The following is a 110,245-nucleotide window of genomic DNA, read 5'->3' as shown; positions in this document are numbered from 1 at the left end:
CTCATGTTGCGGGCAGGATCGGAACAATGGCGCCGGTCTTGGCGCCGGAATGCGTGGCAGCGAAGGGAACACCGCTGCCGGTGTCCAGACCCCATCCAGCCACGGTCGCCCACGTGACGAACGTGATGAAGCCGTAGTTGCCTGCGGAGTTGGGTCCCATGACGCCGAAGTTGCTGCTGCCGCCGACGTATCCGGCGACCGCAGCGCCACCGGCCCCGGGGGTGGGGTTCTGATTGACCGCGCCACTAGATGTGTCGCCGATGACGGTGCCGATTGCGCCCGCACGGCGGAACGATGTCGCCATCGCGGCCGACGCCGTGCCCGCCTGCGTGCATGAAATCGTCTGCGCCCCTTGCGGCAGGCTGTCGCTCACCAGGGCGAAAATTGAAATGTATGACGTGTACGGGAACACCCCGCCGTCAGAGGCCGGGCCATACACGCGCGGAATGTTCACCCCACCGAACGTGCAGGTAGGCGCGGTGCTGGTGGTGTTGGTGAAGATGACCACCAGGCAGTTGCCGTTCAGTGTGTGCGACCAGGACCGCGTGGTAGCGCCACCCGATCCGCCGAGGGTGGAGTTGTCGAACTCCACCGGGGCCAGCGCGGCGTCGAAACCCAGGCTCGGCGTGAGGGACAGGCCGAAGCTGCCCGGGATGCGGGGCGCCGCATCCACACCGATCTGCGGCGTGAGCGTGAGCCCGAACTCAGCCGTCGAACGGCCGGCTGCCTCCATACCGATCACCGGCGCCAGGGTGAGACCGAATTCGCCTCTGAAGATAGGGCTTGGTGCGGCATCCACGCCGATCTGCGGGGTCAGTGTCAGGCCGAATTCACGGGTGCACTTCACCTTCCACGGCTTGGCGATCGGCACGGCGGCCGGAGGCGTCAACTTCCAGCTCCGCGGTTTGGGTACCGTCGGCGGGGCGGGCTGCCACATCAGGGATGCAGCTCGATGAACTTGCCGGCCCACTTCCCACCGGACGCCATGAACTCCAGACCACCCTGGGCGTGGCCGATTACGTGAGCCCAGGTGTTGCCCGCGATGAAGTTCCAGATGTTGTCCTGCGTCCGGTTGAACGAGGAGAAATTGGCATCCATGCCGCCGAATCCGCCTGCAACTTGAGAGAACGCATTCGACGGGACCAGCATTTTCGCCGGGTCACCGGCACCTCCGTTGCCGCTGGAGGATCTCACCGCGCCCAGGTAGGCAACGTTGTTGAACGACAGAGAGTTACCGCTGAAAGCAGCGTTGCCGCTCGGGAAGTCGACAGAGATCGCCTGTGTCGTTCCCTTCACGGCGTCCGGCAAGATCGCGGCGGCCAGCGAGTATCGCGCGTTGAAGCCGAAGTAGTTCCCGATGTATGTCGGACCACTCAACACCGGGACGTTGTACGGGCCGCACGTTACCACGGGCATGTCCGGTGATTCGTGGCTGAACGGAATCACGACCGTCTTCGAGATCGGCCCGAAAGTATGGTTCCACGGTCCGCCATCGCCAGATCCGTTGTCAGCGGCGCCCTTGGCGTCGAACAGCACCGTGGGGGTGGGGATCGGAGTGCCAGTCAGGTGGGTGTCGCCGATGTAGGTGATGCGGGCATAGGTATTGACGTTGTGGATGTCTCGGGTACTACCCGTCCCGAACCAGTTGATTCGAAATTCGATGGTGTCGCCAGCATCGAACGGAATTGGCTCATGAAGCATGCTGTATTTGAGATTGGACATGCCGTCGGTAATGACTTCGTCAGATCGATAGACGCTGCCATTTTTGAAAATGTAAATGGTGGCCGCCGTGTCGGGAGAAACCGCCCATGACGCCTTGATTTTGACGTCGAACAGACCCGCGAACGGGAAGGTAAATACGTCGCTGGAAGCGGTCATGGGGAACCCACCGACCTGCGACCAACCGGTCAGTTTCGTAATCGCCCCGGCGGTGATCGTCTGCGGCGCCGACTTGCTCAGCTCCACCCAAGGATGCCCCAACAGCACCGGCACGAACTTCGGCCCGAGGTACTCGAAGGGAATGGTGGTGTTCGCGTCGGTGGGCACAATGCCTGACTCCACCGCCACCTGGTCCTGCGTCACGACCTGCTTGGCGCCACCGTTGAAAAAGATGTCCCACCAGTTTTTCTTGACCACGCCCGCAACGGGATTCACCGGATCCACTGGCTTGCCGTCGAAAATGTCGCGCAGCTCGTCGAGGATGGTCTTGAGCCCGCCCTGCAGCGAGTTGGGCAGCACCAGCTCACCGGCCGGTGTCTTGAACTTCACCGTGCCCGAGGTGCCACCGACCACCATCAGCGCCGGCGCAACGGCCTTCACGCCGGTAGCCGGCACCGTGTACGTCGCCGACAGCGTGGCCCAGGTCGCTGTGCCGGATGGGTTGGCGATCGACTTCAACACGACAGTGCCTGTTGGGTCCTCGGACACCCCGTCATACGTGAGCAGTGCCAACTGCGCAGCAGACCCAGCCGAGGATGTCACCGAGTTGAGCAGCACCTTGATCGAGGCGTCCAACTCCTGGCCCGGCGCTACATCCACGGGGTCGTCGTAGATCGCTTTCGTTGTGCCGTCCAGGACCACCTGCGCCGCGTTGTTGGTCGCATCGAATGACCAGCCGTCCACGTTCGGCACCGATGCCGCGCTGATGAACTCCGCGAACAGATTCGCTGTCTGCGGAATGACGTTCGCCAGCGATACCCCGCCGATTTGGTGGAGACGCAGGCGGCCAGAGATGTTCGCCGGATTCAGCGCGGAGTTGGGGCCGAGCAGCAGGTTGAGCGGCAACAGCACTAGGTTGACGAATTGCGCCGCGGCCACGGTCGGGTCGAAAGCTGGGTCAAGGAAATTGATGGACTCGAATAGCCTGCGCCAGTTCAGGAAGTACGTGCCGAGGTCGTTCTCATCGCCGTCCTCGATGCCGGTAATCGCCTCGACGATGTCGGTCAGGAATGGCACTTTCTTGAGCGCCATGATGGCTTCTTGCTTGGTGGGGAACGTCACCAGTCCGCCGGTGAGGCGGTTAACAATTACTTCGAGAATGGCGTGATCCCAGGGGATCCCGCGGCGCAGTTGTGCCCACACGTCTTCGGTGGACTTGTTCCAGCCGGGGGAGCTCTTGACTTGCTCTTTGAGTCTGCCGATGACGACGTCTTTGGTGCGGTTGACCAGGTCGGCTACTGACCCGTCGTCGCCGGCGATCGCCCACCGCCCGGTGAGGTTGAACCCGGGCGGCCCGCTCGGTGTGGTCATCTAGTTGTCCTTGATGGCCCAGCCGGACAGCTGAATGCCGGTGGTCAAGAAGTCCGATTCGAACAGCAGCGCCGGATACCGGTAGCCGTTGCCGTGCGGAATGTCGTGCGCCGCGTCGGGCCACTGCACGAACGGGGTGGAGAGGTCAGTTCCCTTGTACACCAGGTAGTTATCGGCGAGGTCGTCGTAGATGAAGGTGTATCGGTCGTTGTTGGCGACCGCATTGGCGGCCGACTGCTGGATCGAGTATGCGACCGGGCTGGTGCCGGTCACGATGTTGATCTTCTGGTCGCCGGACAGTACTCCGTATTGGAACTGCAGGCCCACCCACGAGGTGAGGTTCTGATTGCCGGCGACGATGACGGTGGTTTTCCCGCCGGTGGCCAGAGCCCGGATCGTCGATACCTCGACCTTGACGGCGTTCTGGTTGGTCTGGGCCCGGTACCGAGCGACACCCTTGTCGAATACCGCGAAGTCCGCAGACATGGCGTTGGGCAGGCTCAGGGCACTGTTGTCCCAGATTTTCGTCTTGCCCCAGTTGCCGACCCGTACCCATCCGGGATCCACTTCGGGCCCGCTCATGGAGTCGGCGAATGACAGGGACACGTTGGTGGTGCGTGGCGCGGCCAGCGGGGTGGGGTTGTCGTCGCGCACCACCAGGCCGCGGGCGAGGTTGGTGTCGATCGCCGGTCGCGGACCGATCGCGGGTAGGTGTGCGGTCACACGGAAGTACGAGCCGGGCGGAATCAACGCCTGATCGGCAGGGGCCACGATGAATTCGATGCGGTTGTCCGCGACCGTCGCGGGTGCCCAGGTGGCCAGCACGCCGCCGGCCGGGTCGGTGATGATGCACTCGGCGGTGGTGCCCGGTGAGAACACACCGCCAGCGGTTGGGAAGAACGTTGCCACCCAGGTCTGCCCTTCGGACAGAACGAGCGTGTCCTGCCTGGTTTTTGCGCCCAGCATCTACTCTCCCCGTTCTCTCGCGTCGCGCCGTTCCCGTTCCTCAGCTGCTGAACGTTTGCCTTGTGCTCGCACCGCCGAGGCGGCCTCGTCCAGGTCCAGTGACCGCTGCAGCGTTGATTCGACGGCCGGGCGTAGCGAGTCGCGCAGTGCGGCCCGCTCCTCGTCGGTGGTGGCCGCTCGGTACTTCGCTGCCAACTCCGGGTTGAACGCGTCGAGGGCGGCCTGCATTGTTTCGTCGTCGATCTCGGCGACGCCGGCCGCGGCATGCGCGCCCAGCGGCGTGTTTTTCGGCATCACAACGCGGTGGGTCGCCACGGCCTGGATGTAGCGGAATCCGAGGTCGGCGAAACCCTCAGCAGCGGCGCGGCGCATCGGCGCCGGCAACCCCATGGTCTCGTCGCCGCGGCCTGTCTTGATCGCGCTCAGGGCGTCGATCAGATTGGCGACGGTGGTTGCCCTGTCGGCTATTTCAACGAATTCTTCTGTCACAGTTCCTCATTCATCATGAGATCAGGTGGACGCCGATGTTCTGGATGGTCGCGAGGACCTTCTTGAGGGTTCGGGCGTTGCGTTCCCCTTGGCTCATCGCAGCTTTGTTGAGCCCGATCGTCACCGACCAGGTGAGTGGTTGGCCGGCCGAGTTGTCCTGCTCGGGCACCATTTCCTCGACCTGGTCGGCGAACATGGCGTCGATGCCGTTTTTCAGCAGCTCGCAGTGCGTTGAGCCGATGCGGTCACCAATGTTGAAGTGCAGCCCGGGGATCACCCAGTGTGATCCGTCGAGCTTGATGCGGTGCCCGGTCTGGGCTTTCGTCGAAGTGAATGCGCCGCGGATCGCGGCCTCGGCCGATGCGGACCAGGCATTGTTCTCTGCGCCGGACCGGTACATCTCCATGAGGTGCATCCAGCCGAGCTCCTTGACGCGGCCGATGTTCTTCCATTCCAGCCAGGCCGCGATGGTGCCGACGATGAACGGCATGATCACGTCGGCAGCGATGTCGCCGAGCGAGTCGAAGCCGCCGAGCAGGAAGTAGCCGAGCAGGTTGCCGACCGATTCGATGATCAGGTTGACGATCGCGTCGGCGGTGGGATTGTCGCCGCCAACGACGACTGACACCGGACCCGCTGGCGACCAGGACAGTTCGGAATCGAAGTCGTGCCATTGGTCATCGTTGATACAGATCCACGGCATCTCGGCGAATGTGCCGAGCCAGCCTTTCTGGTAGTAGGAGTCCGGCGCCAAGGTCTCATCGTCGGCGACGACGTTGAGGATGTCTTCGAAGTAGCCGTCGGCGTAGGTGACCGCCGTACGCACGAACCCGGCGGCGATGGTGCCGTCGAGGAATGTCCCGGTGCCCAGGTGGAATCCGCTGCGGTCGACGACCTCGAACACCAGGGCGCCGTTGGCGACCTCCGGTGTGAGGAGTCCTTCGGCGCGTTCGCCTTTCACGGTGAGGATGCGCCGATAGGTGATGACCATCTGGGCGTCGTCGAGCGCATCGGCGAACGTCACGTCGGCGGCATTCATGCGTGAGGCGATCGGCCCCCACAGCGTCGAATCGTCGAGCAGCCACGGGGAGGCCTTCACGTGGGCCTGCCACAGTGACCAGTCGATCGCGCTCGTCCACTGTTCCGGGTCGAATGGGTCGTCGGGCAGCGTGAATGGGTGACCCTGGACCCGGAAGAAATTGAGCAGGATGGTCATGCTGATCGCCCATTTCAGGGGCGCATACAGGAAAAATTCTCGAAGCGCCTGAATGACCGGGATCGGGGTGGCCGGGTTCGGCGGCACGAGCAGGTACTGCAGGTACTGCAGGTCATCGTTGAAGAACAGCGTGAAGTAGATGATTCCCTTGCGGCGCTCCAGCTTCCAGTACCGCAGCAGGCCCGACCAGCGCCATGCCCCGTTGTAACGGGACACGGTGATCATGACGTTCTTCAGTGCCTCTTTGTTGTTCGGCAGCGCCAGCACGTACCGGGCGATCGCGTGATCAACGGGGATCGAGATGTAGCCCTGCGACGACACGTTTTTGCGGGACGGCCAGGACTGTTTGATCGCGGCCATGTCGGAGATGCGGCCGAGGAACTCCGCGCCGGCCGATCCGTCAGGCGGGTTGATCCACAGCTCGATGTCGTTCTGCTGCATCCGGTACATCGCCTGCCGGGCCCGGACTTCATCGACGTTGCGCTCGATGCGGTCGAGCAGGGCGGTACCGTCGATCATCGTGCCATCACCAGGGGCTGCGACATCGGCCTCGAGTACCACTGCGGGATGGTCAGTCGGCAGTGAGCACCATCAGGGTTGGCGACTCCGGAGACCCGCACAGTGGCCTTCTCCCGCAGCCCAGCCGGAAGCGGATACCGCAGGTCATGCCCCTTCCAACGCCCCTGCACCAAGGTTTCGTTCTCCGAGAGGATGGTCTGCTGACGCGGGTCGGAGTCGACGACGATGCCGCCGTCGCGCTCATCGATGGTCGGGATCGGCACGGTGCGGCCGTAGTCCTCGATCGGCCGGCCCAACATCGGGGACCCCCAGGAGCTATCTGACACCTCCCAGACAGCGTCTTCGGACAGCGTCCAGCGGCCCCAATCGGGAACATCACCGGCATTGATGAAGTCGAACTCAGCCCACCCCTTGGCTACACCCGGGTCAAGGTGAAATTCCTGCACCTCAGGTTTGCCGACGTAGAACGGCAGCTCAGCCGACAACACGAACTGCTCCGAGGATGCGCCGGTGAGGAACGGGTCGCGCGTCTCCCAGGCCAACGATGAGAATGCGGTCGACTGGTTTTCCTTGCGTACGAACAGGTCTCGAATGCCATCGGGGCCGGTGAAGCGCAGCCTGGTTTCGACGTCGTAGTCGAATGCCCAGCCAAGCTGGGTTGCGACCTGAGACCAGGTGTATTTGTCGCAGTGGTATGCAGTGAAGGTGAGCGGGAAAGTACGCTTCTTGAATCGGTAGTCCTGGTAGCGCTGGCCGAATGCGTTGGTGACCCAGCGGGTCTCGACCGGGAGGTCGAAGATCCCGGCAGCTTTCGGCGAGAGGATCACGTGTTGCTGGCCGCGGCCCGGACCCATCACGCGTGCGAAGTAGTCCGGGTTGGACGGGTCGCCCTTGATGATGTCGAGCGTCAGATATTGAGACACTGCACGTCCCTCACAGAATGTAGTCGGCCATTGTCTGTGTGCGTTGCTGCTCGAAAAGCACTTGCTTGTCGTAGAAGTCGCGCGGGTCGTTGGTCGACACGTCGCCGAACACCGTGCGGGCGTCGATCGTGCGGGCGGGCTGTGGCGGTGCGGACAGGACCGGGGCGCCGTAGGCGCTCGCGGTGGTGTTGTCGCCGAGGTTGCCGACCAGCGCCGACGAGAACACGTTGACGACGTTCTTGGCGATCTTGCCGCCCTGTTGGAACAGGCCCGACACCATCGACGACGCCAGGCCCCCACCGAGTGCGCCGGCGCCGCCACTGCCGCCGGCGGCACCCATCGACATCGCGGTGGATGCCAGGTTGCCCAGTGTTGATGCGGTGGAGTCGATTGCAGTGTTGATAGCGGGCAGATTGTGGTCGATACCGGAGCTGCTCGACGCGGCGGCGGATCCCGCGGGCGTGAAACCGGGCCCTTGACCGTGCGCGGGAGCGGCGCCCGCCGGCGGCGGTGGTGCCTGCGGGCCCGGCGCCGGCGCCGCGGGGGCAGCAGGGGCCACCGGCGCCGGTGCTGGTTTCGGTGCCGGTGCGGCGCCGGCCGCCGGACGTGGTGTCATCTGCTTGATGTCGGGAACCTGCGGACGCGGCGGCGGCGTTGGTTTGCGCAGCATCGCCAGGGACACCTCGCCGCCGGGGGCCCGGTGCAGCGCACCGCGGAACGCGTACACCGCGTCCTGGCCGCCCATCGCATCGACGTCCTCGGAGGCCAGCACGTGCTCGTTGTCCGACAGCATCGCGGGGATCTGGTCGCCCTTGGGTCCGCCCGGGCCGCGGACACCGCCGCCGAAGGCGAAGCCCTGGCCGCGCCCGATCTGCAGCGGAGCGCCGTTCTCGTCGACACCCCACCGCTTGGCCACGTACGGCAGCGCGGCGGCGATCTGCGAGCCGGGATCCATGTAGTCGCCGCCGGTGATGTTGTGCGCGTTGAACGTCGACTGCAGGAAGTTGAGGATCCCTGCCACCCGCTGGGTACCACCACGGCCGTTGGAATCGTTGGCGTTCACCGAGTTCGGGTTGCCGCCGGACTCGGTGCCGATCTGGCGGACCAGAGCGTCCTCCCACGACTGGAAGTTGCTCGCCGTGATGCCGTACGCCGGCCCGTAGGTCGCGAGGATCTGCCGCACGGTGGGCCGCCACTGTTCGGAACCTGTGCCGCCGAGCGGGTATGTCATGCCGCTCGACGAGCCACTGGCCAGCGCAGCCAGGTCCGATTCGGCGTCGCTGGCTTCGCGGATGGCTTTGTCGAGGGCGTTCTGGCGGGCCATCCGCGTCGACTGGGTCGCGTTGGCCGGCAGCTCATTCATGCGAGCGCGCTGTTCCTCGACTGCTTTGCGCTTGTCGGAAACTTTCTCCTGGGCCTCGCGGATCTTTTTCGGATCCATCTGCTTGCCGCCGGTCGAATCCGCCGAGCCAGCTCCGGGGTTGGCGCCGAGCAGCCTGCCGAGCGCGCCCTCGCTGCTGAACGCGAACTGGCCGACCGACTGGCCGGCCTGATTCCACGGGTTGTCTGGCGACAGGATCGAGTTCTCCAGGCCGACGATGCCCAGCGCGCCCTTCCATAGCGAGGTGGCGAAGCTGCCGACGGTGCGGGCGGTGAAATTGCCGAGCCACTGCCCGGTCTGCTCACCCCAAGCCATGACGTTCTTGGCCGGGTCGGAGCTGAAGGCGGAGCCGACCAGGCCCCACAGTCCGGGGATGCCGGCGGCCCGGTCTGCCAGCGACAGCGGCTTATTGCCGCCGGCGGGCACGATCGTGCCGGCACCGTGCTGTGTTTGCAGGCCGGGGATCAGACCGGTGTCGGCGCCGGCCGGAGCGCCCAGGTTGGCCAGGTTGGCCAGGTTGGAACCCAACGACATCACGTTGCCGATCGGGCCCTGGATGCCGGAGGCGAACGCACTGAAGATCCCGGACAGTCCACCGCCCTGGTAAGGGTTCGGCGCGATCGGCCCGGCCGGTCCGGGAGCGGCGCCGGGGTTGACCGGGTTGCCGAACTCGTCGACGACTGCGCCGCCGCCTGCGTAGCCGCGGACACGGCCGCTGTGCAGGGCACGCCGGAATGCGTACACGTTGCCCTGGCCGCCCATCGCTGCGACGTCGTCGGTGGTGAGCATGTGCTCGCCCGGCATGCCCATCAGCGGCACCGAGTCTCGGCCGGCGACGCCGCCCCAGATTTCGCCGCCCGCGGCTTTGTGTTGCGGCGGCGGCGCGGCGGGGAATGTGGCGTTGAACGCCAGCGTGAACTGTTGCTGCTGGTACTTGCGCACGAAGGCGTCGATGGTGGCCTGGGCAGTGCTGGTGTTGGCCTTGACGGTGATTTCGTCCTTGCCAGTGTTCTCGATCTGCACGTCGAGCTTCTTGAGGTTTTCCAGCACCTCGGGGCTGGGGTCCTTGATCTTGACCTCACCCTGGGAAAGCTGCTGCACCTCCTTGGCGATGTCGGCCACATTCGACTTCACAGCGGACAAGTCACTGCCGCCGAGCAATCCGCTCAGGCTGCCGGGCGCCTCCACATTCGCCTTCGGCATCGGTGCGGCACCGGGCAACGGGTTGACGACTTGCACCGGAACCTGCGGCTTGGGCGGTGGCGGGGGCAGGGGCTTCGGCGCGGGCGGCTTCGGCGCAGATGTCGACGGCCCGGGCAGCGCAATGCCGTCTGGGGTGATGATCTGGCCGTTGGGTCCGATCGAATAGCCGGGTAGTTGGCCTTGCGCAATCAGGTCCGCCATGCCCTGGCTGACCGACGGCTTCATCGACCCGTCCTGGTTGTACACCGACGGCAGCATGGTGCCCTTGATGGCGGGCACCGCTTCCATCTGGCCTTCTTTGGAACCCGGACGATTCGCCCCTGCGTCGTGCTGTTGCTGCCACCCGCGTTCCCACGCATCGGCATTCGGCACGAACTGCTCGGGATCCATTTTGATCAATACCGCAGTGAGTCCCGTGATTGCTCCGATGAGAGCTCCCCAGGGCCCGGCGGCACTACCGGCCAGTGCGGCGCCGCCGATGGTGGTCAGCGCGTTCCCGCCGTTCACACCGTTGTCGCCGATATCGCTCAGACCGGACAACGCGAGCGATCCGCCACCGATCGCCTTCAGCATCCCCAGCTTCCCGAGGATCCCGCCGCCGCCTTGGGCGCCCAACTTGCCGTTGATGCCGCCGAGCGCGTTGTCGACACCGCCCAGAGCACCGAGTAGACCAGTGAACGCGCCCATGGTCTTCCAGGCCAGGAACGCGGTCGCCAATCCGGTGACGCCGGCGGGCATCGCGGAGATGACATCGGTGACGGTGCTGAGTACGGGCAGCAGCATGTCGGCCCATTGCTTGGCGCCGTTGTAGACGTCGCCCAAGGTCGATCCGACGTTCTTGAGGATCTCGAACCACTCTTTGAGCTGTTTGCGGCCGTCCTCGAAAAACTTCTTCAGCTTGTCCTGGCCCTCAGCGGAATTCACGAACAGCGCGAGTTTCTCGGCGCCCGCGTCGAGCATCGAGAGAAGGCCTTCACCGCCGCCGGCAGCCTGTGTGATTCCGGCGAACGTCTTGCCCAGGTCGAGCACGATCGAGCCGAGGTGCTCGACGCCCTTGATCCCGTCGTCGATCCACTTGGCCAGCCGGCCGTCCTTGTCGGCTGCGCTGATGAATTTGTCGAACCGGTCGGCGAGACGGCCGACACCGTCGGCGAGGCGGGGCAAGGTGTCGGTGCCGGCGGCTGCCAGCGTGCCGAGCCCATGGATGAGCGGGTCGATCGCCTTCGACAGGCGGGCCTGCGCGTCGCCGGTGTTGCCCAGGATCCGGTCCAGCAATCCCTGCGAGGACTCCGAGCCGGCCGAGGCCATCAGCTGCCGCAGGTTCTGGTTGAGCCCGGAGGCGATCCCGGACAGGCCCTTTTGCAGGACCGGCAGATCCGCGTCGACCAGCTTGCGTAGATCGCCCGACACACCCTCAAACAGCTTCTGCTGGATGGGTTTCTGCAGCGCCTCGGTCAGTTCCTTCTTGACATCTACTGCTGTCTTCACCGCATCGGCGGCTGACGGGGCCAGACTGGCCAGCGCCTTTTGCGCGGCCTCGATCGACTTCGCCGACCCGTCCGCCGACTTTTCGACAGCCTCGAACGCGTCAGAGACGCCGGCAACGCCGAGTTTGAACGTGCCGATCGACGCGGCGCCGGCGGCCATGACTCCGGGTAGCAGCAGGCCGGCCTGGCTCACCTGCTGCATCGCGCCGGCCACGTTGGCCAGTGCGGTTGCTGCCGCGGGCAAGCTGCCCAGGCCGAGCGCCCCTGCGTTCCACTTCAGCGCTGACAGCGCCTTGCCTGCGTCGGCGAGCTTGCCCAGTTCCTGGGTGGCCCGCTGTACCGATTTGGTTTCGACGTTGACCGGAATGTCGAGGGCGTTGCGTTCCTCCTGCGCGCGCCATCGAGCCAGATCCGCCTGTGCTTGAGCAAGATTCGGATGCACCGCCACACCGAGCTGGGCGTCGATCTTCTTGAGATCGGCTTCGAGTTCGGCCTTGAAACCCTTCAGTGAGGGCCGGATGTTGATCGCGGCATCACCGGCGTCGTATGTCGCCAACGATGACACCTCCCTTCAAGGTTTCAGCCGATTCCCAGACGTTCGGCATTGGCATGCGCTTCGTCGATGAGATCGTCGAGTTCGGATCTGGCCAGGTCGGTCTCGCGCTCGTTGATCAGGTCTCCGACCATCGAGGGCCGCGGCATGTAGGTGACGTCCTGCGGTTGCAGCCGGCCGATCTGGCCGCGCAGAGAGATGAGCTGGTCGCTGACGTTGCGCAGTTCCCGCACGACCGGGCTGTAGCCGTAGTGCGGTTCAGCTTCTGATCGCTCGCGCAGCTTGGCGATCTCTTCGGCCGTCATCGACTGTGCGCGGTCCAGGAGTGCCGGGTCGGTGGACGCGGCCGCCCAGCACTTTGTGCCCTGCTCGGCGCACATCTGGTCAAAGAAGTCGAGGAACTGCTCCCAGGTTCGGCCAGGAACGTCGAGGAAGTAGTCCATCGCGTTGAGGTGCAGGACCTTTTGAAAGTCCCACTGGATTGCGTCCCACTGAGTGTCGACGACCGCGACTACGCGGGCGTCGCGCTGGCGTTTCCCTCCGCGTCCGCATCTGGCGACGCCTCCGACGGGGTGCCGTCAATCTTGTTGAATTCCTTGACGTCGTTGAGCACGGCATCCCACAGTCGGGCATCGCCGCCACACAGGGCCTTGACCGCGTCATACTGGTCGCCGAGCAGCGCCCTGGCGATGTCGTCGCCGTGGTTGACCGGATCGCGGTCCTCCCCCTCGGCGAGGGCATGGGCCTGCAGGTACGGCTCGGTCTGCGACTTGTATGACGCCTTGCGCCAGGCCTCGCGGCGATCCAGGTCCATCGGTGTGATCTGGATGTCCTCGGTCAGCTCGTAGGGCTTGTCGCCGAGCTGCTTGCGGATCTCGTAGAAGCGGCCAGCTTTGGCAGCCATGTTGTGCTCCCTCTTGGGTGTTGGGTTGGTGGTTCCCCTGGCGCCCAAGGGTTTCCTGGGCGCCAGGGGTCGAGCTGTTCGTGTCGCCGATCTAGACGACGGTGACGGTGATGGTGTCGGACTTCGTGCCGAAGGTGGCGGTGATGTCCGAGGTGCCGGCCGCGACCGCGGTGACCTTGCCGGTCGAGTTGACGGTCGCCTTGGCCGGCGTGGCCGAGACGTAGGTGGCGGCGGCGGTGCGGTCGGCACCGACGTTGTCTTCCACCTTGAGCTGCAGGGTCTCGCCCACGGCCAGCGTCGGGTCCTGCGGCAGGATGCCGACCCAGTCGGTGACCGGCGGGGTGAAGCCCGTGTCGTTCTCCGCGGCGCACAGTTCGAATCCGGGGCCGAAGATGAAGAACTCGCCCAGGTTGTCCAGGTCGTCGTCGTCGGCGACGGTGGTCAGCGTGGGGTGCCACGTCAGGGTGTTGTTCTGCGCCCACTTCTGGTTATCCACGCCGGAGACCTGCACCCGGTTGAGGGTGTAGCCGAAGAAGATCGGCAGGGACTTGTAGCTGTCCTTGCCGAGCAGTACGGCGCGGTAGTCGAAGTTGTCCGGCACGGTGGCGATCGGTGCGTGGATGCCGCCGTGGGCCGAGGGGACGACGTTGGTGTAGTCGCCGGAGAACTGGAGTTCCAGGGCGGTACGTCCGGTCTGGCGCTGCTCGAAATCGACGGCCAGGGACTGCTTGTCGATGATGATGCGGGTCGGCAGGCCTTCGCCGGCGGACTCGATGTTGTTCGACGAGATGTCGAACTTGACGCCGATGGCGCTGTCCTTGGTGATGTAGCCGACGCCGACGATGCCGGTGGGAATGACGATTTCGCCGGTGGGGCCTTCGATGTTGCGGGTGAACGCGGCGACGCGGTCGACGCGGCCCACGCACACAGCCATGTCGGTCGGTGCGATCTGCAGGGCCTTCTTGGATCCCTTGAATGCCTTGATCGAATTCGGGATGGGCATGGTCTCGTGTCCTTTCGGTGAGAGGTTCAGTGACCGAGGTGGTCGCTGTAGTCGGGAGTTTCGAGCGGGTTGTCGAAGGTGAAGACGAACGTCGACGGGATGATCCGCTCGTCGTACTCCAGGCCCGGGACTTCCTCGGGTCCGGTGATCTCTTTGACGGCGATGATGGTCGCCGTGGTGCCGTCCTCGAGTTCGACTTCGATCTCGTCGTCGATGCACAGCAGGACGTCGCGCACGAACTTGTTGAGGTGCAGAGAGTCGGTGCGTGCGTTGGTGATTGCGGCGATCTGGATAACCGCCTGGTCTCGGCGAACATCGGAGACACCGCCGAGCCGGCCGAGGAACAGGAGCCGACCGATCCAGCCGGTGTCGAGCATCTCGTCGGGCAGTTGGTTGACCACCTCGACGGCGCCGGTGACCCCGGTCGGGAACAGCGGCGCCATCAGTGCCCTGGCGGCGTCCTCGGCGATCGGCAGGCCGGTTTCGTACCAGGCGGGCAGCCAGGGAACCGTCATGATTGCTTCATCCTTCGCAGCGTTTCGTTGAGTTCCCTGGCACCGGCGGCCTTGTTGGCTCGCACGCCGCGCTGACGCTTGCCTCGCGCAACGAATTCACCCGATGCCGTGTTGCGGCGGAACCGGTGGCCGAACTGGTGGGCGGCGCCGTAGTCCAGGCCGGTGCCGACGACGAGACGGCCGACCGGGCGGTCTTCCTTGTATCCGCCGATGGTGACGGTGGTCCGCGCGCTGCCCATGAGCTTGCGTGATCGCTTGGCGACGAGGATCTGCCACGTCACCTTCGCGAACTCGGTTTTGGCGCGAACGACTGCCCACATCTTGGGGCCCTTCAGCAGCTCGGTGAGCGCCGGATTCGGCTCCGGGTAGATGTGGACGTCATCCACGAGGTGCACTCACACCGCGGACCCGGAAACGCTTGATTCCGAAGTCATGACCGGTCAGCGGATGATCGTTGTCGCCGAACGGGCCGGCGATCACCGAGTATTGCTCGCCGCTGGCGCGGGTGATCCGATCGCCTGTCGCGACGTCGGCAGCGCGGGGGCAGAACCAGTTGCGCTCGATCACCGTGCGCCGGCCGCGCTGTGCGTCGTCGAGGGTGATGCTGCTCGGCTTGCCGAACGCAGTCTTTTTCACGTCTGGCTTCGCCTCAGGCGAGTCGGCAGACCCGTCGCGGGCGACTCTTGTCACCGCGACGGTTTCGCCGCGCCTGATGCGAATCAGACCCACGGCAGCACCCCTCCGAGCGCGGGCGGGACCCGACTCGAGGAGTACTGCTCGGCCGGGACCCGGGCAGTGCTGGACATCTTGATCCCGAATGCACGCGGGCCCGCCGAGGCCTCCGGCGCGAGCAGGTTGATCGCCCACGGGTCGAGCTCCAGGCCGCCGAACGGCTTGGGCCCGTAGTTCGTGGTGACATTCACCTCGTCCATCGCCTCGGTGACCGAGCTGGCGCCCCCGTTTCTGGTCGCGAACATCTTGCGCGAGACCAGTTCCAGGGACACCAGCTTGGGCAACTGTGGGTCGATCGGTGGTGTCCGCGAGTCGATGTCGCTGTACTCGCTCCGGATCAGGGTGGCGATGAACCCCAGCAGCATGTCGGCCGACGCCGTTTCGGCAGCGTCAAACTCGGTCTGCATGTACGTCGCCAGCTCGACTGACGTCGCGTAGGGGCCCGGAGGTTGCGTCATGCCGACGCGCCGCCTCCGGTGCCATCGTCACCCGCGGCGCCGCCGGCGTCAGCGTCAGCGTCGGCAGAGGCCGAGGCCGAGGCGTCTCCGCCGCTCGACTTGTCGACGAGCTCGATACCGTCGATCTTCTTGAGGCGGCTGATCGCCTTTGCGTCGGTGGTCTCGAACTCGTAGACCACCGGGTCGCTGCCGGGCACCAGCTCGAAGTGCGCCCACGGGTCGGTGCCGTTCTGGGAGAAGTGGTATCCCTTGTCGGCCCTGAATTTAGCCATGTGTCAATCCTTTTCAGATGGAAGGGGTATGGGCTACGACAGGTCGCCGATGAGGCCGTGGTAGACCTCGGGGCCGTATTCCAGACCGATCTCGAAGTAGATGTCCCACTTCTTGGATGCGCCGGTACGGCCGAGTTCCTCGATCTTCATCATCGAGCCGTCGTCGAGCCGCAGGAACCGAGGCCGCAGCACGCTCAGATCGGAGATCAGGATCTTGCCCTGCGGCATGTACCGCGAGGCCTTGATACCGAAGACGCCTGAATCGGTCACCAGGGTGTCCACCGCGACGCCGCCGATGTTGCGGGTCATGGTGGGCTGGTTGAGGGTGGCGGTCGTGTAGAGGTCCGTGAGCTTGATCTTGGTCTTGGGGTGCACCCACAGCACGGTGGTGCCCTCGTGCAGCGGCGAGCCGTTGAGGTACATGTCCGACAGCGCCTGGTCGATGATCGCCTTGGACAGTGCCCGGGCGGTGCCGCCGTTGGCGAACACGTTGGTGGTGGGCACGTTGAGCATGCCGCGGGTGGTGCGTGCGGTCGCGTTGGTGGCAGGCTTGGCGTACGTGCCGGCCTGGAAGGACATCTCGACGTCGATGGCCATCTTCTTGAGCTTGAGCGACAGCTGGTGGGACAACTCGTCCTGCACGGGGTTGAATCCGTCGGCGGTGTTGATGCCGTCGAGCTGGCCGACCGCGGCGAGCTTGGTGTAGGAGATCTCGACGCTCTCGTAGTGGATCTCGCACACGTTGCTCACGTTCGAACGCGAGACTTCCGAGGCGGTCGGCGCGGGTGCGCCTTCGACCTTGGCGTTGTTGGCGCTGGAGGACTCCAGGCCTTCGGTCTGCCACTCGAATTCGCGCGCGGTGCAGGGGACGCCGCCGGCCAGGCCGCCGATCGCGGTGAGCAGCGGGGTGTCCTGGGGTGCGACGTTGAACAGCAGGCCGGTGTAGTTGGGCAGGTTGAAGGTGGTGCCCTGTCCGGAAACGGTAGCCATGGGCTACTCCTTTCAGTACTGCGGCCCTCGGGCCGCTTGGGTGAGGTGTTGCGCGACGGCGTTGACTGCGCCCTTGATATCGCCCGCTTTCTCTGCGAGCTGCTGGGCGGCTGCCGCCGGAATTGACCCGTTCCCTTGCCCTTGCGCCGGATTGGGTTTGCGTCCCGCTGTGGTCGCCGTGGCGATCAGGTACGGGTCGGACTGTGCGAGTGCGTCGAGCTTCGACGCGATGGCCTTGTCGTCGACCGTGCCGTCCTCTGTGAGGCAGTCGGCTACGTCGATGAGCTTGGCCGCGGTGCCGGGGTTGATGAACGCCGAACCCGGCCGCTGGGGATCCCGATTGGATGCCAGCGCTTCGGCTTTCGCCTGCAGCGCCATAGCGAGATTGGCCTGCGCGGTCTGCTGCGCGGTGGTGAGCTGACCCTTGAGTCCGTCCATGTCCTGACGCAGGGTCGCGACCTCGCCCTGTTCGCGGCGTTGCTGCTCAGTGTGCGCGTCGACCAGTGGCTGGGCCTGCGAGAGTTGAGCTTCCAGCTCGGCGATCTTGGCGTTCTGCGTCTGGATCGTCTTGGACTGGTTGTCCTCGCTGGTGCGCAGGTTAGCGATCAGCCGGGCCGCCTTGTCGGGGTCGTACTGGGTGTTGTCCGTTCCCCAGGGCGGTGTGGGCGCGACGGCGCCTTCGGCCGGCGGCGTGCTGCTGGACTGGCCGGGCTGCTGCGTCTGCTGCTGCTGGGCGCCCGGCATGCTGTTGGGGGTCGGTGCGGTCATTGCTGTGAGCCTCCTTGGGCTACTTCGGTTTTCCGGCTCTAGCCGGGGTCGCGCTGCGTGTCAGCGCAGGCCGTATATCTGGCGCATCGAGGCCAGGATCTTCTTGGCGTCGCGGTAGGTGCCCGCGTCGGCCGCTGCCTTCTCATACATCGCGGCGAACCCGTCGATGCGGTCGGTGTCCAGCGGCATCACGGCGTTCGACCACACCGGGACCGCGATGCACTTGCAGTGGTCGTGGTACGTCTCGCCGAGCGCTCGCTTGCCGCGGGCAGTGGTGCCGCCGGAGATGTAGCGCCAGCCTTTGCCTTTGGTCGACATCCCCATCTGACCCGATTGACCGGCGCGATACCGGGCAGCCGATGCCGACAGTTTCTTGCCGCGGCCGACAACCACCGATGCCGACTCTTTGGTGTTGTACGGCTTGGCCGCCAGCATCGCGCAGAACGCGCAGGGTTTCTCCGAGGCGGGAACCCTGATGTAGGACGCCGTTGCTGCTGGCCCCACCGGAGCCGGCGGCTTGTCGGGCCAGCGCAGCAGCTCGGCATCGTCACCGGCTGCTGTCAGTTCGACGGTTTCACGGCTCCCGGACAGCACCATGCGCTGTGTCGAGTTGGCCAGCCGGCCGGTGACCACGTTCTCGACGTCGAAGACTCCGGTGATGTCGAGCGTTTCCTCGGCCGGGGCCGGCACCTTGAAGGCATCGGCGACTTTGGTCTCCAGCCAGCCGGCGTCCGGGTCTGGAGCGAGGACTTTCTGCCAGCCACCGCGGACCTCGGCCTGGCCGCGAATATCGCCGTACATCTGGATGCCGAGCGTCGACGAGGCGGACCGGAATCCGCGCACGGTGGCACTGTAGATGCGGGTGACTGCCGACTGGATGTTGTCGGCCGCCCAGTCCAAGCCGCCGAGCTGGTCGGCGAGCTGGGTGGTCGCGGCCGTGACCAGCAGTGCGTTGCCGGCCTGAAAGTCGGCCAGCTCAGGCGGCGCTGTTGTCGCCACGGGCCACGTCTGCAGGGATCGTCGGACGCGCGGGCCGGCCGGTCACCGCGTCGACCAACGCGCGGCCATCGGCCTCGCGGAATTCGGATTCCATGTTCTTGCGTTCGATCGCGCTGTAGCCGAGGCGAGACTGCACGGTGGCCGAGCGGTCCGGGATCTGGCCGGCGGCGTGCTGCTGGGCTACCGCGGCGGAATCAGCGGCCGGGGTCGGGATGCCCATCGGGCCCCAATCCACTTCAGCGCGTTTGAGTTCGGGGCGATCCTCACCGCGCACCAGGTAAGTCCAGCGTCCGACTCGCACCCAGCCGTTGCCGTAGCCGGCGGCCTTGCGCTCAGTCCTGGCCTTCAGCCGTTGGTCAGCCATCCGGATCGAGTCACCCGAGACCGGGTTGCCGGTGTTGATGATGCCCATGTTCTGCGGGTTCAGCCCGGTGTAACCCGACATCAGCCGGGCCTCGCCGTCGATGATCTTCAGCAGTCCCTCGGGCGACTGCCCCTGGATCTCTTTGACCTCGGGGACGTTACCCTCGTCGTCGGCCTCGATCGCCGGCATGAAGTCCGCGTAGGACTCCCACACCGTTTTAATGTTGCCCTCAGCGTCTTGGAACGCCCGCTCACTGGCACCGAGGAACATGATCTTGCGCAGGATGTGGAACTCGCGCATCACTTCCAGCTCGACCCATGTGCGCGCGGCCCGGTTCATGCAGTTGCGCCAGGCCGGAGCGATCTCCGATGTGCCGAGCCGGTTTCCCGTCGATGGGCGGTTCGTGAACGCCACCACCGCGCAACCGTGCTCGGCTGTCTCGGGGTGCTCGTCGCGGTCGACGACTTCCCAGCCGTTCTCACCGGCAACCATGTGGGTGTCGACTTCAGGGGTGTAGAGCGCCGAGCGCATCCGGCCGTACGTTTCGCTGACCGGGTCGGCGTCGAGGTAGGTCTGGTACCCACCGGTCACGATGCCGGTGGCACGGTGGACGTGCACAGCCATGTTCAGCGGTGATTCACCGGTGATGACTGGCTCCTGGTTGCTGTTGACGCCGATGAGCACCAGGCCGTTGCCGCAGATCATCGAATCGTCGTGCACCATTGGCGCTTCGGCGTCCATGTTGTTGGACTGGAAGGTCTCCAGGAGTTCGTCATCCACATCGGACTTGCCGTTGAGGATGAATCCCTGCATGACCAGCCGCTCAGAGACCGCATCGACGGCGCTGCCACCCCACCCGACGATGGCGCGCAACGATTCGAGCTCCGGCGGGACCGAGATCCCCAGCGACGGCACCAGTTGAGTGCCGTCGTAGTACTGCTGTGAGAGCACATACTCAGCGCGCCGGCTGAACAGTTGCGCCGCGAGTCGCCACGCGATGAGCTGCTCCCGCTCGGTGAGGTCTTTCGACGCGACCGTCATCGGTGTCGGTAACAGGTTTCCACCTATCGGAATCGTCAAGGCTCACCGTCCTTTCAGCGTCGAACGAGCATTCGACCCTTGCCCGGTGCGAATTTGCCGCCGGGCTTGTGGTTGCCGGTCAGTTGCAGCCACATCGTGCGGGCGCCGATCATGCAGACGCCGGCGTCGATCTTCTTGCGTGACTCTCGGTGTTCCTTGCCCACCGAGACGCCGAACTTGTTCGGCCGCCGGCGCATGTTGAGGACGTGCTGGCGGGCCAGCACCCCCAGGCCAGGCTTCGAGGGCGGCGGGCAGTTGTGGAACATCCGCTCGTCCTTCAGGTCGGTCACAGTGCGACCGCACACCTCGGTGAAGCTCTTGAGGTGCACCGGGTTTCGCATGTCCCAGATGACGTGATGCTGGGCGTAGCCGGTTTTCACGGCTGGCAGCCGGCGCAGTTTGCGGGTGTAGTCCTTGGCCCAGCCGTCGCAGATCGGTTCCCAGTACCGTTCGCCGGTCTCGTCGTCGCGAGCGTCCGACGGGTCGAACCACAGGCCGTGCACGTCGTAGTCGTCGAGCCACTGGCGGATCTTGTGGTCGACGCTGGCCCGGTCGATCGGCAGGTTGATCTCCCGGCCGTTCTCTTTGATCTTCTGCGGCGTCCAGATTCCGATCGGGAACGCCATGCCGTCGGAGATCCGCACCCCGAAGGCGGCGGTGTTGTCGTCGGACTTCGAGCCGTCTCCGAAGATCAGGATCGAATCGCCGGGTTCGGGGTTCTCGTCGCGGTAGCACGCGTCGAATTCCTGGGAGGTGGTCCAGGCGTCGGCCGACGCGGTGATCTGGTTGTACCACTTGCGGCGAGATTCGCTCGGCGGGTTCGATCCGTTGAGGATCGATTCGACCATCGATGGGATATCGAGCCAGTGCGAGTCGCCGCGCACAGATTCGAGGACCTCGGGCGCGGCCTCTTCGGTCAGAGGCGCCTTGGGGTGGGCTTCCAGCGAGTCGTACAGCAGCCCGAACGTGCGGGACTTGGCCGCACGGTCGCTAGTGGCTTGAGTGGACTCCCAGGCGTGACGGACCCGTTCGGCGACACTGTCACCGCCGGGCCGGAATGCGTTCTCGATATCGAGGATCCGGCCCTGACCGCCAGGGATCTTCGTGCTGTTGCCGTCGATGGTGCCGGCCAGCTCGTGACCCTGGTTCGAGTTGTCCCAGTTCTGCGGCTCGTTGCGGATGGCTTCGGTGACCCGGTTACCTTCCAGTGAAAGGTAATTCGAGCTCGACGCTTGAATCTGGCGAGTGTCTCCCAGGCCCCAGACATTGTCGCGGCCGATCTGGATGCCGTAGTGCTGACGGGCTTCAGCGGACAGCATCACCGGGAAGAGCTTCATGGTGTTGGCCGTCTGTGATTTCGACACGGCGGTGATCTGCACCCACGCCGAATCGACCTCGCGCCCCACCGGCCGGTTATCGGGGCCCCAGTGGTCGAACTGGATCGGCCCAAAAGCGTGCCCGCATGACTCGCCACAGGCCAGCGGGTCTTTGCCGTGCCCCTTCATCCGCTGCAGTACCGCCATGCGGTGCAGAAGCCGACCCATCTCATCGAGCGAGTGGTAGTGCAGCAGGAATCGAGCTTGCTCGGGCGTCCACTGCCAGTCCTGGCCGCGACCGTCGCGCAGCCAGTACCCGGTCCAGCCGAGCAGCTCCCATCCCATCGACAGTTCGGGGATGTTCCAACCGCGTTCCGGATTCCAGTCCCAAGTCGGACCGATCCGAACCGGTTCCCACTGCATCTTTTTGGGTGGCGGGACCTTCGGCAGCGTCTCGCGGTACCAGTCGATGATGTGGCTGTAATCGTGCTGCTTGACGAACGCCGTCGAGGTAGCAGCACGAGCCATCAGTGACCTGTTTTCCGGCTGCGGCGCTTACGGATTCGGTATCGGGCAATCCAATAGAGCTTGCGATAGTTGGCAAAGGTCGGCGGCCACGGCGACCAGTAGTCCCACAGCCGATCGCGGCTGGGAGTCGGGCCGAGTTTCATCGAGCGGCCTGCACCGTCACGCGGAAGATCTTCCCGCCACCATCCGGCATCTTCAGGACAGTCCCTTCGATGACAGACATGAAGGCATCGGGGACCACGGCATCCCGCTCGATGAGTACTCGGCTCGCGCGCAGACCCTCGAACGTCGCCGGGTTGGCTGTCGCCCCGAATGCCCAGCGACGGTCAACGCCAAGCGCGTCGGCGAGCAGTCGCGCGAGATCCTTGGTCTGCGCGACGACGGCAGTGACCCCGGGTGCGCTCATTTGGCCACACCCGTGTCGACGACGCGGTATTCGCGCAGCCGCCCCGGGCCCGCGTGGCAGCCCGCCGCGATCGAACGCGAGCCGAGCACGCCCAAGCCGTGCTTGTGCCGGCCGCCGCAGTGCGGGCAGCGGATGATGACGCCACGCGGAACGCGGCGCACGACCTCGGCGACGCCGCTGGCCCAGCTCGGCCGCGCAACGACAGCGGTGACGCTCATCCGGTTTTGCCCCAGCGGGATTCAGCGGCGCCGCGCTGCTGGTTGATCGACACAGTGCCTCCGTCGTCGTCGGGCAGCTTGAGCTGCTTGAGTAGCTGATTGAGCGCGAGGCGGCATTGGCGCGCCTCGGCCAGAAGCGGGTTGATGACCGGCTGGCCCGTCGAGCCGCGCACCGTCCGAGGACGGCCCTCGGCCTCTTTTTCGAGTTCGGCGATGAGATCGGCGGTCTTACAGGCGTCTTCCAGCGTGCGCAGCTCGTCGGGCCGCAGCACGTAGCGACCGGAGGTGACGATCTGCTTCCACAGGGTGCGGCCGGGGCCGTCCTTGCGGCCGTCCTTGGCCAGGCCTGGCGGCGGCGGGGGCGGTTTCTTAGCTGGGGTCGTCGTATCAGCCATGTTTGCGGTCCTCCTTGGAACCTCTCAGCTCCCCGGGGACTCCCCAGGGGCGAAATCGTTGCAGCCCTTGGCTGTGCGGTATTGGCGCTGAGAGCCCCTGTGCGGGGCAGTTTTTCGCCGGGGGTCGATTTCACCTTCGACGAATCACTGTTGCGCCGGTTCAAAAATCGGCCAAACTGCGCACGCAGGATCGAAGGTGCTAAGGCGTTTCGGGCGAAGTTCGCACGTACCCGGGTCAACGGGGAGGGGGTGTGCAGAGCATCGCCGCTGGCATCAGAGTCCTGAGGCAACGACGATGCCGCGCAACGCCTGCGACATCAGCGCGGTGATCTGCTCAGGCGTCTCGCTCACGCGAATGGCGATCCCGTCGCGCAGGGTCAGGAATGAGACTGGCGTCTCGCCATCGACCAGAACCTCTTCGATCGACTGGATTCGCCCGGCGTCCACGAACACTCGCCCGGAGTACTTGCGGCCCTCGGCCGGGCCGTCGCCCTCCGGGTGGGTCAGGACGATCATCGCGATGCCGCCGAGCTTGGCTTCGAAGTCGGACAGGTCGGGTTCGACCTTGACCCTTACCGTTGCGGCCTCGGGCATGGATGCCATCAGTCGACCGTCCGGGCGATCGCCGCGTTGGCCCAGAACATGGCCTCTTCGAGTTTGGTGGCGGCTAACGCCTTCTCCCGTCCAGGTGGCAGGTCCCGGTCAAACTTGTGCGCCAGCTCCTTGCACGCCGCACGAACGCTGCCGTGTTCGGCGCGCTTCTCCTCGGTGGTTGCCGGGTGGAAGGCGAACCGATGCTCGAGGTCGGCGGTTGTGTTCGGGGTGTGGAAGGTCATCAGAGTGCTCCTGGGTGTGGTTCTCGATCGCGGTATCGCTTGGACAGCGATCCTCGTTGAGCTTTGGCCCGCTCGCGGCCGGCCTGCTGTTGGCCTTTGGTCTTCTCGCCATGGCATGGGGTGCATACGCCTTGGACTTCGCGAGCTGATCGCACTGGTGTGCGTTGTAGGCCTTGATCGGCGAGGCCTTTGATGTGGTCGAACTCGTCGATACGTCCGGTGCAGATGCCGGGGTACTGGAGTTGGCAGACCTTGTCGCGCATCCGAACCTGATTCTTGATGCGGTTCGGGATGGTGGAGCCTTGGCCCCAGGTCATTGGTTGCTACCTAGTTTCGGGCATGACTCACCGACGCGGGTCAGTGTGCCCGAGGATAGGTCGGGACTTGCGGAGGTTCGCGTGCGTCGGCGTGTCACGACAGCCTCGTCTTGCCGCCGTATGTCATCGCCAAGCACACCGTGAACCAATCGGCGTCGCTGAGTTTGTCGCCGCGGTCGAGCAGCTTGTCGCAGGCGACGAGCACGGCAGTGCGCGCGTTGGGGTAGCTCGCCCATTGTTCGCGAGGGAACTGCGGAACTTCCTGCATCAGCTCCGGCAGTTCGTCTTCACCCGTCGTCAGGCCCAGCCAGCCGGAGGTGTCGAACGGCGCATCGTTCAGCGCCCACTGGCCTTCGACTCTGGCAGCTGCGCAGCGCGCCCACTTGAGGCCGACTTGCTCTTCGAGTTCAGCTAGATCCATGCTCTCTCCCCCTTACGTCAGTTGCCCGGGCGTTCGCCGTGGCTGCAGCGTCGCTGCCCAACCGTCGGGGGTTGGGTCGTAGTCGCCGATGCGGTAGGTCACCGCGATGTTGGTCCCCGTGATGGTCACCAGTGAGTCGTAGAAGCAGATCCGGCCGAGGGGTGAACGGCAGCCGTATCGCCCAACCGAGTGCCCGGTGGAACCGTGCCCCTCGGACGGTTTGCGGATCGTGATCTCCGGGTGGTCCACCTCGCAGAACGCGGCCCGCAGGATGCTGTCCGCGATGAGCACGTGCGGATCCGCTCGGGTGATGCGTAGTTCGTCTTGTCCGGTGATGCTGTTGCGGTACTTCTTGATCCAGCATTCGCCGACCGTGTTGTCCATCTTTCAGCCGTCCCCTACTCGGATGTCTCTGCGGCGTGCTCGGACAGGCACACTCGACGGTGCTCGGCAACATGGTTGCACCCGACGATCTGCCGGGGGTGGATCCTGCTGAGCACCGACCAGTTCCACTCTGCGTCTGCAAGTGCGTCGTGTGCGTCGTCGGCCGGTCGCGGAAACTCATCGCTGGCGATGCCGAGTCGGTCCATCTCCTGCTTGAGGTCGTGCGTGAACATCGGGATACCCTTGGGCAGGTTGATCATCCGACCCCAGAGCTGGGCCAGCGCGACGTGGTCGTACGCCGCGTAGTAGGCCCACAGCTCGGGCAGGTAGAGCGAGATGCCGACCGGGCTGGTATCGACTCCAGCCAGCATGAAGTCGCGGACCTCGTTGGCAATCACCCACTTCGGCTTGACATCTGAGTCTTTTCGGTCGACGTCGACAAGACTCACGCTGGGCTGCGGGTAGGAGTTCCTGGGGTGCTTGAGCCAGGCGTTGAGACTCTCACGTCCAGTGATGGGCAGGTGCGGCACGACATTCGTCATGAGCCAGGTGTCCTTGCGGATCAGGTCGATCGGCAGATCGCTGTTGACGGCGTAGTATTCGCGGCCGTCCTCACAGACGATCCCAATCGAGATCAACTCGATGGTGCTGCCGTCCTCCAGGAACTCAGTGTCGTAGCAGTAGATGGTCATGGTTCTCCTATCGCCGATAATTGGTCACTACGTCAGGTATCTGGCTTATTCGAGTACTCCCTTGGGGAGTGAGCCGAGTTGCTTGGCCAGTTTCACGAATTGCTCTGGGCCCCAACTGTGGCCGCATTCTTGGCAGACGGCGCCGTACTCGGTGGCGATGATGGCGGTGTCGCGGACGAGTTCGCCGGATTTGTTGTAGCGGTGCACGGTTGCGGTGTCGCAGGCCGGGCATGCCGCGTTGATGTGCAGGACGTGGCGGTGGTTGAGCAGGGCGTCGAAGTCATCAGCCCAGGCGTTGAGGATGCCGGTGATTCGGCGCACTTGGCGAGACTGTTCGACGGTCCAGTTGTGTTCCGCCAGTGCCCTTAGCCGGGCTGTGATGGTGTGGACTCCGTTGCAGTTGGGCAGGTTGAATTCGACGAGTAGGTCGAATTCGAATTTCTTCTCGGCGGCGTCACACCAGAACGGGGGCCGGGACTTGGCGATCCCGCTTGTCCCAGCGCCCTGTTCGCCGGCCAGAGCGGCGACCATCTGCCCGTAGAGGCTGGGAACCTCGATGTACTGGTTGTTGATGTAGCTCGTCGTGGGCTTGATCATCCGGTCCACAGCTGCACGGAGGTCGTTGATTGCGAAGAACAGTTCCGCTTTGCGGGCTGGTCGCGGTCCGGGCTGGGTCACGTCCGTCACGGTCATCGAGGCCTCTCCGAGAGTCGTTGCAGGCAAGGGATTGTGGATACGGAACCGTCAGGGTGGTGGCAATACTTGCCGGGCTCGGCTTGGCAGTTGGGGCAGTGCCGGCTGCTGGGGCCGTTGGCGTAGGCGTCGAAGACGGGGCCGGTGGAGCGGCGGCGTCGTCGAGGGCCTCGGACGTAGCGGTCGGCGTCGTCGTCCTGGTCGGCGTCGTAGTGGGCGCTCATTGGGCCGCCCTCACGTTTTCGAGGGCGTCGGGCAGGGGCGGCACCAGCGCGAGCCCCCGACGGCCTCGTGGCGGCGTCTTGTGATCGCATTTCTCGACGGGTTCGCCCTGGTCGTCGGTGATCCAGCTGGTGCCCCCGCAGCGAGGGCAGCCGAGGCGCAGCTGCTCATGCTCGTGGCGGGCAGCGTCGGCAATCGCAACGTCGATCACGGCCTGCTCGGCCTGCCAGACCTTGAACGCGTCGTTTGCCCGCTTGCAGCCCCAGCAGCCGCCTGGGGTTCCCTGGGGGTGCCGTTCGCAATACCGCGATGGAGCCTGGGGGGTTTGGGGCAGTTCGACCGGCGCTGGTGACGTACCCGAGTTACGTAACCCCCCTTGGTTATTGGTGTAGGGCTTAGGTGGGAGGACACCAGTGTCCGGTTGAAATGACATTCCTGTCCGGTGGTGGACAGTTTCAACAGGACTCCCGTGTCCTGCGGTGGAGTTGTTCACAGGACTGGGGTGTCCTGTGGTGGAGTTATCCATAGGACTGGGGTGTCCTGTAGAAATGCCGTCGGGACCGGGCAAAGTGATGCTGTATTCGGCTGCCTTGCCCGCCTTCGGATTTGCCGCCGCGGTCTGCAAGATCAGCCCCAGGTTCCGCCCGGCCGCAAGTGCCCGCCGAACGGTCCGCACGTCGACTCCTGCGGCCTCGGAGAGGTTCTGTTCGCCGGGGTGAGCCCCGGTGCCGTCGCGGTAGTCCGCGTAGCTTTCCAGGGCCAGCAGGACCGTCTTATTGGCCGCCGACAGCTCAGTGCTCGGCATGCGAAGCACGAGCTTGGTCCAGCGGCGCCGATCCTCGAATGTCAGCATCTACGAACCGCCGCCTGTGCGGGGTACGAGTTGCCAGACTTCGGGGTTCAGGTCGCCGTCAAAGACGTCGACGGAGCCGTTGGGGTGCACCAGACGCCAGCAGTAGACGCCCCCGGCCTCGCGCACGCGGATGGCGTACGCGCCGGCCGATGACCGGCGCACGGTGCCGAGCGGGTCGCCGCCGCGCTGTTCGTTGATGGCGGCCACGATTTCGGTCACGACCCTGGGCGCGTGGTCGAGGATCTGGGCGGCACCGTACTTTGGGAACGCGGCCCGAAAAGCTGCCACACCGGCGGCCATGTCGTCGTCAGCGAGCCTGAGTTGCGGGCGATGGGTCACGCGGGAACCTCCTGCATTTTTTCGGCGATGCGTCGGCACCGGTACGTGAGTTCGCCGAGGATCAGCCAGTACTCCAGCGCCGCGACGATGGCGCGGATATCGACTTCGGCTAGGTCGTCGGTCGATGCGATGGGACGCCAGGTGACGTATGACGAGACGGCGAGGCGGTCGGGGCGCTGCTCTACGCCGCCCTCGCGGAAGAGGGCGAACATGCGGCGCACGAGGGGGCGCGGTGCGTTAGGCGCCATGTGCACCCCGGCGGGCCGCGACCGCCGTTCCCTCGATCAAGGAGGCTTGCTGCGGCTGGTCGTCGTGCTCTGCGCACCATGCGACACAGGTTCCGTCGGGCCAGGAGCGATACCCGACGGCGCTGCGGCCGCACGTGGAGCACGGCGGGGTGGGCGACAGCCCAGCTCGGGTGCGTGCGCCCAGTACTCGGTCCACTGTCATGACGCGGCCCCGGTCAGCCAGAAGACGACGAGAGCGAGCTGCCACAGGTGCAGCAGCGCCAGGCGGTAGCGAAGCTCGGGGCCGAAGGCCCGCACCAGCGCGGTCATGCCGCGTCCAGGATGCGTTCGACGGTCTCGTGGTGGACCCCGGTTTTGCGGGCGATGATGCTCGGCGTTGCGGCGGTCTGCGCGTAGACCGCGAGCACGTTGGCGACCCGCTCGGGCGCGATGCGCGTCACGCCCTGCGCGACGATGCGTTGCGCGATTTCCAGGTGCGCGGCGTCTTGTGCGGGTTGCGCGTCAACGTGCGCGGCGTGCGCTTCGGCGCGCAGAGTGTTGTGCACTTCGACGTGCACCGAGGGCGCGGGTTGCGCGTCAGGGTGCGCAGCGACAGGACGGGTGGCGTGCAGCTGCTCGGCGCGTTGCGCGTTGGTCAGCGCGAGCAGCGCCATGGTGCTGGCCGTCATGCCGAGGTCGACGATCAGGGGGACGATCCACGCGATGACGGGCGCCGTGTCCGCCCAGATGATCACCAGGTCGCGCAGCGCCACGAAGTTGAGCACGAACGCGCCGACCGCGATGGCGATTGCGATGGCCAGCGCGCAGCGGTATGCCATGCCGACGATGCGCGCCTGGACCAAGGCGTGCACGCCGTAGGTGGCGCACAGCTGGACCACGACGATCACGAAGGCGAGCACGGAGGCGATCAGTGGTGAGCGCGCACTGCCGAGCTGGGCGTGCGTGACGACGCCCAGCATCGAGAACGCGGCCGAGCCGATGAGCCAGGCCCAGAAGAATCGAGTAGCGCCGATGCGATCGGCGGGCTGCGCGGCGGTGGTCATCATGGTCATCAGTTCCTCCCTGAGATCCCGATCAAGAGCGAGAAGTTGTCGCACGCCATGAGGTCGATCGGGTCGGCGGTGCGTTCCAGCGGGCCGGGGTGGATACCGACGAGGTGGCCGGTCTGGCGGAATCCGAGGGTCACTTCGGGGTTGTCGACCACGGACAGGGCACTGTGCAGGCGGCGGGCCGAGAGGGCGACGCGGCGGTAGTCGCCTTGGTGAATGGCAGCGATGCTGTCGTTGACTTTGCCGGTGGAGCTTTGGGTGGTGGTGACCGACAGTCCGCCGGCATCGGCCTCAATGTCGACCTGGGCGTTGCCGTCGTCGGCGATCGACGAGGCGCGGCGCAGCATGAAGGCGAGTTCAGCCGTCGATACGGTGGACGCCGAGGTGTAAACGGCTGGCTTGAGGATTCGGCCGATGTCGGGGAAGTCCTCGGCCAGGCAGCTGGTCATGACCGTGGTGGCCGAAGTCCGAAGGCCCAGCATCGACTCGTTGCGCAGCAGGATTTCGACGTTCTCAGCGGTGGGACCCGCGACGGCCTTGATGGTGGCCAGTAAGTCAGCGGCCGGGACAAGGATCTGCGCGGCGGTCGTGCCAGTCCAATCCAGGCGGCGTCGGCCGATGATGTAGCGGTCGGTCGCCGACAGCCACAGTCCATCTGGCCCGAAGCTCAGGTGAACTCCGGTGAGGCTCGCGGGTTGTTCCTCTTTGGAGGCCAGTTCGCCGATGACCTGGATAGCGTCGGTGAAGGTGTCGCCGTCGGTGCTGCCGATGCCGTCGGCTTCGGGGTCCATGATCGGCAGGGTCGGGTAGTCCTCGGCGTGCAGCAGCGGCAGCCGGAACGCGGTTCGCCCGGCCATGATGACCATTTCCGACCCGCTGACATCGATCGTGGCGTCTTTGCCGCGCGGCAGGTTCCCGCCGACAGCAGAGAGCAGTCGTCCTGACACAAGAGCCGTGTCAGCCTCGCCGATGTCGGCGGGCGTGGTACGCCTGGTGGCGCGGTCGTAGTTGAAGCTGGACATGGTGACCGCGCCGATCTGCGCTTCGATGAGGACGCCGCCGAGGACGGGTTGCGTCGGGCGGGCGGGCACGGAACTGATTGCTGCCGTGATGGTCTCAGCGAGAACGTCGGTGTCGATGGTGAACTTCATTGCCCGCTCGCCGCTTTCTTGGCCTCTGCAGCCTTTCTGGCCTCTGCACGGTGATCGGCCATCACGTCGTCGACAGCTGCGTCGGCATGGGCGGCAAGCACCCTCAGTGCGTCGTCGGCGGTGAGGATAAACACCTTGGCGCCAGGGCGTAGCACCAGCGATTGACCGGGGGTGAAGATTCCCCGGATTTCGATGGAATCGGTGGTGATGGAGTGGATTTCGCCGGTTGCGCTGGCGTCGTACTCCAGCTCCCGCAGGGTCGGGTTTTCTGCGCGTGACATGGGTGTGGGTTCCCCTCTATCTTTTCGGGTTCTGGCGGGCGGCGGCGGCGTTGAGTTGGGCGAGCTTGGCGGCGGTGCGGGTCATGATGTCGTCGAGCGCGTCGAGGCCGCGTTGGTGCGGCCGGGTGCGCAGGTCGGGGAATTCCTTTACGCGACCAATGAACCCGTCGCCGTCGGTGGTGGCGGTGGTGTAGAACTCGCAGTCATCCAGCAGCGGGATGCGGTTCCCGGCGACGGTCATAGAACACCTCGCAGGCGTGCGGTTCGGTACGCGAGCCGTGTGCCTTCGTCGCGATTGGCGATTTCTGATTCGGACATCGGCCGACCCGGCCGCAGCATCGGCCCGAACGCCGCCACACAGTCAGCGCACGGCGTCCCGGGTTCGTCGGTGAACTGTTGGCAACCGGGGGCCGCACACACCGGCAGCAGCGATAGCTGGGTGACGGTCATGACGCACCGGCGAACAGGTCGAGCTGTCGCGGCGCGTCCTCGGCCAGGCCCAGGACGGTGAGCAGCGCCTCGCGACAGTTGTTTCGATCAGCCTTGCGGGCGTTCATCAGTACGGCCCGCAGATGCACGGGCAGCTCGTGCGCGAAGCGGGAGAGTTGCGACCATGTGACCCTGGTGTGCGGTGGTTGGCCGAGTTGCCCGCCCTCGATGCCTGAGCGGGTTACCTGGTATGACCGCAGCCATTCGGGAATCAGCTTCCGCCCAGCTGGCCACGCCCCCGAACCGCACCCTCCCTTGAGTAGCGGGATTCCGTAATCGGGGTCGATCAGCACGATCTCGATCCGACCGGGCGAGGTCACGAACAGCAGCCAGCGCTGATCCTCGGTCAGGTCAACGCATTTCATCGCCGCACCGCCGAAATGTCAGCGGCGATACCCAGAGCCATCGAGGCAGCCAGAGAGGTGCCGAACATAGCGGGTGTGCCGACGACGAGTGACGCGAGCGCGAAACCCAGTGCGACAGCGGCGATATAGGTGAGCAGACGCGGCGTCATGCGGGCACCAACTCGACACCGATCGCGGCCAGGTCGCGCTCGGTGATCGGCCCGGCGATCTTGCGACCCTCGCCGTCGAACAGGGTGATGCGAGGTCCATGGCGTTCGGCACGGACCTCGGCGGCCAGCTGCGCGTGGAACCGGACCAGCGCGGCATCCTCGGCTCGGCGGTTGCGGCGCCGGCCACGGATCCCGAACAGGCCACACGCCGGGCAGGTGAGCAGGTGGGCGATCATGCTGGCGCCTCCGTGGGATAGGCGCAGAACACATCTGGCTCGGCGGCCACGGCGATTGGCGCGGTCGTGTAGATCTCCCAGCGCACCGACTCGACAACGAGCCACTCGTCCATCTGAGAAAGGCCCAGCAAATCGCCTACACGTGGCACTGCTGGCATCTCGACCGAGACGGCATACAGGCCGGGCACGGCGCCTTCGGGCAGGTGCACAAGAACTTTCATCGGATTGTCACCGATCCTGTTGGCAGCCAACCGGGTTCATCCGGCAGGACCGTCGCGTCGGTGACCACGTACGCCTCGTAGGCGACGGTGCCGCGCTCGCGGTAGTAGCCCTGCGAGCAGCTCACCCAGTAGCTACCGGAGCAGTAGCCCGACACCCATCCGGCCGGGACCCACATCTCGCGCTCGCGGGTCCACGACCCGTCGGGGCGGCGCGGGGTGTCACACACGGTGCGGCGTTGGCTGCCGAACAGACCCCACCGGATGGTCTCGCAACCGATGCCGGGGGCGGCCTTGGCTGGCGCCGTGGCGGCGTACAGCGCGCCGGTGGACAGGACGACACCAGCGGACATCGCGGCGAGGAATCGCCGAACCGTCCGTTTGTGCACTGTGCGCCGGTGGATGGGTACTCTCTGAACAGACATCGGGAACCTCGTTTTCCTGTTGTCGACGGCTCACCCGGCCCACACCGGGTGAGCCACTTACTTTTTGGTGATGCGGTAGTCGGCCAGCAGTGAACTGGCGAGTTCGCTGGAGATGTCGAACCTTGGAATGTCGTCGAGCGTCGCCGTGATGTGCGCGGCCAGATCGTCCTCGCGGACCGGCTCATCCGGCTCGGATTCGGCAGCCTCGAACTGGGCGGCACGGTCGCGGAGTTCACCGACCAGGCGCGCATTCCCCGGCCAGGGCAGACAGTTCGCCGCGTGCGTGAGAACCAGCGAGTCGGGCCACAAGTGGATCTCGGACTCGTCAGGGAATGCGAGGTTGGGTTCCCCCGGGGAGGGCGGCGCAAGGGGGTCGCCGCTCTCCTCCCCGGGGGCATCGCCCGCAACCGCCGCCAGCGCGGGCGAAAGCATGCCAGATGCGAAAGCGGCTTGCTGCCGCCTCAATTCCGCTTCGGTGACGGTGTCGAGGTAGTCGTCAAGATCGATGAATTCGGGCTCCTCGTCGCGCCCGAGGGCGTTGCGGCGCGATTGACGATCGCAACGACCGGTGAGCGCAGCCAGGATGAGCTTGATAATCACGACGCCTCCTGCTTGGTGAGTTCGTCGATGCGGTCGACCAAGAGCCGGGCCAGATCAGCCCACTCATTTCGACTGCGCCGCAGCGCTTCGTTTTCTCGCCGCAGCTGTGCGATGTCGTCGCTGGCCAGCACGCTCCGAAGTTCATCGGCTGCGGAGAGGCCCTTGAGTAGTTCGAAGTACTTCGTGGGCCGATCGGCCGTTTGGCCGGTCAGCTGACACACGGACCGGAACGCGGGCGCGGCCTTCACGCGACCGTCACCTCTTCAGCGATCACGTGGCCGCAGCTGGTGACCACCTCGGAGCCGTCGTCGGTGCGGATGCGCAGCTGGCGGTCCCAGTGATCCACCACCACACCGGTGACGGTGACCATCGCGGCCAGCTCGGTGTCCCAGCGGTGGAACTGAACACGCCGGCGCGCGTGATGAAACGGAAGAGGGCACGTCGGAAGGGACGTCGTGCGAGCGGTGGGATCAAGTCGGGGCGCCATCACGAGGCCGCCTTATCGCCGATGAGGGCGGCAACCGGGACCTCGAGAAACTCCGCGATCGCCACGAGTTCGTTGAGATCAAAGGGGGTCTGACCGCGTAGTCGAGCGCTGATCGCGGGCTGAGACAGGCTGAGCCTGTCTCCTACCAGGGTTTGTGAAATGCCACGTCGGGCCATCTCGGCCCTGACGTTCGCACCGGCGATCGCGCTCGGGGTAGCAGCCATGGGCAAGTTCTAGCAGAAAATCTGATATTGGTTCAACCACTGGCCATAATCCGGCGTGTTGTATCTAGTAGGTCACCTTGTAGGGCATTGGGCTAGCGCGTATTGTCCAGGCCATGACCACCGTGATTCAGTTCCCCGAGCGGCTCGGTCGCACCCTGGTGGAGACCGTGAGCTATGAGGTGCGCGCACTGCTTGGCCGCTACCGCGTGACACAGAAAGACCTGGCCGAATGGCTAGGTATTACCCAGCCCGCCGTCAGTTCGAGGTTGCGTGGCGAGACGGAATGGAAAGTCGCCGAAATCGAGCAGATGGCAGAGGGATTCAACATTCATCCGGCGGTGCTTATGGGTGGATATGCTCCGAACCCCCCGGAGGGGCCGCTGCCCATCTTGCAAGGGCGTGGAGGGGCAGCGACCGGCCAACCAGTAGGTTGACCTAGTAAACCTACTGGTCTATTTTCACCTCGAGCGCCCCGTTGAGCTCCACTGGGGTCGCGCCACCCACTCTTCAAAGGAGAAGTCATGGCTGAAGCCGTCATCGTCGAGGCTGTCCGGTCACCTGTCGGGAAGCGCAACGGCGCCCTCTCTGGTGTGCATCCGGCGGAGCTGTCGGCGCAGGTGCTCAACGGCCTCGTGCAGCGCGCCGGGATCGACCCCGCCCTCGTCGACGACGTCATCTGGGGCTGCGTCATGCAGGCCGGTGAGCAGGCGCTCGACATCGCCCGCACCGCACTGCTGACCGCCGGGTGGCCCGAGACCGTTCCCGGTGTCACGGTCGACCGTCAGTGCGGTTCCAGTCAGCAGTCCCTGCACTTCGCGGTCGCCGGTGTGATCGCCGGGCACTACGACGTCGTCGTCGCCGGTGGTGTCGAGTCGATGTCGCGCACCCCGATGGGATCCTCGCTGGCCAGCGGCGGACACCCCTACCCGGAGGCGTTCCGGGAGCGCTACGACAACAAGACCCCCAACCAGGGTGTCGGTGCCGAGATGATCGCCGAGCAGTGGGGCCTGTCGCGCACCCAGCTCGACGAGTTCTCCCTGCGGTCGCACGAGAAGGCCGCTGCCGCACAGGATGCCGGTGCGTTCAAGGACCAGATCGTCGGGATCAAGGACCAGGATGGCAACGTCGTTCTGGAAGACGGCGGCATCCGTCGCGGTGGCACGGTCGAGTCCATGGCCGCCATCAAGCCGGCCTTCAAGGAGGACGGTGTGATCCACGCCGGTAACTCCAGCCAGATCTCCGACGGCTCGGCAGCACTGCTGGTCATGTCGGCGGAGAAGGCAAAAGACCTGGGGCTCAAGCCGCTTGCCAAGGTGCACACCGCGGTGCTCGCCGGTGCCGACCCGGTCATCATGCTGACCGCACCGATCCCGGCCACCCAGAAGGCGCTGGCCAAGTCCGGCCTGACGGTCGACCAGATCGGCGCGTTCGAGGTCAACGAGGCGTTCGCCCCGGTTCCGATGGCCTGGCTCAAGGACATCGGCGCCGACGAGAGCCGGCTCAACCCCAACGGCGGTGCCATCGCTCTGGGTCACCCGCTCGGCGGCTCCGGTGCCCGTATCCTGACCACCCTGCTGTACCACATGCGGGACAACAACATTCAGTACGGCCTGCAGACCATGTGTGAAGGTGGCGGCCAGGCCAACGCAACCATCCTGGAGCTCCTGTGACCGACACCCAGCCTGGCGCCCTCGTAGAGAAGCGCGGCAACGTCCTGCTCATCACCATCAACCGGCCCGAGGCGCGCAACGCGATCAACGGCTCGGTCAGCGTCGCCGTCGGCGATGCGCTTGAGCAGGCCCAGAACGATCCGGAGATCCGCGCTGTCGTGATCACCGGATCGGGCGACAAGTCGTTCTGCGCAGGCGCCGACCTGAAGGCGATCTCGCGGGGCGAGAACCTCTTTCACCCCGAGCATCCGGAATACGGATTCGCCGGCTATGTCAGCCATTTCATCGATAAGCCGACGATCGCCGCGGTCAACGGCACCGCCCTGGGCGGCGGCACCGAACTCGCCCTGGCCAGTGATCTGATCGTCGCCGAGGAAAACGCCAAATTCGGTCTGCCCGAGGTGAAGCGGGGTCTGATCGCCGGTGCCGGCGGCGTCTTCCGCATCGCCGAGCAGCTGCCCCGCAAGGTGGCCAACGAGTTGCTGTTCACCGGTGAGCCGATGTCGTCCGCCGACGCACTGCGTTGGGGCCTGATCAACCAGGTCGTGCCCGACGGCACCGTCGTCGACGCCGCGCTCAAGCTGGCCGAACGGATCACGGGCAACGCGCCGTTGGCCGTGCAGGCCAGCAAGCGCGTCGCCTACGGGGTCGACGAGGGCGTCATCACCGGCGACAAGGACGGCTGGAAGCGCACCAACCGCGAGTTCAGCACCCTGCTGCGGACCGAGGACGCCAAGGAAGGGCCGCTGGCCTTCGCCCAGAAGCGCGAACCGGTTTGGAAGGCAAAGTAAGCCATGAAGCGACAGATCTTTACTGCAGAACACGAGGCCTTCCGCGAGACGGTCAAGGAGTACATCGAGCGCGAGCTCGTGCCGAATGCTGAGAAGTGGGAGACCGAGCGCATCGTCGACCGGTCGGCCTACACCGCTGCCGGCAAGTACGGCCTCATCGGCTTCAACATGCCGGAGGAGTTCGGCGGCGGCGGCTCGGATGACTTCCGGTTCAACGCCATCATCGATGAGGAGATCGCCAAGGCCGGCGTGCACGGCCCGGCGCTGAGCCTGCACAACGACGTCGTCGGCCCGTACTTCAAGGAGCTGGCCAACGACGAGCAGAAGCAGCGCTGGATGCCCGGCATCACCACCGGCGAGCTGATCATCGCGATCGCGATGACCGAGCCGGGCGCCGGCAGCGACCTGGCGGGCATCCGGACCTCGGCGGTGCGCGACGGGGATGACTGGATCATCAACGGCTCCAAGACGTTCATCTCGTCGGGCATCAACTGCGACCTGTGTGTCGTGGTCGCCCGCACCGACCCCGAGGCCGGTCACAAGGGCTTCACACTGTTCGTGGTGGAGCGGGGCATGGAGGGCTTCACCCGCGGCCGCAAGCTCGACAAGATGGGCCTGCACAGTCAGGACACCTCAGAGCTGCACTTCGAGAACGTGCGGGTACCGAACGCCAACCTGCTGGGCAAGGAAGGTCGCGGTTTCTACCACCTGATGACCAACCTGCCCTCGGAGCGGCTCGGTATCGCCATCTCGGCGATCTACGGTGCCCGTGCGGTCTTCCAGGAGACGCTGCAGTACGCCAAGGACCGCAAGGCCTTCGGCCAGCCGATCGGCAGCTTCCAGCACAACCGGTTCCTGCTCGCCGAGATGGAGACCGAGCTGGAGGTCACCGAGAACTACCTCGACCGCTGCCTGCAGGGTGTGGTCGACGGTGAGCTGACCGCGGTCGAGGCGGCCAAGGCCAAGTGGTGGGCCACCGAGGTCGCCAAGAAGGTCGTCGACCAGTGTGTGCAGCTGCACGGCGGTTACGGCTACATGATGGAGTACCGGGTTGCCCGCGCCTACGTGGACGGACGGATCCAGACGATCTTCGGTGGCACCACCGAGATCATGAAGGAGATCATCGGCCGCGAGCTGGGCGTCTAACTTCACGACCGCCTTCCCGCGAGCAGACACAAAACTGCCCCTTTTCACGCGAAAAGGGGCAGTTTTGCGTCTGCTCGCGGGGTTATCCACAGGGCTGGCTGCCAGTTGGTGGCGGCTGCGGAATTGTCCGCAAACAATCACCGGCATGACGCTCGACGAAGTGTTCGCTCTCAACCACGGCGTCGCGACCACGAACCAACTGTTGGCCGCCATGACGTACCGGACACTCGCACGGCGGGTTCGCGACGGTGAGATCGTCCGGTTGTGGCACGGCGTCTATTCATTGGGCCCGCCAGATACATTTCGTCGGCTCTGTGGACTTGACCTGATGTCGGAGACCCCGATTGTGGGCTGTCTGGGAACGGCCGCTCAGTTCTACGGCTTTGACACCGAGAACACGGTTCGGACCCACGTTCTCGACCCGGGGGTACGCATGAGGTCATCGCCAGACATCATGGTGCATCAACGAATTGGCGCTCCGCTCAAGAAAGTCGATGGTCGGTTGCTAACCGCGCCGGCTTGGACTGCCATCGAGTTGGCGCGAACGTTGCGGCGTCCACGCGCGTTGGCCACGCTTGACGCCGCGCTGCGCAGCGGCACCTGCGCTGCAGTCGAACTCGAGGAAGCGCTCAAGGGACAGCGGGGCCGCCGCGGCGTGGTGAAGGTGCGTGAACTGTTGCCTCACGCTGACGGCAGGGCCGAATCGCCGATGGAATCTGAGATGAGGTTGGTCTTCATCGATTGGGGCTTACCCACGCCAGAACTGCAGTACGAGATCGTGGACCGACACGGACAACTGTGGCGCGTGGATTTCGCCTGGCCTGAGTGCCGGGTGGCGGCCGAATACGACAGCATGGATTGGCACGCGAATCCTGTTGCGGTCAAGCATGACCGGATGAAATCTGCCCGCTTGCAGGAGATCGGCTGGATCAGCGTGCCGGCCGTGGTTGATGATGTCCGACGGTATCCCGCTGAACTGTGCGCCCGAATCGGGAGTCACCTTGAACGTGCCGCCTGATGTCCGGCGAGCAGACACAAAACTGCCCCTTTTCACGCGAAAAGGGGCAGTTTTGTGTCTGCTCGCGGAGAGTCCGCGCGCAGAGAAAAAGATCAGCCGATCGGCGCGTCGGCAGCCGGGGTCGCCGACTCCGGTGCCTTGGTGGTGGTCGTGGCGGCGGTGCCGGTGACCGTCGGCACCAGGGCCTCCGGCGGGGCGTTGGGATCGAGCACGGTATCGATCAGGTAGATCCGGGCGTTCTGCGCCTGGATCGGACCGCAGACCAGCTTGGCGGTGTCGTTGACCTTGATGTCGCCGCCCTTGCCGGTCACCTTGACCTCGGCGCCCTGCTGGGTGGGCCGCTGGCCCTTGACGTCATCGGGGCCGAGCAGACCGAGGAACGCGTGGTAGTAGTCCAGGCTCGTGAGCGCGGCCGGATCGGCCTTGAGCGCGTCGAGCTTGCCCGGCTCCAGGGCGGCGAAGGCGTCATTGGTCGGCGCGAAGATCACGTACGGGCCGTTGTCGAGCACCGGCACGATGTTGACGCTCGGGTTCAGCCCGCCCGACAGCGCGGCGTTGAAGGTGCTGATGTCCGGGATGCTGGCCAGAACCTTGCCTGCCGGCAGATCCGCGAGGCTCTTCCAGTCCGGCATGGCCTTCTTGAAGTTGTCGCAGCCGGAGCCCTGCGGGTCGGGGATCTCCACGACTGGGGCCGTGGTCGTCGTCGGCGCCGGGTCGGCGTAGGCGGTAACTGCCAACGGCAGCGACGCCGTGATCGCGGCGACTGCCGCAGCAACGCCCAGAGTCTTGGTGCGAGTCTTCATCGGTGGGTCTTTCCTCCCGCTCATGCCTAGCCTGTAGTCGTCGGCTGCCGGTGACGCGTTACACGGCTCTCGGCGCGACGATGGCGAGCAACCGCGTACACAACAACCTCAGCGTTCCCCGCGGCGCCGCATCGGATGGTATGCGTAACGAAGCGGTTACGGCAAAGCCGAAGTGTCCACTCGATCCGGCTCGGAGCTTGTGACCTGGGTTTTTCGGATACTGAGGCATAACAGTGCGGCGACGAAACACAGCCCGGCGGCCAGCTGGAAGGCCAGGTCGTAATTGCCGTTGAGATCCCGCAGCCACCCGGCGCCAGCGGCGGCGATGGCCGCACCGACCTGGTGGGAGGCGAACACCCAGCCGAACACCACTGGCGAACGATCCCCGAAGTAGTCGCGGCACAGCACGATGGTCGGCGGCACGGTCGCCACCCAGTCCAGGCCGTAGAAGATGACGAACACCCAGGTGCTCGGTTCGGCGTGCGGGGAGAGCAGTGACGGCAACAGCATCAGCGACAGGCCGCGGCCCGCGTAGTAGACGAGCAGCAGCAGCCGGGGGTCCACGCGGTCGGTGAGCCAGCCGGAGAACACCGTGCCCGCGACGTCGAGGATGCCGATGGTGGCGAGCAGCCCCGCGGCGACTGTCGTGGGCATGCCGTGGTCGTTGGCGGCCGGGATGAAATGCGTCCCGATCAGACCGTTGGTGGTCATCCCGCAGATCGCGAAGCTCCCCGCCAGCAGCCAGAACATGCGGGTCCGTGCGCCGATGCGCAGGCCGTCGAAGGCCGCCTTGAAGCTTCCGGCCGGGGCCGGGGCCGGGGCGGGCGGGGTGAGTTCTGTTGCCCCGTACGGCGCAAGGCCGAGATCGGCGGGGCGGTTGCGCATGAACAGCGCGACGAGGGGCACGACGGCCAGCGAGGCCGCCGCGACGATCAACGATGCCCAGCGCCAGCCGTGTTGCGTGGTGACGGCCGCGACGACCGGCAGGAACAGCAGTTGACCGGTGGCGCTGGCGGCGGTGAGCACACCGGTGACCAGTCCGCGGCGCTGTTCGAACCAACGGGTGGCGATGGTCGCCACGAATCCCATCGAGATCGACCCGGTGCCGATACCGACCAGCACGCCCCACAGCAGCACCAGCTGCCAACTGGCCGTCATCGCGATGCTGCATGCCGATCCGGTCGAGATCAGCAGCAGCGACACGGTCAGCACCGGCCGGACCCCGAAGCGGTCCATGAGCGCCGCGGCGAACGGCGCGGTGAGTCCGTACAACATCATGTTGACCGACATCGCCAGCCCGACCGTGCCGTGTGACCAGCCGAACTCGTGGTGCAGCGGATTCATCATCACGCCCGGAATGGACCGGAACCCGGCCGCGCCCAGGATCGCCACGAAACTCACCGCGGCGACCACCCAGGCCCAGTGGATGCGGATGCGCGTCGGGTTCGGTGGCGAGGTCACCTGACCACTGTGGTCGAGGGCGGCCGGATGGACCAGTGGCATAAACGACAGCAATCATCAAAAACGTGCCACACTGGCGTCGTGCACCGTGTTGCGGTTCTGCTGCTGGCTCCGGTGGTCGGCTTCGACGCCACCATCGCGCCGCTGTTGTTCTCCAACGCCTCCGACGGCGACGGGAATGCCCTCTACGACGTCGTGACGTGCGGGCTCACCACCGACCCGGTGCCGTCGACGAGCGGATTCGCGATGGTTCCCGCCGCGGGAGCCGAGGCGCTGGAGTCGGCCGACACGGTGGTGATCCCGGGTACCAGGTACGCCCCGGCGCGGGCCGACGGTGTGCTGGGCGCCGACGTCGCGGCCGCGCTGTCACGGATCCGCCCCGGCGCCCGGCTGGTGTCGATCTGCACCGGGGCTTTCGTACTGGCCGCGGCGGGCCTGCTGGACGGCCGGCCGGCCACCACGCATTGGCGCTTCGCCGCGGACATGCGCCGGTTGCACCCCGAGGTTCACCTCGACGAGGACATCCTGTTCGTCGACGACGGCGACGTGCTGACCTCGGCCGGCCTGGCTGCCGGAATCGACTTGTGCCTGCACATCATTCGCTCCGACCACGGTGCCCAGGTGGCGAACGCGGTGGCCCGCTACTGCGTGGTGCCACCGTGGCGCGAGGGCGGGCAGGCGCAGTTCATCGACCACGGATTCACGGTCACCGATCACGCCTCGACCGCGGCCACACGAGACTGGGCGCTGCGGCATCTCGACGAGGAACTCACCGTGACGCGGCTGGCCGCCCATGCCCACATGAGTGCCCGCACGTTCAACCGTCGATTCCGTGAGGAGACCGGGCAGGCTCCGGGTACCTGGATCCGCAGCCGCAGGCTGGATCTGGCCCGCGAGCTGCTGGAATCAGGGGGCCTGTCGGTCGACGAGGTGGCCAGGCGTTCGGGTCTGGGCACCGCGGGCAACCTGCGTCATCATCTGCGGCGCGGGCTCGGGATGTCCCCGTCGAGCTACCGCAAGGTGTACCAGGGCGCGTGACCCGGCCGGTCGGCTGTCTACCATGACCGGCATGCCAGAGCCGCTGATCGTCTCCGTCGCCGGTCATACCCCGCAGATCGACCCGGACGCCTGGGTTGCGCCCAATGCCAGTGTGATCGGCCAGGTTTCGCTGGCCGCCGGTGCCAGCGTCTGGTACGGCGCCACGCTGCGCGCCGAGGTCGAGCCCATCGAGGTCGGTGAGGGCAGCAACATCCAGGACGGGGTGACCGTCCACGTCGACCCGGGTTTCCCGTGCCGGATCGCCACGGGGGTGACGGTGGGTCACAACGTGGTGCTGCACGGCTGCACCGTCGAGCAGGACAGCCTGGTCGGGATGGGTGCGGTGGTGCTCAACGGCGCGGTGATCGGCGCCGGCTCACTGGTCGCCGCCGGTGCGGTGGTGCCCCAGGGCATGGTGGTGCCGCCGCGCTCGCTGGTCGCCGGTGTGCCCGCCAAGGTGCGCCGAGAACTCAACGACGACGAGGTCGGCCACAACCAGCTCAACGCCACGGCCTACACGCACCTCACCGGGTTGCACCGAGAGGCGGATTGAGCTGCGCGAACCCGTCCTGGCGGAAGTACGGGAAGTAGGGATACGGCGCGTCGCGGGTGCTTGCGGCGTCCAGTCGCGCAATCTGGCCGGCATCCAGTGCCCACCCGACCGCTCCGAGGTTGTCGCGTAACTGCCGCTCGTCACGGGCCCCGATGATGACCGACGACACCGTGGGTCTGCGCAGCAGCCAGTTGAGCGCTACCTGTGGCACGGTTCTGCCGGTCTCTTCGGCGATCGCGTCGAGTTCGTCGACGACACCGTAGAGAAGTTCGTCGTCGACCGGTGGCCCCGCGTCGGCGGTCGCGTGCAGTCGGCTGCGTTCCGGCAGGGGCCGGCCGCGCCGGACCTTCCCGGTCAGCCGGCCCCAGCCCAAGGGGCTCCACACCAATGCGCCGACCCCTTCGGCCATCGCCAACGGCATGAGCTCCCATTCGTAATCGCGCCCGATCAGTGAGTAGTACACCTGGTGTGCGATATACCTTGGGCGATGGTGCTTTTCGGCGAGGCTCAGGGACTTCATCAGCTGCCAGCCGGAGAAGTTCGACACTCCGGTGTAGCGCACCTTGCCCTGATCGACCAGTGTGTCGAGGGCCTGCTGTACCTCATCGATCGGGGTGAATGCGTCGTACGCGTGCAACTGGAACAGATCGATGCGGTCGGTCTGCAGACGTGTCAGCGCGGAATCGACGGCCCGCAGCAGCCGTGCCCGCGACGTTCCCCAGTCGTCGGGGGCGGTCGGCAGCGCGGCCTTCGTGGAGATCAGTACGCTGTCGCGGCGCCCGCGTAGCGCTGCGCCGAGTACCTCTTCCGAGGCGCCGTCCGAGTACACGTCCGCGGTGTCGAACAAATTGATGCCGGCCTCCAGGCTCAGGTCGACCATCGCCCGCGCCTGGTCGACTCCGGTGTCGCCCCAGGCGCCGAAGAACTCTCCTGTTCCGCCGAAAGTCGCTGCGCCGAAGCTCAGTTCGGAGACCACGAGCTCAGAGTCGCCAACCCTGCGATATTCCATTCCCACTCCTTAACGAGATTGTCTTCTCGATAAGGAAACGCAACTAACGGGATAATATTCCTAATAAGATGAGCCGAATGGCAGCCGAACGCCCGGGCGGGCGCACCGCGGCCGTCCGCGCTGCGGTGCTGCGCGCGACGGCCGACCTACTCATCGAGGCCGGGCTGGAGGGTCTGGAGCTGACGGCGGTCGCCGAACGGGCCGGCGTCGGCAAGTCGACGGTGTACCGGCGTTGGGGTTCGGTGCCGGCGTTGGTGGCAGACCTCTTGGCCGACATGGCCGAACAGTCGGTGCCACGGACCGACACCGGTTCACTGCGCGGCGATCTCCGGGCCAACGCGACACTGGTACGTCGCACCCTCAACGATGTCCGCCAAGGCAGGTTGTTCAAGGCCGCCATCGCCGCGGCGACGTGCGACCAACGCACTGCGGCGGCGCTGCAGGTGTTCTACGACCGGCGGATCGCCGAGTGGGCCGGGTGTGTGACCGACGCGGTGGAGCGGGGCGAGGTGCCTGCCGGGACCGATGCCGCCGCGGTCATCCGGCAGGTCTCCGCCCCGCTCTATTACCAATTCCTCACCAGTACGAGGACTCTCACGGTCGTCGACGCGCATCGTGCGGTCGACGCCGCGATCGCCGCTGCCGTGGCGGGGGTGTTCACCTAGCGCAGCGGGTGCGCCAGCTCGTCGCGCGGCATCCGTGCCGCTGTCACGGCCACCGCGGCCAGCACTGCGGGCAGCAGCCCGGCCACCAGGAAGATGGACTCCATCGAGACCACTTTCGACAACGGGCCGACGATCGCGAACGAGAGCGGCATGAACGCCAGCGACACGAAGAAGTCCAGGCTCGACACCCGGCCCAACATCTCCGTCGGCACTCGGCGCTGTAGCAGCGTTCCCCAGATGACCATCGCGGCCCCGTCGGTGACGCCGATGCAGAACGTGGCCGCTGCCATCAACGGGAACGACGAGGTGACGCCGACGATCACCAGGGGGACCGAACCCACCCCCCACATCAGCATCATCGTGGTCAGGTAGCGCCTCGGCATCCGGCGTGAGGACACCGTCAACGCTCCCAGCGCGCTGCCGAATCCGAAGAACGCCAGGATGAATCCGTAGGCCCGGGCTCCGTCGGCGAACCGGTCCTGGGCGATGAACGGCAGCAGCACCTCGATCGGCCCGAGGATGACGAGCACGAACATGCTCGCGAACAACAGTGTCGCCAGCAGCCACGGTGTGCGCACCATGAACGCGAAACCTTCACGCAGATCGCGTAATACGTGCGGGCGCTCGCCATCGTCCTGTGCCGCAACCGAATCCACGGTGGGGCGGGTGGCGACCAGCAGCGTCAGGCCCGCACCGAACAACGCCGCCACCACGACCGCGCCCAGCGACGGGAAGGTCGCGGCGATCACCATGCCTGCCACCGCCGGGCCGACCGAGCGCTGGAAGACAGGGCGCACCACGCCCTCGACGCCGTTGGCCGCCAACAGTTGTTCGGGCGGCAGGATGCGGGGCAACAGCGCGCTGTAGGCCGGGAAGAAGAATGCCGCGGCAATACCGAGAAGGCCTGCGGCGACGGCCAGATGCCAGATCTTGAGCAGATCGAGCAGGCCCAGCGCCGCGACGGTCGTGACCGTCACCAGATTGACCGTCTCCACCGCGATGATGATCGTGCGCTGGTTGATCCGGTCGGCGGTGATCCCGCCGATGAGAACGAAGGCCACCAGGCCGACACCCATGCAGGTGGCCACCAGCGACAGCGAGGTCGGATTGTTATCGATCGCGATGACCTGCAACGCCATTACCACCGACCACATGCCCTCGGCGAAGATCGACAACGTGACCGCGGCGATCAGCAACCGGTATTCGCGGATGCGGAAGGGTGCGAGCACACGCCAGCCGCCGGTCTGATCAACCGGCGTCTGGATGTCGTGCGGCATGCTCACAACATTCGATGGTGCCCACTCGGAGTGGGTTGAGTCCAACGATTTTCGCCGGCGTGCGCCCCGGTGGACGCTTATTGCTGGGTGAACTCCGGGCGTCGGTTCTGCTGGAAGGCCTTGGTGCCCTCGCGGAAATCGTCGGACACCAGCAGCTGCAGCTGGCCCTGGCGCTCGCGGGCGAAGGCACCCTCGAGCTCGGTGAGAGTGGCCGCGTTGACGGCCTGCTTGGTCTCGCGCAGGGCCACCGCCGGACCTGAACGCAGCTTGGCGATGACCTTGTCCACCGCGGCGTCGAACTCGTCGGCCGGGTACACGGCGCTGATCAGACCCCAGTCGTAGGCGTCGGCGGCGGTGAGGCGGTCGGCCAGCAGCGCCAGTCGCATGGCCCGGATCCGGCCGATGTTCGCGGCGACGAGCGCCGATGCACCGCCGTCGGGCATCAACCCGATCTTGGTGAAGGCCAGCAGGAAGAAGGCCGCCTCCGAGGCCAGCACGACGTCGGACGCCAGTGCCAGTGACACCCCGACGCCTGCGGCGGGTCCCTGCACCACGGCCACGACCGGCTTGGGCAGCGCCACGATGGATGCGACGGCGCGGTTGGCGGCGTCGAGCACGCCTTCGGCGTCGTGGCTCTTGGCGTTCTGGTCTTCCTCGCTGATGCCGGCGCCCGAGCTGAACCCGCGGCCCGCGCCGCCGAGGCGAACCACGCGCACTCCCGCGTCGGTGGCGGCGAGTTCCATGGCATCGGCGATCGCCACGAGCATGTCCTGGGTCAGCGAATTGAGGCTGTCGGGCCGGTTCAGCGTCACCGACAGCACGCCGCCCTCGAGGGACACGGTCACGTCTTTGACGTCGGGGTACTCGCGGGTCGCGGTCATCTATGCACCTTAGGTCTGAAGGGCCAGTGGCCCGGTCCGGGCGGGGCCGGCTATGGCCATGCCAGTCGAGAAGGTTATACAAGTAAGCTATGTCACCGGTCAACCAAGGCCTAACACGCGAAGGGCGGAAGAGCATGGCAGGACCACTGCAAGGTTTGCGCGTTGTGGAGTTGGCCGGTATCGGCCCGGGCCCGCACGCGGCGATGATTCTCGGCGATCTGGGTGCCGACGTCGTGCGCATCGAACGGCCGGGCAAGGGCGCAGGCACGCCCAGCGCTGACACCATGTTGCGAAACCGCCGATCGGTGGCCGCGGACATGAAGAGCGACGAGGGCCGCGCGCTGGTGCTCAAGCTCATCGAGAAGGCCGACGTGCTGGTCGAGGGTTTCCGTCCCGGCGTCACCGAGCGGTTGGGTCTGGGGCCTGACGATTGCGCCAAGGTCAACGAACGGCTGATCTACGCCCGCATGACGGGCTGGGGCCAGGAAGGCCCGCGGGCCCTGCAGGCCGGCCACGACATCAACTACATCTCCCTCAACGGCCTGCTGCACGCAGTCGGGCGCAAGGGCGAGCGGCCGGTGCCGCCGCTGAACCTCGCCGGTGATTTCGGTGGCGGCTCGATGTTCCTGCTCGTCGGCATCCTCTCGGCGCTGTTCGAGCGGCAGACCTCGGGCAAGGGGCAGGTGATCGACGCGGCGATGATCGATGGCTCGTCGGTGCTGATGCAGATGATGTGGAGCTTCCGTAGCCAGGGTCTCTGGTCAGACGAGCGCGGCACCAACATGCTCGACACCGGCGCTCCGTACTACGACACCTACGAGACCTCCGACGGCCGCTACATGTCGATCGGGGCTATCGAGCCGCAGTTCTATGCCGAGCTGCTCAAGGGTCTGGGACTGGACGATGCTGATCTTCCGGACCAGAACGACATGGCCCGCTGGCCCGAGCTGCGCGAGGCGTTCACCAAGGCCTTCGCCGCGCACGACCGTGATCACTGGGCCGAGGTGTTCGCGGGGACCGACGCGTGCGCGGCCCCGGTGCTGTCCTTCGCCGAGGTCCTCACCGAACCGCACATCGCCGAGCGCAACACGTTCTTCGACGAAGGCGGCAACCTGCAACCGATGCCGGCACCGCGGTTCTCCCGCAGCGTCCCGGCGGTGCCGACCCCGCCGGGCCCGCGCGGCGCCGACACCGAAGCCGTTCTGCGGGACTGGGTTTAGTTCACGTTTCGGTTCAACCACATCAATGGGTCGGCGGCATGCCGGCCGGAAAGGAATGCGGTAAGTGGAGATCAAAGACGCGGTAGCCGTCGTCACCGGCGGCGCTTCCGGCCTGGGGCTGGCCACCACCAAGCGCCTGCTGGACGCGGGTGCTCAGGTGGTGGTGATCGACCTCAAGGGTGAAGAGGTGGTGGCCGAACTGGGGGATCGGGCAAGGTTCGTCGGCGCCGATGTCACCGATGAGGCGGGTGTGTCCGAGGCGCTCGACGTCGCGGAATCGCTTGGCCCGGTGCGCATCAACGTCAACTGCGCCGGCATCGGCAATGCGATCAAGACCCTGTCCAAGAACGGTGCGTTCCCGCTGGACGGGTTCCGCAAGGTGGTCGAGGTCAACCTGATCGGCACGTTCAACGTGATCCGGCTGAGCGCTGAGCGCATCGCCAGGACCGAACCGCTGAAGAACGAAGAGCGCGGGGTCATCATCAACACCGCCTCGGTGGCGGCGTTCGACGGTCAGATCGGGCAGGCCGCCTACTCGGCGTCCAAGGGCGGTGTGGTCGGCATGACCCTGCCGATCGCGCGGGATCTTTCGCGTGAGCTGATCCGGGTGTGCACCATCGCGCCGGGTCTGTTCAAGACCCCGCTGCTGGGTTCGCTGCCCGAGGAGGCGCAGAAGTCGCTGGGCCAGCAGGTGCCGCACCCGGCCCGGCTGGGCGATCCCGATGAGTACGGCGCCCTGGCCGTGCACATCATCGAGAACCCGATGCTCAACGGCGAGGTGATCCGCCTCGACGGCGCGATCCGCATGGCACCCCGATGAGCGCTTGCGCGAAGAGTAGAAAGCACAGGAAGTAGGTCCGTTTATGGCATTGAAGACGAAGTTCACCGAGACGTTCGGGATCGAGCATCCCATCGTGCAGGGTGGCATGCAGTGGGTCGGCCGCGCCGAACTCGTTGCGGCCGTGGCGAATGCGGGTGCATTGGGTTTCATCACCGCGCTGACCCAGCCGACCCCGGCGGATCTGGCCCGCGAGATCGAGCGGTGTCGTGACCTCACCGACAAGCCGTTCGGTGTGAACCTGACGATCCTGCCGACGATCAACCCGCCGCCATATGACGAGTACCGCCAGGTGATCGTCGACTCCGGGATCAAGATCGTGGAGACCGCGGGCTCCAACCCGGCGCCACACCTGCCGATGTTCCACGACAACGGCATCAAGGTGCTGCACAAGTGCACCTCGGTGCGCCACGCCGTCAAGGCGCAGAGCCTGGGTGTGGACGGCATCAGCATCGACGGGTTCGAGTGCGCCGGTCACCCCGGCGAGGACGACATCCCGGGCCTGGTGCTCATCCCGGCCGCATCGGCCAAGATCGACATCCCGATGATCGCGTCGGGCGGTTTCGCCGATGCGCGTGGTCTGGTGGCCGCGCTGGCGCTGGGCGCCGACGGCATCAACATGGGCTCGCGGTTCATGTGCACCGTGGAATCGGCGATCCATCACAAGGTCAAGGAAGCGATCGTGGCGGGCACCGAGCTCGACACCGAGCTGATCTTCCGCAGCCTCGGTAACACCGCCCGAGTCGCGAGTAACACGGTCTCACGTGAGGTGGTGCAGATCCTCAAGGACGGCGGCCAGTTCGAGGACGTCAAGGATCTGGTGGCCGGCAAACGCGGCGTGAAGGTCTATGAGATCGGTGATCTCGACGCAGGCATCTGGTCGGTCGGAACCTCGATGGGCCTGATCAACGACATCCCCACCTGCGGCGAACTCGTCTCGCGGATGGTGTCAGAGGCCGAACTGCTGATCAGCGGGCGTCTGCTGAACATGATCGGCGCGGACGAAGCCGAGCCTGAGAAAGAAGCAGTCCTCGCCTGAGCGAGGACTGTGGCCCGTGAAGGGGCAACCTACGGCAAACTCAAGATGGGGAAACGCGCGCCGCGAGGCGCGCGTTTTCTCATACTGCGGTGGGCAGTTCCTGGTAGTCGTCAAACTGCTCCGAGGTGTCACCCTCGACGAGGAAATCGCCGTGGTAGAGAGCCTCGAAGTCGACCTTGATGACATCTGCACTGGTGTCGTCGATCCACATGACACTGAGCGTATGGGTCACTATTAAGGAATCGTTGAGTCACGGTTCGGAAAATGGTGGCAATCCTACTTTTGGGTAGGTTTCTGGCGAGTAGCCCAGATCACCCGTGGCCACGAACGTGGGCCTCGTGCACAGATTCGGCGGAAATTCCGTGCACAAGGCCCACGCTGGCGTCTCAGGCGGCCGGCTTTGTGACGTGAATGGGGTTGGTGCCGTTCAGCGCGATCCAAGTCACCGCGGCGGCTGCGACGCCGATCACCAGGAGGCCCACCGCGGCCCCGGCCGACATCCGGGAGCGGCCGAAGACGCGGTCGTCGACCGAGAACGCGCCGGCGCCGGTGAACAGCAGCGCCGCGGCGGCGAATGCGGCCAGGAACGGAACGTTGAACGGCTGGGACCAGAAGGCGTCGGTTGACACGTTCACGGCCCAGGCGTCGACCATCGCGCCGATCACCGCGCACGCAGCCAGTGGGGTGAGGACGCCGAGGAGCAGACCGATGCCGCCGAGGGTTTCGGCCGCGGTCACCATGAACGCCCCGAACGCGGGTAGCCGCCAACCGCTGGATTCCATGAAACCCACGGCGGTGCCGAAGTCGAAAGCCTTGATCAGGCCGGCTTGCAGCATCGTTGCGCCGATGGCGATGCGCAGGATGAGCAACCCGGTATCGGTCATGCGTGTGGTCGCAGTTTCGGCGTCGGTGGTGTTGGTCATGCCTTATTAGACGCATTGAATCGCCCGAACTCATCGCAGCGCGCCCGCCGGGTGAACCCTTCGGTGCCGCCGTCCGTGTGTAGAGCGAGAACCACGTTGACGCCGGAAACTTATCACTGTTAACTTAACGGCGATATCCATCGGGGAAGGACGCACTGTGCTGCATCGAATCGCCCATCTGGCCATCGCCGCACCACGACGTGTCCTCGCGGTGGCCGTACTGGCCATGGTGGCCGCGGGGATCTTCGGCATTCCGGTGGCCAACAGCTTGTCGGCCGGCGGGTTTCAGGATCCGACGTCGGAATCAGCACAGGCCACCCAGCTGCTCTCGGACAAATTCGCCCGGGGCGACATGCAGTTGCTCATCAGCGTGACCGATGAGAACGCCGGGGCGAACGGTACGGCCGCCCTGGCCGCGGGAACCGAGATCGCCGGCCGGCTCAAGGCATCGCCGTACGTGACCGAGGTCAGCTCGGCCTGGACCTTGCCGCCACCCGCGGCAGCCACGTTGATCAGTAAGGACGGCAAGACCGGGCTCATCCTGGCCGGAATCACCGGCGGGGAGAGTGGCGCGCAGAAACACGCCAAGGAACTCACCGCTCAACTGGTTCACGACCGCAAAGGCGTGACCGTACGGGCCGGCGGCGAGGCGATGATCTACGTCCAGATCAACGGGCAGAGCGAAAAAGACCTCTTGATGATGGAATCCATCGCCATCCCGCTGAGCTTCCTCGTGCTGGTGTGGGTGTTCGGCGGATTGCTCGCCGCCGCATTGCCGCTCGCGGTCGGCGGTTTCGCGATCCTCGGATCCCTGGCAGTGCTGCGCGGGTTCACGATGGTCACCGACGTCTCGATCTTCGCGCTCAACCTCACCGTGGCGATGGGGCTGGCACTGGCCATCGACTACACCCTGTTGATCGTCAGCCGCTACCGCGAGGAACTGGCCGACGGCGTCGACCCGGACCGTGCACTGGTGCGCACCATGGTCACGGCCGGACGCACCGTGCTGTTCTCGGCGATGACGGTGGCGCTGTCGATGGTGGCGATGGTGCTGTTCCCGATGTACTTCCTCAAGTCGTTCGCCTACGCGGGCATCGCGGTCGTGGCGCTGGCGGCATTCGCGGCCATCGTGGTGGCCCCGGCTGCCATTGCGCTGCTCGGTGATCGTCTGGACGCCTACGACGTGCGCCGCTTCATCCGCCAGATCCTGGGCCGGCCCGAGCCCGAGCCCAAGCCCGTCGAGCAGACTTTCTGGTACCGCACGACCAAGCGCGTCATGCGCCGCTCGGTCCCGATCGGACTCGCGGTCATCGCGCTGCTGCTCATGCTGGGCGCGCCCTTCCTCGGGATCAAGTGGGGTTTCCCCGACGACCGCGTGCTGCCGTCCTCGGCGTCGGCCCGCCAGGTCGGCGACGAGCTGCGCCATGATTTCGCCGTCGATTCCTCGACCGCCGTCACTGTGGTGCTTCCCGACGTCACCGGCCTGCCGCCCGCCGCGATCGACCGCTACGCAGGCGATCTGTCGCGGGCCGCCGACGGGGTCTCGGTGTCCGCGCCGGGGGGCACGTTCGTCGACGGCCGCCGGGTCGGGCCACCGACCTCGGGCACCGGAATAGCCGACGGCAGTGCGTATCTGACCGTCGGAAGCGACGTACCGCTGTTCAGTGACGCCTCCGAGGCCCAGCTCGACGCCCTGCACGCGGTGCCCGCGCCGGCCGAGGTGAAGTTCACCGGTATCGCACAGGTCAACCGTGACAGTTCGCAGGCGATCACCTCGCGCTTGCCGATGGTGCTCGGCATCATCGCCGCGATCACCTTCGTGCTGCTGTTCCTGCTCACCGGCAGCGTGGTACTTCCGCTGAAGGCGTTGGTGCTCAACGTGTTGTCGCTGTCGGCGGCGTTCGGTGCGCTGGTGTGGATCTTCCAGGACGGCCACCTGGGCGCGCTGGGCACCACATCGACGGGCACTCTGGTCGCCAACCTGCCGGTGTTGTTGTTCTGCATCGCGTTCGGGCTGTCCATGGACTACGAGGTGTTCCTGGTCTCGCGGATCCGCGAGTTCTGGCTGGCGCCAGGTCATACCCGCCCCGACGGCACCGAGATGTCCCCGCGCGAGCGGAACGACGAGAGCGTCGCGCTCGGCCTGGCCCGCACCGGCCGGGTGGTGACCGCCGCCGCGCTGTTGATGTCGATCTCGTTCGCCGCGCTGATCGCCGCGCAGGTGGCCTTCATGCGGATGTTCGGCCTCGGCCTGACCATTGCGGTGCTGGTCGACGCCACGTTGGTACGAATGTTGTTGGTGCCGGCGTTCATGCACCTGGTGGGGCAGTGGAACTGGTGGGCGCCTGCGCCGTTGGCCCGGCTGCACAAGCGATTCGGGATCAGTGAGTCGGGTCCCGCCGAGCTGGACCCTAACGCGCCCGGTGAGGTTCCACCGGGCGAGGACAAGCGGGACCGGGCCGGCGCAGGTATGACGGACGCCGGCTAGCGTGATGATCCAACCTCGTAAGAGGCGCCGCGCTCCGCGGGGTTCCGGTGAGTTGCTTCGTGACCAGATCCTTGATGCCACAACCGAATTGTTGTTGGAGACGGGTCACGCCAAGGCGGTGTCGATCCGGTCGGTGGCCCAGCGGGTCGGGGTCACTCCGCCGTCGATCTACCTGCATTTCGCCGACAAGGACACACTGCTGGACGCGGTGTGCTCACGGTACTTCGAGAAGCTCGATGAGGAGATGCAGCGGGCGGCTGCAGATCATTCCTCCACGATCGAGGTGCTGCATGCCCAGGGCCACGCATATGTGAACTTCGCCAGGCGCACGCCGGAGTTGTACCGGCTGGCGACGATGGGTGAGGGCAGACCCGGCAGCGACGTCGACACCACACTCAACAGCTCGGCCTTTCAGCACATGCGCGCTGCGATGGAAGCGCTGATCGCCGAGGGTGTGTACCCGCCCGGCGACGCCACGATGCTGGCGCTGGAATTGTGGACCGCGGCGCACGGCGTGGCCGCCGTTCTCATCTCCAAACCGTATCTGCCGTGGGGAGATGTCGAGGAGTTCACCGACCGCGTGCTGCGGGCGGTGTGCACCGGCCAGATCGTCTCGGGGATGATCGGAACCGACCTCGAGCCCGCCGAGACCATCGCCCGGCTGAAGGGATTTGCCAGTGACTACGCCGATGGAGGACGACCGTGACTGACCGGACCGTGGACAATCCTTTCTTCGCCCGGGTGTGGAAGACGTTGTCGAGTTCGGAGCCGAAGGCGCTACGGCGGCTGCGGGGCGAGAACCTCGCCGGGCTCAGTGGCCGGGTCCTGGAGATCGGAGCGGGAACCGGGACCAACTTTGCCTTCTATCCCTCGACGGTGACCGAGGTGGTCGCCATCGAGCCTGAACGTCACCTTGCGGTGGTGGCCCGCAGCGCGGCGGCCAACGCCCCGGTCCCGGTGACCGTAACCAGCGACACCGCCGAGAAGTTCAGCAGCGCCGAACCGTTCGACGCCGTCGTCTGCTCATTGGTGCTGTGCTCCATCGATCAACCGGATACTGTTCTCCGCCAGCTATTTTCGCTGCTTCGTCCGGGCGGCGAGCTTCGTTATCTGGAGCATGTCGCGGGCAATGGATGGCGGGCCGGGATGCAGCGCGTGGCCGATGCCACGGTGTGGCCGCGGTTGTTCGGAAACTGCCATACCCATCGGCACACCGAGCAGGCCATCGCCGGCAGCGGATTCGAGGTCGCGGTGGCGCACCGTGAATTGGCGATGCCGGTCTGGGTGCCGCTACCGGTGACGGAGTTCGCCATCGGCCGTGCGGTCAGGCCTGCCTAGAGCCCAGCAGCTTGGGCAACCGCTGCAGCAGGTTCGGCAGGGAACCCGCCGCGGTCTCGCGCAGTGAGATCGTCGCGCCGTCGGACAGCGGGGTGCGCTCGGGGTTGATCTCGACCACAACGGTGCCCGCGGCGATGGCGGCCTCGGGCAGACCTGCCGCGGGATAGACGACCGAACTGGTGCCCACCACGATCACCACATCGGCATTGCCGACCGCCTGTACCGACCGCTGCCAGGCGTCGTCGGGCAACGGCTCGCCGAACCACACGACACTCGGCCGAATCAGGCCGCCGCACGGGCACACCGGGGGTTCGATCGTCTCGACCGGCTCCGGCATCGCGGGAAGGTCACCCTCGAACCTCGAACCGCAAGCATCGCAACGGAACTCGAACAGGTTGCCGTGCAGGTGGTAGACGTTGGTGCTACCGGCGCGCTCGTGCAGGTTGTCGACATTCTGGGTGATGACGTGTACGTCGGCGAAGTCCTGCCAGGCGGCCACGGCCAGATGTCCGTCATTGGGTTGCACGTGGGCCATCATGTAGTGGCGCCACAGATACCAGGCCCAGACCTTCTCGGGATGCCGCTGCCAGCCTTCGATGCTGGAAATCTCATATGGGTCCACCTGTGCCCACAGGCCCGTCTCGACGTCGCGGAACGTCGGCACACCGCTTTCCGCCGAGATTCCGGCACCGGACAGCACAGTCACTTGCACATCACCAACGTAGTCGGTTTGGGTGATACTGGGCATGTGGGTGAGTTGGGGGATTGGGTGCTGGTTGATTCGAGCGCGGATAAGCCGCTGTTCGATCAACTTCGGATCCAGATCATTGATGGAATCAGGCAGGGGCGGCTGCAGCCGGGTACCCGGCTGCCAACGGTGCGCGAACTGGCGGGGAAGGTCGGGCTGGCGGTGAACACCGTGGCCAGGGCTTATCGCGAGCTGGAGTCGGCTGGGGTCTTGGAGACCCGCGGGCGGTACGGCACATTCGTCGCACGTGCGGATCCGGCCGATGCCGCGATGGCCGCTGCTGCGCACTCGTTCGCCGAGGCCGCCCGCGCGCTGGGGATCGGCAAGGCCGACGCCCTGCGTTATCTGGATACCGCATTCGATTGATCGGCTCACCCGGTCCGGTTGCCGTGCCACCGCACCACATCCAGTGCGACGGCGACTGCGACGCTGTTCTCGGTCAGTGGACGGGGCAGGAGCTCGTCAGCGCGGGCCAGTCGGCGCAGCAGCGTATTGCGATGCAGGTACAGCCGCGCCGCGGCGCGGCTGGCATTGCACTGTTCGTTGACGAATATCCTTACTGTTTCCCGTAATTCGGTATCGGCGGTCTCGAATGCGCCCAGGTTGTGGCTGACGAACTCGGCGGTCCGGTCGGGGTCGGCGGTGATCAGCGCGACCAGCTCGACGTCGCTGAACCGCGCAATCTGTTGCGTGGAGTGCAGCCGGGCCATCATCTGCTGCGTGGTGATCGCATCGAAATGGCTGCGCCGGAAGCCATCCAGGCCGTCGGCGGCCGGGCCGATGGCGATCCGGACGCCGTCCAGCTCTGCGGCGGCGCGGGTCAGCGCCTGGAAGTCGTGCTGGATGTCGGCGTTACCCGCCGCCCACACCCATCGGGTGGCGGTGCTGGCCAGCACGCTCAACGGCCGCGGATCGCCGCAGTCCTGGCCGAATGCATCGGCGGCGCGGTCCAATCCGGACAGGTCGCCCGCCGAGTCTTCGCTCCAGATCACGGCCGCGGTGTGGGTTCCGGTCAGCGCGTGGCCCAGGCGTGCCTCGGCGCGCTGCCGGGGGATCGGGGCGCCCTCGAGCAGGAGCGCGACCGTCTCGCGCCGCTCGGCGTGGGTGCCGCGGGTCAGGTCGTCGCGTTCCAGGTCGATCTGGGTGGCGATCCCGGCCAGTGTGGCGTCGACGAACGAGCTGATGGACTGCGAACACACGTCCAGCATCTCGTGCAGTTCGGCGGGGTCGGACGTGAGCTCGAAGGCGATCTCCATGAGGCGACGCCACGCAACGCCCTCACCGACCCGGTATGCATCGAGGGGAAACTCGTTGACGCCGCGGCGCACCAGTTCCCGTGCGATGCTCAGCGGCTCCGGTCCGGTGTTCGGCGGTACCGGGGCGCCCGGATCGCGCACATTCGCCGAGCCCCAGAAGAACAGGTTGGCGTGGTTGCTGCGGACGACTGCGGCGGCGAGCTCGGGGTCGGACGCGACGGTCGGACTGGCCGCCAGGACGGCGGAGTCGAATTCGTCGAGCCAGTCCGGGCGGGGATTGAGCACGATCTGTGCGCATTGCCGGATCAGGTCCTGCACCCGTGGTGACGGTGGCTGCCACGCCATCACCCCAGCGTAGAGCGGTGGTGCAAAGTGCACCATGGTATGGGTGATGTTTGGCACTTCCGACCTTGGGGGACACGCGGTCGGCCGCGACCATTGAGACATGAACCACACCGAACACGTCGACGTACTCATCATCGGCGCCGGTATTTCCGGCATCGGTGCTGCCTACTACCTTCAGCGCGAACATCCGGGGCGCAGCTACACGATCCTGGAGGCCCGCGGCGCCACCGGCGGCACCTGGGACCTGTTCCGCTATCCGGGAATTCGGTCGGACTCCGACCTCCACACTTTCGGATACGAGTTCAAGCCGTGGCGCGACGAGCATGCCATCGCCACTGCCGACAAGATCCTGGCCTACCTGCGTGAGACGGTCTCGGAGAACGGGATCGACCGCCGCATCCGGTTCCACCACAAGGTGCTCGGCGCGGCCTGGGATTCAGCGCAGGCCACCTGGACCGTGGACGTGGAGCGGACCGACGGTGACGGGTCCGATCCGGAACTCGTGCAGATTTCGGCGAGCTGGCTGTTCTGCGGTGGGGGGTATTACCGCTACGACCAGGGCTATGCCCCGCACTTCGAGGGGAAGGACCGGTTCACCGGGCGCATCGTGCACCCCCAGCACTGGCCAGAGGATCTCGACTACACCGGCAAGAAGGTCGTCGTGATCGGCAGCGGTGCCACCGCGGTGACCCTCGTACCGTCGATGGCGCCGACGGCCGGGCACGTGACGATGCTGCAGCGCTCGCCCACCTACGTGCTTCCCGTCCCGGCCAAGGACAGCTTCGCCAACACCGCCAGGCGGCTGTTGGGCGATGACCACGGTTACGCCCTGGCCCGGCGCAAGAACGTCATCAAACAGCGCACCGTCTACACGCTGTGCCAGAAGTACCCGAAGGCTGCCCGGGCCGTGATCCGGTGGATCAACGCCGCCAAGCTGCCCGACGGGTATCCGGTGGACGAGCACTTCAGCCCCCGCTACAACCCGTGGGACCAGAGGCTGTGCGCGGTGCCCGACGGCGACCTGTTCAAGGCCATCAGCAACGGCAGCGCCTCGGTGGTCACCGACCGCATCGCGACGTTCACCGAGAACGGCATCCTGCTGGAGTCCGGCCGTGAGCTCGACGCCGACATCATCGTCACCGCAACGGGTCTCAACATCCAGCTGTTCGGCGGGATGTCGTTGACGGTAGACGGCGAACCGGTGGACCTCGCCGATACCGTGGCATACAAGGGCATCATGCTCTCGGGTGTGCCGAACTTCGCCTTCGCCTTCGGCTACACGAACTCGTCCTGGACGCTCAAGGTCGGACTGCTGTGCGAACACTTCTGCCGGCTGCTGAAGCACATGGACGACAACGGTTTTGACACCGTCCGCCCGGAGTTCGCCGGGGGCCGGACCCGCCCGCTCCTGGAATTCGGCGCCGGATACGTGCAGCGTTCGCTGGACGAGATTCCCCGCCAGGGCGTCGACGGACCGTGGCAGATGACGATGAACTACACGCTGGACGCCGAGACGCTGCGTAACGGTCCCGTCGACGACTCGGCTCTGCGGTTCGGGACGCGGCGCACGGCTGAGAATTCAGACCGGGCGCCTCAGCCCGTTCTCTGAATTGATTCCCAGGGACAGTTCATCTCGCGTGGCTAAGCTCGCGCCATGGAGACGTTCTCACCGGCGCTACCGCCGGACATCGACGATGTCCCCTCGGCGGTGGGTCTGGAACTGCCGCCGGGGCCGGTTGCCGGCCGGCCCTACGCGCTACCCGCGGACGTGCTCGCCGAACAGTACGGGCCCCTGTTCTACGCCGATTTCACCGGCAGCCGGCGGCTCTATGCGTGTTCCTTGTCGTTGGTCGACGAACTGTGCGACGAGGCGCGATTCGCCAAGGGCATCACGGTCCGGCTGGACCGCTTCCGGACCCTGGTCGGCAACGGCCTGTTCACGTCGTACCCCGGCGAAGACGGTTGGCAGCAGGCCCATGACGTCCTGATGCCAGGGTTCAGCTTCAGTGGGCTGCGCAGCTACCACCCGGCCATGCTCGACATCAACCGCCAGCTCATCGCGTTGTGGGATGAAACCGCCGGAGCGGTCGGGCCGCGGTTGGTTGATGTCGCGGGGGACCTGGCGAAGCTGGCCATGGACACCGTGGGTCTGGCCGGATTCGGTGCGCGGTTCGACTCGTATCACCACGACGGACTGGCCGACATCCCGGCCAGCTTCGCGGCCGCGCTGGAGCAGATCCTGGCCCCCGGCGGTGGTGACCGGGCGGTCTTCGCCGCCGAACGTGACAACCTCTACGCCTTCATCGACGAGTTGATCGCCGGTCACCGCGCGGGTGCGGTCGATCTGGACGACCTGCTCGCGCTGATGCTTGAGCCCGGTGCCGACGGCACGCCCCGTCTGGGCCACGACAGCATTCGCAACCAGATCCTGACCTTCCTGATCGCCGGGCAGGACACCACGTCGACGCTGATGCCGACCGCGCTGTACAGCATCGTCAAGAACCCCGCGGTGCTGCACCGGGCCTGCCTCGAGGTGGACACCGTGTTCGGACCGGCCGACGACCATGTGCCCGCATTCGACGAGATCGGCAAGCTCACCTACGTCCGCCAGATCATCGACGAAACGCTGCGCCTGTCTCCGCCGGTCCGCGAGTTCGATCGAATGGCATTGGCGGACACCGTCATCGGAGGCAAATATCCGGTACGCAAGGGTGAGGTCGTCACGGTGACGACGTCGGCCCTGCACCGGCAGCCCGAATGGGGTGACAACGTCGACATCTTCGACCCGGACCGGTTCGGGGTCGAGCAGGCTGCCGGGCGGCCGGTCAACCTGTTCAAACCGTTCGGCACCGGCGCCCGGTCCTGCATCGGCCGTCAGTTCGCCTTGCACGAGGCGACGATGGCGCTGGCCACCCTGGTGCACCGGTACCGGTTCCTCGACGTTGAGCACTACCAGCTCCGCACGCACAGCGATCTGCTGCGCAAGCCGGTCGGATTCCACCTCGACCTGGTGCGCCGGACAGCGCCGGAGCGCCGGCACACCGCGGCGGCGACCCCGGAGGCGGCGTCGGCGGCACGGCCGCGCGCATTGGCGGCGCCGGGTTCGAAAGTGACTGTGCTGCACGGCTCGAACCTGGGCAATTGCCGGGCGCTGGCACAGCAGCTGGCCGACGAGGCCACCGACCTGGGCTATCAGACCACCGTGGCGGCCCTCGACACGGCCGCAGGGGCACTGCCCACCGAGGGGGCGCTGGTGGTGATCGCCGCGTCCTACAACGGGCAACCCACCGACGATGCGCGGCATTTCGTCGAATGGCTGGACGACCCGGGCACACCATCGCAGCCGGCCATCCCGTACGCCATACTCGGCGTCGGAGACCGGAACTGGGCCGAGACCTACCAGACCATCCCCAAGCGTCTTGACCAGCGCCTCTCGGAACTTGTTGGCCCACCGGTGATTCCACGCGGGGAAGCCGATACGTCGGGAGACTTCGCCGGGACCGTCGAAGATTTCTCCGCGGCCCTGTGGGACGCCCTGGCCCCCACCGACGGCGTGCAGGCCCCGGCCGACAGTACCGCCGGCGAATCCCTGTACGAGCTGCGCGCCATCGACGGGCCGGTGACGTCGGCCATCGATGCACGTTTCGAGGTGCAGCCGGCCACCGTGCTGGACAACGTGGCCCTCGTCAACTCCGACGAACAGATGGGAAATGCCAAGCGGCTCATCCGGATAGCGCTTCCCGATGACCTCGTATACCAGACTGGTGATCACGTCACGGTCCTGCCCGACAACAGCCCCGAGGTCATCGACGAGGTCGCCGAACTGTTGGAGCTGCGTCTCGACCGCCGGATCTCGGTGAATCCGCGGCGCAGCACCCGGCGTGCCATCGCCATCGACCGTGAAGTCAGCGTGCGCGAACTGCTGACCCATTTCATCGAGCTCCGCAAGCCGGCCAGCCGCAGTCAGCTGCTGCGGCTGGCGGCGGCCAACCCGTGTCCACCGGAGCGTGCGGCTTTGACCGAACTGGCCGAGCAACCCGAGACCCGTGCCCTGAGCGTCACCGAATGCCTGGCCGAGTACGCGGCGACCGAGCTGTCACGCGCCGAACTGCTGGAGTTGTTCGAGCCGATGGCGCCCCGGCACTACTCCATCGCCTCCTCGGCGCGCCGATCGCCGCGCGAGGTCGAACTGGTGGTCAGCGTCTTGGAGGGACCGGCCCGCTCCGGATACGGCGTCTTCCGCGGGCTGTCGTCGAGCTATCTCGCCGATGCAGTACCGGGACAACAGATCCGGATGCGCGTCGACACCGCACGGCAGGCGTTCCGCGCCGGTGCCGAGCCGGCGAAGAACGTCATCCTGGTCGGCGCCGGTACCGGTGTCGCGCCGTTCCGGGGATTCATCGGTGACCGGCTGGCGGCGCAGGCCGCGGGCGCCCCGTTCACATCGGCATTGTGCTTCTTCGGCGTGCGTCACCCGGATGTCGACTACCTTTTCCGCGAAGAATTCGAGGCGGCTGAACGTGCGGGCGTGGTGCGGATGCGCCCGGCCTTCTCGCGGCGGCCCCAAGACGAGGTCCGGTACGTGCAGGATCGCATCACTGCCGACGCCGACGAGGTCTGGGCGATACTGGGCGACCCGGGCATCTACGGCCACGTGTACGTGTGTGGCGACGGAGCCCGGATGGCTCCCGCAGTGCGCGGCGCCTTCCGCGACATCTACCGCCGCTACACCGGGGCCGACGACGACGCTGCCGCGCACTGGCTTACCGGCCTGGTGAGTTCAGATCGCTATGTCGAGGACGTGTGGGCCCAATAGTCGCCTGATCCGGTGGTTCAACCGAACTCCAGCAGTCCCACCACCGGGCGGACCGGGTCGAAGATCGGCAGGTGCTGCGCCTGCAACAGGGCGTTGAACACCCTGCCGCGGCCCGGCGGCATCGGCAGGTCGCGCACTGCGCGCACCCCGGGGACGGTGTTGACCAGGTCGGCCAGCTGCGTGGGGGACAGGCTGAACGGCATGGGCGGCACCCGATAGCGCATCGAGGTCCGCATCCCTCTGCGGGTCAGGAACGCGAAGGACGCCGGCGGCAGATCGAAGATCATCTGTCCGCCCGGAAAGCGTTGAGCGCAGGCACGGATCAACGACATGGCCTCCTCGGGCTGCAGGTACATCAGCAGTCCCTCGGCGGTGATGAAGACACCGTCGCCGGTGTCGACATGGTCCATCCAGCTGAAGTCCAGTGCCGACTGCGCGCACTGGGTGACCCGGTCGGGCTTCGGCAGCAGTTTGTTGCGAAGCTCGATCATCGGTTCCAGATCGACTGACAACCAACGGAACTCATGTCCGAGGTCGGCAGCGTCGAGCCGGTAGAAGCTGGTCTGCAGTCCTTCGGCCAGCGCCACCACGGTGGCCCGCGGATGGTCGCGCAGGTAGTGGCCGGTCGTCCGGTCGAACAGCAACGACCGCAGGGCCATGTCCTGGCGGCGGGTGTAGCCGAACTTGGCGAAGTCGAAATCGATCGAGTCGACCAGTTGCACCGCCATGGGATCGTCGATCAGACCGTCGGGGCGGCGCGCTTCGTGAGCGCGCACCTGCAGCGTCATCAGTGCGGTCTCGGAGACGCCGGTGAGCGCGTTACCGCTCACCTTGCGTGAGGTACCCGTCATTGGCACGAATGTACCGAAGCCCGAGCGCATGATGGCATGAGGTCGAAAACCGCTGTTCATCCGATCGGGAAGGAGTCTGCCGTGCCTCGCTTCGCGGCCAACCTCTCCATGATGTACGTCGAGCACGCTTTTCTCGACCGGTTCGCCGCGGCGGCCGCCGACGGTTTCACGGCGGTCGAGTATCTCTTCCCATACGCCTACCCGGCAGACCAACTGCGCGGGCGACTCGACGCCAACGGCCTGCGTCAGGTGCTGTTCAACGCGCCACCGGGAGATTTCGAGTCCGGGGAACGCGGCGTCGCCTCGCTTCCCGGTCGCGAGGCCGAGTTCCGTGACGGGTTCCAGCGTGCACTGAACTATGCCGAGACCCTGGACTGCCCACGGGTGCATGTGATGGCCGGCCTTGTCCCGACCCATGTCGACCGCGCGGACCGGTGGGCGGTGTACCGCGGCAACCTCGCCTGGGCCGCCGAGCAGGCTGGGGGCCGTGGCGTCGACGTGCTGATCGAACCGATCAACCAGCGCGATATGCCCGGCTACCTGCTGAGCCTGCAGGACGACGCCCACCGGATGGTGGACGAGATCGCGGCGCCCAACCTCAAGGTGCAACTGGACCTCTATCACTGTCAGATCAGCGAAGGCGACGTGACGGTCCGGCTGCGGTCGGACATTCCGACCGGCCGGGTGGCGCATCTGCAGATCGCCGGCGTTCCCGACCGGCACGAGCCGGACAGCGGCGAGCTGGCGATCGACTACCTGCTGGCGGTCATCGACGAGACCGGTTTCGAGGGCTGGGTGGGCTGTGAGTATCACCCCGCCGCGGGCACCAGTGCGGGACTGGGGTGGATGCGAAGCGCGCGCGGGTGACGCGTCAGCGCAACACCTTGTCCAGCGTGCGGAGGTTTCGTGTCGTCGTCGAGGATTTGTAGCGCTTCTTGCCCATGGTCTTGCCGATGGCGCTGTCCAGCGTGGCGGCCCGACGCACCTGCCAATAGAGCACGCCGTCACCGCGCTGCACCTTCTCGCCGTCGCTTGGGGACAGGGCTGCGAGCTCGTCGAGCAACTCGGCGTCACTGACGAACGTGACGTAGGAGTGGTGGTCGGCGACCTCCCGCTCGAACGGGTATCCCTCGGAGATCTTCTGCAAGGTGGCCAGGTCGTACACCAACACCCACGCCTCGTAGCCGAAGGTGTCCCGTAGTGCACGCTCGGCCGTGCTTCGGACCTTCGCGGCCTTGGATGAGCTGTCCAGCAAGACATTTCCGCTAGCCAGGATGGTCCGAACCTCGGTGAACCCGGCTGCCTCCATGGCCTTCGCCACCTCGGCCATCTTGAGGTTGACGCCTCCGACGTTGACGCCACGCAAGAACGCGATGTAGCGGGTCACGGCTCCAGCCTAACCAGTCATTTCACCGGCGGTTGGTCCAGTTCGGCCTTCGAAGTGGCCGTGATGAGGTGCAGCACACGGCGGAAGGCGGGAGAGCGCGGCGACATGATCGACGTGTGGTTCTCGCCGGGCAGCAGTTCGACGCTGGCCCGACCGCCGCGTTTCTTGAGCGCTGCCACGTAGCGCTGCGAATTAGCCGGTGCCACAACGGTGTCGAGTGTTCCGTGGATCGCGATCACCGGCACCTTCGGGTCGAGATTCTGGATCGGGTCGACCGAGGCGTACCGCTGCGGCACCTCGGCGGGGCGGCCGCCGAGCACCGCGGCGATGTGCCTGTCACCGTGGTTGGCGGCGTACACCATGTCGAGCGGACCGGCCAGCGAGATGACCCGGGTCGGCCGGAAGAGCGGACGGGATCCGACCTCGTCATCGGGCAAGTCGTGCCGGGTGCTGGCCCACACCGCCAACTGAGCTCCCGCACTGTGGCCGACGACGAGGGCATCGTCGACGGCCAGTTGCGGGTACTGCAGGGTCACCTGGGGGACGTAGTCCATGGCGCGAGCCACATCGTCGAAAGTGGTCGGCCACCCACCGCCCGATCCGACCCGGCGGTACTCGATGTTGTAGACGGCCAGGCCGTGGCGGGCGAGTTCGCGGGCCAAGCCGTCGAACACTCCGGCACCCATCGTGCTCTTCCACCCGCCGCCGTGGATGAGCACCACCAGGGGGAGCGAATTGAACGCCTGCGCTCCGGACGGCAGATACAGGTCCGCCCAGTTCTGGTCGGGGTATCGGCCGCCCGCGTGTCCGTCGGACAGGTAGTGGAACCGGGTGACGGTCACCGTGCGCAGTGTGAGCACTTCGGGCACCACCGCAATCTCGGTAGTTCGCGCCTCCGTCGCGCACGACGGCGTGACCGCGATGATCAGCATCGCGGCGAGCACCGTCAGCAGGCGGCGGTTCAGTAGAGCCATATCGTCCCGGCCGGTCAGAAGTCCAGCACCGTGATGGACGGCCGGTTGCGGTGGATCGGGCCGATACGGTCCAGCCATGACTGGGCGGCCAGCTTGAACAGGCCGCGTCCCGGCGGCATCGCCACGTCGCGGGCCGACCGCACCCCGGCGACGGCGCCCGGTCCCGTCCCGGCCATGGCCAGGCCCTCGTCGGCAGTGAGGGCGAACGGCATCGGCGGCGCGATGTAGCGGTCGGACAGATGCAAACCCTTGATGGTGCGGCGGCTCGCCCAGTGCGGAATCGAGTCGAACATCATCCGGGCGCCGGGAAACCGTGCCGCGCAGTCGGCGATCAGGCTGCGCACATCGTCGGGTTCCAGGTACATCAGCAGACCCTCGGCGGTGATGAACACGCCGTCGCCTGCGTCGACCCGATCCATCCAACTGCGGTCGAGCGCCGACTGAGCCAGTGCCACGATCCGGTCATCATGGGGCAGCAGGCGTTCCCGGATCGCCATGACCGGCGGTAGATCGACCGAATACCAGGTCAATTCGTCGGCCACCCCGGCCTGATCGAGCCGCCAGAAACTGGTCTGCAGGCCCTCGGCCAGCGCCACCACGGAGGCCTTCGGGTGCGTCGTGAGGTAGTCGCGGGTCTCGAGGTCGAATGCGCGGGCCCGCAGGGCATGGGCCTGCATGTGCCTGCCGAACTTGCCGTATTCGAAGTCGATCGTGTCGAGCAGTGCCACCGCCCACGGGTCACGGATCACGCCGTCGGAACGCTTGGCCTCGCTGCCTCGATTGCTCAGGGTCCACAACGTGGTCGCCGAGACGCCGTCGAGGGTGTTGCCGTCAATCACACTCATCGAACCGATGGTAAAGACGTACGCTCGTCACATGGGGCGTCAGGTTTTCGACGACAAGCTTCTGGCCTTGATCGGCGGCAACTCGATGGGAGTTCTTGCGACGATCAAGCAGGACGGTCGTCCGCAGCTGTCCAATGTTTCCTACTACTTCGATCCGCGCGCGGTGCAGATCCAGGTGTCGATCACCGAACCGCGCGCCAAGACCCGCAATCTGCGGCGGGATCCGCGTGCGTCCATCCATGTCAGCTCCGATGACGGCTGGTCCTATGCGGTCGCCGAAGGGGACGCCATCCTCACCCCGCCGGCTGCTGCGCCCGACGACGACACAGTCGAGGGGCTTATTGCGTTGTACCGCAACATCGCCGGTGAACATCCGGATTGGGACGATTACCGGCGCGCCATGGTCGATGATCGCCGTGTGTTGCTGACGCTGCCGATCACGCACGTGTACGGGATGCCGCCGGGCCGGCGGTAAGGGCCCGCCTGAGGCGCTAATGCGCGTGACTACGGCATCGGAATCGGGCTACGCTGCCGCGTATGGCTGACGACAAACCGGAAGACGACAACAAGCGCAAATTCCGGGAGGCCCTGGAGCGCAAGAAGGCGCAGTCGGCGGGAGGCGCGGCGCACAAGGACGGCGGCCGCAGCCAACCGCGGGCACACGGCCCGGTGGAGAACCGCCGCGAATTTCGCCGCAAGAGCGGATAGTCCGCATACGAGACTGCGCACAGATCGCGATTTCTCTCGGAATCGCGATCTGTGCGCAGTCTCGGCGCGTTGTGCGGGGTGTCGACGCTCCTCAATCACGTTGCCGGGCAACGAGCTGGCCGCGTTTCTCGATGGCGTCGAGCAGGACTTCCACACTGAACTCGAAGACCTCGGTGGTGTCCGGGTAGATCGTCGGAGCAACGCTGGCCGACGATGGAAAGCGGCGGGGATCGAGCGCGGCGTAGTGCCTGCGCTGTTCGTCGCGTAGCTCGGTGTCGGTCAGCCAGGGCGACAAAGCTGCGACCAAGCCGTTTCCGACGGTGTGGTTGTAAATGGTCTGGTGGTAAAGGCCGAGTTCGCCCTCGTCGACTCCGGCCCGGATCAGCTCACGGACAGTCCATTCGGTGAGGTGGAACAGCTGCGGCTCGTCGTCGGGCTGACCGGCCATCGCCGCGGCCAGGCCTTCATGCCGGCGGTAGATCTGCCACCACTGGATCATCAGCTTGCGGAGATTGTCACGCCAGTGCCCCTGGGGGTCCGGCTCGTCCACCTCCAGCCGGAACAGGTCGTCGATCAGCGCCGAGATCAGCTCGGCCTTGTCCCGGAAATGCCGGTACATGGCAGTGGCGTCGACGCCGAGTTCGTTGCCGAGCCGCCGCAAAGTGAGTGCGCTCAAGCCGTCGCGGTCGCAGATCTCCTGAGCCGCTCGGAGGATCACGGCGCGGTCCAGCCGAACAGTGTTGCTACGGGTGGGCGATCCCTGGGCTCGTCGACTGCGGTCCACGGTCCACAGCATCGCACGTGGAACAGCCGGATCTGTGCAAGCGGAGTCAACATTGCAGACATCGCAGTTGTCATCGCTGTTGACACAGCTCGGAAGTATCGCCAAGATCACACCGTCCGGCTCGTATGGCCGGACCGCCGACACCGTCGGTGAGCCCCCCAGGTGGCCATGAGAAAGGCGCCGCATGAGCCAAACGCAGCCCGGCAGTCCCAGGGCCTACAAGCAAGAACTGAAACGCGACCTCAGTCTGTGGGAGAACTCGTCGCTGGTCATCTCCGCGACAACCCCGGCGACCGGCGCGTTCATCATCGCCCCCGTGCTCTTCGGGCTGAACGGCACCGGCGCAGCGTTGACGTTCTGCATCGCCGCAGTCCTCGGCCTGTCGCTGGCCTACTGCTGGGCGGAATTGGGTGCCGCCTATCCGATCGCCGGTGGCGACTACACATTCATCGCACGCATTCTGGGGCGTGCCCCCGGATTCGTCTCGATGTTCATCACCGGGCCCGTGCAGGCCGTGCTCATCCCGGCCGTCGTCGCGCTGGGGATGGCGGAGTACCTACGGGTCATCGTCAACGTGGACGCGAACATTCTCGGGGCCGTGATCATCATCGGCGGTGCGGTAATCGCGCTGTTCGGCGTCCGGCTCAACGCGATCGCGGTGACCGTCCTGCTCGTCGTGGAAATCTTGGCGGTCGTCCTGGTAGCAGTGTTCGGATTCATCAACGTGCAGCGGCCATTGAGCACCCTGCTGCGGCCTGAGGTCTTCGACGCTCAGGGCATCGCCAGCCCGCTCACACTCAGCGCACTGGTGGCGGGCATCGCGGTCGGCAGCTTCGCCTACAACGGCTTTCAGGGCGCACTGATCTTCTCCGAGGAAACCGTCGGCGCCCGCCGCAACGTCGCCCGCGCCGTCTTCATCGCCCTCGGCGTCGCCGTCGCCTGCGAGGTTTTCCCGGTGGCTGCCGCCACCCTCGCCGCCCCCTCCCTCTCAGAGCTGTCGAACTCGGACAATCCGTGGCAGTACGTCCTGACCGCGATCGGCGGCGACACCTTCAACACCGTGATCAGCCTCGGTATCGCGGTGGCCGTGCTCAACGCCGTCATCGCCCTCATGCCGTACTACGCGCGGATCCTGTACAGCACCGGCCGGGACATGGCGTGGCCGGGCGCCATCAGCCGGGCGCTGGCCGTGGTACATCCGAAGTACGGAACACCTTGGCTGGCAACGATTCTGGTCGGGATCGGCGGGGCGGTGATGATCTTGTGCTCGGATGTGGCCACGCTGACCACATGGACCGGAGCACTACTGGCCGTGGAGTTCATCCTCGTCGCGACATCGGCGCTGGTGAGCCGGCTCCGCAACCCTGAGCTGGACCGCCCGTACCGGATGCCGTTGTGGCCGCTGTGGCCGATCGTCGCGATCATCATGTCGATCGCCGTGCTGAGCCAACAGGTTCGCGCGGACCTCGTCGTGGCAGGCGCGTGTGTTGTGCTTGCCCTGGTCTACTACATCTTCTACCTGCGTCCGCGTGGTGAAACCCACTTCTTGATGCTGGCGCCACCGGACGAGGACCGTCGCGAAATGGAAGCGGAGATGGCCTGATGCAGTTGGATTTCGCGGTGGTCGATGACATCGCTACTGAGTTCCACCGCAGTGGGCGGGCGCCGGGACTGCAGATCGCAGTGCTCGCGGACGGCAAGGTGGCGCACTTCACCGGGTGCGGCGTCACCGATTGCGTAACCGGTGCTGTCCCGGCGGCGGATCGGTTCTTCCGTATCGCATCGATGTCGAAGAGCTTCACGGCGGCCGCGATCCTGCAGTTGCGTGACCGTGGATCCCTCGGTCTCGATGCCCCCGTGATCGACTACCTTCCCTGGGCCACAGGTCTTTCCGGGCTCACCGCCGACTCGCCGAGAATTACCGTGCGCCACTGCCTGACGATGAGCAGCGGGCTGCCCAGTGATGATCCCTGGGCCGACCGGCAGGAGGAGATGACGCAGGCCGATTTCGACGACCTGTTGCGCCGCCCGGTGTGGGGCGCGTATGCACCCGGCACCGCCTTTGCCTACTCCAATCTCGGGTACGCGCTCCTCGGCCGCCTTCTGGAGGCCGTCACCGGCGGGCGGTTCATCGATTACGTGACCAGTGAGCTACTGCTGCCGCTGGGTCTGGCAGACACCACCTACGACTACCGCACTGTTCCGGCGGGGCGGCTGGCACAGGGCTACCGGCCGACCCCGAACGGTGAGTGGGAACCGCAGACGTTCACCGCGCCAGGAAGTTTCTCCGCCATCGGGGGGCTGCTCAGCACCGCGACGGACATCGCGAAGTGGGTCGCTTGGCTCGCCGACGCGTTTCCGCCACGCGACGACGGTGACGATGCGGTGCTCACACGAGCCTCCCGGCGAGAGATGCAGCAGTCACACCGCCTGCTTCCGTTCGACGTCGTAGACGACGAAGACGGCCGGAACCGGTTGATGAGCAAGGGCTTTCCCTGGGGTCTGTCCGGCTACGGCTACGGTCTGTTCGTCGAACCCGACCCGGCGGTGGGAGCCATCAGCCAGCACCCGGGCGGCTACCCCGGATTCGGCTCGTACATGGGCTGGCACCAATCCAGTGGGCTGGGGGTCATGGCCTTCGCCAACGGCACCTATGCCCCCGTCGCGGTACCCGCGCGGGCTGCGCTCGAGGCGCTGCTCCGGCAGCGGCAGGCCGGTCCCGACCGGGCGTTCGCCACCGAGCACCTGCGGTCCGCCGTCGATCTGGTCGAGGGTGTCATCGCGGATCCGTCAGCCCTGCGGGAACCCGCATTCGCCGGCAACGTGCTCCTCGATATCCCACTGGCCGAGCGGATCACCGCGATCACCGCCGCGCGTGAGGCGATGGGCGAGCGCAACGGCCAGACCGAGATCGAGGTGCGGTCACCGACCGAGGCGGTCTGCCGGATGACGGGTACGCGCGGACGGGTCGACGTGACCTTGGCGCTGACCCCGACGGATCCGCCTCGCATTCAGACGTTCACGGTGGACGCCGTGCCCAACGACTGAAACTGCGCACAGGTCGCGAGTTTCCGCAGAATCGCGATCTGTGCGCAGTCTCGATGTTGTCAGTCGTCGGCGAGCATGCGGGCCGCGACGAGCGCGGCGAGCATGACGACCACGCAGTACACACCCTGGTCCTTCAGGCCCCAGGCCACCGAGGTCAGCGTGGCCGCGCCGGCCAGGCAGAGCAGCAGCCCCACCGCCGCACTGCGGATTCCGGTGCGGGCCACGGCGCCACCGTCCCACAGCGGCAGCGGGTTGTTCTCCAGCGGGCGCAGCGCGGTGAACGCGATCGCGACCAGGCCGGCCATCAATGCCAGTTGCAGCACCGACAGGGCGACGAAACCGGGGGCGGACGGGTCGTAGCGGTCCAGGCCCAGGTAGTCGAACACCAGGTGCAGGCCCAGCAGCAGCGGCATGTGCCACAGGTACAGCGTCATCGCCCCGGAGTTGCCGATCGCGGTCAGCCACCACACCCGGGGCCGCTGCGCCCACCGGTTGATGGCTGGGGCGGCGGCAATCGCGAACGCACACATCATGATTGCGTGACCAGCCAGCAGCAGCGACGGCGGCGTCATGTTCTTCAGGTGCTGGGTCTCGATGCCGACCAGGCTCAGCTCGTAGGGGCCGAAGTACAGCAGGGCCAGATTCACGCCGAGCATGCCGAGCCCGATCTTGAGGGCGGCGCCACTGGACAGCAGGTTGCGGCCGTAGGCCACCCCGAACACGCCGGGGATCAGCCACACCACGGTGTTGAGGTAGCCCAGCGAGGCGTAGCCGTCCATGTTGATCCGGACTACGTCGATCACGGCGATGAAGGCGTACGTGCCGATGATCGCGCCGGCCGCCTGCGTGGTCGTGGTGATGCGGGCCAGCAGTGGCACCGCCGCCAACACCAGGACATATGCGCCGAGGAACCACAGCAGCTGGATGGAGATCCCGGCGATGGGCTCGTAGACGTGCTCGGGCAGCACGAACCGCAGCACCGCCAGCGTCGCGGTCCAGAAGGCCAGGTAGTAGAAGACCGGGCGGTACAGCCGGGTGCAGCGCTTGAGCAGCCAGCCGCCCCAGGACGAGCCGGGCCGCCAGGACTGCACGGACGCGGCGACCCCGGCGAAGAAGAACAGCGGCATGATCTGGAACACCCAGGTCAGCGCCTGAAAGACGGTGGATGCCGTGAGCAGGTTGCTCCAGATGAACACGTCGTCGCGGATCGTGCTGGTGGCCATCACGGTGTGGCCGAACACCACACCGACCAACGAGACGATCCGGATGACGTCGATGGCGCGGTCCCGGCCGGCGGGGGTCTGGGCCTCGACCTCGGCGGGGGACGGGAACAGCCCGGCTTTCGCGGGGGCTTTCTTGGAAGCTGTGTCAGCAGCAACGGTCATGGGTAGAACGCTATGGCCCCGCAGCCGCGTAGTCCCTAGGTAGAAGCACCTAACTTCGTCTCGGCGGGCCGATTCTGCCGGGCCTCCTCGACCAGGATGGCGGCGAGGAGGGCGAAAGCGAAGCGCCCCCGGGAGTCGGGCATGTGCCATTGAAACGTAACGGGGGCGCTTGAGCTTCCCGGGCTACTGTCCGTCGTGTTCGCCGATCTTCTTCATCACGTAGTCAGCCAGCAGCTCGTTCGCATGCGTGGTGAGGTGCTCGCCCGCGGCGAACACGTAGGTGCGGTCGGCGTCCGGGGACTTCCAGGCCTCGGGAGCGCAGAAGTCCTGCCCGGGCTCCTTACAGGCGTCCTCGTTGGCCCCGTGGGTGAATCCGTAGGTGTCGGCATTCGTCAACAGGTCGTCGATGAAGGCTCCGGTGTCGAGCACCTGGATCTTCGGGTCCTTCGGTAGCGAGTTCACCAGGCTCGTGTTGTAGACGTCGGTCAGCTCGCCCACATACTTGCGTGACGCGTCCGACTCGAACCAGGGCAGAACCGCGAGATCGGCGAGCTTGAACACGACCAGGTGCTGCGCGCCGTTCGCCAGGATGTCCGAGGCGGTCTTCGCTTCGTCCTGGGCGGCCTTCTGCACCCGCGCCCGCTCAGTGGCCATGACCTCCGGCGAAGGACTGTGGTTGTCGCGCAGGGTTTGCGCCAGCGCCGGGTCCTTGGTCAGATCGTAGTTGTACGCAACGTCATTCGTTCCGATGTACAGAGTCACGAGCTGGTCCGCGCTGAAGGATCCATGTTGATCCAGAAAGTGCTGGAGCTGCACCGCGGTGGAAATCGGAGTGCCTTCAGGATTCTGCGACACCGACGAATAGGGGCTGTTCGCCCGGGCGCCGCCCTGGGCGTAGTTCAGCCCGCCGGGGCCCTCGAGACCGGGCTTGCCCTGATACACATCGCTGTAGCTGGCGACATGCTCATTCGGTTCGGTCGATTGGCCGAGGCGTTCGGCAACGTGTTGGGCCCACGTCATGCCGGTGCCGGTGGTGAAGCGAAGACCGAACGCGCCGGGGTCGGTGAGGCTGTCACCGAAGAACACGGCCTCGCGGAACTTGGCCGCCGCGTCGGTGTTGGCCGCGGGCGTCTCGGCGGCACTGCACGCCGTGAGTGCACTGACCGTCATTGCCGCGGCAACCGCCGCCTGGACACGAACCGAAATGGGCATTCTGAATTCCTTTACTGCTGCTGAGGGTTACGCATTGTGTGAGTTCCGTCTTGGTGGAGCAGGTCCTATGTGCGGTGATCAGTGCGCGACTGCCTTCTCCGCACCCACGCCGGTCAGCGATCGCACTTCCATTTCGGCATTGAGCTCCGGGCTCCCGCTGTCGGACGAGGTGAGCGTGCCGATGATGCCGAGCGCGAACGCCAGCGGGATGGACACGATGCCCGGATTGGCCAGCGGGAAGAAGTCGAAGTCCGCGCCGGGGATCATCGCGGTCTTACTGCCCGAAACGGCAGGCGAGAACACGATCAGCACGATGGTCGAGATGAGCCCGCCGTACATGCTCCACAGGGCGCCGCGGGTGTTGAATCGCTTCCAGTACAGCGAGTACAGGATCGTCGGCAGGTTGGCCGCGGCCGCCACGGCGAATGCCAGGGCCACCAGGAACGCCACGTTCTGCCCGTTGGCCAGGATTCCCAGCCCGATCGCGAACACGCCCAGCACGACGGCGGTGATGCGCGACACCCGCACCTGCTCGGCTTCAGTCACCTTGTGCGACTTGAGCACTGAGGCGTAGATGTCGTGGGCGAAGGAGGCTGATGCCGTGATGGTCAGGCCGGCCACCACCGCCAGGATCGTCGCGAACGCCACCGCCGAGATGACGCCGAGCAGGATCACGCCACCGAGTTCGAAGGCCAGCAGCGGGGCCGCGGAGTTCACGCCGCCGGCCGCCCCGAGGATCCGGTCCGGGCCGACCATGGCTGCCGCGCCGTAGCCGAGGACCAAGGTGAACAGGTAGAAGGCGCCGATCAGCGCGATCGCCCAGACCACCGACCGCCGAGCCTCTTTCGCGGTCGGCACGGTGTAGAAGCGCATCAGCACGTGCGGCAGGCCCGCGGTGCCGAGCACGAGTGCCAGCGCCAGCGAGATGAAGTTGATCTGCGAGGTGAGCGACCCGCCGTACTGCGCGCCGGGTGCCAGCACGTCGCGGCCGGATACGCCCTTGGTGGTGGCTCCGGAGATCGCCGACTGCGCCGAGCCGAGGATGTCGGAGAAGTTCAGTCCGAACTTGCTCAGCACCATCACGGTCATCAGGGCGGCGCCGGCGATCAGCAGTACGGCCTTGATGATCTGCACCCAGGTGGTGCCCTTCATGCCGCCGACCAGAACGTAGACGATCATCAGGATGCCGACGACGGCGATCACGATCGACTGCCCGGCCCGGCTGTTGACGTCGAGCAGCAGGGCGACCAGGCCACCGGCCCCGGCCATCTGGGCCAGCAGGTAGAACAGCGACACCGTCAGCGTCGAGATCGCCGCGGCCAGCCGCACCGGCCGTTGCTTGAGCCGGAAGCTCAGCACGTCGGCCATGGTGAATTTGCCGGTGTTGCGCAGCAATTCGGCCACGAGCAACAACGCGACCAACCAGGCCACCAGGAAGCCGATGGAGTAGAGGAAGCCGTCGTAGCCGTAGACGGCGATGGCGCCGGCGATGCCGAGGAAGCTGGCCGCCGAGAGGTAGTCGCCGGCGATGGCGATGCCGTTCTGCGGGCCGGAGAAACCGCGGCCACCGGTGAAGAACTCGTCGGCGGTGGCGTTGCGCTTGCTGGCCTTGATCACCACGATCATCGTGACGACGACGAAGAGGCTGAAGATGCCGATGTTGGCGACGGGGTTGCCGACGGTTTCGGCGGCGAGGGTGGTGATCGTCATCAGAGGGTGCCCTCCAGCTCTTCGCGGATCGCGGTGGCCCGCGGGTCGAGCTCTTTGTTGGCGAAGCGCACGTACAGCCCGGTGATCAGGAACGTGGTCAGGAACTGGCCCAACCCGATCAGCAGGCCGACATTGATGTTGCCGAACACCGGGATTGCCATGAAGTCGTGGGCGAATGCGCCGAGCGCGACGTAGAGGGCATACCAGAGCAGGAAGAACGCGGTCATGGGAAAGACGAAGCGGCGCAGTCTGGTACGCAGCTCCTGAAATTCGGGACTGGCCTGCATGGCGAGGAACTGCTCCCCGGTGGGGGCAGACCTCTCGGGAAGGTCGGTTTCGGTCACCGAGGACTCCTGACAATTGGCTGTGTGTCGGTTGGGCACTGAACCTAATTGAGAGGTGGGTCACACAGGGGCCGTATCACGGTCGATACGCCGAATCCGGCCATCGTTGCGCTGAACGGTCGGTCGACGGGGCTGAGCGGCAGGCGGTCAGCCCGGGGGGACGCGCTCGACGCCCAGGCCCAGCCGTTCCGGTACGTGCATCCGCGCGAAGATCTGCGCGATGCCGGGAGTCGGCCTGGTGAACCGGCTGACCACGATCATCGTCAGGAAGGCGATCGGCACACTCACGGCCGCCGGGTAGCCCACCATCACCGCGGGCCAACCGCCGAGCACGGCGTCGTCCACGCCGCCGGTGATCGCCACGAGCACCGCGCCGCCGCACACGCAACCACCGACCACGAGCCCACAGGCCGCGCCGACAACCGTCAGTCCGCGCCACCAGATCCCGAGCACCAGCAGCGGACACAGCGTCGACGCGGCGACGGCGAAGGCCAAGCCGACGCTGCGCGACAACTCCAGCCCGGACACCATCAGCGACAACGGAATCGGGATCAACCCTCCGATCACCGCGGCGATCCGGAAATCTCGGACCCGGCCGCGCAGCACATCGGTGGCGAGTGCGCCGGCGATGCTGACCAGCAGCCCCGACGAGGTGGCCAGGAAGGCCGCGATCGCCCCGGCGGCCACCAGCGCGGCCAGCAGTTGGCCGCCGATTCCGCCGACGGCGGCCCCGGGCGCCAAAAGGACGGCAGCGTCGGCGGTTCCGGTGATCAGCAGCTGCGGGACATAGAGCCGGGAGAACACCCCGAGCAGGACCGGGAAGATGTAGAACACCGACAGCAGCGCCACCACCGCGAGCGCGGTCCGGCGCGCGGCCCGCCCGTCGGGGTTGGTGTAGAACCGGACCAGCACGTGCGGCAGGCCCATGGTGCCGAGGAATGTCGCGACGATGATGGACAGCACCTGATATAGCGGATGCCCGCCGCCCAGGCCGCCGCCCGAGGCGATCCACTCGCTGCCGGTGCCCGGGGTGCCGGCCACCACGGGCGTGGCCGCACCGGCGGCCAGCGTCAAGGTTGTGCCCGCGCCGAGGGTGTGTTGGCCGGGCGCCGTGATCCGGGCGGACTCGACGTGGCGGCCGTCGAGATCGCCGGACACGGTGATGCCGGCCGGTTCGATGACCTGGACCATGACAGCGGTGTCGATCTGCACGGTGGTCTGCTGCTGCACGGTCGGCGGTAGCGGGCCGCCCAATTCCCCTCGGTCGCTGATGAACAACCCGAGAAGCGCCAGCGCCGGGACTGCGACGGCGGTGAGTTTGAGCCAGTACTGGAACGCCTGCACGAAGGTGATCGATCGCATGCCACCGGCCACCACGTTGGTGATGACGATCGCGGCGACGAGCAGCGGGCCGACCCAGACCGGAACGCCCAGAAGCGTTTTCAGGGCGAGTCCGGCCCCCTGGTACTGCGGGGCCAGATAGAACAGGCAGATCACCACGACGACGAGCATGGCCACCTTGCGCAGCCGGGCCGAGCCGAGCCGGAATTCGGCGAAGTCGGGGACGGTGTAGGCCCCGGAGCGGCGCAGGGGTGCTGCCACGAACAACAACACGCCCAGATAGCCCGCGGTGAACCCGACCGGATACCACAGCGCGTCGGCCCCGTACTTCGCGATCAGCCCGGCCACTCCGAGAAACGAAGCAGCGGAGAGGTATTCACCGGAGATCGCGGCGGCATTCCATTGCGGGCCGACACTTCGCGAGGCCACCAGGAAGTCGGAGGTGGTGCGCGACAACCGGACTCCGTACGCCCCGATCGCGATGGTGGCCACCACGGCGGCCAGCAGGGCGGCGGCGGTCAGCGGTGCGCCGGTCATGGTTCGCTGTCGACGACCCGGACGAAGTCCCGTTCGCCCTGCTCTGCCAGCCGCACGTACAGCCGCCCCACGCCGTACAGCAACGGGTAGAGCAGCCCGGCCAGGATCAGCCAGTTGAGTCGGATCCCGAACACGGTGAGCGCGGCCAGATCCGGCACGGCGGCATTGAGCAGCAGAAGCGCCACCACCGCTACGACTACGACGCCGGCCAGCCGCAGCGCGAGGCCGAGCTGGGTCCGCACCAGGCCGCGGACGAGCGCATCGCCGACCTGTGTCTGCTCCTGGACCTCGACGCGGGTTCGCACCATGCGGGTGCCGCGGCGGTGGGCGAGGACCACCCGCTCACGTTGAGGAGTGGGCCGCTCACTCATCGCTGCCCGCCGGCTTGAGGGAACGCATCGGATCGCGGACCAGCCGGTCGCGCAGTTCCCGGGCCTGGCGTCGGCTCACCGGCAGTTCGACAGCGGGCGAAGTTCCGTTGGCGCGCAACCGAACCAGAACCGCGCCATCGGACGTGCGGAGCCCGGTGACCTGTCGCAGGGACACCAGGTAGGACCGGTGGATGCGCTGGAACCCGTGGTCGCGCCAGCGGGCTTCCAAGGTGCTCAACGGGATTCTCACCAGGTGCGCACCGGTCGCCGAGTGCAGCCTGGCGTAGTCGCCCTCGGCCTCGACCCAGCCGATGCTGTCGCGGGGCACCAGGTGAGTGATGCCGCCCAATTCGGCCGGCACGACATCCCAGTCCTGATCCTCGGCGGTGGCGCCCCCCGCCGCCTCGGCCGGTGGTCGTGGTGCCGCCGAGGCGACCCGGCGCACGGCCTCATCCAGGCGGTTCTGCCGGATCGGCTTGAGCAGATAGTCCACGGCGCCGACGTCGAAGGCGGCCACCGCCTTGTCCTCGTGGGCGGTCACGAATACCACGGCGGGCCGGTTCGTGTAATTGGCCAGCACACCGGCCAATTCGATCCCCGACAGCCCGGGCATGTTGATGTCGAGAAACACCGCGTCGAAGGCGTGCTGGTTGAGTTCGCGTAGCGCCGAGGTGGCGTCGGACGCGGTGTGCACCGCACCGATGTCGGGGTGCCGGCCCAGCAGGTAGGCCAGCTCGTCGAGTGCGGGTGCCTCGTCGTCGACGGCGAGCACGGTCAGGTTGGCACTCACCTGAACGCACCTCCGCCGGCTCGGACCCCTGAGCGGAACTTCGGCACGCGCATCACCACTTTCGTGCCCGCCCCGACCGCTGTCTCGACCACAAGACCGTAGTCGTTGCCGAACGCCGCCCGCAGCCGGTGATCGACATTGGTCAGCCCGACGTGGGCGGACTCGCCGGTGCGGTCGGCCAATGCGTCGCCTGGTCCGGCGCGCAGCGTGTCCGGATCCATGCCGGTGCCGTCGTCCTCGACGGTGATCACGCATTCGGTGCCTGCGTCGCGCGCGATGATCTCCACCGATCCGCCGCCTTTGCCGGCTAGCCCGTGCCGCACCGCGTTCTCCACCAACGGTTGTAGCGCGAGGAACGGCACCACGACATTGAGCACCTCGGGGGCCACCTGCAGCCGCACCTTCAGGTTGGCGCCGAACCGGGCCCGCTCCAGCGTGAGGTAGCGGTCGATGTTGCGCAGCTCGTCGGCCAACGTGGTGTATTGCCCGGCCGCGCGGAACGAGTACCGGGTGAAGTCGGCGAATTCGAGGATCAGCTCACGGGCCCGGTCGGGGTCGGTGCGGACGAACGACGCAATCGTGTTGAGCGCGTTGTAGATGAAGTGCGGGCTGATCTGGGCGCGCAGCGCCAGCACCTCAGCCCGGTCCAGCCGGGCGCGCGACGCGTCGAGCTCGGCGAGCTCGATCTGGCTGGCCGCGTAGCGGGCCACCTCGCCGACCGCGCCGAGCATGCCCGGGCCGGGGCTGGCCGGTGCCAGCACGACGAGGGCGCCGAGCACCTCGCCGCCCTCGGTCAGCAGCGGCTGGGCCACCACCGCCGTCGAGCGAGCCGTGCGCAGCACGCGGCGCCCGGCGGCGATCGACTCCCGTGCGGTGTCGGCGCAGACGTCGACGGTGTCGGACTGCCAGATCGCCTCGTCGTCGTGGTCGCGGGCCAGCAGGGCCGCGTCGTCGTCGAACAGCGCCAGCCCTGCGGTGCCGGTCAATTCACGCAGATAGGGCGCGGCGGTCCGAGCGGATTCGGTGTCCAGACCCTGGCGCAATGCACGGGCCGCCTGGGCCGCGGTGTGCAGCGCGGCGTGCACGGCACGCTCGGTGGGGGTGGCCACCACTTTTCGGGTGCGCACCACCACGACGGCGGCGAACGCCGCCAGGATCAGCGCCAGGGCCAGCGCGACTGCAACCTCGCCGGACATCGTGCGGCCAACCTTAGATGGCTTTGCGGGAAAACCGCAGCTAGCTCACCTATTGAACGGGGCAGGCGTACTTTCTGGCCACGTCGTACACCCGCTGCTCGGCGCCCGGGCCGATCACGCCCTGTGCGGCCAACTCCCAACTGATGTACCCCGGGATGCTGCCCGTACAAGCCTGGTGAGCGACGCGCCATGCAGTATCCGGGTTGAGGTGGAATCCATTGCGGTCCAGGCCCTGCATGTAGTTGTCGAAGTCCGGCGTGCCCTGGTCGGGGATGGCGTTGGCCGTGGCGGCCAAGGCAATCGCGGTAGCCACCGCTGCAATAAGTGGTGCAACGACGCGTCTCATGTCCAACTCCTATGGGCATATTCACCGGTTATCGCGTACACATTCGCACACTGGACCGACACAGACGTCAAAAACGTGCGGAGTCCTAGACTGGCGCCGTGGGAAAACTGCAGCTAGTCCAAGATCCGGAGGCCGACGCGCTGCTGGAGTCCAACCCGTTCGCGCTTTTGGTGGGGATGTTGTTGGACCAGCAGATCCCGATGGAGACGGCATTCGCCGGGCCCAAGAAGATCGCCGACCGTCTCGGTGACGTCGATGCTCGCGAGATCGCTGACTACAACCCGGACGAATTCATCGCGGTGGTTTCGCAAACCCCTGCCATTCACCGGTTTCCGGGGTCGATGGGCAAGCGGGTGCAGGACCTCGCTCGGGCCATCGTCGACGAGTACGACGGTGACGTGACGGCGTTGTGGACCGGCGGCGACCCCGATGGCAAAGAGGTGCTGCGCCGGCTCAAGCGTCTGCCCGGGTTCGGTGATCAGAAAGCCCGGATCTTCTTGGCGCTGTTGGGCAAGCAATACGGGGTCACACCGGAGGGCTGGCGTGAGGCGGCGGGGGATTACGGCACTGCCGGCAGCTTCATGTCGGTGGCCGACGTGGTGGATCCCGGGTCGTTGCAGAAGGTTCGCACCCACAAGAAGCAGATGAAGGCCGCGGCGAAGGAAGCCAAGGCCGCCAAGGCCTGATTGGCTTCGAGCCTGCGCCCAGATCGCGTTTCGACGCGAAATCGCGATCTGTGCGCAGACTCGGGGTTGAAAGCTGGGCTACCTATGCAAAGGTGAATATATGGCGAAGACACACCTGAATTGCCCGTGCGGCGAAGCGATCAGCGGGACCGATGAGGACGACCTGGTCGAGAAGGCCCAGGCGCACCTGGCTCAGCAGCACCCCGGGCGTGAGTACGACCGGGAAATGATCCTGTTCATGGCTTACTGATTCACGGCCTACCAGGCCCCCAGACTTACAGCCCCAGACTTACAGCCCCTGACAAAATTCCCGGTCGCCGGCCATGAGGCCAGCGACCGGGAATTTCGTTTCCCCATTCATATGGTGTGGTCAGGGCACCACCGTGGATCCGATGGTGGGCATGAACTGGCACTGCATCTCGGTCGTCGTGACCTGTCCGAAGATCGTCGTCATGATGCTGCCCGATCCGGTGTCGGCGATCGCGGTCAGCGTGGTCGGGCCCTCGGGGTTGAGGTCCGAGCGCGGCTGGAGCGTCACGCTGCCGGACTTGCCGGTCGTCAGGTTCACCCATGTGGCGTTGAGCGGAAGCTTCTGCTCGGCGGCCGGGCCGGGGGTACCGATCGCGGTGAACACATAAGCGGTCTGGCCTGGCTTCGGGCCGGGCAGCGGAATGGTGGCGGGCCCGGCCACCGAGATCGCGGTCGCCAGAACATTTCCGCCGTCTTTGAGGCACCCGTTGCTGATCGACGGGTACATGAAGTCCTGCTTCGTGGGTGTGTTCGGTCCGAAGCCAGGGGCCGCGGCGCCCGCCGGTGCAGCTTCAGGCGCGGGTGCCGGGGCCGGGATCGTGGCCGCCGCCGGAACAGCCCCGGGGGCGGGAGCGGGTGCGGCTTCAGGGGCAGGGGCGGGCGCCGGAGCAGGCGCGGCCTCGGGAGCCGGCGCCGGGGCGGGAGCGGGCAGTGCCTCAGGGGCCGGCCCGGCCGCATGGGCCGGGTCGACACCCATCGGCAGGTGAGCGTCGCCGCCGGCACCCAGGGCGGGAACATGCTCGGGTGCGGCGACAGGCTGGGCCGCGAAGTGGTTGACCGCCGTCGCGACGTTGCGGGATTCAGCCGATTCCGATTTGTTGGCAGCGAAGGCCTGTGCGGCTGCCATCAACAGCTGCACAGCGCCACCCGGATCGGCCGCGGCCTGCTGGATGATCGGGCTGAGGCCTTCCACCGCCGACAGGCCGGGAGCCTGCACGTTGTCGATCGGCAACGGTGCGGCCGGCAACGGTGCGGCCGGCGCCGGGTCGGCGTTGGCTACTCCGGTGCCGAACAGCAACGCAGCCGACGTACCGACTGCGATGGCGCTGGCGAACAACATTTTCGGTGACTTGCGCGGTGACATGGCTTTCCCAATCGTTTCGGGCGGTCAGACCAGTTCGTGGATCAGGGCAGGCCGGCGGTCAGCAGCGGTGCCAGTGCTGCGACACCCGGGTTGGTGATGCCGGGAGCTGCAGCCGCGGGAGCCGCCAGGGCCGGAGCCGCCGCCGCTGCCGGGGCCAACGGGGCCGCCGCGGCGGTGACAGGCAGTGCCGTTTGAGCCGCGACCGGAGCCAGTGAGGCCAGGTCGCCCGGGATGTTCACCTTCTGGGGCAGCGGGATCGGCATCCCGGGCAGCTGCGGGATCGTCAGCTCGGCCGAGGGGATCAAGGATGCGGGGCCGCTGACCGGAGCCGTCGGCACCGTTGCGGCCGGCACGGCGGCCGGTGCGGTGGGCAAGCCCGGCACCAGAGATCCCAGGGGCGCATTGGCCGCTGCCGGTGTGACGGACGTGGGCATCTGGGGCAGGGTCACCGATGCGGTGGCACCCGGGGCGGGTGCCGGGGCGGCGGCGGGGGTGCCGGTCAATGCAGAGGTCACGCCTTGCAGCAGTTGCGGCGCGACGGCCGGCACGCCGGCGAGCTGGTTGACGATCGGCAGGTTCGGCGCGGGGACCGCCGGGGCCGGGGGCACCGGCTCGGCGTTCGCTGCGGCGCTGAGGGCCAACGCGACCGGGACTGCGCCGGCGGCCGCGATCATGCTGGTGGAAATTGCTCTCCAGGTGAAGATCATGGTTCTCCCAATCGGTTGCTTGAACGACTGAGCACGAAACTATCCAGTTACTGGTGTTACTCAAGTGACACGTGTGGCGGTTATTCAACCGTTACTGCAGCGGCTGAATTCGTTATCGCGCAGTGCCTCGGGCGTTATGCGCCGGGCGCGCACCGTAACCCCGGCGTGACAAACCGTCGGCGTGACGCGGCGGGCGGACGACGGCGGTGGACGGGTCGCTAAAGTCGTGTCCGTTAACACCGAACCGGCCACCCACGTCTCAGCAACCGCGCGGCTCTACCGCCTGGCGCCTGTGTTGCTGGTCCTCAGCATTGCGGCGCGCCTGGCCTGGACGTACCTCGTCCCGAACGGTGCCAATTTCGTCGACCTGCATGTCTACGTCGGTGGCGCAGCCACGCTCGACGGTCACGCAGGGGCGCTCTATGACTACGTCTACGCGGACCAGACGCCGGATTTCCCATTGCCTTTCACCTATCCGCCGTTCGCCGCGGTGGTGTTCTACCCATTGCACCTGCTGCCCTTCGGGCTGGTCGCGTTCTGCTGGCAGATCGGCATCATCGCCGCGCTGTACGGCGTGGTGCGGATCAGTCAGCTGTTGCTCGGCGGGCCGGCGCCCCGGCGTGTCGCGATGCTGTGGACCGCCGTCGGCATCTGGACCGAACCGCTGCGCAGCACGTTCGACTACGGCCAGGTCAATGTCGTCCTGGTGCTCGCGGTGCTCTACGCCGTCTACAGCAATCGTTGGTGGCTGTCCGGGCTGTTGGTGGGCCTGGCCGCCGGGGTGAAACTCACGCCCGCGGTGTCGGGCTTGTACTTCGTCGGCGCGCGCCGGTGGGCCACCGCAGTGTTCTCGGCTGTGGTGTTTTTCGGAACGGTCGCGGTCTCAGTGCTGGTGATCGGAGATGAGGCGCGCCGGTACTTCACCGAATTGCTCGGTGACGCAGACCGGATCGGGCCGATCGGGACGTCGTTCAACCAATCGTGGCGCGGCGGGATCTCGCGCATCCTCGGCCATGACGCCGGATACGGCCCGGCCGTGCTGCTCGGTATCGCGGTCACCGCGGTCCTCGCCGTGCTGGCGTGGCGGGCCGTCGGCGGCAGCGCCGACAGGCTGGGTGCCATCGTGATCGTGAGCCTGTTCGGGTTGCTGCTTTCACCGATTTCGTGGACGCACCACTGGGTCTGGCTGATCCCGCTGATGATCTGGTTGCTGCACGGGCCATTGGCCGACCGGCTGGGCGCACGGATCCTGGGGTGGGGTTGGCTGGCGCTGACGTTGGTCGGGGTGCCGTGGCTGCTCAGTTTTGCCCAGCCGACGATCTGGGTGATCAGCCGGCCCTGGTACCTGGCCTGGGCCGGGCTGGTCTACATCGTCGCGACGCTCGCCACGCTGGCCTGGATCGCGACTAGCCGGGCTGGGCGGCCAGAATCCGGTTGATCTCCTTGGCCAGCTGGATGTCCCTCTCGGTGATCCCGCCGGCGGAATGCGTCACCAGTGCGAATGTGACTGTGCGCCAGCGGATGTCGATGTCAGGATGATGGTCTTTTTCCTCGGCGAGGTCAGCCACGCGGCGTACCGCGTCGATGCCGTCGAGGAACGTCGGGAATTTGGTGGATCTGCGCAGGGCGCCCGCCGCGCGCTCCCAGCCCGGCAGATCGGGCAGTGCGGCGTCGACCTGATCGTTCGATAACACGGCCATATGCCCGACGGTATACCGTCGGGCGCGATGGATGAGCAGATCGTGGTGGCCGGTGCCCTGTTCTCCGGGGCCCGGCTGTTGGTCGCCCAACGACAGCGGCCCCCGGAGCTGGCTGGTCTGTGGGAGCTGCCCGGCGGCAAGGTGGCTCCCGACGAGAGTGACGCCGACGCCCTGACCCGCGAACTGCGGGAGGAGCTGGGCGTCGAGGTGACCGTCGGTGCCCGGCTGGGTGTGGATGTCGCGCTGAAGGCGGGCATGACGCTGCGCGCCTACCGGGTGACGCTCACGTCGGGCAGTCCGCAGCCGCACGACCACCGGGCACTGCGCTGGGTGACGGCCGGAGAGCTCGACCAGCTGCCATGGGTGCCCGCCGACCGGGCCTGGCTCACCGATTTGGCCGCAGCACTCTCTCCGCCGAGCGGACGCGAAAGTACCTGAAACAGCCCGATTTCGGGTACTTTCACTGGGGCCCCTCCCGCCTGCGGGGGACTGCTCGCGCAATAAAGTGACCGCAGCGCAACGGGATTAATTTCGACATACCGATGTTGCGGATTACATTTCCGTGAAACTGCCCGCAACGTTTCCGGGAAAATGGCGCGACCGCGCCGAACATGGTGTTTTGCTGTTGTGGTGACCACGGCAAGTACGCCGTACCTGGGCCAAGGGCAGAGCATGAATCTCTTGCTGGCCACATGGGTCTCGGCCATCAATTTCTGGGCCTGGAACATGATCGGCCCGCTGTCCACCACCTACGCCGTCGACATGAGGCTGAGCAGCACCCAGGCATCCATGCTTGTCGCCACTCCCATACTGGTCGGGTCGCTCGGCCGGGTCGCAGTCGGCGCGCTGACCGACAAGTACGGCGGCCGCACCATGTTCCTCGCGGTCACGCTGGCCTCGATCGTGCCGGTGCTGGCCGTCGGGGCGGCCGGCGAGGCCAGGTCTTACCCGATGTTGTTGGTGTGCGGGTTCTTCCTGGGCATCGCGGGCACCATCTTCGCGGTCGGAATCCCGTTCGCCAACAACTGGTATGCGCCCTCCCGTCGCGGCTATGCCACCGGCGTGTTCGGTATGGGCATGGTCGGCACGGCGTTGTCGGCATTCTTCACGCCGAGATTCGTGCGGTGGTTCGGGTTGTTCCCCACCCACCTCATCATCGCGGTCGCGCTGGCGCTGACCGCGGTGCTGTGTTTGGTGGTGATGCGTAATTCACCCGTGTTCGAGCCGAATACCGATCCGGTGATGCCCAAGCTCAAGTCGGCGCTGAAGCTTCCCGTGACGTGGGAGATGTCGTTCCTGTACGCGGTGGTCTTCGGTGGATTCGTGGCGTTCAGCAACTACCTGCCCACTTACATCAAGAACGTGTACGAGTTCTCCTCGGTCGAAGCAGGTAGTCGCACAGCGGGATTCGCGCTGGCCGCGGTGCTGGCCCGGCCGGTCGGCGGTGCACTGTCGGATCGGATCCCGCCCAAGTTCGTGGTGCTCACTTCCTTCGCCGGGACGGCGGCACTCGCCTTCATCGCGATGTTCCAGCCGCCGCCCGATGTGTGGTCGGCCGCGACGTTCATCGGTCTGGCGATCTTCCTGGGCATCGGCACCGGCGGCGTGTTCGCCTGGGTGGCGCGCCGGTCACCGGCCAAGGAGGTGGGCTCCGTCACCGGGATCGTGGCCGCCGCAGGCGGTTTGGGCGGCTACTTCCCACCGCTGGTGATGGGTGCGACGTATGACGCTGTAGATCACGACTACTCAGTCGGGCTTCTGCTGCTGGTGGCGACGGCATTGGTGGCCTTCGGTTACACGGCCCTGCGCCTTCACGCGCACGAACCACAGCCCAAGGAGGCGCGGCAATGACCAAGCCCCACATCGGCGGATCGATCGAGGAGCTGCTCGAGCGTAGTGGCAGGTTCTTCACCGCCGGTGAGTTCTCCGGTGATCTGCGTACCGTCACGCGCAAAGGGGGCCGTCAGGGCGATGTGTTCTACCGCGACCGGTGGAGCCACGACAAGGTGGTGCGTTCGACCCACGGGGTCAACTGCACGGGATCGTGTTCCTGGAAGATCTACGTCAAGGACGGGATCATCACCTGGGAAACCCAGGAGACCGACTACCCGTCCGTGGGTCCGGACCGCCCCGAGTACGAGCCACGCGGGTGCCCGCGCGGTGCAGCATTCTCCTGGTACACCTACTCGCCGACGCGGGTGCGGTATCCGTATGCGCGCGGCGTACTGGTCGAGATGTACCGGGAAGCCAAGGCGCGCCTGAAGGATCCGGTGCTGGCCTGGGCCGACATCCAGGGCGACCCCGATCGCCGCACGCGGTATCAGCGGGCCCGCGGCAAGGGCGGCCTGGTCCGGGTCAGCTGGGCCGAGGCCACCGAGATGATCGCCGCCGCACATGTGCACACGATCAAGGCCTACGGGCCGGACCGGGTGGCCGGGTTCTCGCCGATCCCGGCGATGTCGATGGTGTCGTTCGCGGCGGGGTCGCGGTTCGTCGAACTCGTCGGCGGGGTGATGACGTCGTTCTACGACTGGTATGCCGACCTGCCGGTGGCCTCCCCACAGGTGTTCGGTGACCAGACCGACGTGCCGGAGTCCGGCGACTGGTGGGACGCGTCCTATCTGATGATGTGGGGCTCGAACGTCCCGGTGACGCGCACGCCGGACGCGCACTGGATGGCCGAGGTGCGTTATCGCGGTACGAAAGTGGTGACCGTCAGCCCGGATTACGCCGACAACACCAAGTTCGCCGACGAGTGGATGCCGTGCGCGGCGGGCACCGACGGTGCGCTGGCGATGGCGATGGGCCACGTCATCCTCGACGAATGCTTCGTGCAGAACCGGGTTCCGTTCTTCGTCGACTATGTCCGCCAGTTCACCGATCTGCCGTTCCTGGTCAAACTCGAGGAGCGCGACGGTGTGCTCGTCCCAGGGAAAAACCTGACCGCGGCCGATCTCGGCGGACCAGTGGCCGAACAGGAGAATGCGGCGTTCAAACCGGTGCTGCTCGACGGTGCCAGTGACAGTGTCGCGGTACCGCAGGGATCGCTCGGATTCCGTTACGGCAGTGACGGTGTGGGCAAGTGGAACCTCGATCTGGAGGAACTGTCTCCCGCGCTGACCGTGTTGGGTGACACCTTCGAGACGGCCGAGATCACGCTGCCGCATTTCGACACCGTGGACGGCAGCGGCGCGACCATGCGGCGCGGCGTTCCGGTGCGGCGCGTCGGAGAGCACCGGGTGTGCACGGTGTTCGACCTGATGCTGGCCCAGTACGGCGTGCACCGGCCCGGCCTGCCCGGGGACTGGCCCACCGGTTACGACGATGCCACCCGGCCCTACACCCCGGCCTGGCAGGAGCAGATCACCGGTGTGTCGGCCGCTCAGGCGATCCGGGTGGCGCGCGAATTCGCCCGCAACGCCGAGGAATCCGGTGGCCGGTCGATGATCATCATGGGCGCGGGCATCTGCCAGTGGTTCCACGGCGACGCCACCTACCGGGCGGTGCTGGCGCTTCTGCTGCTCACCGGTGCGATGGGCCGCAACGGCGGCGGCTGGGCGCACTACGTGGGCCAGGAGAAGTGCCGGCCTGTCACCGGGTGGGCCGCGATGGCGATGGGCACCGACTGGTCGCGCCCGCCGCGCCAGATGGCCGGGACGTCGTACTGGTACGCCCACACCGACCAATGGCGCTACGACGGCTACCGCGCGGATGCCCTGTCCAGTCCGGTGGGCCGTGGCCGGTTCCGCGACAAGCACACGATGGATGTGCTGAGTTCCGCGGTGGCCATGGGATGGACGCCGTTCTACCCGCAGTTCGACCGCTCCAGTCTGGACGTGGTCGATGAGGCCAAGGCGGCCGGCCGGGAGGTGCCGGACTATGTGGCCGAGCAATTGGCAAGTGGCGAGCTAAAACTCGCGGTCACCGATCCCGACAACCCGGCCAACTGGCCACGCGTGCTCAATGTCTGGCGGGCCAACCTGCTGGGCTCGTCCAGCAAGGGCAATGAGTACTTCCTGCGCCACCTGCTGGGCACGACGTCGAACGTGCAGGCCGAACCCACCGGGGAGGAGTTGCGGCCAAGGGACGTGGCCTGGACCGAGGACATCCCCGAGGGCAAGCTGGACATGCTGATGTCGATCGACTTCCGGATGACCTCGACGACGCTGCTCTCGGATGTGGTGTTGCCCGCGGCCACCTGGTACGAGAAGGCGGACCTGTCCAGCACCGACATGCATCCGTATGTGCACGCGTTCAGCCCGGCCGTGGACCCGCCCTGGGAAACCCGGTCGGATTTCGAGGCTTTCGGGGCGATCGCCCGGGTTTTCAGCGCGCTGGCCGCCCGCCACCTGGGCACCCGCACGGATGTCGTGATGGGCACGCTGCAGCACGACACCCCCGGTGCGATGGCCTATCCCGGTGGTACCGAACATGATTGGCGGACCACCGGTGAGACACCCGTGCCGGGCAAGACAATGGGCCCGCTGGTGGTCGTGGAGCGGGACTACACGGCGATCGCCGAGAAGTGGTCGGCACTCGGCCCGCTGGTCGAGAGCTTGGGCCTGACCACCAAAGGCGTCACGACGCACCCCGACCAGGAAGTCCACGAACTCGCCGCGAAGTTCGGTGTCATGGATTCCGGTGCGGCGCAGGGGTGTCCCGCGATCACGACCGCGGAGCGGATGGTCGATGTCATCCTCGCGTTGTCGGGCACCTCGAACGGCCGGCTGGCAGTCGAGGGGTTCAAGGAGCTGGAGAAGCGCACCGGCCGCAAACTGGTGCACCTGGCCGAAGGCAGCGAGGAACGCCGGATCACCTACGCCGATACCCAGGCCAGACCGGTACCGGTGATCACCAGCCCGGAGTGGTCGGGCAGTGAGACCGGTGGCCGCCGCTACGCGCCGTTCACGGTGAACATCGAGGAGCTCAAGCCGTTCCACACCCTCACCGGCCGGATGCACTTCTACGTCGACCACGACTGGCTGGAAGAGCTCGGAGAGCAGCTGCCGATCTACCGGCCACCGCTGGACATGGCGCGGTTGTTCGGCGAATCCAAGCTGGGGCGCGACGGTATCGGCCTCACCGTGCGGTACCTGACCCCGCATTCCAAGTGGTCGATCCACTCGGAGTACCAGGACAACCTGTTCATGCTCTCGCTGTCACGCGGTGGCCCCACCATGTGGATGAGTCCGTCGGACGCCGCGAAGATCGAAGTCAAGGACAACGACTGGATCGAGGCGGTGAACCGCAACGGCGTACTGGTGTGCCGCGCCGTGGTCAGCCACCGCATGCCCGACGGTGTGGTGTACGTCTACCACGCACAGGAACGGACCATCGACGTTCCGCTGACCGAAACCACCGGAACCCGTGGCGGTATCCACAATTCACTGACCCGGCTGCTGGTCAAGCCCAGCCACCTTGCCGGCGGGTATGCCCAGCACTCGTTCGCCTGGAACTATCTCGGCCCCACCGGAAATCAGCGCGATGAAGTGACGGTGGTCCGCCGCCGCTCACAGGAGGTGAAGTACCAGTGAAGGTCATGGCCCAGATGGCGATGGTGATGAACCTCGACAAGTGCATCGGATGTCAGACCTGTTCGGTGACCTGCAAACAGGCCTGGACCAACCGGGCCGGGACCGAGTACGTCTGGTTCAACAACGTCGAAACCCGTCCGGGACAGGGCTATCCGCGTACCTACCAGGATCAGGAGAAGTGGCGTGGCGGGTGGAAGCTGGATCGCCGCGGCCGGCTGAGGCTGCGCGACGGCGGCCGGTTGGCCAAGCTGGCCAGGATCTTCGCGAACCCGAAGCTGCCGTCCATCGACGACTACTACGAGCCGTGGACCTACGACTACGAGAACCTGACTTCGGCGCCGCTGGGTGAACACTTTCCCACCGCGCCGCCCCGCAGCCTGATCACCGGTAAGCCCATGAAGGTTTCGTGGTCGGCGAACTGGGACGACGACCTTGCGGGTTCACCGGAGATCGTGCCCGGCGACCCGGTCCTCAAGCAGGTCAGCGAGCAGATCAAGCTCGAACTCGAGCAGACCTTCATGTTCTATCTGCCCCGGATCTGCGAGCACTGCCTCAACCCGGCGTGTGTGGCATCCTGCCCGTCGGGCGCGATGTACAAGCGTTCCGAGGACGGCATCGTGCTGGTCGATCAGGACCGGTGCCGCGGGTGGCGCATGTGCGTGTCCGGATGCCCTTACAAGAAGGTGTATTTCAACCACAAGACCGGCAAGGCCGAGAAGTGCACGCTGTGCTACCCGCGGATCGAGGTCGGGCTGCCCACGGTGTGTTCGGAAACCTGCGTGGGCCGGCTGCGCTACCTCGGCCTGGTGTTATATGACGTCGACCGGGTGCTGGAGGCGGCGTCGGTACCTGAGGACAAGGATCTCTACGAGGCGCAGCGGCAGATCCTGCTCGACCCGGCCGACCCCGAGGTGATCGCCGGGGCCCGGGCCGAGGGCATCTCCGACGAGTGGATCGAGGCCGCCCAACGCTCACCGGTGTACAAGCTCATCCACACCTATGGCGTTGCGCTGCCGCTGCATCCGGAGTTCCGGACGGTGCCGATGGTGTGGTACATCCCGCCGCTGTCGCCGGTGGTCGACGCGGTCAGCCGTGACGGCCACGACGGCGAGAACGTCGGCAATCTCTTCGGCGCGCTCGAGGCGCTGCGTATCCCGATCGAGTACCTGGCCGGGTTGTTCACCGCGGGGGACACCGCCGTCGTCGAAGGGGTGCTCCGCCGGCTCGCGGCGATGCGGTCCTACATGCGCGACATCAACCTCGGCCGTCAGACCCAGCCGCACATCCCGGCCGCGGTCGGCATGACCGAGGAACACATGTACGAGATGTACCGGCTGCTGGCGTTGGCGAAATATGAGGAGCGCTACGTCATTCCGACCGCGTACAGCACCGAGGGGATCCCCGGCGCGGAGGAGCCCGGCTGCTCATTGTCGTTCGAAGGTGGGCCCGGAATGTACGAGTCGGGCCCGTTCGGTGAGGCCAGCGGTGGGCCGGTGCCGGTGGCGGTGGAGACCTTCCATGCGCTTCAACACCGGCAGACCAGCGGCGGCATGGCTGCCAACGCCGAACGTCCGTCGCGGGTCAACCTGCTCAACTGGGACGGCAGGGGAGTGCCGTCGGGCATGTTCCCGGGAGATCAGTGATGAAACGTCGCAAGCGAACCCGCGAAAGCGCCATGCAGGACCGCCTGGTGTGGCAGGCGGCGTCGCTGATGCTTGCCTACCCGGACGACGGCCATGCCGATCGTCTGCAGACCGCGGCGCGTCTGCTGGACCACGTCACCGGTGAGGCACGGGCGCTGCTCGGCGAAACCGTTGTACGGCTGAGCCTTCGACCCACCATGGAACTGGCGCAGGAGTATGTCGAGACCTTCGACCTGCACAAGCGGTGCACCATGCTCCTGACCTACTGGACGTCGGGGGACACCCGAAACCGCGGTGCGGACATGGTCGAATTCACCCAGGCCTACCGCGCCGCAGGCGCTGGGATCCCGAAAGGTGAAGCACCCGACCATCTTCCGGTGGTGCTGGAATTCGCCGCCACGGTCGACCCGGATGTGGGGCGCCGGTTGCTCGCCAAGTACCGGGTGCCGATCGGTGTGGTGGCCCGAGCGTTGGCCGAGCGGAGGTCGCCCTACGCGCCCGTCGTCGCAGCGGTGGACGCAACCCTGCCGCCCCTGGCCTCCGTGGACGACGTGTCGCGGTTGATCATGGCCGGGCCGCCGGCTGAATCCGTGGGACTGCAGCCATTTCAGCTGACCGTTCCGCCCCGCCGGGTACAGGAGGTGCTCTGATGTCGGGCTGGGAGATCTTCTGGGATGTGGTGCCGTATGTGACGCTGGCGGTGGTGGCAGTCGGCACCTGGTGGCGGTACCGCTACGACAAGTTCGGCTGGACCACGCGCTCGTCGCAACTCTACGAGTCGCGGCTGCTGCGCATCGCCAGCCCGATGTTCCACTTCGGCATGCTCGTCGTGTTCATCGGCCATGTCATCGGCCTGTTCATCCCCGAATCCTGGATGGACCTGGTGATGAGCGATCATGTGTATCACTTGCAGGCGGTCATCCTCGGCGGGATCGCCGGTGTCGCGGCCCTGGTCGGGATCGCCCTGCTGATCTACCGCCGCCGTGTCACCGGCCCGGTCTTCATGGCCACCACCGTCAACGACAAGACGATGTATGTGGTTCTGGTGGCCGCGATGGTGGCCGGCTTCGCCTGCACTGCGATCGGAGCGACGCCGGGGGGCGCCGAGCACGACTATCGCGAGACCGTGTCTCCGTGGTTCCGGTCGATCTGGATCCTGCAGCCCCGCGGCGACCTGATGGTCCAGGCGCCGGTGTACTTCCACATCCACGTCATGATCGCGCTGGCGCTGTTCTGCCTGTGGCCGTTCACCCGGCTGGTGCACGTGTTCAGCGCCCCGATCGGCTACCTGTTCCGGCCCTATGTGGTGTACCGCAGCCGGGATGTCGCCGAGAAGTCAGAGTTGGTCGGGTCACGACCGCAGCGTCGGGGCTGGTGAGCGCCGGCAAGCGCCTGAACAAGGGACCTTTGACCCTGCCCGGGGGTGGACCGCAGGCGGAGGATTGCAGGTATGGAGCAGTTGACCGCATTGGACGCGGGGTTCCTCGAAGCCGAGGACTCCGACCGCCACGCGAGCTTGGCGATCGGGGCGATCGCCGTGCTCGACGGGCCGATGCCCAACCCTGAGACTGTCGTGGCCGGCCTGGCCGAACGCGCGATGACGGTGCCGCGCCTGCATCAGCTGCTGCACACCCAGCCACTCGATCTCGGCGCGCCGCAATGGGTGGAAGACACCAACTTCGACGCTTCCCACCACATTCACCATGCCGCGCTGCCACTGCCCGGAGACGATGCGGTGTTGTACCGGTGGGCCGCCGACATCATGGAACGCCGCCTGGACCGGGACCGTCCGTTGTGGGAGTGCTGGATCGTCGACGGGCTCGAAGGCAACCGGTGGGCCATCCTGCTGAAGGTCCACCACTGCATCGTCGACGGGATCGCCGCGACACGGCTGTTGAGTCGGCTCTGTGACGGCGGCGACGTGGTCGGCAAGGGTGTTGTTCGTCAAACTGTCAGGGGGACAGCTGCTTTCAGCCCGGCCGACTGGTTCGGTGAAGCATGGCGCATCTCTACCGGGCTACCCGTCGCCGCAATGCAGGCCGTCCGCGGAGCCCTCGACATCGTCACCGGGCTGCTGCGTCCGGCGGCTGCCAGCTCGTTGACCGGGCCCGTGACGAGCATGAGGCGTTACGCGGCAGGTGAGGTGTCACTGGACGACGTCGACACGGTGTCCCGGGAGTTCGGTGTGACGGTCAATGATGTTGCCCTGGCAGCGATCACCGACAGCTTCCGTAACACGCTGATCCGCCGGGGCGAGAAGCCGAGGAAGGACGCGCTGCGCACGTTGGTGCCGGTGTCGGTGCGCTCCGACGATGCGCATGACCGTACGGACAATCGCGTTTCCGTGATGCTGCCGTACCTTCCGGTCGACAAGGCCGATCCTGTGCAGCAGCTACGCGCCGTGCATTCCAGGCTCTCGAGAGCGAAGGCCAGCGGCCAGCGCGAAGCGGGCAACATCCTGGTGTCGGCTGCCAACGCGATTCCGTTCCCGCTCACCGCGTGGACCGTGCGGGCACTGACCCGGTTGCCGCAACGCGGCGTCGTCACCGTCGCCACGAATGTGCCCGGGCCGCGGAAGCGGTTGCGCGTCATGGGCTGCGAAGTCGTCAGGTTGCTGCCGATTCCGCCGATTGCGATGCAGCTGCGGACCGGTATCGCCATCATGAGTTATACCGACCGCCTGGTCTTCGGCGTCATCGGCGACTACGACTCGACGCCCGACGTCGACGAACTGGCGAAAGGCATCGAGCGTGCCGTTGCCCGTCTGGTCGACATCAGCGTCGGCCACTGGCGCTCCACCCCGGTGGGAACTCTGCAACTTGTACAGGGAGGATGATCGATGAAGGGACAAGAACTCGGCGTTCTCACCCGCAGGCAGTGCCTGGATCTGCTGGAGCGGGTGCGCGTCGGACGACTGGTGTTCACCGAGGACGCGTTGCCCGCCGTGCAGCCGGTCAACTTCCGTGTGTTGCACGACGACGTGGTGATCCGGGTGGCCGGCGGGCCCAAGCTGACCGCGGCCATCGAGCACCAGGTGGTGGCGTTCCAGGCCGATGAGCTTGACGCCGACCTACGGACGGGCTGGAGCGTGACGATCGTCGGGCATGCCGAGCCGATCACAGACGTGGACGAACAGGTGGAGGTCGCCGGAACGTTCGTGCAGCCGTGGGCCGAGGGGCGGCGCGATCACTTCGTGCGGATACGCGCCGAGAAGGTCACCGGGCGCGAGCTCCGGGACCACGCGATGCCGCACTACGGGATGGGCTAGTACCGCAACCTGTCGTCGACGACCCGCACGGCGTGGCCCGGGTGCTGCGTCGCGTACAGCGGGTGCAGCAGCATCGGGTGGCGGCAGTGCGCGCAGGAGGCCTGCGGCTGGTTCGCCGACGCGAAGGTCAGGTGGTGGCATTCGCTGCACCGGACCATGTAGCAGGCGCCGATCCAGTTGGCCATGCCCACGTAGATCGCCACCGTGGTTCCCGCGGCGAGCACCATGATCAAAGCGACCGTGAGCGCTTCGTAAACCGTCATCCCGGCACCTCCAAGCACGCCTATCGCAACGTGACGGATACCTAAAACGGTACTCGCGAACGCTAGGTTTTCCTGGCCCGTTTGAAGACCTTGTCCAGTTCTTTACCGCGCAACCCGTTGTGTTCAGCCTTGCGGACCTTGTGCAGAACCAGGGGACAGCGTTTGCAGCGAGGCTTGCTCTTACAGCACTTTTTCTTGGGCTTCAGGCCGGCGATTTTTGCGGACTTCAACGTGACGGGGCTCTCTCGTTTTCGTGATCGACCGGCCAGCCTGCGAGAATGTCGGGGTGGATTCACGCCCGAGCTTTCGCAATGTCGCCATCGTCGCCCACGTCGACCACGGCAAGACGACCCTAGTCGACGCGATGCTGCGACAGTCCGGTGCCTTGACGCACCGCGGCGACGACGCGGTCGAGCGCCTGATGGACTCCGGTGACCTTGAGAAGGAAAAGGGCATCACCATCCTGGCCAAGAACACCGCGGTGCACCGGCACCACGCCGACGGCACCATGACGGTGATCAATGTCATCGACACCCCTGGTCACGCCGATTTCGGCGGTGAGGTGGAGCGCGGCCTGTCCATGGTGGACGGCGTTGTTCTGCTGGTGGACGCCTCGGAAGGCCCGTTGCCGCAGACCCGGTTCGTGCTGCGCAAGGCCCTGTCCGCACACCTTCCGGTGATCCTGGTGGTCAACAAGACCGACCGGCCCGATGCGCGCATCGCCGAGGTGGTCGAGGAAAGCCACGACCTGCTGCTCGACGTGGCCTCCGATCTTGACGACGAGGCCCAGGCCGCCGCCGAGAAGGCGCTGGACCTGCCCACGCTGTACGCGTCGGGCCGTGCCGGCATCGCCTCGACGACGCAGCCCGCCAACGGCGAGAACCCCGACGGGGAGAACCTGGACCCGCTGTTCGACGTGCTGATGGAGCACATCCCGGCACCGTCCGGCGACCCCGAAGCGCCGCTGCAGGCGCTCGTCACCAACCTTGACGCCTCGGCCTTCCTGGGCCGCCTCGCGCTGATCCGCATCTACAACGGCCGGATCAAGAAGGGCCAGCAGGTGGCCTGGATGCGTGAGGTCGACGGCTCGCCGGTGATCACCAGCGCCAAGATCACCGAGTTGCTGGCCACCGAGGGCGTGGACCGCACTCCGACTGAAGAGGCTGTCGCCGGCGACATCGTCGCCGTCGCGGGCATAACCGAGATCATGATCGGCGACACCCTGGCCGACCCCGACAACTCGCACGCCCTGCCGCGCATCACCGTCGATGAGCCCGCCATCTCGGTCACGATCGGCACCAACACCTCGCCGCTGGCCGGCCGGGTGTCGGGGCACAAGCTGACCGCCCGGATGGTCAAGAACCGTCTTGATTCCGAACTCGTCGGCAACGTGTCGGTGCGAGTCGTCGACATCGGCCGCCCCGACGCCTGGGAGGTGCAGGGCCGTGGTGAGCTGGCCCTGGCCATCCTCGTCGAGCAGATGCGCCGCGAAGGCTTCGAACTGACCGTCGGCAAGCCCCAGGTGGTCACGAAGAACATCGACGGCAAGCTGCACGAACCGTTCGAGGAGCTGACCATCGATTGCCCGGAGGAGTTCGTCGGCTCGATCACCCAGTTGATGGCCAACCGCAAGGGCCGCATGGAGCAGATGGCCAACCACGCCGCCGGCTGGGTGCGGATGGACTTCGTGGTGCCCAGCCGCGGGCTGATCGGTTTCCGCACCGACTTCCTCACCGAGACCCGCGGCACCGGCATCGCCAACGCGGTGTTCGAGGGCTACCGGCCGTGGGCCGGGGAAATCCGGGCGCGGCATACCGGATCTCTGGTGAGCGACCGGTCCGGCTCCGTAACCCCGTTCGCGATGATCCAGCTCGCCGACCGCGGACAGTTCTTCGTCGAGCCGGGCGAGGACACCTACGAGGGCCAGGTGGTCGGGATCAACCCGCGTGCCGAGGATCTCGACATCAACATCACCCGTGAGAAGAAGCTGACGAACATGCGGTCGTCGACCGCTGATGTCATGGAGACGCTGGCGCGGCCACTGGACCTGACCCTGGAGCAGGCCATGGAGTTCTGCGCGGAGGATGAATGCGTCGAGGTGACGCCCGAGATCGTGCGGGTGCGCAAGGTGGAGCTGACGGCGTCGCTGCGGGCGCGTGCGAAGGCTCGGGCCAAAGCGCGCGGATAGTTTTGCGCTCTCCTGGGCGCCGAGTCTGCGTGCACGGCGCCGACTCTGCGCTCAGATCGTGAAATCCGCCGCGATCGCGATCTGATCGCAGTCTCGATGCCCTTGGCGCAGAGTCGATGACGGCAATAGCTTGGCGGCGCTATCCGATGCCGGCCGTCACACAGGGCCGTAGTGCATTGACCAACGGTGCCTCCGTGACGAGATGTGACGTCGGTCACTCTGGCCGACGGACAGACGTTGTCTGAGAATCGCCTGAAATGGATGCAAAATGCTGCACGCCCGTCAATTTCTGAGAATTTGCCCAACGGTGACTCTGATATGACCTGTTACTTACCCCAAAGTGGGCCATCATTGCGGTGTTTTCGGCGTGAAAGACTTGTATCCATCTGTTCGTTTTGGGTAGCTGAAGAGCCGCCGGCGCCGCAGTGCAGATGCGCAGCGGTGGCGGGCTGGGAGGGTCGATACCCTGAGTAGCGTGCCGACACCCCTCCGCTGCGCCCAGTTGACGATCGGGGCGCTCATATCGGTGCCGGCGCTCCTGTTCAGTGGCTGCACTGTGAGCCCGCCGCCGGCCCCGCAGAGCACCGAGACGACCGAGACGACGCCGCCGCCCCCGATGAAGGCGACGCAGATCATCATGGCCATCGATTCGATCGGCCCGGGGTTCAACCCGCATCTGCTGTCGGACCAGTCGCCGGTGAACGCGGCAGTCTCGGCGATGGTGCTGCCGAGTTCGTTCCGCCCGGTGCCAGATCCCAAGTCGCCGACGGGGTCGCGCTGGGAGCTCGATCCGACCCTGCTCGAATCGGCCGAGGTGACCAGTGAGAACCCCTTCACGGTCACCTACAAGATTCGTCCAGAGGCGCAGTGGACGGACAACGCACCGATTGCCGCCGACGACTACTGGTATTTGTGGCGCCAAATGGTCAGCCAGCCAGGCGTTGTCGACCCGGCCGGTTATGACCTGATCACGGGTGTGCAGTCGGTCGAGGGTGGCAAGCAGGCGGTCGTGACGTTCTCGCAGCCCTATCCGGCATGGCGGGAGCTGTTCAACGACATCCTCCCGGCCCATATCGTCAAGGACATTCCCGGTGGTTTCGGCGCCGGCCTGGCCCGGGCGATGCCGGTTACCGGCGGTCAGTTCCGGGTGGAGAGCATTGACCCGCAACGTGATGAGATCCTGCTGGCCCGCAACGACCGATACTGGAGCGTGCCGGCCAAGCCTGATCTGGTGCTGTTCCGCCGGGGTGGCGCTCCGGCCGCGCTCGCCGACTCCATCCGCAACGGCGACACCCAGGTGGCCCAGGTGCACGGTGGCGCAGCCACTTTCGCACAGCTGAGTGCGATCCCAGATGTCCGCACCGCCAGGATCGTCACGCCGCGGGTGATGCAGTTGACCCTGCGTGGGCAGCAGCCCACTCTCGCGGAAGCGCAGGTGCGCAAGGCGATCCTGGGCCTTATCGATGTCGACCTGCTCGCGTCGGTGGGTGCGGGCGACGACAACACCGTGACTCTGGCGCAGGCCCAGGTGCGCTCTCCGTCGGATCCCGGTTACGTACCGACGGCGCCCCCGGCAATGTCGAGGGAAGCCGCGCTGGATTTGTTGCGCGGTGCGGGTTATCAGATCGAACCGGTCGCTGAGCCGCCCGCCCCGGGTGCTCCGCCGGCACCCGACAACGGCAGGCAGCGCATCACCAAGGACGGCGCCGCGTTGTCATTGGTGCTCGGTGTGGCATCGAACGATCCGACATCGATCGCGGTGGCCAACACCGCGGCCGATCAATTGCGCAATGTCGGCATCGATGCCTCGGTGCTGGCCCTGGATCCTGTTGCGCTCTACGGCGATGCGTTGACGAACAATCGCGTCGACGCCGTCGTCGGCTGGCATCAGGCCGGGGGAGACCTGGCCACCAGCCTTGCCTCGCGCTACGGCTGCCGCGCTCTGGAAGCAACTGCCGTTTCGACAGCGGTTCCCGGCGTCGCTCCGTCGTCGTCGCCGAAGCCGACCACGAGCGCCACACCCGCGCCGACCGCCACGCCGACGTCGACCCAGCCGATCCCGGCTCCTGACCCGGGTGAGCTGGTGCAGGCGCCCAGCAATATCACCGGCATCTGTGACCACACCATCCAGCCGAAAATCGATGGGGCACTGGATGGCTCGCAGAACATCGCCGAGGTGATCCAGGCAGTCGAGCCTCGGCTGTGGAGTATGTCGACCGTCCTTCCGATCCTGCAGGACACGACGATCGTCGCCGCCGGACCGAGCGTGCAGAACGTCAGTCTGACCGGTGCCGTGCCCGTCGGCATCGTCGGCGACGCGGGCAGCTGGACCAAGGGGCGCTAGAAGGCGCGCAGTGGGCCCCTCGTGCGAGGAGGCCCACTCATGTTGGTGAATCAGGCTGCGTTGTGTGCGCCTGAGCCTGATGACGATGAGTCGCCACCGGACCTGGATCTGAGTGGGGAGCTGAGAACGTCCGGAGAAGCCGCAGGCCCCCTCCATCGCGTTGATGAAGGGGGCCTGGCGGTGGCGCTGGGTGCTAGTTGTCGGCGGAGCTCTTGGCGGAGTCCTTGGAGGCTTCCGCCTTCTTCTCCGCGGTCTTCTGCGCTCCGGGCTTGTCCTTCTTCAGGCCGTCGGTCAGCTTCTTGACGGCTGACTTGACCTGGTTGCGGACTGCGTTGGCGGAGTTCGCCTTGGCCTGTCCCTTGGCGGCCTTGGGCGACGCCTTCGGCGAAGCGTCGGTCGACGGCTTGGCGGCCGCCGGGGTGGTGTCCTCGCTGTCGGCCGAAGCCCCGTTGGTGTCAGCCGCAGGGCTGGTCTCCGGCGACGTGGCCGCTTCCGTGGTCGCAGGCTCGGGCGTTGTCGAATTGGATTGCGACGCAGCAGGTGTCGCGCTGATTTCCTTGGCCGGGGCGACGTCGAGCGTCACAGTCTTGGCTGCGGGGGCCAGCGTCGAATTCAACGAGACCGCCTCCGAAGTAGCGCCGAGCCCAGGCAGGCCGCCGAGGAGGTTGTCGCGGTCTGCGCCGGGGGTGGCCAGCGAGTCGGCGATCTGGGAGAGCGTGCTCAGCAACGTCGAGATGGTTCCGCCAGGGATGAAGCCTTGCGCGGCGCTCAGTATGCCGGCCGTGAACGTGGGTGGCATGCCGTCGCCGTTTTCGATCGAGAACCCGTTGAGCAAGGCGCCGGTGAGTGTGGCGGGAGAATTCACCAGCGTGGTGACGAAATCGGCCACATCGCCGCTGTTCGTGGCGTCGGCCAGGTTCTCGAGGACGTATCCGCCGGCCGCGGCGGTCGCCATCAGCGGGGAGAGGACTCCGTTCAACAGCAGGGCCGGCGCGCCTTCGGGGAGCAGCTTCACCATGTTCGCCAGATTTGCGAACGGTTGGGCGATCACTGACCAGGCGCCGGGCAGCCATTGATTCCCCACGAAGGAGAGCAGCGGGAGACCCAGCATGAGGGGGCTCGATATCAGGGCGGCGAAGCCCATTTGGAGATTCCCGGCAGCGATCAGATCGGTGGCAGCCTTGACGGCCGCTTGGAAGCTCATGAAGCTCTCGGGGTCGAGGGCTGTGGTCATACCCTCGATGAGCTGCTGCGTTGACTCGCTCAAGACATTCGCACTGTGCAGCTGGTTGGCGATGATCTGGCGCAGGACGGGGGCGGGGTCCGCTGCCACCTGCCCGCCGAGACCGCCCAGGTTCTGGAAGGCTGCTCCGATGACGTCGGCCCACAGCTCCAGGGGATTGGCGGCGGCGGTGAGGTTCACGGCGGCGGACGAGACGTCAATCGCTGGAAGGTGAACGTCCGGTACCGGCGGCGCCAGTGGGCTGACTGCGATGGCGCCGGCACCTACAAGTGCCACCCCTGCGGCTAGATACGACCGAGAAGCGAGTTGCATTGGAATTCCTTACGGGACTAGGTCAACTGCGAAATAAGGGGTTACGTTGACGAGGTTCGCCCGTCATCGGACTGCCGCCGCCGCGTCGTTCTGCCGCGCGCTGAGCGATTGGGTGGAGCGGGAGGCCCCCTCCACCGATCTGGTGGAGGGGGCCTGCCGGTGGTGCTGGGGGTTAGCCCTTGTCGGAGCCCTTGGCGGAGTCGTTGGAGGATTCCGCCTTCTTCTCCGCACCCTTTTGGGGGCCGGTCTTGTCCTTCTTCAGGCCGTCGGTCAGCTTCTTGACGGCCGACTTGACCTGGCTGCGGACTGCGTTGGCGGAGTTCTCCTTGGCTTGTCCCTTGGCAGCCTTCGGCGACGCCTTCGTCAGCTTGGTGACGGGCTTCGTGTCGGCTCCGGCGTCTGAAGCATCCGAAGCATTCGAAGCATCGGCTGCCGGAGCCGCGGCAGAGTCGGCTTCGGTACCAGAAGCGTTGTCGGCGTTGGAAACTGGAGCCGATGCCGGCTTCTCGGCCTGCAGCGTCGAGACCTCGACCGTCGCGGGGGCCGGGGCGGCCAGCGCCTTGGCGGTAATCACGTCGGTCGGAGGGGTGAACGGCTTGGGCTTGATCTGCTTGAGGGCGTCGACGAAGCTGTCTTCGATGTAGTTGCCCATGCTGATCGTCGCGTCGATTTGGAAGACCATGCTCGTGGCGAGGTCGGAGATGCCGTGCTGTACGGCATTCACCACATTGATCGGATCGCCGGAAACTGCTGCGTTGATTACGTTCTGGGCTCCGACGAGGACCTGCTTCACCAAGGGCAGCGGTTGTCCGGGAATGTCGAATCCGATACCGACTGTGGCAGAAGCCAGCCCGATGATCACGCCGAGTGAGGCATTGGCGGCAGCATCGATGAGCGGTTGTGGAACGTTGAATACGTGCCCGATGGCGTTGATCTCGGGGCTCATCGCGTTGAGGAAGATATCGACGACAGGCTGCATCCCCGGCAGCACCAACGCATCGATGGCGCCGCTGGGATTGCCGGCGGCGAACTGTGCCCCGGCGGCCTGCAGTGCCGCGGGCAGTCCGGCGGCCAGATCGCCGAGCGCCTTGCCGAGCGCGGTCACCGCGGCTGCGCTGGTTTCCCCGAGCGCGGCCAGGTTGGGGCCGAACTCCTGGGCGTTGACGACTATGTCCGCGAGTGTCTGCGCGATGAGCCAAACCGGGGGCGTGGTCATGAACGCCTGGTAACCGGCGACCGCGTTGTCGACGAGTTGCCGGGGGATCGGCGCCGGATTGGTGGTCTGGCGTTCGATGATGTTGTTGATCAACGTCTGCGTCGCGGTCGCCACGGGCTCGAAGACGGTCACCGGGTTGTCGATGGCAGCCGTCAGCGCGTACGGCATATGAACCTGCGGGACGGGCGGAGCCGTGGGGCTGACTGCGATGGCGCTGGCGCCAACGAGTGCCACCCCCGCGGCCAGGTACGACCGAGCAGCGAGTTGCATTGAGTCTCCTTACGGGAGCGTAACTAAGGTCGGCGCAGAAGTTACCCCATAGTAAGTTCGGTTGTCTGCAAACCCTCTTAACTAATTTTCAGCTCGTCGGAACCCGGCTGGCGCTCGGCAAATGAACTCAGGGCATCTGTGATACGGCTGGTAGTGCCCATTTCCCAAGGTCGAACAGTATGGTTGCGATACCGGCAGTAGCGATATTTGGGCGAGAGATCGACCGGCCGTAGCAAAGAAGTGGCAGGTATGGTCAATGGATTGCTAGCGAAGCTCCTGGGCGTAAGCGCGGTTAGGTTACCCAGCGGTAATGCAGACGTGATGTCAGTCGGGGAGTTAGCGCGCACACAGTGGACATCATGGTGTGATCTGTAAAACACAGACCACTGGGATGCGGTGCCGGACACTAATGAGACCGACGGTCCCGGTATTCGCGCCATGCTTGCGATGGCAACTAAGTGGCAGTCTCGGCCAGTTTCAAAATCTACGGATTTCGTTGTCGTGGTTTGCCCGCGACCGGTCAGACGGCCGTCACCTTGGCGCGCCTCTCGGCGAGCGATTGGAGCCCGTAAGCGGCCAGCGCGGCGGCCGAGAACGGCAGCAGCACCCAAAGCGGCGGACGTGCCAGCTCCCACACGAACAACGCCGCCCAGATCGGTGCCCGCTGAGTCACGGCAAGTACTCCGGCGGCACAGGTCAGCGATACCGCGGCGACGCTGACCGGGTGAACGTCCAGGGTGTTGATCGCAAGGGCGATAAGCGAACCGAGCGCGGCGCCGGTCGCGAGCGCGGGGGTGAGCATGCCGCCCACCGCGCCGGCGCGCAGGAAAATCGCCGTGAGGATGGGTTTGAGGAGCAGGATCACCGCGGCAGATCCGAGCGTCATGCCACTGTCGAGACTGACAGTCAGGATGCTCTTGCCATTGCCCGGGAGCTCGGGCCACCACACCGAACCAAGGCCGACGAGCAGGCCCGCCGCGGCGATGCCCGGGATGATCAGCCACGACGTGAGCGCCACCGTGGGGCGGGCCAGTGCCATGAGCCGGTTGAATGCCATGCCCACCGCGACCGCCAGGGGGGCCAGGACCAACGCGAAACCGGTCAGTAAATACGACAGGCTCGGGTCCGGCCATTCGAGCGGAGCCCGAACATGCGTCACCGGTGACGCGACGGCGACTGCCAACGCAGAGGTGACCAACGCGGCTCCGACTGCCCGTGGATGCCAGGTGTGCAACATGATCCGGATCGCGAACAACGCACCGCCGACCGGCACGCTGTATACCGCTCCGAGCCCGGCCCCCGCGGCGCAGGCGAGCAGAATCTCGCGGTCGTGGGGCGTCAACGCCCACCGTGAGGTGCCGGCGTCGCCGAGCGCCACGGCAACCTGACGGGGTGCGCCCTCACGGCCCAGCGATGCACCGGAACCCACCACGAGCACCTGGAGCGCGGCGTCGAGCGTCAGTGAAAGCCGGGGGATGGCACGGTGATTGGCGATGGTCGACGCCAGCCCGGGGACTTCGTGGTGCCGACGCAGAACCCACCAGCCGAACCCGGCCAGCGCTCCGCCGATCATCGGGCCGACTGCGCGGCGCACCGGGCTGCTACCGGTGACGCCTTCCAGTAGCGAGCCGAATGTGTACGCATAGGTGAGGTGCTCGACGAAGTGCAGGAGAACCGTCGTCGCCATGCCGGCCAGGCCCGCCAGCAACCCGATGACGACGATGCTGCAGCCGAACTCAAGCTCACGCCTGGTCACTCCGTGAATGTATGCGGGATACGCGGATTCGTCAGCGTGGTCGGGAAAGCCGGTGACGTGGGACTTCCCGCACGGCCGTCGGCGCCCCGCTATCGTCGGTGACGATGCCCAGCGAAACGCCCCGCCTGCTGTTCGTCCACGCCCATCCGGACGACGAAACCCTCACCACCGGCGCCACGATCGCCCATTACGCCGCGCTCGGCGCCGACGTGCATGTGGTGACGTGCACCCTCGGCGAGGAGGGGGAGGTCATCGGCGACCGCTACGCGCGGTTGGCCGTCGACCACGCCGACCAACTCGGCGGATACCGGATCAGCGAGCTGACCAAGGCGCTGAGCGCGCTGGGCATCGGCGCACCGCAGTTCCTCGGCGGCCCCGGTCGGTGGCGCGACTCGGGCATGGAGGGTTCACCGGCGCGCAAACAACAACGCTTCATCGACGCCGATTTCGACGAGGCAGTCGGCGAACTGGTGCAGATCATCGAGAACCTCCGACCTCACGTCGTCGTCACCTACGACCCCGACGGCGGGTACGGGCACCCCGACCACAAGCAGGCCCACCTCGTCACCACTGCCGCTGTCGCGGCTGCCGGCTGGGACGTCCCCAAGTTCTATTGGACGGTCATGGCGAGCACCGCGATGCGTGCCGGCCTCACGGGCCTGCAGGACGTTCCCGAGGACTGGATCCGGATCGACGTCGGCGATGTTCCGTTCGGGTACGCCGACGACCAGATCGATGCCGTCGTCGACGCCACCGCGCAGCTGCCGGCCAAGGTCGCCGCGATGCGCGCGCACGCCACCCAAGTCACCGTCGCCTCCGACGGGAGCGCATTCGCGCTGTCCAACAACCTCGCCCTGCCGCTGCTCGGTGAGGAGCACTACGTGCTCGTGTCGGGCGCCGCCGGGGAGCGGGACGGGCGTGGGTGGGAAACCGACCTGCTGTGCGGACTGAATCTGCAATAGCCAAAACCGGACGCGGTAAGCTCCGGTGAATCAGACGCGTCGAAGGGACATTCATGGACCCCGATCTGGATCCGAATCTGCAGCACTGGCAGGACCGTTTTGACAACTACCAGTGGGTGGTGGGTTCGATGGTCGGGCTGCTCGACAGCATTCCCACCTGACCCCGCCCTCGGACCTGGTGCTGGGTCGCATCGTCCTGGCACTGCTCGCGGTTGACGGCGTCATCTCGGCCGTCGTAGGTGCATTGCTGCTGCCCTCATATATCGGATCGATCCCATTTCCGGTGAGCGCGCTGGCGGTCGGAGTGGTCAACACCGCGCTCGTGTGGGCGGCCATGTACTGGACCGATTCCATGCGGATGGCGGCCCTGCCCCTGTGGACTTGGCTGGCCACCGTCGTTGCCATGACGTTCGGCGGCCCAGGCGGAGACATCATCTTCGCCGGCCGCGGATTGATGTCCTACGGATCGCTGATATTCATCGCCGCCGGTGCGTTACCACCGGCGGCGATGCTTCGACTGCGCTACCGCCGCTGACCTAGCTCTTGCCGTTGTCGGACTTGCTGTTGTCCTTGGACTGCTGGGAATCCTTGGACGACACGGTCTTTTCCTTCTTGACCTTGGGCTTCGGCGCCACGTTCTTGACCGCGTTCCTGACTGCCTCGCGGGTGTCGTCGGTGGCTTTCTTCACGCCCGCCGCCGACTTGTCGAAGGCAGAGCGGATGCCCTGTTTGCCTGAGGGCACGGTACGGGCCGGTGTCTTGTCGACCGCTTCTGTCTTGTCGACCGAGGTTTCGTTCGGCGCCTCGGTTGCTGTCGTATCGGCGCCGACATTCCGCAGAGACTCGCGTACCGACTTCGGGACGACGCTGATGTCGTCTTTCTGTGCGGTCGTGATCTCCTGCGCGCCGGTGTAGTCCGAAATGGCCTTGACGGTGTCTTTGAGGCCGTTGGCGAGGTTCTCCGACGCTTCCTTGGCGCTCTCGATCGTGCCTTCGAGAGCCTTTTCGGCTGTGCTCCCGGCGATCTCCGTGACCGGATTCACTTCGTCCGCCGCTGCCTGCACCTTGAGACGGTCGGTGAGGGTTGCGAGGCCGGTTCCCCCGGCCAGCGACTTGAACGCCGTGGCGAAGTCGTCGCGGGCCTTGGCGAGTGCGTCGGTCAGCGACGTGAGCGGGCTCTGGACGGCGCCTCCGAGCGCTGCTGTCGGTGCGGCGAGCGCGCTGGCCAGGAACGGTCCCTGCAGCGGCGGACGCGGTGGGAGCGGGATCGGCGGCAACGGGATGAACGTGCCGACGACATCGATGCCCAGCCACGCGACGGCCAGGACGGCATCCACGCCGAAGTCGGCGAGGTTCTGGATGATGCCGCCGTTCCCGCGCAACCAGTCGGTGAAGTTGAAGACGCCGCTGGCGACGAGGGATTGGCCGAAGTTGTAGGCGTCCATGAGTAGGCCGCCGGCCCATCCGCCGACCCAGGGAATCCATCCGAGTGCGTATGCGCCGACTTCGAATCCCCACCGCACCCAGGGCTCGACCGTCACATAGACCTGGTCGATCGTGTTGGCCAGATTAGGTGCGATAGCGATCGCGGTGGGTTGTGCGGTCACATCACCGGCGACCGCGGCCGACGGCGCGATGCCCGGCGCGGCGGCGGAACCGGTCTGGGTGGGGAGCTTCGGTGCCACCGCGGCCGTCATCCGGCTGGCCGCGGCGAGCAGATCGACCATGGCCTGCGTCAGCTGCGGCTGTGTGGAGGTCGGGTGCGCGGGGACGGCGATGTCAGCCGGAGCTGGTTGGACCGGGGTGAGCGCGATGGCTGTGGCGGTAGCTGCGGCGGCTCCTGCCACCAGATATGAACGAACACTTGTGGGCATCACGACTCCTTCGGTATCCCCTTCCCGACGGAAACAACTTACGCGGTCGGCAACCCGTTCGTCGTTCCTTTATGGTGTGTGTCCCCTAAGGGCCTGACGCCGTGCGGACATGCTGGGTCTATCGTGGCGGTTATGCCGGGCGCATTGGTTTCAGAATGTGAGACGCGTGGATGATTGTGCACAACGACGGGGTTACACGGGAGTGGCTCTGAACCCCCAGCACGGCGCCGATCTGCCCACCCCGGCCGTCCCACCGAAATCCGCGGTGCCCAGCGCGCCGACCACTTCGGGCGCCCTACGGCGGGTGTTGCGCCGAGCCCGTGACGGCGTGACGCTCAATGTCGACGAGGCCGCCATCGCGTTGACGGCCCGCGGCGAGGATTTGGCCGATCTGTGTGCCAGCGCCGCCCGGGTGCGCGACGCCGGCCTGGAATCAGCCGGCCGGCGTGGAGCCGGCGGCCGGCTTCCGGTCAGCTACTCGCGCAAGGTCTTCATCCCGGTGACGCATCTGTGCCGAGACACCTGCCATTACTGCACCTTCGTCACCGTGCCCGGCAAGCTGCGCGCGCAGGGCATGGGCATGTACATGGAGCCCGACGAGATCCTCGACGTGGCCCGCCAGGGTGCCGAGCTGGGCTGCAAGGAAGCGCTGTTCACCCTCGGTGACCGCCCCGAAGATCGCTGGGACGAGGCGCGGCAATGGCTCGACGAGCGTGGCTACGACTCCACGCTGGACTACGTGCGGGCCATGGCCATCCGCGTGCTCGAGGAGACCGGCCTGCTGCCGCATCTGAACCCCGGCGTGATGAGCTGGTCGGAGTTGTCGCGCCTGAAGCCCGTCGCGCCGTCCATGGGAATGATGCTGGAGACCACCTCGCGGCGTCTGTTCGAGATCAAGGGCGAGGCCCACTACGGCAGCCCGGACAAAGATCCTGCGGTGCGGCTGCGGACGCTGGACGACGCCGGTCGGTTGTCGATCCCGTTCACCACCGGCCTGCTGGTGGGCATCGGCGAGACGCTGACCGAGCGTGCCGAGACCATGCATGCGATCCGCAAGTCCCACAAGGAGTTCGGCCACGTTCAGGAAGTGATCGTGCAGAACTTCCGGGCCAAGGACCACACCGCGATGGCATCGACGCCCGATGCCGGGATCGACGACTTCCTGGCGACGATCGCGGTGACGCGCCTGGTGCTGGGGCCCAAGATGCGTATCCAGGCCCCGCCCAACCTGGTGTCGCGTGACGAATGCCTGGCGCTGATCGGCGCCGGCGTCGACGACTGGGGCGGTGTGTCACCGCTGACCCCCGACCACGTCAACCCGGAACGGCCCTGGCCGGCGCTGGACGATCTGGCCGACGTCACCGCCGAGGCAGGTTACGACCTGGTGCAGCGGCTGACCGCGCAACCGCAGTACGTGCAGGCGGGTGCGGCATGGATCGATCCGCGGGTGCGCGGGCATGTCGATGCGCTGGCCGATCCCGACACCGGGTTCGCGCTCGACGTCAAACCCGTGGGCCTGCAGTGGCAAGAACCCGACGAAGCGGGTTCGCTGGGCCGCATCGATCTGCACTCCGCGATCGACTCCGAGGGCCGGCTCACCGAGACCCGCAGCGACCTGGACAGTGCATTCGGCGACTGGGAGTCGATCCGCGCCAAGGTGCACGAGCTCGCCGCCCGCGCGCCCGAACGAATCGACACCGACGTGCTGGCTGCGCTGCGCTCCGCCGAACGGGATCCGGGCGGCTGCAGCGACGACGAGTACCTCGCGCTGGCCACCGCGGACGGTCCGGCACTGGAAGCCGTTACCGCACTGGCGGATTCGTTGCGTCGCGATGTCGTCGGGGATGACGTCACGTTCGTCGTCAACCGCAACATCAACTTCACCAACATCTGCTACACCGGCTGCCGGTTCTGCGCGTTCGCGCAGCGTAAGGGTGACGCCGACGCGTACTCGCTGTCCACCGACGAGGTTGCCGACCGTGCCTGGGAGGCGCATGTCGCGGGTGCCACCGAGGTCTGCATGCAGGGCGGTATCGACCCGGAACTTCCGGTCACCGGTTACGCCGATCTGGTGCGTGCCGTCAAGGCACGGGTGCCGTCGATGCACGTGCACGCGTTCAGCCCGATGGAGATCGCGAACGGCGTGACCCGCAGCGGGCTGTCCGTGCGGGAATGGCTGACAAGTCTGCGTGAGGCCGGTCTCGACACCATCCCGGGCACGGCCGCCGAGATCCTCGACGACGAGGTGCGCTGGGTGCTCACCAAGGGCAAGCTGCCGACGTCAGAGTGGATCAACGTGGTGACGACCGCGCACGAGGTGGGGCTGCGCTCGTCGTCGACGATGATGTACGGCCACGTGGACACGCCCAAGCACTGGGTCGGGCACCTCAACGTGCTCCGTGGCATCCAGGACAAGACCGGCGGATTCACCGAATTCGTGCCACTGCCGTTTGTGCACCAGTCCTCACCGCTGTATCTGGCCGGCGGCGCGCGTCCCGGGCCCACGCACCGCGACAACCGCGCAGTGCACGCCTTGGCACGGATCATGTTGCACGGCCGGATCCCGTCGATTCAGACCAGCTGGGTCAAACTCGGCGTCGAACGCACCCAGGTGATGCTGCGCGGCGGCGCCAACGATCTCGGCGGCACGTTGATGGAGGAGACCATCTCCCGGATGGCCGGCTCGGAGAACGGGTCAGCCAAGACGGTGGCCGAACTCGTCGCGATCGCCGAGGGCATCGGCCGCCCTGCCCGTCAACGCACCACGGATTACTCGCCCCTCGCTGCCTGACTCCCTTCCCGCCGTGGATGCGCTGGCAGTACCCACACCATCGCGCTCGCTAGGATCAGATCGGCCACTGGACCAGCCATGGCTGGCCCATAGCTGGGTTCGTTCGCAACTGACACGGTGGTGCACATGTCGAGCCAGGCTGGCAGCTCTGGGCTGCGGGGACGCGAACGTGATTGCGCGGTCCTGACGGAACTGGTCGCCGCAGCCGGCTCGGGTCAGGGCCAGGTACTGGTGCTGCGTGGTGAGGCGGGTATCGGTAAGACCGCGCTGCTGGATCATGTGGCCGAATTCGCTTCGGCCTCGGCGGGGTTCCGAGCATTGCGGGTCGCCGGGGTGCAGTCCGACCTGGACCTCGCCTATGCCGGCCTGCAACAGTTGTGCTCACCGCTGATGGGCCACCTCGGTGGGTTGCCGGGCCCGCAGCGGGACGCGCTGACCGTCGCCTTCGGCTATGGCACCGGACCGACGCCGGACCGGTTTCTGGTCGGGTTGGCGGTCCTGAGCCTGCTGGCGGCGGCCTCCGCCGACCAGTCGGTGCTGTGCATCGTCGATGACGCACAGTGGCTCGACCAGGTATCGGTGCAGACGCTGGGTTTCGTCGCACGACGGTTACTGGCCGAACGGGTCGCTCTCGTCTTCGCGATTCGCGACGGGCATTCGGAGATACTGGCCGGACTTCCCGAACTCATTGTCACCGGGCTGTCCGATGCCGACGCGCGAGCCCTGCTCGAATCGGTGATGCTCGGCGGTATCGACCCGTTGGTGCGGGACCGGATCGTCGCCGAGACCCGCGGTGTCCCACTGGCGATTCTCGATGTACCGCAGACCGTTTCGGCTACCGAGCTGGCGGGCGGCTTCTGGATCTCCGGCAAGCGTTCTTCCACCGCGGCCATCGAGGAGGGTTTCGTGCAGCGCATTCAGGCGCTGCCGGAGAGCACCCGGTGGCTGCTGCTCGTCGCAGCGGCCGAACCAGTGGGTGATCCCGCTCTGTTTCTGCGGGCCACGGCCTCGCTCGGCATCCCGGCCGACGCGCTGGGCCCGGCCGAGGCGGCCGGTCTCATCGAGTTCGGCACCCGGATGCGGTTCCTGCATCCGCTGATGCGTTCGGCCGCTTACCGCGCTGCCGAACTGGGCGAACGCAGGACCGCTCATCGAGCGTTGGCGGATGCGACCGATCCGAGCGATCACCCCGATCGTCGGGCATGGCATGCCGCCGCGGCGGCGACCGGACCCGACGACACGGTGGCCGCCGAGCTGGCCGCCTCGGCTGACCGCGCGCAGAGTAGGGGTGGAATCGCCTCGGCTGCAGCGTTTTTGGAGCGCTCGACCG

116 protein-coding genes (1 of these 116 only partly in view) are annotated in these 110,245 nt (G+C 66.4%); 39 read left to right on the top strand and 77 right to left on the bottom strand.

Translation table 11 applies throughout. From position 1 onward, the window contains the following. Nucleotide 1: 1 nt before the first annotated feature. The 46 genes from ACWEFV_RS09695 to ACWEFV_RS09470 all read right to left on the bottom strand — a co-directional run bounded on the left by ACWEFV_RS09695 (nt 2) and on the right by ACWEFV_RS09470 (nt 33,613). The gene (locus ACWEFV_RS09695) at nt 2–937 is read right to left on the bottom strand and encodes a hypothetical protein (RefSeq protein ID WP_450069999.1); all 936 of its coding nucleotides are present in this window, start codon (nt 935–937) and stop codon (nt 2–4) included. Continuing rightward, nucleotides 937–3,249 carry a hypothetical protein gene (locus tag ACWEFV_RS09690; RefSeq protein ID WP_450069998.1) on the bottom strand — a complete coding sequence of 771 codons (2,313 nt, stop codon included), beginning with the start codon at nt 3,247–3,249 and terminating at the stop codon, nt 937–939. The genes ACWEFV_RS09695 and ACWEFV_RS09690 overlap by 1 nt, the downstream gene beginning before the upstream one ends. Beyond that, the gene (locus tag ACWEFV_RS09685; protein ID WP_450069997.1) at nt 3,250–4,215 is read right to left on the bottom strand and encodes an LtfC-like domain-containing protein; all 966 of its coding nucleotides are present in this window, start codon (nt 4,213–4,215) and stop codon (nt 3,250–3,252) included. It abuts the gene before it with no gap. Next, nucleotides 4,216–4,704 (bottom strand): hypothetical protein, encoded by a 489-nt coding sequence (locus tag ACWEFV_RS09680; protein WP_450069996.1) that lies wholly within the window; start codon nt 4,702–4,704, stop codon nt 4,216–4,218. A gap of 13 nt (nt 4,705–4,717) precedes the next feature. Then, nucleotides 4,718–6,439: a Gp37-like protein gene (locus tag ACWEFV_RS09675; protein WP_450069995.1), complete on the bottom strand. Its 1,722-nt coding sequence runs from the start codon at nt 6,437–6,439 to the stop codon at nt 4,718–4,720. Further along, a complete protein-coding gene (locus ACWEFV_RS09670; RefSeq protein WP_450069994.1) occupies nt 6,436–7,362 on the bottom strand; it encodes a hypothetical protein in 927 nt (308 codons plus the stop codon). The genes ACWEFV_RS09675 and ACWEFV_RS09670 overlap by 4 nt, the downstream gene beginning before the upstream one ends. 10 nt (nt 7,363–7,372) lie before the next feature. Beyond that, entirely contained in the window at nt 7,373–11,989 is a 4,617-nt protein-coding gene (locus tag ACWEFV_RS09665; protein ID WP_450069993.1) for a hypothetical protein, read from the bottom strand. 23 nt (nt 11,990–12,012) lie between these two features. Next, entirely contained in the window at nt 12,013–12,429 is a 417-nt protein-coding gene (locus tag ACWEFV_RS09660; RefSeq protein WP_450069992.1) for a hypothetical protein, read from the bottom strand. 68 nt (nt 12,430–12,497) lie between these two features. Continuing rightward, nucleotides 12,498–12,890 (bottom strand): hypothetical protein, encoded by a 393-nt coding sequence (locus ACWEFV_RS09655; RefSeq protein WP_450069991.1) that lies wholly within the window; start codon nt 12,888–12,890, stop codon nt 12,498–12,500. A gap of 91 nt (nt 12,891–12,981) precedes the next feature. Then, nucleotides 12,982–13,893, bottom strand: a complete 912-nt coding sequence (locus ACWEFV_RS09650; RefSeq protein WP_450069990.1) for an Ig-like domain-containing protein — start codon at nt 13,891–13,893, stop codon at nt 12,982–12,984. Between the two features lie 26 nt (nt 13,894–13,919). Then, on the bottom strand, nt 13,920–14,408 hold the full coding sequence (locus tag ACWEFV_RS09645) for a phage tail termination protein (protein WP_450069989.1): 489 nt from the start codon (nt 14,406–14,408) through the stop codon (nt 13,920–13,922). Then, nucleotides 14,405–14,794, bottom strand: coding sequence for a hypothetical protein (locus tag ACWEFV_RS09640; RefSeq protein ID WP_450069988.1), 390 nt, complete (start codon nt 14,792–14,794; stop codon nt 14,405–14,407). The genes ACWEFV_RS09645 and ACWEFV_RS09640 overlap by 4 nt, the downstream gene beginning before the upstream one ends. Next, the gene (locus ACWEFV_RS09635; protein WP_450069987.1) at nt 14,787–15,044 is read right to left on the bottom strand and encodes a hypothetical protein; all 258 of its coding nucleotides are present in this window, start codon (nt 15,042–15,044) and stop codon (nt 14,787–14,789) included. The genes ACWEFV_RS09640 and ACWEFV_RS09635 overlap by 8 nt, the downstream gene beginning before the upstream one ends. Nucleotides 15,045–15,127: 83 nt before the next feature. Further along, a complete protein-coding gene (locus ACWEFV_RS09630; protein ID WP_450069986.1) occupies nt 15,128–15,598 on the bottom strand; it encodes a hypothetical protein in 471 nt (156 codons plus the stop codon). Then, entirely contained in the window at nt 15,595–15,870 is a 276-nt protein-coding gene (locus tag ACWEFV_RS09625) for a hypothetical protein (protein WP_450069985.1), read from the bottom strand. The genes ACWEFV_RS09630 and ACWEFV_RS09625 overlap by 4 nt, the downstream gene beginning before the upstream one ends. Nucleotides 15,871–15,903: 33 nt before the next feature. After that, nucleotides 15,904–16,860: an SU10 major capsid protein gene (locus ACWEFV_RS09620; RefSeq protein WP_450069984.1), complete on the bottom strand. Its 957-nt coding sequence runs from the start codon at nt 16,858–16,860 to the stop codon at nt 15,904–15,906. Between the two features lie 12 nt (nt 16,861–16,872). Then, a complete protein-coding gene (locus ACWEFV_RS09615; RefSeq protein WP_450069983.1) occupies nt 16,873–17,628 on the bottom strand; it encodes a hypothetical protein in 756 nt (251 codons plus the stop codon). A 60-nt stretch (nt 17,629–17,688) separates the two neighbouring features. Further along, nucleotides 17,689–18,627 (bottom strand): VG15 protein, encoded by a 939-nt coding sequence (locus tag ACWEFV_RS09610; RefSeq protein ID WP_450069982.1) that lies wholly within the window; start codon nt 18,625–18,627, stop codon nt 17,689–17,691. After that, nucleotides 18,605–20,071 (bottom strand): phage portal protein, encoded by a 1,467-nt coding sequence (locus ACWEFV_RS09605; RefSeq protein WP_450069981.1) that lies wholly within the window; start codon nt 20,069–20,071, stop codon nt 18,605–18,607. The genes ACWEFV_RS09610 and ACWEFV_RS09605 overlap by 23 nt, the downstream gene beginning before the upstream one ends. A gap of 14 nt (nt 20,072–20,085) precedes the next feature. Continuing rightward, entirely contained in the window at nt 20,086–21,915 is a 1,830-nt protein-coding gene (locus ACWEFV_RS09600) for a hypothetical protein (protein WP_450069980.1), read from the bottom strand. Between the two features lie 139 nt (nt 21,916–22,054). Then, nucleotides 22,055–22,321, bottom strand: a complete 267-nt coding sequence (locus ACWEFV_RS09595; RefSeq protein WP_450069979.1) for a hypothetical protein — start codon at nt 22,319–22,321, stop codon at nt 22,055–22,057. After that, nucleotides 22,318–22,539, bottom strand: coding sequence for a hypothetical protein (locus ACWEFV_RS09590; RefSeq protein WP_450069978.1), 222 nt, complete (start codon nt 22,537–22,539; stop codon nt 22,318–22,320). The genes ACWEFV_RS09595 and ACWEFV_RS09590 overlap by 4 nt, the downstream gene beginning before the upstream one ends. Continuing rightward, nucleotides 22,536–22,934 (bottom strand): P27 family phage terminase small subunit, encoded by a 399-nt coding sequence (locus ACWEFV_RS09585; protein WP_450069977.1) that lies wholly within the window; start codon nt 22,932–22,934, stop codon nt 22,536–22,538. Before ACWEFV_RS09585 ends, ACWEFV_RS09590 begins: the two co-directional genes overlap by 4 nt. A 273-nt stretch (nt 22,935–23,207) precedes the next feature. Further along, complete coding sequence (locus ACWEFV_RS09580; protein WP_450069976.1) at nt 23,208–23,537, bottom strand: hypothetical protein; 330 nt, start codon at nt 23,535–23,537, stop codon at nt 23,208–23,210. Further along, nucleotides 23,537–23,770 (bottom strand): Acb2/Tad1 domain-containing protein, encoded by a 234-nt coding sequence (locus tag ACWEFV_RS09575; RefSeq protein ID WP_450069975.1) that lies wholly within the window; start codon nt 23,768–23,770, stop codon nt 23,537–23,539. Before ACWEFV_RS09575 ends, ACWEFV_RS09580 begins: the two co-directional genes overlap by 1 nt. Continuing rightward, on the bottom strand, nt 23,770–24,087 hold the full coding sequence (locus ACWEFV_RS09570) for a hypothetical protein (RefSeq protein ID WP_450069974.1): 318 nt from the start codon (nt 24,085–24,087) through the stop codon (nt 23,770–23,772). The genes ACWEFV_RS09575 and ACWEFV_RS09570 overlap by 1 nt, the downstream gene beginning before the upstream one ends. A gap of 94 nt (nt 24,088–24,181) precedes the next feature. Further along, a complete protein-coding gene (locus tag ACWEFV_RS09565) occupies nt 24,182–24,508 on the bottom strand; it encodes a hypothetical protein (RefSeq protein WP_450069973.1) in 327 nt (108 codons plus the stop codon). Nucleotides 24,509–24,520: 12 nt separating this feature from the next. Continuing rightward, nucleotides 24,521–24,892, bottom strand: coding sequence for a hypothetical protein (locus ACWEFV_RS09560; RefSeq protein ID WP_450069972.1), 372 nt, complete (start codon nt 24,890–24,892; stop codon nt 24,521–24,523). Between the two features lie 14 nt (nt 24,893–24,906). After that, the gene (locus tag ACWEFV_RS09555) at nt 24,907–25,584 is read right to left on the bottom strand and encodes a 3'-5' exoribonuclease domain-containing protein (RefSeq protein ID WP_450069971.1); all 678 of its coding nucleotides are present in this window, start codon (nt 25,582–25,584) and stop codon (nt 24,907–24,909) included. A 45-nt stretch (nt 25,585–25,629) separates the two neighbouring features. After that, nucleotides 25,630–26,277 carry a DUF7341 domain-containing protein gene (locus ACWEFV_RS09550; protein ID WP_450069970.1) on the bottom strand — a complete coding sequence of 216 codons (648 nt, stop codon included), beginning with the start codon at nt 26,275–26,277 and terminating at the stop codon, nt 25,630–25,632. A gap of 220 nt (nt 26,278–26,497) precedes the next feature. After that, nucleotides 26,498–27,352, bottom strand: a complete 855-nt coding sequence (locus ACWEFV_RS09545; RefSeq protein ID WP_450069969.1) for a helix-turn-helix domain-containing protein — start codon at nt 27,350–27,352, stop codon at nt 26,498–26,500. After that, nucleotides 27,353–27,691 (bottom strand): hypothetical protein, encoded by a 339-nt coding sequence (locus ACWEFV_RS09540; protein ID WP_450069968.1) that lies wholly within the window; start codon nt 27,689–27,691, stop codon nt 27,353–27,355. It lies immediately after the preceding gene. Beyond that, a complete protein-coding gene (locus tag ACWEFV_RS09535) occupies nt 27,688–27,903 on the bottom strand; it encodes a hypothetical protein (protein ID WP_065463246.1) in 216 nt (71 codons plus the stop codon). Before ACWEFV_RS09535 ends, ACWEFV_RS09540 begins: the two co-directional genes overlap by 4 nt. Nucleotides 27,904–28,244: 341 nt before the next feature. Next, nucleotides 28,245–28,991 carry a DUF2637 domain-containing protein gene (locus ACWEFV_RS09530; protein ID WP_450069967.1) on the bottom strand — a complete coding sequence of 249 codons (747 nt, stop codon included), beginning with the start codon at nt 28,989–28,991 and terminating at the stop codon, nt 28,245–28,247. Beyond that, complete coding sequence (locus tag ACWEFV_RS09525) at nt 28,991–30,139, bottom strand: DNA polymerase III subunit beta (RefSeq protein WP_450069966.1); 1,149 nt, start codon at nt 30,137–30,139, stop codon at nt 28,991–28,993. Before ACWEFV_RS09525 ends, ACWEFV_RS09530 begins: the two co-directional genes overlap by 1 nt. Further along, complete coding sequence (locus ACWEFV_RS09520) at nt 30,136–30,420, bottom strand: hypothetical protein (protein WP_450069965.1); 285 nt, start codon at nt 30,418–30,420, stop codon at nt 30,136–30,138. Before ACWEFV_RS09520 ends, ACWEFV_RS09525 begins: the two co-directional genes overlap by 4 nt. A 16-nt stretch (nt 30,421–30,436) precedes the next feature. Beyond that, nucleotides 30,437–30,661 (bottom strand): hypothetical protein, encoded by a 225-nt coding sequence (locus tag ACWEFV_RS09515; protein ID WP_450069964.1) that lies wholly within the window; start codon nt 30,659–30,661, stop codon nt 30,437–30,439. Between the two features lie 205 nt (nt 30,662–30,866). After that, nucleotides 30,867–31,274: a hypothetical protein gene (locus tag ACWEFV_RS09510; RefSeq protein WP_450069963.1), complete on the bottom strand. Its 408-nt coding sequence runs from the start codon at nt 31,272–31,274 to the stop codon at nt 30,867–30,869. Further along, nucleotides 31,271–31,423, bottom strand: coding sequence for a hypothetical protein (locus ACWEFV_RS09505; RefSeq protein ID WP_450069962.1), 153 nt, complete (start codon nt 31,421–31,423; stop codon nt 31,271–31,273). The genes ACWEFV_RS09510 and ACWEFV_RS09505 overlap by 4 nt, the downstream gene beginning before the upstream one ends. Continuing rightward, complete coding sequence (locus ACWEFV_RS09500) at nt 31,420–31,659, bottom strand: hypothetical protein (protein ID WP_450069961.1); 240 nt, start codon at nt 31,657–31,659, stop codon at nt 31,420–31,422. The genes ACWEFV_RS09505 and ACWEFV_RS09500 overlap by 4 nt, the downstream gene beginning before the upstream one ends. Continuing rightward, nucleotides 31,656–31,880, bottom strand: coding sequence for a hypothetical protein (locus ACWEFV_RS09495; RefSeq protein ID WP_450069960.1), 225 nt, complete (start codon nt 31,878–31,880; stop codon nt 31,656–31,658). Before ACWEFV_RS09495 ends, ACWEFV_RS09500 begins: the two co-directional genes overlap by 4 nt. Then, nucleotides 31,877–32,302 carry a CDGP domain-containing protein gene (locus ACWEFV_RS09490; RefSeq protein ID WP_450069959.1) on the bottom strand — a complete coding sequence of 142 codons (426 nt, stop codon included), beginning with the start codon at nt 32,300–32,302 and terminating at the stop codon, nt 31,877–31,879. The genes ACWEFV_RS09495 and ACWEFV_RS09490 overlap by 4 nt, the downstream gene beginning before the upstream one ends. A 57-nt stretch (nt 32,303–32,359) precedes the next feature. Beyond that, nucleotides 32,360–32,902 carry a hypothetical protein gene (locus tag ACWEFV_RS09485; RefSeq protein ID WP_450069958.1) on the bottom strand — a complete coding sequence of 181 codons (543 nt, stop codon included), beginning with the start codon at nt 32,900–32,902 and terminating at the stop codon, nt 32,360–32,362. Beyond that, the gene (locus ACWEFV_RS09480) at nt 32,899–33,150 is read right to left on the bottom strand and encodes a hypothetical protein (protein ID WP_450069957.1); all 252 of its coding nucleotides are present in this window, start codon (nt 33,148–33,150) and stop codon (nt 32,899–32,901) included. Before ACWEFV_RS09480 ends, ACWEFV_RS09485 begins: the two co-directional genes overlap by 4 nt. Then, on the bottom strand, nt 33,147–33,272 hold the full coding sequence (locus ACWEFV_RS09475) for a hypothetical protein (protein WP_450069956.1): 126 nt from the start codon (nt 33,270–33,272) through the stop codon (nt 33,147–33,149). The genes ACWEFV_RS09480 and ACWEFV_RS09475 overlap by 4 nt, the downstream gene beginning before the upstream one ends. Before the next feature lie 116 nt (nt 33,273–33,388). Beyond that, nucleotides 33,389–33,613, bottom strand: coding sequence for a helix-turn-helix domain-containing protein (locus ACWEFV_RS09470; protein ID WP_450069955.1), 225 nt, complete (start codon nt 33,611–33,613; stop codon nt 33,389–33,391). Nucleotides 33,614–33,726: 113 nt separating this feature from the next. On the opposite strand from ACWEFV_RS09470, the gene ACWEFV_RS09465 reads away from it, so the two are divergent. From ACWEFV_RS09465 to ACWEFV_RS09445, 5 genes are all read left to right on the top strand, one after another. Continuing rightward, the gene (locus tag ACWEFV_RS09465) at nt 33,727–34,047 is read left to right on the top strand and encodes a helix-turn-helix domain-containing protein (protein WP_450069954.1); all 321 of its coding nucleotides are present in this window, start codon (nt 33,727–33,729) and stop codon (nt 34,045–34,047) included. 87 nt (nt 34,048–34,134) lie between these two features. Continuing rightward, nucleotides 34,135–35,283 carry a thiolase family protein gene (locus ACWEFV_RS09460; protein ID WP_135457470.1) on the top strand — a complete coding sequence of 383 codons (1,149 nt, stop codon included), beginning with the start codon at nt 34,135–34,137 and terminating at the stop codon, nt 35,281–35,283. Then, on the top strand, nt 35,280–36,074 hold the full coding sequence (locus ACWEFV_RS09455; RefSeq protein WP_450069953.1) for a crotonase/enoyl-CoA hydratase family protein: 795 nt from the start codon (nt 35,280–35,282) through the stop codon (nt 36,072–36,074). Before ACWEFV_RS09460 ends, ACWEFV_RS09455 begins: the two co-directional genes overlap by 4 nt. 3 nt (nt 36,075–36,077) lie before the next feature. After that, nucleotides 36,078–37,220: an acyl-CoA dehydrogenase family protein gene (locus tag ACWEFV_RS09450; RefSeq protein WP_135457466.1), complete on the top strand. Its 1,143-nt coding sequence runs from the start codon at nt 36,078–36,080 to the stop codon at nt 37,218–37,220. A 145-nt stretch (nt 37,221–37,365) separates the two neighbouring features. After that, a complete protein-coding gene (locus ACWEFV_RS09445; protein ID WP_450069952.1) occupies nt 37,366–38,238 on the top strand; it encodes a type IV toxin-antitoxin system AbiEi family antitoxin domain-containing protein in 873 nt (290 codons plus the stop codon). Nucleotides 38,239–38,330: 92 nt separating this feature from the next. On the opposite strand, the gene ACWEFV_RS09440 is transcribed toward ACWEFV_RS09445, so the two are convergent. Beyond that, entirely contained in the window at nt 38,331–39,041 is a 711-nt protein-coding gene (locus tag ACWEFV_RS09440; RefSeq protein ID WP_135457462.1) for a fasciclin domain-containing protein, read from the bottom strand. Between the two features lie 156 nt (nt 39,042–39,197). Then, on the bottom strand, nt 39,198–40,544 hold the full coding sequence (locus ACWEFV_RS09435) for an MFS transporter (protein WP_450069951.1): 1,347 nt from the start codon (nt 40,542–40,544) through the stop codon (nt 39,198–39,200). A gap of 39 nt (nt 40,545–40,583) precedes the next feature. Between ACWEFV_RS09435 and ACWEFV_RS09430 the strand changes: the two genes are divergently transcribed. Both ACWEFV_RS09430 and ACWEFV_RS09425 read left to right on the top strand, forming a co-directional pair. Beyond that, nucleotides 40,584–41,540 (top strand): GlxA family transcriptional regulator, encoded by a 957-nt coding sequence (locus tag ACWEFV_RS09430; RefSeq protein WP_450069950.1) that lies wholly within the window; start codon nt 40,584–40,586, stop codon nt 41,538–41,540. A gap of 31 nt (nt 41,541–41,571) precedes the next feature. Continuing rightward, nucleotides 41,572–42,093 (top strand): gamma carbonic anhydrase family protein, encoded by a 522-nt coding sequence (locus ACWEFV_RS09425; protein WP_450069949.1) that lies wholly within the window; start codon nt 41,572–41,574, stop codon nt 42,091–42,093. On the opposite strand, the gene ACWEFV_RS09420 is transcribed toward ACWEFV_RS09425, so the two are convergent. Further along, nucleotides 42,065–43,102, bottom strand: a complete 1,038-nt coding sequence (locus tag ACWEFV_RS09420; RefSeq protein WP_450069948.1) for an aldo/keto reductase — start codon at nt 43,100–43,102, stop codon at nt 42,065–42,067. The genes ACWEFV_RS09425 and ACWEFV_RS09420 overlap by 29 nt on opposite strands. A gap of 77 nt (nt 43,103–43,179) precedes the next feature. On the opposite strand from ACWEFV_RS09420, the gene ACWEFV_RS09415 reads away from it, so the two are divergent. Further along, a complete protein-coding gene (locus ACWEFV_RS09415; protein ID WP_450069947.1) occupies nt 43,180–43,767 on the top strand; it encodes a TetR/AcrR family transcriptional regulator C-terminal ligand-binding domain-containing protein in 588 nt (195 codons plus the stop codon). Here the strand turns inward: ACWEFV_RS09415 and tet(V) are convergent. Further along, nucleotides 43,764–45,044 (bottom strand): tetracycline efflux MFS transporter Tet(V), encoded by a 1,281-nt coding sequence (tet(V), locus tag ACWEFV_RS09410; RefSeq protein WP_450070161.1) that lies wholly within the window; start codon nt 45,042–45,044, stop codon nt 43,764–43,766. The two genes, ACWEFV_RS09415 and tet(V), sit on opposite strands and share 4 nt — an antisense overlap. Nucleotides 45,045–45,121: 77 nt before the next feature. Beyond that, nucleotides 45,122–45,925 (bottom strand): enoyl-CoA hydratase, encoded by an 804-nt coding sequence (locus ACWEFV_RS09405; protein ID WP_450069946.1) that lies wholly within the window; start codon nt 45,923–45,925, stop codon nt 45,122–45,124. Nucleotides 45,926–46,059: 134 nt separating this feature from the next. Here ACWEFV_RS09405 and ACWEFV_RS09400 point away from each other — a divergent pair, with 134 nt between their 5' ends. The 3 genes from ACWEFV_RS09400 to ACWEFV_RS09390 all read left to right on the top strand — a co-directional run bounded on the left by ACWEFV_RS09400 (nt 46,060) and on the right by ACWEFV_RS09390 (nt 49,022). Further along, on the top strand, nt 46,060–47,145 hold the full coding sequence (locus tag ACWEFV_RS09400; protein ID WP_450069945.1) for a CaiB/BaiF CoA transferase family protein: 1,086 nt from the start codon (nt 46,060–46,062) through the stop codon (nt 47,143–47,145). 64 nt (nt 47,146–47,209) lie between these two features. After that, complete coding sequence (locus ACWEFV_RS09395) at nt 47,210–47,965, top strand: 3-hydroxyacyl-CoA dehydrogenase (protein WP_450069944.1); 756 nt, start codon at nt 47,210–47,212, stop codon at nt 47,963–47,965. Nucleotides 47,966–48,008: 43 nt separating this feature from the next. Next, complete coding sequence (locus tag ACWEFV_RS09390) at nt 48,009–49,022, top strand: NAD(P)H-dependent flavin oxidoreductase (RefSeq protein ID WP_135457445.1); 1,014 nt, start codon at nt 48,009–48,011, stop codon at nt 49,020–49,022. 79 nt (nt 49,023–49,101) lie between these two features. On the opposite strand, the gene ACWEFV_RS09385 is transcribed toward ACWEFV_RS09390, so the two are convergent. Further along, a complete protein-coding gene (locus ACWEFV_RS09385) occupies nt 49,102–49,233 on the bottom strand; it encodes a hypothetical protein (protein ID WP_088305117.1) in 132 nt (43 codons plus the stop codon). Nucleotides 49,234–49,408: 175 nt separating this feature from the next. Further along, nucleotides 49,409–49,945: a DoxX family protein gene (locus tag ACWEFV_RS09380; protein ID WP_135457443.1), complete on the bottom strand. Its 537-nt coding sequence runs from the start codon at nt 49,943–49,945 to the stop codon at nt 49,409–49,411. A 157-nt stretch (nt 49,946–50,102) separates the two neighbouring features. Here ACWEFV_RS09380 and ACWEFV_RS09375 point away from each other — a divergent pair, with 157 nt between their 5' ends. From ACWEFV_RS09375 to ACWEFV_RS09365, 3 genes are read left to right on the top strand one after another with little or no spacing between them, the layout of a single operon-like run. Then, entirely contained in the window at nt 50,103–52,433 is a 2,331-nt protein-coding gene (locus ACWEFV_RS09375) for an MMPL family transporter (RefSeq protein WP_450069943.1), read from the top strand. Between the two features lie 4 nt (nt 52,434–52,437). Further along, entirely contained in the window at nt 52,438–53,139 is a 702-nt protein-coding gene (locus tag ACWEFV_RS09370) for a TetR/AcrR family transcriptional regulator (protein ID WP_450069942.1), read from the top strand. Continuing rightward, a complete protein-coding gene (locus tag ACWEFV_RS09365) occupies nt 53,136–53,771 on the top strand; it encodes a class I SAM-dependent methyltransferase (RefSeq protein ID WP_450069941.1) in 636 nt (211 codons plus the stop codon). The genes ACWEFV_RS09370 and ACWEFV_RS09365 overlap by 4 nt, the downstream gene beginning before the upstream one ends. Here ACWEFV_RS09365 and ACWEFV_RS09360 read toward each other — a convergent pair. Continuing rightward, nucleotides 53,758–54,483 (bottom strand): NAD-dependent deacylase, encoded by a 726-nt coding sequence (locus tag ACWEFV_RS09360; protein ID WP_450069940.1) that lies wholly within the window; start codon nt 54,481–54,483, stop codon nt 53,758–53,760. The genes ACWEFV_RS09365 and ACWEFV_RS09360 overlap by 14 nt on opposite strands. A 36-nt stretch (nt 54,484–54,519) precedes the next feature. On the opposite strand from ACWEFV_RS09360, the gene ACWEFV_RS09355 reads away from it, so the two are divergent. Beyond that, nucleotides 54,520–54,885, top strand: a complete 366-nt coding sequence (locus ACWEFV_RS09355; RefSeq protein WP_167857949.1) for a GntR family transcriptional regulator — start codon at nt 54,520–54,522, stop codon at nt 54,883–54,885. A gap of 5 nt (nt 54,886–54,890) precedes the next feature. Here the strand turns inward: ACWEFV_RS09355 and ACWEFV_RS09350 are convergent, their stop codons facing one another. Beyond that, nucleotides 54,891–56,120: an Rv1453 family transcriptional regulator gene (locus ACWEFV_RS09350; RefSeq protein WP_450069939.1), complete on the bottom strand. Its 1,230-nt coding sequence runs from the start codon at nt 56,118–56,120 to the stop codon at nt 54,891–54,893. A 100-nt stretch (nt 56,121–56,220) separates the two neighbouring features. Here ACWEFV_RS09350 and ACWEFV_RS09345 point away from each other — a divergent pair, with 100 nt between their 5' ends. Both ACWEFV_RS09345 and ACWEFV_RS09340 read left to right on the top strand, forming a co-directional pair. Beyond that, nucleotides 56,221–57,729, top strand: a complete 1,509-nt coding sequence (locus ACWEFV_RS09345; RefSeq protein WP_450069938.1) for a flavin-containing monooxygenase — start codon at nt 56,221–56,223, stop codon at nt 57,727–57,729. Between the two features lie 45 nt (nt 57,730–57,774). Beyond that, on the top strand, nt 57,775–60,936 hold the full coding sequence (locus ACWEFV_RS09340; protein ID WP_450069937.1) for a bifunctional cytochrome P450/NADPH--P450 reductase: 3,162 nt from the start codon (nt 57,775–57,777) through the stop codon (nt 60,934–60,936). Between the two features lie 17 nt (nt 60,937–60,953). Here ACWEFV_RS09340 and ACWEFV_RS09335 read toward each other — a convergent pair whose 3' ends face one another. Then, nucleotides 60,954–61,787: a class I SAM-dependent methyltransferase gene (locus ACWEFV_RS09335; RefSeq protein WP_450069936.1), complete on the bottom strand. Its 834-nt coding sequence runs from the start codon at nt 61,785–61,787 to the stop codon at nt 60,954–60,956. Between the two features lie 81 nt (nt 61,788–61,868). Here ACWEFV_RS09335 and otnI point away from each other — a divergent pair, with 81 nt between their 5' ends. Next, nucleotides 61,869–62,654: a 2-oxo-tetronate isomerase gene (gene otnI, locus ACWEFV_RS09330; protein WP_450069935.1), complete on the top strand. Its 786-nt coding sequence runs from the start codon at nt 61,869–61,871 to the stop codon at nt 62,652–62,654. Nucleotides 62,655–62,658: 4 nt separating this feature from the next. Here the strand turns inward: otnI and ACWEFV_RS09325 are convergent, their stop codons facing one another. Genes ACWEFV_RS09325 through ACWEFV_RS09315 form a run of 3 tightly spaced genes read right to left on the bottom strand, consistent with a single transcriptional unit; the run spans nt 62,659 to nt 64,993 of the window. After that, nucleotides 62,659–63,174, bottom strand: coding sequence for a DUF1697 domain-containing protein (locus ACWEFV_RS09325; protein ID WP_450069934.1), 516 nt, complete (start codon nt 63,172–63,174; stop codon nt 62,659–62,661). Nucleotides 63,175–63,191: 17 nt separating this feature from the next. Beyond that, entirely contained in the window at nt 63,192–64,148 is a 957-nt protein-coding gene (locus tag ACWEFV_RS09320; protein WP_450069933.1) for an alpha/beta hydrolase family protein, read from the bottom strand. 14 nt (nt 64,149–64,162) lie between these two features. Then, nucleotides 64,163–64,993: a class I SAM-dependent methyltransferase gene (locus tag ACWEFV_RS09315; RefSeq protein ID WP_450069932.1), complete on the bottom strand. Its 831-nt coding sequence runs from the start codon at nt 64,991–64,993 to the stop codon at nt 64,163–64,165. 31 nt (nt 64,994–65,024) lie between these two features. Here ACWEFV_RS09315 and ACWEFV_RS09310 point away from each other — a divergent pair, with 31 nt between their 5' ends. Both ACWEFV_RS09310 and ACWEFV_RS09305 read left to right on the top strand, forming a co-directional pair. Next, nucleotides 65,025–65,468, top strand: coding sequence for a PPOX class F420-dependent oxidoreductase (locus tag ACWEFV_RS09310; RefSeq protein ID WP_135457417.1), 444 nt, complete (start codon nt 65,025–65,027; stop codon nt 65,466–65,468). Between the two features lie 62 nt (nt 65,469–65,530). Further along, entirely contained in the window at nt 65,531–65,701 is a 171-nt protein-coding gene (locus ACWEFV_RS09305) for a DUF5302 domain-containing protein (protein ID WP_450069931.1), read from the top strand. A gap of 91 nt (nt 65,702–65,792) precedes the next feature. On the opposite strand, the gene ACWEFV_RS09300 is transcribed toward ACWEFV_RS09305, so the two are convergent. After that, nucleotides 65,793–66,419, bottom strand: coding sequence for a TetR/AcrR family transcriptional regulator (locus ACWEFV_RS09300; protein ID WP_167857948.1), 627 nt, complete (start codon nt 66,417–66,419; stop codon nt 65,793–65,795). Between the two features lie 250 nt (nt 66,420–66,669). Between ACWEFV_RS09300 and ACWEFV_RS09295 the strand changes: the two genes are divergently transcribed. Then, entirely contained in the window at nt 66,670–68,088 is a 1,419-nt protein-coding gene (locus ACWEFV_RS09295) for an APC family permease (RefSeq protein WP_450069930.1), read from the top strand. Then, nucleotides 68,088–69,533 (top strand): serine hydrolase domain-containing protein, encoded by a 1,446-nt coding sequence (locus tag ACWEFV_RS09290; RefSeq protein WP_450069929.1) that lies wholly within the window; start codon nt 68,088–68,090, stop codon nt 69,531–69,533. The genes ACWEFV_RS09295 and ACWEFV_RS09290 overlap by 1 nt, the downstream gene beginning before the upstream one ends. Before the next feature lie 59 nt (nt 69,534–69,592). Here the strand turns inward: ACWEFV_RS09290 and ACWEFV_RS09285 are convergent, their stop codons facing one another. From ACWEFV_RS09285 to ACWEFV_RS09245, 9 genes are all read right to left on the bottom strand, one after another. Then, the gene (locus tag ACWEFV_RS09285; RefSeq protein WP_450069928.1) at nt 69,593–70,918 is read right to left on the bottom strand and encodes an acyltransferase family protein; all 1,326 of its coding nucleotides are present in this window, start codon (nt 70,916–70,918) and stop codon (nt 69,593–69,595) included. Between the two features lie 183 nt (nt 70,919–71,101). Continuing rightward, a complete protein-coding gene (locus tag ACWEFV_RS09280; protein ID WP_450069927.1) occupies nt 71,102–72,130 on the bottom strand; it encodes an SGNH/GDSL hydrolase family protein in 1,029 nt (342 codons plus the stop codon). A gap of 78 nt (nt 72,131–72,208) precedes the next feature. Continuing rightward, nucleotides 72,209–73,840, bottom strand: coding sequence for a solute symporter family protein (locus ACWEFV_RS09275; protein WP_135457402.1), 1,632 nt, complete (start codon nt 73,838–73,840; stop codon nt 72,209–72,211). Then, entirely contained in the window at nt 73,840–74,184 is a 345-nt protein-coding gene (locus ACWEFV_RS09270) for a DUF485 domain-containing protein (RefSeq protein ID WP_450069926.1), read from the bottom strand. Before ACWEFV_RS09270 ends, ACWEFV_RS09275 begins: the two co-directional genes overlap by 1 nt. Nucleotides 74,185–74,331: 147 nt before the next feature. Beyond that, nucleotides 74,332–76,062 carry a sodium/solute symporter gene (locus tag ACWEFV_RS09265; RefSeq protein ID WP_135457398.1) on the bottom strand — a complete coding sequence of 577 codons (1,731 nt, stop codon included), beginning with the start codon at nt 76,060–76,062 and terminating at the stop codon, nt 74,332–74,334. Further along, entirely contained in the window at nt 76,059–76,433 is a 375-nt protein-coding gene (locus ACWEFV_RS09260) for a hypothetical protein (protein WP_167857947.1), read from the bottom strand. Before ACWEFV_RS09260 ends, ACWEFV_RS09265 begins: the two co-directional genes overlap by 4 nt. Then, nucleotides 76,426–77,223 carry a LytR/AlgR family response regulator transcription factor gene (locus ACWEFV_RS09255; RefSeq protein WP_450069925.1) on the bottom strand — a complete coding sequence of 266 codons (798 nt, stop codon included), beginning with the start codon at nt 77,221–77,223 and terminating at the stop codon, nt 76,426–76,428. The genes ACWEFV_RS09260 and ACWEFV_RS09255 overlap by 8 nt, the downstream gene beginning before the upstream one ends. Further along, nucleotides 77,220–78,419 (bottom strand): sensor histidine kinase, encoded by a 1,200-nt coding sequence (locus ACWEFV_RS09250; RefSeq protein ID WP_450069924.1) that lies wholly within the window; start codon nt 78,417–78,419, stop codon nt 77,220–77,222. The genes ACWEFV_RS09255 and ACWEFV_RS09250 overlap by 4 nt, the downstream gene beginning before the upstream one ends. A 49-nt stretch (nt 78,420–78,468) precedes the next feature. Next, nucleotides 78,469–78,765, bottom strand: coding sequence for a DUF732 domain-containing protein (locus ACWEFV_RS09245; protein ID WP_450069923.1), 297 nt, complete (start codon nt 78,763–78,765; stop codon nt 78,469–78,471). A gap of 98 nt (nt 78,766–78,863) precedes the next feature. On the opposite strand from ACWEFV_RS09245, the gene ACWEFV_RS09240 reads away from it, so the two are divergent. Beyond that, entirely contained in the window at nt 78,864–79,451 is a 588-nt protein-coding gene (locus ACWEFV_RS09240; protein WP_450069922.1) for an HhH-GPD-type base excision DNA repair protein, read from the top strand. Between the two features lie 100 nt (nt 79,452–79,551). Next, nucleotides 79,552–79,701, top strand: a complete 150-nt coding sequence (locus tag ACWEFV_RS09235; RefSeq protein ID WP_003882209.1) for a DUF1059 domain-containing protein — start codon at nt 79,552–79,554, stop codon at nt 79,699–79,701. A 120-nt stretch (nt 79,702–79,821) separates the two neighbouring features. On the opposite strand, the gene ACWEFV_RS09230 is transcribed toward ACWEFV_RS09235, so the two are convergent. Continuing rightward, nucleotides 79,822–80,844, bottom strand: a complete 1,023-nt coding sequence (locus tag ACWEFV_RS09230; protein ID WP_450069921.1) for an Rv1157c family protein — start codon at nt 80,842–80,844, stop codon at nt 79,822–79,824. 41 nt (nt 80,845–80,885) lie between these two features. Next, on the bottom strand, nt 80,886–81,551 hold the full coding sequence (locus ACWEFV_RS09225; RefSeq protein WP_450069920.1) for a hypothetical protein: 666 nt from the start codon (nt 81,549–81,551) through the stop codon (nt 80,886–80,888). 226 nt (nt 81,552–81,777) lie between these two features. Between ACWEFV_RS09225 and ACWEFV_RS09220 the strand changes: the two genes are divergently transcribed. Next, complete coding sequence (locus ACWEFV_RS09220; RefSeq protein ID WP_450069919.1) at nt 81,778–82,989, top strand: mannosyltransferase; 1,212 nt, start codon at nt 81,778–81,780, stop codon at nt 82,987–82,989. On the opposite strand, the gene ACWEFV_RS09215 is transcribed toward ACWEFV_RS09220, so the two are convergent. Continuing rightward, on the bottom strand, nt 82,958–83,251 hold the full coding sequence (locus tag ACWEFV_RS09215) for a 4a-hydroxytetrahydrobiopterin dehydratase (RefSeq protein WP_450069918.1): 294 nt from the start codon (nt 83,249–83,251) through the stop codon (nt 82,958–82,960). The two genes, ACWEFV_RS09220 and ACWEFV_RS09215, sit on opposite strands and share 32 nt — an antisense overlap. 27 nt (nt 83,252–83,278) lie before the next feature. On the opposite strand from ACWEFV_RS09215, the gene ACWEFV_RS09210 reads away from it, so the two are divergent. The 8 genes from ACWEFV_RS09210 to ACWEFV_RS09175 all read left to right on the top strand — a co-directional run bounded on the left by ACWEFV_RS09210 (nt 83,279) and on the right by ACWEFV_RS09175 (nt 93,696). Next, complete coding sequence (locus tag ACWEFV_RS09210) at nt 83,279–83,689, top strand: (deoxy)nucleoside triphosphate pyrophosphohydrolase (protein WP_450069917.1); 411 nt, start codon at nt 83,279–83,281, stop codon at nt 83,687–83,689. Nucleotides 83,690–83,923: 234 nt separating this feature from the next. Next, on the top strand, nt 83,924–85,102 hold the full coding sequence (locus ACWEFV_RS09205) for a nitrate/nitrite transporter (protein ID WP_450070160.1): 1,179 nt from the start codon (nt 83,924–83,926) through the stop codon (nt 85,100–85,102). After that, the gene (locus ACWEFV_RS09200; protein WP_450069916.1) at nt 85,099–88,785 is read left to right on the top strand and encodes a nitrate reductase subunit alpha; all 3,687 of its coding nucleotides are present in this window, start codon (nt 85,099–85,101) and stop codon (nt 88,783–88,785) included. Before ACWEFV_RS09205 ends, ACWEFV_RS09200 begins: the two co-directional genes overlap by 4 nt. Beyond that, nucleotides 88,782–90,428: a nitrate reductase subunit beta gene (gene narH, locus ACWEFV_RS09195; protein ID WP_450069915.1), complete on the top strand. Its 1,647-nt coding sequence runs from the start codon at nt 88,782–88,784 to the stop codon at nt 90,426–90,428. Before ACWEFV_RS09200 ends, narH begins: the two co-directional genes overlap by 4 nt. Beyond that, nucleotides 90,428–91,078 carry a nitrate reductase molybdenum cofactor assembly chaperone gene (gene narJ / locus ACWEFV_RS09190; RefSeq protein WP_450069914.1) on the top strand — a complete coding sequence of 217 codons (651 nt, stop codon included), beginning with the start codon at nt 90,428–90,430 and terminating at the stop codon, nt 91,076–91,078. The genes narH and narJ overlap by 1 nt, the downstream gene beginning before the upstream one ends. Next, the gene (gene narI / locus ACWEFV_RS09185; RefSeq protein WP_450069913.1) at nt 91,078–91,806 is read left to right on the top strand and encodes a respiratory nitrate reductase subunit gamma; all 729 of its coding nucleotides are present in this window, start codon (nt 91,078–91,080) and stop codon (nt 91,804–91,806) included. The genes narJ and narI overlap by 1 nt, the downstream gene beginning before the upstream one ends. Before the next feature lie 72 nt (nt 91,807–91,878). Next, on the top strand, nt 91,879–93,264 hold the full coding sequence (locus ACWEFV_RS09180) for a WS/DGAT/MGAT family O-acyltransferase (RefSeq protein ID WP_450069912.1): 1,386 nt from the start codon (nt 91,879–91,881) through the stop codon (nt 93,262–93,264). A 3-nt stretch (nt 93,265–93,267) separates the two neighbouring features. Further along, nucleotides 93,268–93,696: a pyridoxamine 5'-phosphate oxidase family protein gene (locus ACWEFV_RS09175; RefSeq protein WP_450069911.1), complete on the top strand. Its 429-nt coding sequence runs from the start codon at nt 93,268–93,270 to the stop codon at nt 93,694–93,696. Here ACWEFV_RS09175 and ACWEFV_RS09170 read toward each other — a convergent pair. Beyond that, complete coding sequence (locus ACWEFV_RS09170; protein WP_135457375.1) at nt 93,693–93,959, bottom strand: hypothetical protein; 267 nt, start codon at nt 93,957–93,959, stop codon at nt 93,693–93,695. The two genes, ACWEFV_RS09175 and ACWEFV_RS09170, sit on opposite strands and share 4 nt — an antisense overlap. Nucleotides 93,960–94,245: 286 nt before the next feature. On the opposite strand from ACWEFV_RS09170, the gene typA reads away from it, so the two are divergent. Together typA and ACWEFV_RS09160 are read left to right on the top strand one after the other, a co-directional pair. Continuing rightward, nucleotides 94,246–96,147 (top strand): translational GTPase TypA, encoded by a 1,902-nt coding sequence (gene typA, locus ACWEFV_RS09165; protein WP_135457371.1) that lies wholly within the window; start codon nt 94,246–94,248, stop codon nt 96,145–96,147. Nucleotides 96,148–96,613: 466 nt separating this feature from the next. Then, entirely contained in the window at nt 96,614–98,491 is a 1,878-nt protein-coding gene (locus tag ACWEFV_RS09160; RefSeq protein ID WP_450070159.1) for an ABC transporter family substrate-binding protein, read from the top strand. A 193-nt stretch (nt 98,492–98,684) separates the two neighbouring features. Here ACWEFV_RS09160 and ACWEFV_RS09155 read toward each other — a convergent pair whose 3' ends face one another. The 3 genes from ACWEFV_RS09155 to ACWEFV_RS09145 all read right to left on the bottom strand — a co-directional run bounded on the left by ACWEFV_RS09155 (nt 98,685) and on the right by ACWEFV_RS09145 (nt 103,288). After that, nucleotides 98,685–100,046: a hypothetical protein gene (locus tag ACWEFV_RS09155; RefSeq protein ID WP_450069910.1), complete on the bottom strand. Its 1,362-nt coding sequence runs from the start codon at nt 100,044–100,046 to the stop codon at nt 98,685–98,687. A 172-nt stretch (nt 100,047–100,218) separates the two neighbouring features. After that, nucleotides 100,219–101,532: a hypothetical protein gene (locus tag ACWEFV_RS09150; protein ID WP_450069909.1), complete on the bottom strand. Its 1,314-nt coding sequence runs from the start codon at nt 101,530–101,532 to the stop codon at nt 100,219–100,221. A 520-nt stretch (nt 101,533–102,052) separates the two neighbouring features. Beyond that, nucleotides 102,053–103,288: a chloride channel protein gene (locus ACWEFV_RS09145; protein WP_450069908.1), complete on the bottom strand. Its 1,236-nt coding sequence runs from the start codon at nt 103,286–103,288 to the stop codon at nt 102,053–102,055. Between the two features lie 104 nt (nt 103,289–103,392). Between ACWEFV_RS09145 and mshB the strand changes: the two genes are divergently transcribed. Both mshB and ACWEFV_RS09135 read left to right on the top strand, forming a co-directional pair. Continuing rightward, nucleotides 103,393–104,250 (top strand): N-acetyl-1-D-myo-inositol-2-amino-2-deoxy-alpha-D-glucopyranoside deacetylase, encoded by an 858-nt coding sequence (gene mshB, locus ACWEFV_RS09140; RefSeq protein WP_450069907.1) that lies wholly within the window; start codon nt 103,393–103,395, stop codon nt 104,248–104,250. 178 nt (nt 104,251–104,428) lie between these two features. After that, a complete protein-coding gene (locus ACWEFV_RS09135) occupies nt 104,429–104,785 on the top strand; it encodes a hypothetical protein (protein WP_450069906.1) in 357 nt (118 codons plus the stop codon). 1 nt (nt 104,786) lies between these two features. Here the strand turns inward: ACWEFV_RS09135 and ACWEFV_RS09130 are convergent, their stop codons facing one another. After that, the gene (locus ACWEFV_RS09130; RefSeq protein ID WP_450069905.1) at nt 104,787–106,124 is read right to left on the bottom strand and encodes a hypothetical protein; all 1,338 of its coding nucleotides are present in this window, start codon (nt 106,122–106,124) and stop codon (nt 104,787–104,789) included. 202 nt (nt 106,125–106,326) lie between these two features. Between ACWEFV_RS09130 and ACWEFV_RS09125 the strand changes: the two genes are divergently transcribed. Next, nucleotides 106,327–108,915: a bifunctional FO biosynthesis protein CofGH gene (locus ACWEFV_RS09125; RefSeq protein WP_450069904.1), complete on the top strand. Its 2,589-nt coding sequence runs from the start codon at nt 106,327–106,329 to the stop codon at nt 108,913–108,915. A gap of 126 nt (nt 108,916–109,041) precedes the next feature. Beyond that, nucleotides 109,042–110,245: the start of a helix-turn-helix transcriptional regulator gene (locus ACWEFV_RS09120; RefSeq protein ID WP_450069903.1), read on the top strand. It continues 1,589 nt past the right edge of the window; only the first 1,204 of its 2,793 coding nucleotides appear in the window; its start codon is at nt 109,042–109,044; its stop codon lies off the right edge, out of view.

This window comes from Mycobacterium sp. NPDC004974 (genome assembly GCF_053600815.1).
The sequence above is the reverse complement of the archived record's forward strand: the minus strand, read 5'-3'. Positions and strand labels throughout refer to the sequence as shown.

What these genes read in the sequence shown, in the direction of transcription:
- ACWEFV_RS09205 (WP_450070160.1), top strand. Translation starts at nt 83,924, where the DNA reads ATGAATCTCTTGCTGGCCACATGGGTCTCGGCCATCAATTTCTGGGCC.
- ACWEFV_RS09695 (WP_450069999.1), bottom strand. Translation starts at nt 937, where the DNA reads ATGTGGCAGCCCGCCCCGCCGACGGTACCCAAACCGCGGAGCTGGAAG.
- ACWEFV_RS09280 (WP_450069927.1), bottom strand. Translation starts at nt 72,130, where the DNA reads ATGCCCATTTCGGTTCGTGTCCAGGCGGCGGTTGCCGCGGCAATGACG.
- ACWEFV_RS09380 (WP_135457443.1), bottom strand. Translation starts at nt 49,945, where the DNA reads ATGACCAACACCACCGACGCCGAAACTGCGACCACACGCATGACCGAT.
- ACWEFV_RS09685 (WP_450069997.1), bottom strand. Translation starts at nt 4,215, where the DNA reads ATGCTGGGCGCAAAAACCAGGCAGGACACGCTCGTTCTGTCCGAAGGG.
- ACWEFV_RS09645 (WP_450069989.1), bottom strand. Translation starts at nt 14,408, where the DNA reads ATGACGGTTCCCTGGCTGCCCGCCTGGTACGAAACCGGCCTGCCGATC.
- ACWEFV_RS09265 (WP_135457398.1), bottom strand. Translation starts at nt 76,062, where the DNA reads ATGACCGGCGCACCGCTGACCGCCGCCGCCCTGCTGGCCGCCGTGGTG.
- ACWEFV_RS09420 (WP_450069948.1), bottom strand. Translation starts at nt 43,102, where the DNA reads ATGGAATATCGCAGGGTTGGCGACTCTGAGCTCGTGGTCTCCGAACTG.
- ACWEFV_RS09630 (WP_450069986.1), bottom strand. Translation starts at nt 15,598, where the DNA reads ATGACGCAACCTCCGGGCCCCTACGCGACGTCAGTCGAGCTGGCGACG.
- ACWEFV_RS09460 (WP_135457470.1), top strand. Translation starts at nt 34,135, where the DNA reads ATGGCTGAAGCCGTCATCGTCGAGGCTGTCCGGTCACCTGTCGGGAAG.
- ACWEFV_RS09385 (WP_088305117.1), bottom strand. Translation starts at nt 49,233, where the DNA reads ATGTGGATCGACGACACCAGTGCAGATGTCATCAAGGTCGACTTCGAG.
- ACWEFV_RS09615 (WP_450069983.1), bottom strand. Translation starts at nt 17,628, where the DNA reads ATGACCGCACCGACCCCCAACAGCATGCCGGGCGCCCAGCAGCAGCAG.
- ACWEFV_RS09315 (WP_450069932.1), bottom strand. Translation starts at nt 64,993, where the DNA reads ATGAGTGTGATTGACGGCAACACCCTCGACGGCGTCTCGGCGACCACG.
- ACWEFV_RS09305 (WP_450069931.1), top strand. Translation starts at nt 65,531, where the DNA reads ATGGCTGACGACAAACCGGAAGACGACAACAAGCGCAAATTCCGGGAG.
- ACWEFV_RS09445 (WP_450069952.1), top strand. Translation starts at nt 37,366, where the DNA reads ATGACGCTCGACGAAGTGTTCGCTCTCAACCACGGCGTCGCGACCACG.
- ACWEFV_RS09545 (WP_450069969.1), bottom strand. Translation starts at nt 27,352, where the DNA reads ATGCTGACATTCGAGGATCGGCGCCGCTGGACCAAGCTCGTGCTTCGC.
- ACWEFV_RS09655 (WP_450069991.1), bottom strand. Translation starts at nt 12,890, where the DNA reads ATGGCTGCCAAAGCTGGCCGCTTCTACGAGATCCGCAAGCAGCTCGGC.
- ACWEFV_RS09390 (WP_135457445.1), top strand. Translation starts at nt 48,009, where the DNA reads ATGGCATTGAAGACGAAGTTCACCGAGACGTTCGGGATCGAGCATCCC.
- ACWEFV_RS09200 (WP_450069916.1), top strand. Translation starts at nt 85,099, where the DNA reads ATGACCAAGCCCCACATCGGCGGATCGATCGAGGAGCTGCTCGAGCGT.
- ACWEFV_RS09335 (WP_450069936.1), bottom strand. Translation starts at nt 61,787, where the DNA reads ATGACGGGTACCTCACGCAAGGTGAGCGGTAACGCGCTCACCGGCGTC.
- ACWEFV_RS09555 (WP_450069971.1), bottom strand. Translation starts at nt 25,584, where the DNA reads ATGACCATCTACTGCTACGACACTGAGTTCCTGGAGGACGGCAGCACC.
- ACWEFV_RS09230 (WP_450069921.1), bottom strand. Translation starts at nt 80,844, where the DNA reads ATGTCACCGCGCAAGTCACCGAAAATGTTGTTCGCCAGCGCCATCGCA.
- ACWEFV_RS09225 (WP_450069920.1), bottom strand. Translation starts at nt 81,551, where the DNA reads ATGATCTTCACCTGGAGAGCAATTTCCACCAGCATGATCGCGGCCGCC.
- ACWEFV_RS09620 (WP_450069984.1), bottom strand. Translation starts at nt 16,860, where the DNA reads ATGGCTACCGTTTCCGGACAGGGCACCACCTTCAACCTGCCCAACTAC.
- narI (WP_450069913.1), top strand. Translation starts at nt 91,078, where the DNA reads ATGTCGGGCTGGGAGATCTTCTGGGATGTGGTGCCGTATGTGACGCTG.
- ACWEFV_RS09475 (WP_450069956.1), bottom strand. Translation starts at nt 33,272, where the DNA reads ATGGTCACCGTCACCGGTGTGGTGGTGGATCACTGGGACCGCCAGCTG.
- ACWEFV_RS09575 (WP_450069975.1), bottom strand. Translation starts at nt 23,770, where the DNA reads ATGACCTTCCACACCCCGAACACAACCGCCGACCTCGAGCATCGGTTC.
- ACWEFV_RS09435 (WP_450069951.1), bottom strand. Translation starts at nt 40,544, where the DNA reads ATGCCACTGGTCCATCCGGCCGCCCTCGACCACAGTGGTCAGGTGACC.
- ACWEFV_RS09490 (WP_450069959.1), bottom strand. Translation starts at nt 32,302, where the DNA reads ATGTCTGTTCAGAGAGTACCCATCCACCGGCGCACAGTGCACAAACGG.
- ACWEFV_RS09450 (WP_135457466.1), top strand. Translation starts at nt 36,078, where the DNA reads ATGAAGCGACAGATCTTTACTGCAGAACACGAGGCCTTCCGCGAGACG.
- ACWEFV_RS09570 (WP_450069974.1), bottom strand. Translation starts at nt 24,087, where the DNA reads ATGACCTGGGGCCAAGGCTCCACCATCCCGAACCGCATCAAGAATCAG.
- ACWEFV_RS09465 (WP_450069954.1), top strand. Translation starts at nt 33,727, where the DNA reads ATGACCACCGTGATTCAGTTCCCCGAGCGGCTCGGTCGCACCCTGGTG.
- ACWEFV_RS09130 (WP_450069905.1), bottom strand. Translation starts at nt 106,124, where the DNA reads ATGCCCACAAGTGTTCGTTCATATCTGGTGGCAGGAGCCGCCGCAGCT.
- ACWEFV_RS09510 (WP_450069963.1), bottom strand. Translation starts at nt 31,274, where the DNA reads ATGAAATGCGTTGACCTGACCGAGGATCAGCGCTGGCTGCTGTTCGTG.
- ACWEFV_RS09150 (WP_450069909.1), bottom strand. Translation starts at nt 101,532, where the DNA reads ATGCAACTCGCTGCTCGGTCGTACCTGGCCGCGGGGGTGGCACTCGTT.
- ACWEFV_RS09290 (WP_450069929.1), top strand. Translation starts at nt 68,088, where the DNA reads ATGCAGTTGGATTTCGCGGTGGTCGATGACATCGCTACTGAGTTCCAC.
- ACWEFV_RS09425 (WP_450069949.1), top strand. Translation starts at nt 41,572, where the DNA reads ATGCCAGAGCCGCTGATCGTCTCCGTCGCCGGTCATACCCCGCAGATC.
- ACWEFV_RS09310 (WP_135457417.1), top strand. Translation starts at nt 65,025, where the DNA reads ATGGGGCGTCAGGTTTTCGACGACAAGCTTCTGGCCTTGATCGGCGGC.
- ACWEFV_RS09690 (WP_450069998.1), bottom strand. Translation starts at nt 3,249, where the DNA reads ATGACCACACCGAGCGGGCCGCCCGGGTTCAACCTCACCGGGCGGTGG.
- ACWEFV_RS09440 (WP_135457462.1), bottom strand. Translation starts at nt 39,041, where the DNA reads ATGAAGACTCGCACCAAGACTCTGGGCGTTGCTGCGGCAGTCGCCGCG.
- ACWEFV_RS09370 (WP_450069942.1), top strand. Translation starts at nt 52,438, where the DNA reads ATGATCCAACCTCGTAAGAGGCGCCGCGCTCCGCGGGGTTCCGGTGAG.
- ACWEFV_RS09600 (WP_450069980.1), bottom strand. Translation starts at nt 21,915, where the DNA reads ATGGCTCGTGCTGCTACCTCGACGGCGTTCGTCAAGCAGCACGATTAC.
- ACWEFV_RS09590 (WP_450069978.1), bottom strand. Translation starts at nt 22,539, where the DNA reads ATGAGCGTCACCGCTGTCGTTGCGCGGCCGAGCTGGGCCAGCGGCGTC.
- ACWEFV_RS09580 (WP_450069976.1), bottom strand. Translation starts at nt 23,537, where the DNA reads ATGGCATCCATGCCCGAGGCCGCAACGGTAAGGGTCAAGGTCGAACCC.
- ACWEFV_RS09520 (WP_450069965.1), bottom strand. Translation starts at nt 30,420, where the DNA reads ATGTCACGCGCAGAAAACCCGACCCTGCGGGAGCTGGAGTACGACGCC.
- ACWEFV_RS09500 (WP_450069961.1), bottom strand. Translation starts at nt 31,659, where the DNA reads ATGATCGCCCACCTGCTCACCTGCCCGGCGTGTGGCCTGTTCGGGATC.
- ACWEFV_RS09530 (WP_450069967.1), bottom strand. Translation starts at nt 28,991, where the DNA reads ATGACCATGATGACCACCGCCGCGCAGCCCGCCGATCGCATCGGCGCT.
- ACWEFV_RS09295 (WP_450069930.1), top strand. Translation starts at nt 66,670, where the DNA reads ATGAGCCAAACGCAGCCCGGCAGTCCCAGGGCCTACAAGCAAGAACTG.
- ACWEFV_RS09210 (WP_450069917.1), top strand. Translation starts at nt 83,279, where the DNA reads ATGGATGAGCAGATCGTGGTGGCCGGTGCCCTGTTCTCCGGGGCCCGG.
- ACWEFV_RS09405 (WP_450069946.1), bottom strand. Translation starts at nt 45,925, where the DNA reads ATGACCGCGACCCGCGAGTACCCCGACGTCAAAGACGTGACCGTGTCC.
- ACWEFV_RS09675 (WP_450069995.1), bottom strand. Translation starts at nt 6,439, where the DNA reads ATGATCGACGGTACCGCCCTGCTCGACCGCATCGAGCGCAACGTCGAT.
- ACWEFV_RS09400 (WP_450069945.1), top strand. Translation starts at nt 46,060, where the DNA reads ATGGCAGGACCACTGCAAGGTTTGCGCGTTGTGGAGTTGGCCGGTATC.
- ACWEFV_RS09250 (WP_450069924.1), bottom strand. Translation starts at nt 78,419, where the DNA reads ATGTCCGGCGAGGTTGCAGTCGCGCTGGCCCTGGCGCTGATCCTGGCG.
- ACWEFV_RS09565 (WP_450069973.1), bottom strand. Translation starts at nt 24,508, where the DNA reads ATGGATCTAGCTGAACTCGAAGAGCAAGTCGGCCTCAAGTGGGCGCGC.
- ACWEFV_RS09175 (WP_450069911.1), top strand. Translation starts at nt 93,268, where the DNA reads ATGAAGGGACAAGAACTCGGCGTTCTCACCCGCAGGCAGTGCCTGGAT.
- ACWEFV_RS09595 (WP_450069979.1), bottom strand. Translation starts at nt 22,321, where the DNA reads ATGAGCGCACCCGGGGTCACTGCCGTCGTCGCGCAGACCAAGGATCTC.
- ACWEFV_RS09320 (WP_450069933.1), bottom strand. Translation starts at nt 64,148, where the DNA reads ATGGCTCTACTGAACCGCCGCCTGCTGACGGTGCTCGCCGCGATGCTG.
- ACWEFV_RS09650 (WP_450069990.1), bottom strand. Translation starts at nt 13,893, where the DNA reads ATGCCCATCCCGAATTCGATCAAGGCATTCAAGGGATCCAAGAAGGCC.
- ACWEFV_RS09245 (WP_450069923.1), bottom strand. Translation starts at nt 78,765, where the DNA reads ATGAGACGCGTCGTTGCACCACTTATTGCAGCGGTGGCTACCGCGATT.
- ACWEFV_RS09660 (WP_450069992.1), bottom strand. Translation starts at nt 12,429, where the DNA reads ATGGACTACTTCCTCGACGTTCCTGGCCGAACCTGGGAGCAGTTCCTC.
- ACWEFV_RS09260 (WP_167857947.1), bottom strand. Translation starts at nt 76,433, where the DNA reads ATGAGTGAGCGGCCCACTCCTCAACGTGAGCGGGTGGTCCTCGCCCAC.
- ACWEFV_RS09560 (WP_450069972.1), bottom strand. Translation starts at nt 24,892, where the DNA reads ATGGACAACACGGTCGGCGAATGCTGGATCAAGAAGTACCGCAACAGC.
- ACWEFV_RS09415 (WP_450069947.1), top strand. Translation starts at nt 43,180, where the DNA reads ATGGCAGCCGAACGCCCGGGCGGGCGCACCGCGGCCGTCCGCGCTGCG.
- ACWEFV_RS09215 (WP_450069918.1), bottom strand. Translation starts at nt 83,251, where the DNA reads ATGGCCGTGTTATCGAACGATCAGGTCGACGCCGCACTGCCCGATCTG.
- ACWEFV_RS09275 (WP_135457402.1), bottom strand. Translation starts at nt 73,840, where the DNA reads ATGACGATCACCACCCTCGCCGCCGAAACCGTCGGCAACCCCGTCGCC.
- ACWEFV_RS09505 (WP_450069962.1), bottom strand. Translation starts at nt 31,423, where the DNA reads ATGACGCCGCGTCTGCTCACCTATATCGCCGCTGTCGCACTGGGTTTC.
- ACWEFV_RS09285 (WP_450069928.1), bottom strand. Translation starts at nt 70,918, where the DNA reads ATGACCGTTGCTGCTGACACAGCTTCCAAGAAAGCCCCCGCGAAAGCC.
- ACWEFV_RS09350 (WP_450069939.1), bottom strand. Translation starts at nt 56,120, where the DNA reads ATGGCGTGGCAGCCACCGTCACCACGGGTGCAGGACCTGATCCGGCAA.
- ACWEFV_RS09525 (WP_450069966.1), bottom strand. Translation starts at nt 30,139, where the DNA reads ATGAAGTTCACCATCGACACCGACGTTCTCGCTGAGACCATCACGGCA.
- ACWEFV_RS09470 (WP_450069955.1), bottom strand. Translation starts at nt 33,613, where the DNA reads ATGGCTGCTACCCCGAGCGCGATCGCCGGTGCGAACGTCAGGGCCGAG.
- ACWEFV_RS09235 (WP_003882209.1), top strand. Translation starts at nt 79,552, where the DNA reads ATGGCGAAGACACACCTGAATTGCCCGTGCGGCGAAGCGATCAGCGGG.
- ACWEFV_RS09495 (WP_450069960.1), bottom strand. Translation starts at nt 31,880, where the DNA reads ATGAAAGTTCTTGTGCACCTGCCCGAAGGCGCCGTGCCCGGCCTGTAT.
- ACWEFV_RS09340 (WP_450069937.1), top strand. Translation starts at nt 57,775, where the DNA reads ATGGAGACGTTCTCACCGGCGCTACCGCCGGACATCGACGATGTCCCC.
- ACWEFV_RS09345 (WP_450069938.1), top strand. Translation starts at nt 56,221, where the DNA reads ATGAACCACACCGAACACGTCGACGTACTCATCATCGGCGCCGGTATT.
- ACWEFV_RS09180 (WP_450069912.1), top strand. Translation starts at nt 91,879, where the DNA reads ATGGAGCAGTTGACCGCATTGGACGCGGGGTTCCTCGAAGCCGAGGAC.
- ACWEFV_RS09155 (WP_450069910.1), bottom strand. Translation starts at nt 100,046, where the DNA reads ATGCAACTCGCTTCTCGGTCGTATCTAGCCGCAGGGGTGGCACTTGTA.
- ACWEFV_RS09585 (WP_450069977.1), bottom strand. Translation starts at nt 22,934, where the DNA reads ATGGCTGATACGACGACCCCAGCTAAGAAACCGCCCCCGCCGCCGCCA.
- narJ (WP_450069914.1), top strand. Translation starts at nt 90,428, where the DNA reads ATGAAACGTCGCAAGCGAACCCGCGAAAGCGCCATGCAGGACCGCCTG.
- ACWEFV_RS09625 (WP_450069985.1), bottom strand. Translation starts at nt 15,870, where the DNA reads ATGGCTAAATTCAGGGCCGACAAGGGATACCACTTCTCCCAGAACGGC.
- ACWEFV_RS09550 (WP_450069970.1), bottom strand. Translation starts at nt 26,277, where the DNA reads ATGACCGTGACGGACGTGACCCAGCCCGGACCGCGACCAGCCCGCAAA.
- ACWEFV_RS09535 (WP_065463246.1), bottom strand. Translation starts at nt 27,903, where the DNA reads ATGTTCGCCCTCTTCCGCGAGGGCGGCGTAGAGCAGCGCCCCGACCGC.
- ACWEFV_RS09170 (WP_135457375.1), bottom strand. Translation starts at nt 93,959, where the DNA reads ATGACGGTTTACGAAGCGCTCACGGTCGCTTTGATCATGGTGCTCGCC.
- ACWEFV_RS09515 (WP_450069964.1), bottom strand. Translation starts at nt 30,661, where the DNA reads ATGACCGTCGCCGGGAACCGCATCCCGCTGCTGGATGACTGCGAGTTC.
- mshB (WP_450069907.1), top strand. Translation starts at nt 103,393, where the DNA reads ATGCCCAGCGAAACGCCCCGCCTGCTGTTCGTCCACGCCCATCCGGAC.